General features: G+C 57.1%; 105 protein-coding genes and 2 pseudogenes (1 of these 107 running past the window's edge). 39 read left to right on the forward strand and 68 right to left on the reverse strand.

Annotation, left to right across the window (positions count from 1 at the left end):
• Positions 1-338: the beginning of a dihydroxyacetone kinase family protein gene (locus DA915_RS20195; protein WP_107677081.1), read on the reverse strand. It extends 1,357 nt beyond the left edge of the window; only the first 338 of its 1,695 coding nucleotides appear in the window; its start codon is at positions 336-338; its stop codon lies off the left edge, out of view.
• Between the two features lie 203 nt (positions 339-541).
• Between DA915_RS20195 and DA915_RS20200 the strand changes: the two genes are divergently transcribed.
• On the forward strand, positions 542-904 hold the full coding sequence (locus DA915_RS20200; protein ID WP_060724383.1) for a hypothetical protein: 363 nt from the start codon (positions 542-544) through the stop codon (positions 902-904).
• 113 nt (positions 905-1,017) lie between these two features.
• Here the strand turns inward: DA915_RS20200 and DA915_RS20205 are convergent, their stop codons facing one another.
• From DA915_RS20205 to DA915_RS20295, 21 genes and pseudogenes are all read right to left on the reverse strand, one after another.
• A complete protein-coding gene (locus tag DA915_RS20205) occupies positions 1,018-2,829 on the reverse strand; it encodes a hemagglutinin repeat-containing protein (RefSeq protein WP_244600761.1) in 1,812 nt (603 codons plus the stop codon).
• A gap of 27 nt (positions 2,830-2,856) precedes the next feature.
• Positions 2,857-3,081, reverse strand: a complete 225-nt coding sequence (locus DA915_RS28990) for a hypothetical protein (protein ID WP_107677082.1) — start codon at positions 3,079-3,081, stop codon at positions 2,857-2,859.
• A 2-nt stretch (positions 3,082-3,083) separates the two neighbouring features.
• Positions 3,084-4,382, reverse strand: a pseudogene (locus DA915_RS29485) (hypothetical protein).
• A 623-nt stretch (positions 4,383-5,005) separates the two neighbouring features.
• Complete coding sequence (locus DA915_RS29310; protein WP_244600765.1) at positions 5,006-5,386, reverse strand: hemagglutinin repeat-containing protein; 381 nt, start codon at positions 5,384-5,386, stop codon at positions 5,006-5,008.
• 32 nt (positions 5,387-5,418) lie between these two features.
• On the reverse strand, positions 5,419-5,718 hold the full coding sequence (locus tag DA915_RS28725) for a hypothetical protein (protein WP_153064583.1): 300 nt from the start codon (positions 5,716-5,718) through the stop codon (positions 5,419-5,421).
• A 430-nt stretch (positions 5,719-6,148) separates the two neighbouring features.
• A complete protein-coding gene (locus DA915_RS20220) occupies positions 6,149-7,216 on the reverse strand; it encodes a M48 family metalloprotease (protein ID WP_107677083.1) in 1,068 nt (355 codons plus the stop codon).
• An 83-nt stretch (positions 7,217-7,299) separates the two neighbouring features.
• Positions 7,300-7,818: a hypothetical protein gene (locus DA915_RS20225; protein WP_107677084.1), complete on the reverse strand. Its 519-nt coding sequence runs from the start codon at positions 7,816-7,818 to the stop codon at positions 7,300-7,302.
• A 36-nt stretch (positions 7,819-7,854) separates the two neighbouring features.
• Entirely contained in the window at positions 7,855-8,193 is a 339-nt protein-coding gene (locus tag DA915_RS20230; RefSeq protein WP_107677085.1) for a hypothetical protein, read from the reverse strand.
• A 22-nt stretch (positions 8,194-8,215) separates the two neighbouring features.
• Complete coding sequence (locus DA915_RS20235; RefSeq protein WP_244600766.1) at positions 8,216-16,681, reverse strand: hemagglutinin repeat-containing protein; 8,466 nt, start codon at positions 16,679-16,681, stop codon at positions 8,216-8,218.
• A 57-nt stretch (positions 16,682-16,738) separates the two neighbouring features.
• Positions 16,739-17,035 carry a hypothetical protein gene (locus DA915_RS29315; protein WP_244600767.1) on the reverse strand — a complete coding sequence of 99 codons (297 nt, stop codon included), beginning with the start codon at positions 17,033-17,035 and terminating at the stop codon, positions 16,739-16,741.
• Entirely contained in the window at positions 17,035-17,535 is a 501-nt protein-coding gene (locus tag DA915_RS20245; protein WP_107677086.1) for a hypothetical protein, read from the reverse strand. The genes DA915_RS29315 and DA915_RS20245 overlap by 1 nt, the downstream gene beginning before the upstream one ends.
• A gap of 3 nt (positions 17,536-17,538) precedes the next feature.
• Complete coding sequence (locus DA915_RS20250) at positions 17,539-18,081, reverse strand: hypothetical protein (protein ID WP_107677087.1); 543 nt, start codon at positions 18,079-18,081, stop codon at positions 17,539-17,541.
• Between the two features lie 28 nt (positions 18,082-18,109).
• Complete coding sequence (locus tag DA915_RS20255; RefSeq protein ID WP_244600768.1) at positions 18,110-18,877, reverse strand: tetratricopeptide repeat protein; 768 nt, start codon at positions 18,875-18,877, stop codon at positions 18,110-18,112.
• Between the two features lie 197 nt (positions 18,878-19,074).
• Positions 19,075-21,084 carry a filamentous hemagglutinin N-terminal domain-containing protein gene (locus DA915_RS20260; RefSeq protein WP_244600769.1) on the reverse strand — a complete coding sequence of 670 codons (2,010 nt, stop codon included), beginning with the start codon at positions 21,082-21,084 and terminating at the stop codon, positions 19,075-19,077.
• Positions 21,085-21,098: 14 nt separating this feature from the next.
• Positions 21,099-22,013, reverse strand: coding sequence for a ChaN family lipoprotein (locus DA915_RS20265; RefSeq protein ID WP_244600770.1), 915 nt, complete (start codon positions 22,011-22,013; stop codon positions 21,099-21,101).
• 38 nt (positions 22,014-22,051) lie between these two features.
• A complete protein-coding gene (locus DA915_RS20270) occupies positions 22,052-22,615 on the reverse strand; it encodes an invasion associated locus B family protein (protein ID WP_107677090.1) in 564 nt (187 codons plus the stop codon).
• Between the two features lie 102 nt (positions 22,616-22,717).
• Positions 22,718-24,493, reverse strand: coding sequence for a ShlB/FhaC/HecB family hemolysin secretion/activation protein (locus DA915_RS20275; protein WP_244600771.1), 1,776 nt, complete (start codon positions 24,491-24,493; stop codon positions 22,718-22,720).
• Between the two features lie 1,081 nt (positions 24,494-25,574).
• Entirely contained in the window at positions 25,575-26,705 is a 1,131-nt protein-coding gene (locus DA915_RS20280) for an FAD-binding oxidoreductase (protein WP_107677091.1), read from the reverse strand.
• A 44-nt stretch (positions 26,706-26,749) separates the two neighbouring features.
• Positions 26,750-27,757: a Gfo/Idh/MocA family protein gene (locus tag DA915_RS20285; protein ID WP_107677092.1), complete on the reverse strand. Its 1,008-nt coding sequence runs from the start codon at positions 27,755-27,757 to the stop codon at positions 26,750-26,752.
• Positions 27,758-27,776: 19 nt separating this feature from the next.
• The gene (locus DA915_RS29425; protein WP_099086661.1) at positions 27,777-29,285 is read right to left on the reverse strand and encodes an amino acid ABC transporter permease/ATP-binding protein; all 1,509 of its coding nucleotides are present in this window, start codon (positions 29,283-29,285) and stop codon (positions 27,777-27,779) included.
• A gap of 60 nt (positions 29,286-29,345) precedes the next feature.
• Positions 29,346-30,179 (reverse strand): ABC transporter substrate-binding protein, encoded by an 834-nt coding sequence (locus DA915_RS20295; protein WP_107677093.1) that lies wholly within the window; start codon positions 30,177-30,179, stop codon positions 29,346-29,348.
• A 226-nt stretch (positions 30,180-30,405) separates the two neighbouring features.
• On the opposite strand from DA915_RS20295, the gene DA915_RS20300 reads away from it, so the two are divergent.
• A complete protein-coding gene (locus DA915_RS20300; protein WP_107677094.1) occupies positions 30,406-31,473 on the forward strand; it encodes a LacI family DNA-binding transcriptional regulator in 1,068 nt (355 codons plus the stop codon).
• A gap of 64 nt (positions 31,474-31,537) precedes the next feature.
• Here DA915_RS20300 and DA915_RS20305 read toward each other — a convergent pair whose 3' ends face one another.
• The gene (locus DA915_RS20305; RefSeq protein ID WP_107677095.1) at positions 31,538-32,563 is read right to left on the reverse strand and encodes a LacI family DNA-binding transcriptional regulator; all 1,026 of its coding nucleotides are present in this window, start codon (positions 32,561-32,563) and stop codon (positions 31,538-31,540) included.
• 164 nt (positions 32,564-32,727) lie between these two features.
• On the opposite strand from DA915_RS20305, the gene DA915_RS20310 reads away from it, so the two are divergent.
• Both DA915_RS20310 and DA915_RS20315 read left to right on the forward strand, forming a co-directional pair.
• On the forward strand, positions 32,728-33,675 hold the full coding sequence (locus tag DA915_RS20310; RefSeq protein WP_192886617.1) for a dihydrodipicolinate synthase family protein: 948 nt from the start codon (positions 32,728-32,730) through the stop codon (positions 33,673-33,675).
• 180 nt (positions 33,676-33,855) lie between these two features.
• The gene (locus DA915_RS20315; RefSeq protein ID WP_107677096.1) at positions 33,856-35,241 is read left to right on the forward strand and encodes an MFS transporter; all 1,386 of its coding nucleotides are present in this window, start codon (positions 33,856-33,858) and stop codon (positions 35,239-35,241) included.
• Positions 35,242-35,530: 289 nt separating this feature from the next.
• Here DA915_RS20315 and DA915_RS20320 read toward each other — a convergent pair whose 3' ends face one another.
• The 5 genes from DA915_RS20320 to DA915_RS20340 all read right to left on the reverse strand — a co-directional run bounded on the left by DA915_RS20320 (position 35,531) and on the right by DA915_RS20340 (position 40,426).
• Positions 35,531-36,118: a DJ-1/PfpI family protein gene (locus DA915_RS20320; protein ID WP_107677097.1), complete on the reverse strand. Its 588-nt coding sequence runs from the start codon at positions 36,116-36,118 to the stop codon at positions 35,531-35,533.
• Between the two features lie 63 nt (positions 36,119-36,181).
• Complete coding sequence (locus DA915_RS20325) at positions 36,182-37,150, reverse strand: substrate-binding domain-containing protein (protein ID WP_107677098.1); 969 nt, start codon at positions 37,148-37,150, stop codon at positions 36,182-36,184.
• 30 nt (positions 37,151-37,180) lie between these two features.
• On the reverse strand, positions 37,181-38,182 hold the full coding sequence (locus DA915_RS20330) for an ABC transporter permease (RefSeq protein WP_107677099.1): 1,002 nt from the start codon (positions 38,180-38,182) through the stop codon (positions 37,181-37,183).
• Positions 38,142-39,740, reverse strand: coding sequence for a sugar ABC transporter ATP-binding protein (locus tag DA915_RS20335; RefSeq protein ID WP_107677100.1), 1,599 nt, complete (start codon positions 39,738-39,740; stop codon positions 38,142-38,144). Before DA915_RS20335 ends, DA915_RS20330 begins: the two co-directional genes overlap by 41 nt.
• On the reverse strand, positions 39,737-40,426 hold the full coding sequence (locus tag DA915_RS20340) for a GntR family transcriptional regulator (protein ID WP_045019472.1): 690 nt from the start codon (positions 40,424-40,426) through the stop codon (positions 39,737-39,739). The genes DA915_RS20335 and DA915_RS20340 overlap by 4 nt, the downstream gene beginning before the upstream one ends.
• A 94-nt stretch (positions 40,427-40,520) precedes the next feature.
• Here DA915_RS20340 and DA915_RS20345 point away from each other — a divergent pair, with 94 nt between their 5' ends.
• Genes DA915_RS20345 through DA915_RS20360 form a run of 4 tightly spaced genes read left to right on the forward strand, consistent with a single transcriptional unit; the run spans position 40,521 to position 45,092 of the window.
• Entirely contained in the window at positions 40,521-41,525 is a 1,005-nt protein-coding gene (locus tag DA915_RS20345; protein WP_107677102.1) for an Ldh family oxidoreductase, read from the forward strand.
• A gap of 20 nt (positions 41,526-41,545) precedes the next feature.
• On the forward strand, positions 41,546-42,745 hold the full coding sequence (locus tag DA915_RS20350) for an iron-containing alcohol dehydrogenase (RefSeq protein ID WP_107677103.1): 1,200 nt from the start codon (positions 41,546-41,548) through the stop codon (positions 42,743-42,745).
• Between the two features lie 20 nt (positions 42,746-42,765).
• Positions 42,766-44,229 (forward strand): NAD-dependent succinate-semialdehyde dehydrogenase, encoded by a 1,464-nt coding sequence (locus tag DA915_RS20355; protein ID WP_107677104.1) that lies wholly within the window; start codon positions 42,766-42,768, stop codon positions 44,227-44,229.
• A 17-nt stretch (positions 44,230-44,246) separates the two neighbouring features.
• Entirely contained in the window at positions 44,247-45,092 is an 846-nt protein-coding gene (locus tag DA915_RS20360) for an alpha/beta hydrolase (RefSeq protein ID WP_107677171.1), read from the forward strand.
• A 226-nt stretch (positions 45,093-45,318) separates the two neighbouring features.
• Here DA915_RS20360 and DA915_RS20370 read toward each other — a convergent pair whose 3' ends face one another.
• The 7 genes from DA915_RS20370 to DA915_RS20400 form a co-directional block, all read right to left on the reverse strand.
• Positions 45,319-46,569 carry an adenylate/guanylate cyclase domain-containing protein gene (locus tag DA915_RS20370; protein ID WP_107677106.1) on the reverse strand — a complete coding sequence of 417 codons (1,251 nt, stop codon included), beginning with the start codon at positions 46,567-46,569 and terminating at the stop codon, positions 45,319-45,321.
• On the reverse strand, positions 46,566-46,955 hold the full coding sequence (locus DA915_RS20375) for a response regulator (protein WP_107677107.1): 390 nt from the start codon (positions 46,953-46,955) through the stop codon (positions 46,566-46,568). The genes DA915_RS20370 and DA915_RS20375 overlap by 4 nt, the downstream gene beginning before the upstream one ends.
• Positions 46,952-48,433 carry a sensor histidine kinase gene (locus DA915_RS20380; protein WP_107677108.1) on the reverse strand — a complete coding sequence of 494 codons (1,482 nt, stop codon included), beginning with the start codon at positions 48,431-48,433 and terminating at the stop codon, positions 46,952-46,954. The genes DA915_RS20375 and DA915_RS20380 overlap by 4 nt, the downstream gene beginning before the upstream one ends.
• Before the next feature lie 2 nt (positions 48,434-48,435).
• Positions 48,436-49,461 carry a mechanosensitive ion channel family protein gene (locus DA915_RS20385; RefSeq protein WP_107677109.1) on the reverse strand — a complete coding sequence of 342 codons (1,026 nt, stop codon included), beginning with the start codon at positions 49,459-49,461 and terminating at the stop codon, positions 48,436-48,438.
• A gap of 74 nt (positions 49,462-49,535) precedes the next feature.
• Positions 49,536-49,955: a cupin domain-containing protein gene (locus DA915_RS20390; RefSeq protein WP_107677110.1), complete on the reverse strand. Its 420-nt coding sequence runs from the start codon at positions 49,953-49,955 to the stop codon at positions 49,536-49,538.
• A 72-nt stretch (positions 49,956-50,027) separates the two neighbouring features.
• The gene (locus DA915_RS20395) at positions 50,028-50,780 is read right to left on the reverse strand and encodes an SDR family oxidoreductase (protein WP_107677111.1); all 753 of its coding nucleotides are present in this window, start codon (positions 50,778-50,780) and stop codon (positions 50,028-50,030) included.
• Between the two features lie 131 nt (positions 50,781-50,911).
• Positions 50,912-51,880, reverse strand: a complete 969-nt coding sequence (locus DA915_RS20400; protein WP_107677112.1) for an MBL fold metallo-hydrolase — start codon at positions 51,878-51,880, stop codon at positions 50,912-50,914.
• Positions 51,881-52,301: 421 nt separating this feature from the next.
• Between DA915_RS20400 and DA915_RS20405 the strand changes: the two genes are divergently transcribed.
• The 7 genes from DA915_RS20405 (at position 52,302) to DA915_RS20435 (ending at position 60,439) form a co-directional block, all read left to right on the forward strand.
• Entirely contained in the window at positions 52,302-53,087 is a 786-nt protein-coding gene (locus tag DA915_RS20405) for an alpha/beta fold hydrolase (protein WP_107677113.1), read from the forward strand.
• 253 nt (positions 53,088-53,340) lie between these two features.
• Positions 53,341-54,321, forward strand: a complete 981-nt coding sequence (locus DA915_RS20410) for an alpha/beta fold hydrolase (protein ID WP_107677114.1) — start codon at positions 53,341-53,343, stop codon at positions 54,319-54,321.
• 114 nt (positions 54,322-54,435) lie between these two features.
• A complete protein-coding gene (locus DA915_RS20415) occupies positions 54,436-55,296 on the forward strand; it encodes an SDR family NAD(P)-dependent oxidoreductase (RefSeq protein WP_107677115.1) in 861 nt (286 codons plus the stop codon).
• Between the two features lie 221 nt (positions 55,297-55,517).
• Positions 55,518-58,724 carry a PAS domain-containing protein gene (locus DA915_RS20420; protein WP_107677172.1) on the forward strand — a complete coding sequence of 1,069 codons (3,207 nt, stop codon included), beginning with the start codon at positions 55,518-55,520 and terminating at the stop codon, positions 58,722-58,724.
• Entirely contained in the window at positions 58,721-59,362 is a 642-nt protein-coding gene (locus DA915_RS20425) for a response regulator transcription factor (protein WP_107677116.1), read from the forward strand. Before DA915_RS20420 ends, DA915_RS20425 begins: the two co-directional genes overlap by 4 nt.
• 2 nt (positions 59,363-59,364) lie before the next feature.
• Positions 59,365-59,742 carry a response regulator gene (locus DA915_RS20430; RefSeq protein WP_107677117.1) on the forward strand — a complete coding sequence of 126 codons (378 nt, stop codon included), beginning with the start codon at positions 59,365-59,367 and terminating at the stop codon, positions 59,740-59,742.
• Position 59,743: 1 nt separating this feature from the next.
• Positions 59,744-60,439, forward strand: coding sequence for a response regulator transcription factor (locus DA915_RS20435; RefSeq protein WP_107677173.1), 696 nt, complete (start codon positions 59,744-59,746; stop codon positions 60,437-60,439).
• Positions 60,440-60,490: 51 nt separating this feature from the next.
• Here the strand turns inward: DA915_RS20435 and DA915_RS20440 are convergent, their stop codons facing one another.
• Positions 60,491-61,423: a LysR family transcriptional regulator gene (locus tag DA915_RS20440; RefSeq protein WP_192886618.1), complete on the reverse strand. Its 933-nt coding sequence runs from the start codon at positions 61,421-61,423 to the stop codon at positions 60,491-60,493.
• 58 nt (positions 61,424-61,481) lie between these two features.
• On the opposite strand from DA915_RS20440, the gene DA915_RS20445 reads away from it, so the two are divergent.
• Positions 61,482-62,231: an SDR family NAD(P)-dependent oxidoreductase gene (locus DA915_RS20445; protein ID WP_107677118.1), complete on the forward strand. Its 750-nt coding sequence runs from the start codon at positions 61,482-61,484 to the stop codon at positions 62,229-62,231.
• Positions 62,232-62,675: 444 nt separating this feature from the next.
• On the opposite strand, the gene DA915_RS20450 is transcribed toward DA915_RS20445, so the two are convergent.
• Positions 62,676-63,533, reverse strand: coding sequence for an aldo/keto reductase (locus tag DA915_RS20450; RefSeq protein WP_107677119.1), 858 nt, complete (start codon positions 63,531-63,533; stop codon positions 62,676-62,678).
• 46 nt (positions 63,534-63,579) lie between these two features.
• Positions 63,580-64,563 (reverse strand): aldo/keto reductase, encoded by a 984-nt coding sequence (locus tag DA915_RS20455; protein WP_107677120.1) that lies wholly within the window; start codon positions 64,561-64,563, stop codon positions 63,580-63,582.
• A 277-nt stretch (positions 64,564-64,840) separates the two neighbouring features.
• Between DA915_RS20455 and DA915_RS20465 the strand changes: the two genes are divergently transcribed.
• The 7 genes from DA915_RS20465 (at position 64,841) to DA915_RS20495 (ending at position 70,309) form a co-directional block, all read left to right on the forward strand.
• Complete coding sequence (locus DA915_RS20465; protein WP_107677121.1) at positions 64,841-65,734, forward strand: LysR family transcriptional regulator; 894 nt, start codon at positions 64,841-64,843, stop codon at positions 65,732-65,734.
• Between the two features lie 129 nt (positions 65,735-65,863).
• On the forward strand, positions 65,864-66,940 hold the full coding sequence (locus DA915_RS20470) for an alpha/beta fold hydrolase (protein WP_107677122.1): 1,077 nt from the start codon (positions 65,864-65,866) through the stop codon (positions 66,938-66,940).
• 153 nt (positions 66,941-67,093) lie between these two features.
• The gene (locus DA915_RS20475; protein ID WP_244600776.1) at positions 67,094-68,110 is read left to right on the forward strand and encodes an alpha/beta hydrolase; all 1,017 of its coding nucleotides are present in this window, start codon (positions 67,094-67,096) and stop codon (positions 68,108-68,110) included.
• A 79-nt stretch (positions 68,111-68,189) separates the two neighbouring features.
• Positions 68,190-68,600 carry a carboxymuconolactone decarboxylase family protein gene (locus tag DA915_RS20480; RefSeq protein WP_371412721.1) on the forward strand — a complete coding sequence of 137 codons (411 nt, stop codon included), beginning with the start codon at positions 68,190-68,192 and terminating at the stop codon, positions 68,598-68,600.
• A gap of 43 nt (positions 68,601-68,643) precedes the next feature.
• A complete protein-coding gene (locus DA915_RS20485; RefSeq protein ID WP_107677125.1) occupies positions 68,644-69,114 on the forward strand; it encodes a cupin domain-containing protein in 471 nt (156 codons plus the stop codon).
• 32 nt (positions 69,115-69,146) lie between these two features.
• Positions 69,147-69,620: a cytochrome P460 family protein gene (locus DA915_RS20490; RefSeq protein ID WP_107677175.1), complete on the forward strand. Its 474-nt coding sequence runs from the start codon at positions 69,147-69,149 to the stop codon at positions 69,618-69,620.
• Positions 69,617-70,309: a DUF4405 domain-containing protein gene (locus DA915_RS20495; protein ID WP_107677126.1), complete on the forward strand. Its 693-nt coding sequence runs from the start codon at positions 69,617-69,619 to the stop codon at positions 70,307-70,309. Before DA915_RS20490 ends, DA915_RS20495 begins: the two co-directional genes overlap by 4 nt.
• An 811-nt stretch (positions 70,310-71,120) precedes the next feature.
• On the opposite strand, the gene DA915_RS20500 is transcribed toward DA915_RS20495, so the two are convergent.
• From DA915_RS20500 to DA915_RS20540, 9 genes and pseudogenes are all read right to left on the reverse strand, one after another.
• A complete protein-coding gene (locus DA915_RS20500) occupies positions 71,121-71,570 on the reverse strand; it encodes a hypothetical protein (RefSeq protein ID WP_153064585.1) in 450 nt (149 codons plus the stop codon).
• A 435-nt stretch (positions 71,571-72,005) separates the two neighbouring features.
• Positions 72,006-72,128 (reverse strand): annotated as a pseudogene (locus DA915_RS20505) (IS481 family transposase); the annotation flags it as partial.
• 83 nt (positions 72,129-72,211) lie between these two features.
• Complete coding sequence (locus DA915_RS20510; protein WP_107677128.1) at positions 72,212-73,345, reverse strand: alpha-hydroxy-acid oxidizing protein; 1,134 nt, start codon at positions 73,343-73,345, stop codon at positions 72,212-72,214.
• Entirely contained in the window at positions 73,345-75,057 is a 1,713-nt protein-coding gene (locus DA915_RS20515) for a thiamine pyrophosphate-requiring protein (RefSeq protein WP_107677129.1), read from the reverse strand. Before DA915_RS20515 ends, DA915_RS20510 begins: the two co-directional genes overlap by 1 nt.
• A gap of 21 nt (positions 75,058-75,078) precedes the next feature.
• Positions 75,079-76,377: a TRAP transporter large permease gene (locus tag DA915_RS20520; protein WP_107677130.1), complete on the reverse strand. Its 1,299-nt coding sequence runs from the start codon at positions 76,375-76,377 to the stop codon at positions 75,079-75,081.
• A 4-nt stretch (positions 76,378-76,381) separates the two neighbouring features.
• Entirely contained in the window at positions 76,382-76,936 is a 555-nt protein-coding gene (locus DA915_RS20525) for a TRAP transporter small permease (protein WP_107677131.1), read from the reverse strand.
• A 61-nt stretch (positions 76,937-76,997) separates the two neighbouring features.
• Positions 76,998-78,041, reverse strand: coding sequence for a TRAP transporter substrate-binding protein (locus DA915_RS20530; RefSeq protein WP_107677132.1), 1,044 nt, complete (start codon positions 78,039-78,041; stop codon positions 76,998-77,000).
• A 151-nt stretch (positions 78,042-78,192) separates the two neighbouring features.
• Entirely contained in the window at positions 78,193-78,681 is a 489-nt protein-coding gene (locus DA915_RS20535) for a MarR family winged helix-turn-helix transcriptional regulator (RefSeq protein WP_107677133.1), read from the reverse strand.
• A 19-nt stretch (positions 78,682-78,700) separates the two neighbouring features.
• Complete coding sequence (locus tag DA915_RS20540; RefSeq protein WP_107677134.1) at positions 78,701-80,149, reverse strand: aldehyde dehydrogenase; 1,449 nt, start codon at positions 80,147-80,149, stop codon at positions 78,701-78,703.
• A gap of 229 nt (positions 80,150-80,378) precedes the next feature.
• On the opposite strand from DA915_RS20540, the gene DA915_RS20545 reads away from it, so the two are divergent.
• Entirely contained in the window at positions 80,379-81,302 is a 924-nt protein-coding gene (locus DA915_RS20545) for a ketopantoate reductase family protein (RefSeq protein ID WP_107677135.1), read from the forward strand.
• A gap of 103 nt (positions 81,303-81,405) precedes the next feature.
• On the opposite strand, the gene DA915_RS20550 is transcribed toward DA915_RS20545, so the two are convergent.
• The 10 genes from DA915_RS20550 to iaaH all read right to left on the reverse strand — a co-directional run bounded on the left by DA915_RS20550 (position 81,406) and on the right by iaaH (position 89,533).
• Positions 81,406-82,389, reverse strand: a complete 984-nt coding sequence (locus DA915_RS20550) for a branched-chain amino acid ABC transporter permease (RefSeq protein ID WP_107677136.1) — start codon at positions 82,387-82,389, stop codon at positions 81,406-81,408.
• Positions 82,386-83,246, reverse strand: a complete 861-nt coding sequence (locus DA915_RS20555) for a branched-chain amino acid ABC transporter permease (protein WP_107677137.1) — start codon at positions 83,244-83,246, stop codon at positions 82,386-82,388. The genes DA915_RS20550 and DA915_RS20555 overlap by 4 nt, the downstream gene beginning before the upstream one ends.
• Position 83,247: 1 nt before the next feature.
• On the reverse strand, positions 83,248-83,943 hold the full coding sequence (locus tag DA915_RS20560) for an ABC transporter ATP-binding protein (RefSeq protein ID WP_107677138.1): 696 nt from the start codon (positions 83,941-83,943) through the stop codon (positions 83,248-83,250).
• Positions 83,927-84,688 (reverse strand): ABC transporter ATP-binding protein, encoded by a 762-nt coding sequence (locus DA915_RS20565; RefSeq protein ID WP_244600772.1) that lies wholly within the window; start codon positions 84,686-84,688, stop codon positions 83,927-83,929. The genes DA915_RS20560 and DA915_RS20565 overlap by 17 nt, the downstream gene beginning before the upstream one ends.
• Positions 84,685-85,992, reverse strand: coding sequence for an ABC transporter substrate-binding protein (locus DA915_RS20570; protein WP_107677139.1), 1,308 nt, complete (start codon positions 85,990-85,992; stop codon positions 84,685-84,687). The genes DA915_RS20565 and DA915_RS20570 overlap by 4 nt, the downstream gene beginning before the upstream one ends.
• Positions 85,993-86,244: 252 nt before the next feature.
• Positions 86,245-86,730 carry a nitrile hydratase accessory protein gene (locus DA915_RS20575; protein ID WP_107677140.1) on the reverse strand — a complete coding sequence of 162 codons (486 nt, stop codon included), beginning with the start codon at positions 86,728-86,730 and terminating at the stop codon, positions 86,245-86,247.
• Positions 86,730-87,083 (reverse strand): SH3-like domain-containing protein, encoded by a 354-nt coding sequence (locus tag DA915_RS29405; protein ID WP_107677141.1) that lies wholly within the window; start codon positions 87,081-87,083, stop codon positions 86,730-86,732. Before DA915_RS29405 ends, DA915_RS20575 begins: the two co-directional genes overlap by 1 nt.
• Positions 87,073-87,396 carry an SH3-like domain-containing protein gene (locus tag DA915_RS29410; RefSeq protein WP_107677142.1) on the reverse strand — a complete coding sequence of 108 codons (324 nt, stop codon included), beginning with the start codon at positions 87,394-87,396 and terminating at the stop codon, positions 87,073-87,075. The genes DA915_RS29405 and DA915_RS29410 overlap by 11 nt, the downstream gene beginning before the upstream one ends.
• A gap of 9 nt (positions 87,397-87,405) precedes the next feature.
• Complete coding sequence (gene nthA, locus DA915_RS20590; protein WP_107677143.1) at positions 87,406-88,014, reverse strand: nitrile hydratase subunit alpha; 609 nt, start codon at positions 88,012-88,014, stop codon at positions 87,406-87,408.
• A gap of 112 nt (positions 88,015-88,126) precedes the next feature.
• On the reverse strand, positions 88,127-89,533 hold the full coding sequence (iaaH, locus tag DA915_RS20595) for an indoleacetamide hydrolase (RefSeq protein WP_192886619.1): 1,407 nt from the start codon (positions 89,531-89,533) through the stop codon (positions 88,127-88,129).
• 184 nt (positions 89,534-89,717) lie between these two features.
• On the opposite strand from iaaH, the gene DA915_RS20600 reads away from it, so the two are divergent.
• Complete coding sequence (locus DA915_RS20600; protein ID WP_244600773.1) at positions 89,718-90,518, forward strand: response regulator transcription factor; 801 nt, start codon at positions 89,718-89,720, stop codon at positions 90,516-90,518.
• A gap of 277 nt (positions 90,519-90,795) precedes the next feature.
• On the opposite strand, the gene DA915_RS20605 is transcribed toward DA915_RS20600, so the two are convergent.
• Positions 90,796-91,176: a hypothetical protein gene (locus tag DA915_RS20605; RefSeq protein WP_244600774.1), complete on the reverse strand. Its 381-nt coding sequence runs from the start codon at positions 91,174-91,176 to the stop codon at positions 90,796-90,798.
• A 166-nt stretch (positions 91,177-91,342) separates the two neighbouring features.
• On the opposite strand from DA915_RS20605, the gene DA915_RS28995 reads away from it, so the two are divergent.
• The gene (locus DA915_RS28995; protein WP_192886620.1) at positions 91,343-91,681 is read left to right on the forward strand and encodes a hypothetical protein; all 339 of its coding nucleotides are present in this window, start codon (positions 91,343-91,345) and stop codon (positions 91,679-91,681) included.
• Positions 91,682-91,888: 207 nt separating this feature from the next.
• A complete protein-coding gene (locus tag DA915_RS20615; protein ID WP_107677146.1) occupies positions 91,889-93,379 on the forward strand; it encodes a hypothetical protein in 1,491 nt (496 codons plus the stop codon).
• Positions 93,380-93,419: 40 nt separating this feature from the next.
• On the opposite strand, the gene DA915_RS20620 is transcribed toward DA915_RS20615, so the two are convergent.
• Together DA915_RS20620 and DA915_RS20625 are read right to left on the reverse strand one after the other, a co-directional pair.
• Positions 93,420-93,995 (reverse strand): hypothetical protein, encoded by a 576-nt coding sequence (locus tag DA915_RS20620; protein ID WP_153064586.1) that lies wholly within the window; start codon positions 93,993-93,995, stop codon positions 93,420-93,422.
• A gap of 65 nt (positions 93,996-94,060) precedes the next feature.
• On the reverse strand, positions 94,061-94,810 hold the full coding sequence (locus DA915_RS20625; protein WP_107677148.1) for a DUF6602 domain-containing protein: 750 nt from the start codon (positions 94,808-94,810) through the stop codon (positions 94,061-94,063).
• Positions 94,811-94,969: 159 nt separating this feature from the next.
• On the opposite strand from DA915_RS20625, the gene DA915_RS20630 reads away from it, so the two are divergent.
• From DA915_RS20630 to DA915_RS20640, 3 genes are all read left to right on the forward strand, one after another.
• Positions 94,970-96,676: an ATP-dependent endonuclease gene (locus DA915_RS20630; protein ID WP_107677149.1), complete on the forward strand. Its 1,707-nt coding sequence runs from the start codon at positions 94,970-94,972 to the stop codon at positions 96,674-96,676.
• Positions 96,636-97,739: a UvrD-helicase domain-containing protein gene (locus DA915_RS20635; protein WP_107677150.1), complete on the forward strand. Its 1,104-nt coding sequence runs from the start codon at positions 96,636-96,638 to the stop codon at positions 97,737-97,739. The genes DA915_RS20630 and DA915_RS20635 overlap by 41 nt, the downstream gene beginning before the upstream one ends.
• Positions 97,740-97,874: 135 nt before the next feature.
• Positions 97,875-99,197 carry a hypothetical protein gene (locus DA915_RS20640; protein ID WP_202864254.1) on the forward strand — a complete coding sequence of 441 codons (1,323 nt, stop codon included), beginning with the start codon at positions 97,875-97,877 and terminating at the stop codon, positions 99,195-99,197.
• 54 nt (positions 99,198-99,251) lie between these two features.
• Here the strand turns inward: DA915_RS20640 and DA915_RS20645 are convergent, their stop codons facing one another.
• Positions 99,252-99,824, reverse strand: a complete 573-nt coding sequence (locus DA915_RS20645) for a recombinase family protein (RefSeq protein WP_107677151.1) — start codon at positions 99,822-99,824, stop codon at positions 99,252-99,254.
• 293 nt (positions 99,825-100,117) lie between these two features.
• Here DA915_RS20645 and DA915_RS20650 point away from each other — a divergent pair, with 293 nt between their 5' ends.
• From DA915_RS20650 to DA915_RS20660, 3 genes are read left to right on the forward strand one after another with little or no spacing between them, the layout of a single operon-like run.
• Positions 100,118-100,717 (forward strand): hypothetical protein, encoded by a 600-nt coding sequence (locus DA915_RS20650; protein ID WP_107677152.1) that lies wholly within the window; start codon positions 100,118-100,120, stop codon positions 100,715-100,717.
• On the forward strand, positions 100,714-100,980 hold the full coding sequence (locus DA915_RS20655) for a hypothetical protein (protein ID WP_107677153.1): 267 nt from the start codon (positions 100,714-100,716) through the stop codon (positions 100,978-100,980). Before DA915_RS20650 ends, DA915_RS20655 begins: the two co-directional genes overlap by 4 nt.
• 37 nt (positions 100,981-101,017) lie before the next feature.
• A complete protein-coding gene (locus DA915_RS20660; protein ID WP_153064587.1) occupies positions 101,018-101,812 on the forward strand; it encodes a hypothetical protein in 795 nt (264 codons plus the stop codon).
• A 7-nt stretch (positions 101,813-101,819) separates the two neighbouring features.
• Here the strand turns inward: DA915_RS20660 and DA915_RS20665 are convergent, their stop codons facing one another.
• Positions 101,820-102,587 carry a hypothetical protein gene (locus tag DA915_RS20665; RefSeq protein WP_107677155.1) on the reverse strand — a complete coding sequence of 256 codons (768 nt, stop codon included), beginning with the start codon at positions 102,585-102,587 and terminating at the stop codon, positions 101,820-101,822.
• A 327-nt stretch (positions 102,588-102,914) separates the two neighbouring features.
• On the opposite strand from DA915_RS20665, the gene DA915_RS20670 reads away from it, so the two are divergent.
• The 5 genes from DA915_RS20670 (at position 102,915) to DA915_RS20685 (ending at position 106,527) form a co-directional block, all read left to right on the forward strand.
• Positions 102,915-103,130, forward strand: a complete 216-nt coding sequence (locus DA915_RS20670; protein WP_153064588.1) for a hypothetical protein — start codon at positions 102,915-102,917, stop codon at positions 103,128-103,130.
• Positions 103,131-103,154: 24 nt separating this feature from the next.
• Positions 103,155-103,685 carry a hypothetical protein gene (locus tag DA915_RS28730; protein ID WP_153064589.1) on the forward strand — a complete coding sequence of 177 codons (531 nt, stop codon included), beginning with the start codon at positions 103,155-103,157 and terminating at the stop codon, positions 103,683-103,685.
• A complete protein-coding gene (locus DA915_RS20675) occupies positions 103,682-103,891 on the forward strand; it encodes a hypothetical protein (RefSeq protein WP_153064590.1) in 210 nt (69 codons plus the stop codon). The genes DA915_RS28730 and DA915_RS20675 overlap by 4 nt, the downstream gene beginning before the upstream one ends.
• Before the next feature lie 256 nt (positions 103,892-104,147).
• The gene (locus tag DA915_RS20680; protein ID WP_192886621.1) at positions 104,148-105,746 is read left to right on the forward strand and encodes a type IV secretory system conjugative DNA transfer family protein; all 1,599 of its coding nucleotides are present in this window, start codon (positions 104,148-104,150) and stop codon (positions 105,744-105,746) included.
• A 199-nt stretch (positions 105,747-105,945) separates the two neighbouring features.
• Positions 105,946-106,527 (forward strand): hypothetical protein, encoded by a 582-nt coding sequence (locus DA915_RS20685; protein WP_107677159.1) that lies wholly within the window; start codon positions 105,946-105,948, stop codon positions 106,525-106,527.
• Here the strand turns inward: DA915_RS20685 and mobQ are convergent.
• Positions 106,524-107,744, reverse strand: a complete 1,221-nt coding sequence (mobQ, locus tag DA915_RS20690; RefSeq protein ID WP_192886622.1) for a MobQ family relaxase — start codon at positions 107,742-107,744, stop codon at positions 106,524-106,526. The genes DA915_RS20685 and mobQ overlap by 4 nt on opposite strands.
• Positions 107,745-107,974: 230 nt before the next feature.
• Here mobQ and DA915_RS20695 point away from each other — a divergent pair, with 230 nt between their 5' ends.
• Positions 107,975-108,292, forward strand: a complete 318-nt coding sequence (locus DA915_RS20695; protein ID WP_107677161.1) for a hypothetical protein — start codon at positions 107,975-107,977, stop codon at positions 108,290-108,292.
• 3 nt (positions 108,293-108,295) lie between these two features.
• Here the strand turns inward: DA915_RS20695 and DA915_RS20700 are convergent, their stop codons facing one another.
• The 5 genes from DA915_RS20700 to DA915_RS20720 form a co-directional block, all read right to left on the reverse strand.
• On the reverse strand, positions 108,296-109,399 hold the full coding sequence (locus DA915_RS20700) for a hypothetical protein (protein ID WP_153064591.1): 1,104 nt from the start codon (positions 109,397-109,399) through the stop codon (positions 108,296-108,298).
• A gap of 159 nt (positions 109,400-109,558) precedes the next feature.
• Entirely contained in the window at positions 109,559-110,356 is a 798-nt protein-coding gene (locus tag DA915_RS20705) for a hypothetical protein (protein ID WP_107677163.1), read from the reverse strand.
• A 129-nt stretch (positions 110,357-110,485) separates the two neighbouring features.
• Positions 110,486-110,806, reverse strand: coding sequence for a type II toxin-antitoxin system RelE/ParE family toxin (locus tag DA915_RS20710; protein WP_107677164.1), 321 nt, complete (start codon positions 110,804-110,806; stop codon positions 110,486-110,488).
• A 3-nt stretch (positions 110,807-110,809) separates the two neighbouring features.
• Positions 110,810-111,076, reverse strand: a complete 267-nt coding sequence (locus DA915_RS20715; RefSeq protein ID WP_107677165.1) for a type II toxin-antitoxin system ParD family antitoxin — start codon at positions 111,074-111,076, stop codon at positions 110,810-110,812.
• 188 nt (positions 111,077-111,264) lie between these two features.
• Positions 111,265-112,527, reverse strand: coding sequence for a site-specific integrase (locus DA915_RS20720; RefSeq protein ID WP_244600775.1), 1,263 nt, complete (start codon positions 112,525-112,527; stop codon positions 111,265-111,267).
• Positions 112,528-112,729: the final 202 nt, after the last annotated feature.

Raw genomic sequence — 112,729 nt, forward strand, 5'->3', positions numbered from 1 at the left:
AGCCGGTCGCCCGTATAATTCTTGACGATAACCAGAGCGCCGGCGGGGCCGGCTGCAGCCTTGATACCGGCAAGAACCGCATCGGTGCTGGGCGAAGTGAAGACATCGCCTGCCACCGCCACGGTCAGCATGCCCGCACCGACATAGCCGGCATGGGCTGGCTCGTGTCCACTGCCTCCACCCGACAGGACCGCCACCTTCCGCTTTTCCGTTTCCGGAAGACCAGACCGGATCACAACATTCTCATCTGCTAGCAGGACCGTCGCAGGGCTAAGCGCCACCACCCCTTCAAGCATGTCCCGCACAACGGTGGCTAGATCGTTGATGAGCTTCTTCATGCCTTACTCCTCGATGCAGTTCTCAACTGACGGTGGACGCAAACGCGCCCTGCTGATCGTGAACAAGCACGATCTCCCGGCCAATTTCAAGTTCCGGGTATTCGAAACGCAGGTACATTTCCGCCATTGCCTCTCGCGGCGGACGCGCTATCATGATTGTGCTGTGGGGCGGTAAGCTTTGGGAGGAGCGATACGTGAGACGGATGTGGCCAGACGAATTTGCCTTTCTGCTTGATGGTGCGGAAGAGGTTGACCTGCATGTTCCACCGGCGGCAAGCGACGATGGCTCGCCTGGAAAAGCCACCTCCAGAAAAGCCTTGAAAGTCCGGATCAGCCAGGAGGATTTTGAGAAGATCTGGAGCCTGGCAGAGGCTCGCTATCGGCTGAATGGCAGCTTCTCGGGCAAGGCGATCACGCTGATTACCAACAACCCCCACTATCAGAAATGGCATCCCTCCGACGGCGGCAGCGTCGAGAGCGTCTCCGATAGCGGTCAGAAATACACGACGCGCTATGTGATCGTGCACTTTCTCCTGGATGATGTCAGCGAACCTGTCGAAGCCTGAAGTCCTCCGAGTCGGAGGAGCCACCGCCAATGTGTTATTGCGGCGCGGGAGCCTTGTCCGCTTCCGTTCCGGGAACACCGCCCTTGTCCGCGTCGCGGATCGTGACATTCAGTTCACCGGACGCATCGAGCGTCGTGCGGGTCTCGCCCTGCTTGTCCTTCTTCTCGTGGGAAAAGCCGATGGAGCTCAGCCCGCCGCCGCCACTGGTCGGTGTCCTTCAGGTCGGCCACCGTCAGCGTGCCGGTATCGAGGCTGATATCGCCATCGGTCGCCTGAAGCAGCGCGCCGACCAGCGTGGTGTCTTCGCCAACCTTGATATCAATGCCCTGCGCAGCGACAATCCCCGAGCCGGAAGACCATGCCTTGAAGCCGTCTTCCTTTGAACCACGAACACTCCAGTCGGCCGGGTTCACGCCAACCGTCAGGCCGAAGGAAAAACCGTCCCGCCAGCCCTGCGCCTGCGGTGAGAGGATAGTGAGGTCGCGCCCGACATCCAGATCGACCGTCCTGCCGATGATGTTGCCGCCCAGAAGCGCCGTATCGCGGCCCGATGTCAGCGAGACATTGCCGGCGGCAGTGATTGAAGCGTTCGTCAGCGTCTCGTCATAGCCTTTCGACTTGCCGATATCGAAGCCGATCGAGGACATGGAAAGCTGCAAGCCGAAGGAGGATGACTTGTCTTTGGCGTAATCGACAAGTGCGGCCATGAGGATGTCGCGGCCGGCATCGATGGAGACATCGCCGCCGGAGACCATCTTCGTGCCCTGATCCAGAATGACGTCCAGCCCGGCCTTCATGACGATATCGCCGCCAGCCGTCAGTTCGGAAACCTGGCTCTCGCTCCACCGCTGCTCGCTCTTCCAGACGGACAGGTTGATGCCGACAGTCTTCGCTATCGAGCCTGCCGTAATTTGCCCCGTTCCAGGATCTCTGAAAGATTTGAGGGGATCGAGTGCGGAACCAACCACACCGCCCTTGCTGGGTCCGAGGGTAGCGTCCACAGCACCGCCGAAGACGGAAGCACCGGTGGTCGCCAGATTAACGGCAGCCAGCCCAGCCGCAAGTCCATTGTCGGCATTGGCAAGCGTTGCAAGTTTGGCGGTCAGCGGATTGATGCCGGCAAGGCCGGACAGGATCTGGCCACCGGAGCCGCCCTTCAACGCGGCGTCTATGCCGGCGGATCCCGGGAAGCTGAGACCGACGTAAAAGCCCTTCTCTGTAAAATAAAGCGCATCCTGCGCCGCTTCCAGCCGGATTGTGTCATCGGTCTTCATCAGAAGGTCGTTGACGGCGGCGATCTTTACACCTGTACCGGTAATCGGACCCTTGGCGTTGAGCGAGACGTCATTGCCCGAAAGCCGGGTGACAGACGTATCGACATCGTTCCATGTCTGCTTGACCGAACCCCAACCCAGGCCCTTGAAACCCCATTCCTTGTATCTGTTATGGACTTCCTGACTGACGACACCCATATCGATTTTGCCGGTGGCGTCGATCGAGAGCTTGTCGAAGGCGCTGACCAGCGCTCCATTAAGAAGAACATCGCCGGGAGCGGTTCCCTTCGCGCACAGGCTGCCACCGTCGCATACGCCGTAGCCGGCAAGGATCGAGACATCGCCAACCAGCGACTGGGCGCTGGCTTCAGTGCTCGCGATCAGACCCGCGCCACGGCCGCCACGCAGCAGTTCATCCTGTGAGGGCAGGTAAAGCCGCGGAACGAGCACGGATTTGCCGTCGATGATCCGAGTTTCGCGCCAGACCATCGGTTTGTCGAGGGCAGCGCGCTGTGCCTCCGTGAGTGCCACGCCGTACTGCGCGCCAGTCCGCGCGGCGAGCTCGGCGGGGTTGACGCTGTAGAGATTGCGGGCTTTGAAAGCCTCGAGGTCGAGAGGCGGAACCGAGACGTCGTCCAGCACGAAATCCACGGCACTTCTAGGAGCCCCCTATAATTGCTACAATAATATTGGTTTATACGAAAACGCTTTTTCGACAATCTCCTCCGCAGTTAGACGAGGAGTATGATCAATCACATAATCCCAATAGTTTGGGTCCGGCATTATGGCATCTAGGGTATGAGTGATATCCTCTTGCCTATCATCGGATGCATTCCCAGAACGCAATTCATTTATCAAGGTGATTGCTTTAAGCCTTAATTCCGATTCGTTATGTGACGTCATGTTTATTTTCCCTTTACATGATTAAGTGGAGTTCTAATAATAAGATTACTCATATCATATACATTGCCGCCGTATTGCAGTTCAAATTTGTGATCGAGCTCATACTTTATACGTCCACCTTGCTGTTGAGATCTAACGGCATATGGCGCTCGTCCAGCGGCCATTTCCCTGATACTGTCCTCTCCGAACTCTCACCTTAATACAGGGTCTTTTTCTACAGTCTTCCAAAATGCTTCCTTGAATTCATTAAAGTCTTTAAAATCACGCCCCGCGATCTGTTCGGCGATTTGAGCGGGGACTTTACCAGCATTGCCAGCGGTACCCTTGAGCCATGTCTGCCCATCAACGATTTTCGGCAGATCCCCGCCATAGGATGCCACTCCCGGAGCGAGGCGTCGCAAAGACGCTGTTGCAGCGGACGGTGCAGGTAGTAATTTTACAGCATCTTTAACGAGTTCCGCAGCCTCATCACCGCCTGCCTTAAGGACATCCTTGACTGCTTCTGCACTTTTACCGAGAAGCTTTCCTGCCTTGGCGATAGGCAGGAAGCCTACGCCAGCAATCATAACGCCCTTAATGTCATTGCTTTCGGCAGCTTCAACGATCGCAACCGTATCGGCCACCGGCGTGAACTCGTAGGCAATGCCGGCAATGGCCAAGAGGCCATCGAGGGCCGTTGACCGTGGCAACTGCGCCAGGGTCATGCCGGTCTCGAACTGAGCGATGTTGCCGCCCGCAGCCAGCCCCTCTACCGCTGCGATAACAGATTGGGGATTGACGCGCGTTACGTCGTAGGTCCGATACGCCAACGCCTGAAACCCGCTGGGATTGGCCCGATACGCTGCAAGAAGATCGTCCGCCGCATTGGCCGGGTTGTCCGATACGCAATTCAAGAGATCACGGAACGCAGCATCGAGACGGAAAGGTCCACCGTTGACATCATCGGTCGAGGTGCTCGTTAGACCCTTGATGACTTCATTACGAAAATTGGCGACTGCTATCTCGACCGAATTCGGATTCGTCTTCAATGTTTGCAGATAGGCTGCCAATTCCACCTGGCAGACGCCATTCGCAGCGCACGGAACGACGACCGCGCCCCCTTCATAATTGCTCGCCTTACCGAACAGGATTGTCTGGCCCATCGCGATCAGCGTCAGGGTTCCCTCGGGCAGCTTATCCATACTACCGTAGTGCTCGATTGCCGCGTCGGCGGTTTCAAGCTTGCGAACTGTGAGTTCAAAAATCGGGTCGCCTTTGGCAAGCGCTGTCGCTTCTTCCGGCGACGCGCCATTGATGATCATTTTGCGCCAGACATCGACAGCCCGGCCACCTTGAGCCGCGATCTCTCCCGGAACCAACGCATTCTGCGCTCGCTGATAGTTCTGGATCGCCTTGATGTTATCGCCGAACTCGATCAGGTTCTGCACATCGAGTTCCCCAGAGAGTTTGGTATAGCTGTCCTTCGTTGTCTCCTGATACTTCGAGGCATCCTTGTTGATCGAGGCGAGAAGCTGCTCGGCTGCCGCCTTGTCGGCCTCCGTTCCAGCAACGCCATCCTTGTTCGCATCGCGGATGTTGACGTTCAATTCACCGGAGGCATCGAGCGTCGTGCGGGTTTCGCCCTGCTTGTCCTTCTTCTCATAGGAGAAACCGACGGAGTTTAGCCCGCCGCCGCTGAGACCGATCGAACCGCCAACGTTTTTGTATTGGTCGGTGTCCTTCAGGTCGGCCACCGTCAGCGTGCCGGTATCGAGGCTGATATCGCCATCGGTCGCCTGAAGCAGCGCGCCAACCAGCGTGGTGTCTTCGGCAACCTTGATGTCGATGCCCTGTGCCGCGACAATCCCCGAGCCGGAAGACCATGCCTTGAAACCGTCCTCCTTCGAGCCGCGAACGCTCCAGTCGGCGGGGTTCACGCCAACCGTCAGGCCCCGAAGGAGAAGCCGTGCCGCCAGCCCTGAGCCTGCGGCGAGAGGATGGTGAGATCGCGCCCGACATCGAGATCGACCGTCCTGCCGATGATGTTGCCGCCCAGAAGCGCCGTATCGCGGCCCGATGTCAGCGAGACATTGCCGGCGGCAGTGATTGAAGCGTTCGTCAACGTCTCGTCATAGCCTTTCGACTTGCCGATATCGAAGCCGATCGAGGACATGGAAAGCTGCAAGCCGAAGGAGGATGACTTGTCTTTGGCGTAATCGACAAGTGCGACCATAAGGATATCGCGGCCGGCATCGATGGAGACATCACCGCCGGAGACCAGTTCGGAAACACGGGTCTCGCTTCTATGTCGATGACGGCGTGACACTGTTTGCAATTTCTAGGAAGATGCTCGGTCATCTACGAGAAAGTAATGATCTTCATATTTGCATTCGAAAAGTAGGTCACTTTTATATCCGGAAACTCACTCTGCAGAGAACGAGCTATTTCCAATCCTTCCTTATCCAGATTTCTGTTTTCTTCTATATTTTCGAACTGAAAAAAGTGAGCATTTTCGTATCGTTCAAGCCACTTTGAAATTTGCGCAGCAAGTCCGACAGACACGCCAAGATCAAAAGGGTTGAGATACCCGCCATGATCGCCATCGCGAATGCCTGTCCCAGATAACATTCCATCCACAATCAGGTGACTAGTTTTCATTTCCCCGGCCTAAAGAATCGATGATCGATAATACCATCTTTTGTGAGACCAATTTCGAATACGCCTTTCTTCCCGTTCATCGCCTTGCATTTGATACATTGTGTATCCGTTTGGTTTTGGAATTGGACTGGTGGCTAAAATCGCGTCATCATAAGAGGAACGTCGCTTGCGCACTGTTTACCTCCATTCTAAAGCGTAGATCGACCGGAGCGCGGGTGCTGTCATAGGTGTACTGGGCTTTCAGCGTCTCATGGAAAGTATTCGAGCGCAAAAATCCTGAAATCTGGAGGGAACAGCAGCTTTTGCGAAGTCAGACCTTGACCACTCTCAAAGAACTTTAGTCGGTTTTGAAAGCAGACCTGCTTCCTGCCGACGACAGACAGCTACGAGGTGACCAAAACTCACCGAGACCAGTCCTCGAAGCGGTGAATTACCACTGAAGTTGGTCTGCGATCCGATTCGTCCACGCCTCATCGAAAGCGGCGGCCAACCGATCAGCGGTGTTTTTCTCCAAGAGAGACAGCGCTGTTGTGGTCACCGGAGCTATTTCTAAAAGCTCGGGATATCCCAGAGCCGAGAGACGCCGGGCCAAGGATGGATGGGAGGCTTTGTCATCCTCTGGCAAATTCCACGCCTGGAGCGCGTAACCGTTCAGGACCTCCGGATCTGTAAGTCGTCCCACTGCTCCTAAGACCCGCGTCAGCGGTGGTACGGGCGGCGAGATGGCGCCGAGGACCTCGTGGTGGAGTGGTTGGTAAACCTGTTCGTTCAGGAATTCAGTTGCGGCTGCAACCAGCAGCAAGGCACGGGCGGCTTCTTTTGACCGGCCGTGGGATGCCGCCTGTTGATCAGCCTTGATTTCGGCTTGCCACGACAAACGCGAAGTCTCCCGCTGGAAAGAATCGGAGAGAAGGCCAAGCAAGCTATAGAGTAAACGCCCTGAGATTGTGCTTTCCGGCGAGGCATAGCTGAATACGAAGTGAAACGTTTTCTCAAATTCAGCGAGACGCAAGGCGCCGTTGACATCCTTGTTGCGCAAATGGGCATTCTCATGTGCGAAAATGGCGACCATGGCGTCCGTGTCCGTGACAGCCAGAAGCGGGATGCCAACGCTTAGAATGTATCGCTCACCGAGAAGCCCGAACAGAATTCGTTCGACCCTGACGCTCGCGTTGAGTTCATCATCCAAAACAATAGTAGTCCTTTTCGCAGTACTTGGCCCGACGACGGCCTCCCAAGCCGAGCAGAGGCCCGGGGCCTCCGATCGTTTTAGTCCACTGATTTTGCTACGTTGAATGCCGGCGACCAAAGTCCCGGCCAGGAAGGATGCTGTAATCGTAACAAACGGCAGAATAATGAACGCAAGGCCGAGAAACCATCCGGGGTGGTCATCGAGGAGCGAGAGCCAAAGGGCTATGATGATCGCTGCCGGCGGGACAAGCAGGAATACGGCAAATCTACCGAAACGGCGGCCGGCGGCCAAGATGATTCGTGCCACGTCAAATTCTCACAAAGCGGGTTTGATATTGTCGCATACTACCGGCGCGTCTCATCGAGAATGTTGCCGACTAAAAACCATGTTCAACAATCAATGCTCTTAACTTCGCCGCCTGTAGCTTTTACTGCCCACCTCAATGAATCTGTAGTAAGGGGGTAATCAATAGCAAAAATATTCAGGGAAATATTCTTTGAAGTTATCTCTTTTCCTTTGTTCCAAAACCAATTCCGTCGAGCTGGCTCAAACCAGTACACCCAACTGCTGACTGACCATGGTTTTAAATTCATCATGTTAACCCACTCTTCAAAGATCATTGATCTCTTTAAAGACATCTCTTCCTCAAGTTGGTCTTGAGTTGCTTCCGGCGCACAAACATCGATGAACCATTTTGGTAAGACAGCGTTCCAAACTTCGAGTGATGGAGAAGTTCTGGACACTGAATTAACCAGAACAAACAACTCCTCCAGTTTCGAAACCAACTCCGCTGCGTCGCCCAATACTTTTACTTCGACGTCAACAAAATTTCCATCCAACATTCGGTATGCATTCGACTTTCCTGCCAACGCATCGCTCTCTGCATTCAGTAGACGCAAGCTCTCCATTTTATTCAGTGGCCCAACGCTGCACCAGTCGCTATTCTAAAATAGTGTGGGTTTTTCATCATTAAGCTCAAGTTTCTTTTTAAATTCTTGTACAGCCTCCGGGTCCTGTGGTTCCAGCAGACGGTCAAGCAAATCTCCTTCTAAAAGCGCCTCATGTAAAAGCATATCATTCCCCGAACTACTTCTTATCAAACGGAATCCTTTTGAAATCCTGTTGTCCACGACAGAGATATTATCCCGATCCCGCCTAGCAGAGAACCCATCAAAGCCTTTCGGAATGATATAGTAGTGACGCACCCCGTCTACCCAGTATATTGCATATACCTCGTGTTCTTCCTCAGTTTTTAGAAAACGGTCTGTTTCTTTAATGATCACCTTGGAGATCCTCCATATATATCTATTTAAGAGGCTTAGAGACGACTTTGATATCGTATGGTTTTTCAGTTATAGTGTTATATTGGTAGTGAATTGATATTGCCCCTTTCGAAGTATTGGTACTATATTCCATTTTTTGCCATCCATTGATTTTGAGAAAACGCACATCATTATTCAGATCCAATAAGGTACCACCTGCCGGATTTGCCAACACTTCTTTCCATGCGATTTGCTCTTCAAGGCTTCTTGGAACGGGCGATTGACCTTTAGCGAGGTTCGCGGTCGTAATCCGGGAATAGTCAAGATATGTTTTCGTGGGCGTGGCAACAACACCGCTCAACACGATACCTGCTGCTGTTCTGCGATCCGCTCGGTTTGCCAACTCCCCTTCATTCGAGATTCCTTGCCCCATCCAGTCATCGACATACGCGAGATCCACTGGTGTCCCTTTGCCAGTCGCAGGGTCTGCTGGGCCAATCTTCTCAAGTACGATGCCAGCCATACCGCGATAGGCATTGATGCCGGACTGATTGTCGATAGATGACAGGCTCGTGTTCAGGTTGCGGATAAAGGACGGATCGCCAGTTAGCGAACTCCAGGCGATTGCACAGGCATACGCCGTTGCCAGACTTTCCTGGAATTCGCGACTCTGTCCGTTAGACATCGCATGGCCGTCAAGTGTCGGCTCATAGCGAGCCAGAACATCGGCGACGGCATCGCCGATGATGTGATGAACTTCCTGGGCAAAGAGCTGAGGATTGTTCCGGGCATGCTCGGCAAGCGTCTCAAGATTTGTACCGCAGGGCGAGGCAAAACCTTGCGTCCCGCAATTACCAAGATTTGCCTGGAAGGTCTTTGAACTTTCATCGAACCAGACACGCTCGCCCTGCGTCGTCAGGAAAAGAGCCATCGCCACGATTTCGGGATTGGCACCTTGTTCTTCCAACTGTCGATAAACAGTGCGGTTGGCGACCTGCGCCGCAAAAGCCTCTGACGAGGTATAGTTCTGCAGTTCTGCTCCAGTCAGCCCGCGGACGATAGCGTCACGATAGAGATCGATGGCTTCCGGCCCTTGCGCCGCGACAGTTTCGGGAATTGCCGCGTTCTGCGCCCGCTGATAGTTCTGAATCTTCTTCAGATTATCGCCGAGCTCGATCAGGTTCTGCACATCAAGTTCGCCCGACAGCTTGGTGTAGTCGTCCTTCGTGATTTCCTGATACTTCGAGGCATCCCTGTTGATGGAAGCGAGAAGCTGCTCGGCTGCCGCCTTGTCCGCCTCCGTTCCAGCAACGCCGTCCTTGTCCGCATCGCGGATGTTGACATTCAATTCACCGGAGGCATCGAGCGTCGTACGGGTTTCGCCCTGCTTGTCCTTTTTCTCATAGGAGAAACCGACGGAGTTTAGCCCGCCGCCGCTGAGACCGATCGAACCGCCAACGTTTTTGTATTGGTCGGTGTCCTTCAGGTCGGCCACCGTCAGCGTGCCGGTATCGAGGCTGATATCGCCATCGGTCGCCTGAAGCAGCGCGCCGACCAGCGTGGTGTCTTCGCCAACCTTGATATCAATGCCCTGCGCAGCGACAATCCCCGAGCCGGAAGACCATGCCTTGAAGCCGTCTTCCTTTGAACCACGAACACTCCAGTCGGCCGGGTTCACGCCAACCGTCAGGCCGAAGGAAAAACCGTCCCGCCAGCCCTGCGCCTGCGGTGAGAGGATAGTGAGGTCGCGCCCGACATCCAGATCGACCGTCCTGCCGATGATGTTGCCGCCCAGAAGCGCCGTATCGCGGCCCGATGTCAGCGAGACATTGCCGGCGGCAGTGATTGAAGCGTTCGTCAACGTCTCGTCATAGCCTTTCGACTTGCCGATATCGAAGCCGATCGAGGACATGGAAAGCTGCAAGCCGAAGGAGGATGACTTGTCTTTGGCGTAATCGACAAGTGCGGCCATGAGGATGTCGCGGCCGGCATCGATGGAGACATCGCCGCCGGAGACCATCTTCGTGCCCTGATCCAGAATGACGTCCAGCCCGGCCTTCATGACGATATCGCCGCCAGCCGTCAGTTCGGAAACCTGGCTCTCGCTCCACCGCTGCTCGCTCTTCCAGACGGACAGGTTGATGCCGACAGTCTTCGCTATCGAGCCTGCCGTAATTTGCCCCGTTCCAGGATCTCTGAAAGATTTGAGGGGATCGAGTGCGGAACCAACCACACCGCCCTTGCTGGGTCCGAGGGTAGCGTCCACAGCACCGCCGAAGACGGAAGCACCGGTGGTCGCCAGATTAACGGCAGCCAGCCCAGCCGCAAGTCCATTGTCGGCATTGGCAAGCGTTGCAAGTTTGGCGGTCAGCGGATTGATGCCGGCAAGGCCGGACAGGATCTGGCCACCGGAGCCGCCCTTCAACGCGGCGTCTATGCCGGCGGATCCCGGGAAGCTGAGACCGACGTAAAAGCCCTTCTCTGTAAAATAAAGCGCATCCTGCGCCGCTTCCAGCCGGATTGTGTCATCGGTCTTCATCAGAAGGTCGTTGACGGCGGCGATCTTTACACCTGTACCGGTAATCGGACCCTTGGCGTTGAGCGAGACGTCATTGCCCGAAAGCCGGGTGACAGACGTATCGACATCGTTCCATGTCTGCTTGACCGAACCCCAACCCAGGCCCTTGAAACCCCATTCCTTGTATCTGTTATGGACTTCCTGACTGACGACACCCATATCGATTTTGCCGGTGGCGTCGATCGAGAGCTTGTCGAAGGCGCTGACCAGCGCTCCATTAAGAAGAACATCGCCGGGAGCGGTTCCCTTCGCGCACAGGCTGCCACCGTCGCATACGCCGTAGCCGGCAAGGATCGAGACATCGCCAACCAGCGACTGGGCGTTGGCCTCGGCGGTGGTGATCTCGTTGCGCAACACCGTGACGCCCGAAAGGAAGCCGCGCTTCTTGTAATCTTCGGCGACAAAACTGTCCTTCAGCGTCTCGAAGGTTACGTCGCGGCCGGCTGCGAGCAACATGTCGGTGACGGAGCCGAGTGTACCGCCACGATTGACGATATCCTGATCGGCGACGATGGTCAGATCCCGTCCGGCCGTGATGGATGCAACATTATAATCGGTGCGCAGGGTGCCGCAGGCCTTACCGACACAGCCGTCCTGGGAATCGACTGTCCGGGTGTAGCGCTGGGTTTCGCTGATCAGCGAGCCGCCGATCCTCAGATCGATGTCGCCTGCCGAGGCAAGCGTACCGCCACGGTTCAGGAGATCGCCATCGGTTGCCATAAACAGCGTGCCGGCCGTGATGAGGCCGCTGTCGCCGCGTCCTCCGGCAAGTGCACGGTCACGCTCATCGAGATCGATCAGGCGCTGATTGAGGATAGAGGAGGCGGAAATCGAAGCGAGCCCGGAGGCCACAATCGCACCGCTATTGTTGAGCTTGCCGTCAATATCGATCAGGAGATCGCCGGCAGCGATCAGGCCGGCGCCGCGCCCGCCACGCAGCAGTTCATCCTGCGAGGGCAGGTAAAGTCGCGGGACAAGCACGGGTTTGCCGTCGATGATACGGGTTTCATGCCATACCATCGGCTTTTCGAGGGCAGCACGCTGCGCCTCGGTCAACGCCACGCCGTATCGCGCGCCGGTACTTGCCGCAAATTCCGCAGCGTTGCGGTAAAGCTGCTCTCGTTGCTCTTCCAGCGAAAGTGAGGGATCGACGACCAGATGCGTACCAGCCTGCTGGCGGGCCGCCTCGGCCAGGGCCTTCGCCTCTGCGACCGGATCCGCATAGAAGATGAGCGCTGCGCCATCTATGCGCGCCGAGCCCAGCAGGCGCGCAGCTTCGGACGAGCCCGTAACGCGCACGAGGTTGCCGAAATCGGAGGCGTTGACACTGTGCAGGTTTCGCGCTTCGAAAGCCCCGAGGTCAAGAGGCGGAACCGAGACATCATCGAGCACGAAGTTGACGATGCCCAACTGGCCTGCAGCAGCGCCGATAGCTGAACCGGCATTGCCGCTGATGCCAACAGGCGCCGTGCCGCTGTAATTGCCGAAGCCGGAACCATCGATACCGCCGGGCGTGCCAAGGCCGTTTTGCACTTCGCCTGCCTCGATGGACACGAGGCTTCCCGAAAGCGTGCCGCGATTGGTGATCGCAGCGCCGCCATCGATCATCAGGGAAGCACCGGACTTTATCATCGAGCCGACGCCGACAGAGGCCGTTCCGATATATGTCTTGGTATGATTGCCGTAAGGAGCGCTCTCGATGTCAGCCATGCGGCTGCCGATCATGATCACATCGGGAATATTGTTCGGATCGATACCGAGCGCAGCCAGATCAAGCAGACTTGCCACGTCGGCATATTCGACGATCTGGACCCTGCCATCGTTGATTACATTGTCCCGGTGTTGCTGTTTACCGGAATACGTAATGGTGATTGGCGATTTGCCCTTTGAAATGACGATCATCCTGTCGCCGCCTAAGGCGCGCCCAGCGAGGCTAGAATCCTTAAAGGCTTCGGCGCTGAAGGGCAAAACAAGCCATCGCGTGTCGGCACCGACCGGCGCATGGAACCTGCCGGACCCTTTCATGGATTCCCGATTTCCACGCCATTCCACGCGATAATGATCGACGGTGCTGGTGACCATATCGTTGAGGATACGGTTCATGTCGATGGAAAGGTCCTTGACTGCGAGGATACGACCTTCGCGGTTTTCAAGGGCATCGCCTGAGATCGCCATATTGGCGCCGGCGCGGATCGTGCCGGGTAGTCGGACTCGAACGATTCCAGTAAATTCGTCGCGTGCAGCACTCATCGTGCCATAATATTTGGCACCCTTGCTGCTGCGCTCAGTCGCATAGAGAATGCTGAGATCGCCGAGCTGGTAATAGTCCTGTAGGCTGTCCGTCCCGTCCATGGCGGTATTGATCAGCGCCGTCGCCTTGATCTGCATGTCGGCGCCGCTTTCGATGCGGGCCGACGCGTTGGTCAAGGTTGCCAGGACTTCGATTGCAAGATTGCCGCCGGCGAATATCCGACCAAGGCTGTTATCGAGATTGCCGCGAACCTCGAGGATCATGTTGGCACTGGACTTGATTGCGGCGTTGGTCCCGACATTGGCAAACGATGCGGCCTGGGCTTTCAATCCTGCTCCGGCGTGGACCAGCGCTTCGTTTGTCAGCAAACCGCCAACCACGACGTTCAGTGTTCCAGGTGTAAGAATAGAACCAAGATTGTGCAGGTTTCCGCTGACACTGGCCTCTATCGCACTGGCATCGATTTTACCTGTGGCACCGTTAACAAGGTCGCCCTTGACGTCTAGACCCAGCTTACCGGCGACAGCAAGCAGCCCGGCATTTGTGAAGGAGGAGCCAAGGATGAGATCGAGATTGCGAGCCACCAGACGGGCAGACGAAGAGCCGGGAATATAGCTGTAAGTCTGAAGACGCAGGTTTCCACCGGCCTCGATTGATCCGCTGTTACCAAGGCTTGCCGCCGTTGAAAGCAGGGCGTGGTTGGCCGACACGATCTGACCGAGATTGGAGAGAGTTCCGGAAAGGTTTACAGTCAGTTCGCCAACGGGTACCGGGCCATTCTCCGTCTGGCGCATCGAACCGGCATAAATACGCCCTGCCTGCTGGTTATCAAGCCTCTCCGCCGAAGCTGAAAGCCCATCGCTACCTTGCAGAAGACCGGAATTCGACAAAGTAGTGTCTGCCGAAAGCATCAGCGACCGGCTGGAGGCGATTGAACCTGCGTCGTTGACGATAGCGCGCGACGCCAGAATGGTTATATCGCCGTTGCTGGCGATACTTGAGCCGGCGCCACTGTTGATCAGATCGGCCACAGTCAGTTCCAGATCACCGGCGGCATGGATAAAACCGCTATTGGCAAGAAGGCCGGAAACGGTGACCCTCAATGTCGTCTCGGAAACGAGTTTGCCGAGGTTGACGAGATCACCAACGACCTTCGTCTCGATCACCTTGGCGACGATTTCGCCGCTTGCCTCATTTCGCGCACCCTGTGCCGCCTGCAGAGTCAGCGCCCCAGGCGTGGCGATCAGACCAGCATTGCTTAAAGAACCCGAAAGGATGATGTTTGCGTTCGCCGCTACCAATTCCGCCGCAGGAGAATTGGAAATGTAGGAGACTGCTTCCAGGTGCAGGGTGGATGACCTCGCCTGGACGATACCATCGTTGAGGACACTTACCGCAGTGACAATATCGAACGTGTCTCCACTGACCATCTGACCAAGGTTGCTCAGATCTCCTGCATTCAGCTTGATGTCTATCCGTCCTGCATGAATCTTGCCGGCTTCTAGATTGGTCAGTGCCGAGGCTGTAACTCCAAGGCCAGAACGTCCGAGCAGCAGGCCGGCATTGATGAGAGAGCCGGATGCGGCAATCTCGAAGCTGCCATTGGCCTGCAAGGTGCCGAGCAGGTTGGTAAGGTGGCCGGAAGTGACCGATAGATTTCCTTGTGTTCCGATTAATGCTGTTGCACCGGAATTGAGGAGATCTGCCGCCACGAGAGTGAGGTCTGCATTGGAACTGATCGTACCGGTGTTCGTGATCGCGCCACCAGTGTTGATATCGACGTTTTCGAGTGCGCTAATCACTCCGTTGTTGCGGAGATCGTTTCCAACTATCAACTCTGCCTTCCGGGCTGCCAATTGAGCCCCCTGCGAGTTGGCGAAATAGCTCACGGCGTCGAGTTCGAGTTCACCTGATGCGATAATCTTTCCGTCATTTGTTACGCTTCCGTCAGAAAGAAGCGTAAGCGTCGTTTCGGAGAGAAGGCTTCCCAGATTGGTGAGATTGCCTCCAGTCGTTATCCTGAGGGTCCCGGCCTTGATGACACCCGTCGCATCAACGATCGCCTGTTGAGCATTGATCGCGAGTTGGCCGCTTGAAAGGAGTACGCCGGCGTTCCTGAAGTTGCGGACATCGAACAGGCGATCGCCCGTCGTGAACACACCGGTGTTCGAAATAGCCAGATCCCGGAATGCCATCGAAAGAGCGGGATAGCCCGCGGTATCGATCCGGGTGCCGATGGTTAGCTGTTCAGCTGCGTTGATGAAGACCGGAGAAGTCTTTTTGAACTGGGTGCCATCACCGATCTCAACATTCGTTGCCGTGATCGAACCCTGGGTTTCCGGTTCGAACCAGGTCGATGTGAGCGTGACGTCCTTCGCCCTGATGTCGATGTTCGGTGCAACAAGGGTCGCCGTGTCGGTGGCAAGTTTGTCTGTCGCACGCAGGTTCATATTGCCGACGCTGGCGATAATGCCGGACAGAGAAGCATTGCCGCCCGTTTCCACCGTCGTCACACCGCCGGATTTGAGCACAGCTGCGGAAACGATGTCGGCACTCGCAACGATGGAAAGGCCGCGACCACCTTCTATGGTCGCCGTACCGAGCAAAGAAACATCGCGGGCAGTAATGGAGATTTCTCCCTGGGCCGCGAGATCGCGCGCAATCTGAAGCGCGCCTGCGGCACGAAGGTCGGCGTTGCCGGCCACACCGCCCGACACCATCTGCATCTGACCGGCGGAGACGAGCGAAAATGCGCCCGGCAAGAGCGCGCCATTGGCATCGAGCATACCAAGAGCCTGGATGTTGCCAGCCAGCGAAATACCCGTGTTCACATCGCTGGAAAGCGCGGCAATCGATGCTGCGCGTACAACACCTGCAGCACTCGAAACGATCCCCTGGCCCGCGGGATCGCCGGCGATGGTCGTCGTTTTGCCCGTCGAACCGTCCGTACGATTGGAGCCGGCCTTGAGGTCGATACGACCACGGGCATCGATCAGGCCATCAATCCGGATTGACTTTGCATCAAGCCGGATCTCGTCCGGCGACTGGCCGTCGGCGGCCGAAACACCGGCGCCGGAAATGGTGATATCGCCTGACCGGGTCTCCAGCCCTACCGTGCCGGCATTGTAGTCGATAAGCGGTGCTCCGGTGGTCAGCGTCGCGCGACCGGTGTTGATAAACCCGCACCCCATGCAATCAATGCCATTGGGGTTGGCCACGATCACGTCGGCCTTTGAACCAAAAACCTCCGTCACACCATTGAGGTTGGAACGTCTGCTGCCGGTTACTTCGTTGACGATGATCTTGGCGGAGTTGCCACCGACCAGATTGGGGTTGGACTCAACCTTACCGCCGATGATCGAGGTACCGCCAAGCCCGGAATTGTTCAGGATCAGCCCGCGCGTATCGATATTGTACTCGCGCAATTTGTTATGGCTGACACCGCCGCTCGACGGCTTGACGATGTTAAGCGTCGGCGTTCCGTTGCCCGAAGATGTTACGTTTGGACGAAACTCAATTGGCGCGGTCGGATCTGTGATCACCTGGGCACTGGCGGGCGCAAACGAACCGGCGATCGTCGTCAGCACAAGGCTGACCGACGTCACCAGGGCGGTCGCTTTCTTCGCCAGCTTGTCCGCTCTGCGCGTACCGTTCAGGACTTCGACAACCATCGCTTTCATTCGGATACTCCACCAAGGGAAAATGAATTCATCTTCGTTTAAGCGCGAACCCGCTCATCAGCAGTTCTTTATAAGGACGGTCCAGACATACTGTGTCGTCCAGCCTGGATGGCGATAAACCGGCCGTGAGCTCTCGCTCAAGCCAGCGATCGTCGCTTCCGGCCTGCATTTTTCGAGGAGAGCCTTTCTGCAGGACTGCTCCGTCGGAGTGATGATGGAATTGGTGCACGTCGCCGACATGATCTTTTCGCCATTCAGCGTCGCGACCGGCTGTGGATCGGTGGGCCGGCAGCCGGCAGCAAGGACCACCGAGAGGAAAATAGGAACGAAACGCGTCACCTTCGAACAAGCCATTATTTCATTCCTTGTGCCTGCCGTGCGTGCCGGAAGGCGATAACCGCCTCAAGGAACGCGCGCGAACGCGACACTTCACCGGCGGTGTCCTCATCGAAGCCGCGGACCAGCAATTTGCGATAGATATCCGAAGCATCCGGGTCATTTTTTACCGAGACCGGCAACGCTGCCTTCTGCGCGCGACCGTAGGCCGCGACATCCCGCAGATTGTCGAAGAAGCCGGTATATTGGTTTCTGACCGCCGGACTGTAGCCCACAAGCGTGCCGTTGCGCCTGAAATAGGCGCAATCATCGTTCTCAGGCAGCATTTGCCGGCGGGCGATTGTCACTCGATTAGCCTCATCAATCATCGCGCAAAATGCCTGTGCGTTGCGCAGATTGGCTTGTTCTATTTTCTCTCGTCTGGCGGTCTGTTCAGCGGACGGAGCAGCGCCCTGACATCCGGCGACCGCAACAAGGGTGAACGCGATCAATGCCTTGCCGGCCAACGCAACACGCATGGCCTACCTCGCGCCCGATGCCAGATATTGCCGGCCACGGCCCGTCGCTGCGGCCGCGTGAGAGAAAGCTGCTGTGTCCGCGAGGGCCGCGACCTCTGATTCCTTGAACCCGCGAAGGATCATCTTCCGGTAAACGATCGCTCCATCCTCGGATTTCAGGTGGGCCGGTATTTGGGCTTTCTTTGCGCGTTCCTCGTTGGTCGCCTTCTCGGCCGCCTGAGCGAGTGCAACGATGCCGCCAATCGGCACTGGGATGCCGTTGAAAGCAAAGTTCGGCAACGGCGTCGGGCGACCGTCGAAACCCACAAGAGTATTGTTGCGGCGCATATAGGCGCAGTCGGGTGCATGGAGTGGCTTCTCTTCCACCTTGGTCCTGCGCTGATTGAGCAAATCAACCAGTCCGCAATCCGCCTTGGCGACCCGGTCATTCTCGCGATTGTATTCGTCTTGTTTCGCCTGTTGCTCCGGAGACAACGGCTTCGCCGTCTGGCAACCCGTCAACAAAAGCGCAGCCCCCACCGCAATAAAAATCGTCGTGCTCTTCATGGTCCCTCTCAAAATTCGATGTGATTGATCAATTTGCTTCCACGGCTTGAGCCGGTTTCCAGTTGCGAGCACGCGCCTGCGCGTCCTCGATCTCCGTCGGCGTCATGCTCGCTGTCAGGCGTTCAAGAGCGGCACGCGCGCCGGGATGTCCGCGTTCATTGGCAAGATTGTAATAGAGGTGGGCACGGATCGGATCGGCAGTCACGCCTTCACCCTTTTCCAGCATCTCGGCGAAACCGTAGAGCGAGACCGGGTTACCGAGTGACGCGCCCTGTTCGAAAAGCTTCACCGCCCTGGTGAGGTCCTGTTCGATCCCGGTGCCGGTCCGAAGAAGTGCGGCCTCCATGTTGCGCGCGCCGGTATGCCCATTTTGCGAGGCCTTCTCGTAATAACCGAAGGCAATTGCGGCATCCTTGGCGCGGCCGAGACCGTCGAGAGCAAGACCTGCGCAATTGAACTGGGCTTCCGGGTTACCGAGATCGGCGGACTTGCAGATGAGTTCAGCCGCGGCGGCAAAGTCCTGGCGGACATTTTCGCCGCGAAGATGCATAAGCCCTAGCCGGTTCATCGCCGCAGCCGAACCCTTTTCCGCCGCAGCAATATAGAGAGCCCGTGCTTTCACCGCGTCCGGCGTAAAACCCACACCAAGCTCGACCATGCGGGCCAGATGAAAGCCGGCTTCTCCATCGCCTTTGTCAAAGCCATCGGCAAAAGCCTTTGCGGCATTGGCAAAATCCTTTTTTTCCAGAAGGGTCTTGCCATCTTCAAGAGGGCCAGCCGATACCGGCTGCGCCAAACCCAAAGCTCCCATAAGGGCGATAACCGCCAAAGAGGTAAGGGTGGGTCGGCGGCATAGTATGTTGGACATGGATTGAACTCCGTGATCGGGATTTTCCGGGTTATGCCCGGGAGCAATTTCGGCTTTTTTCGGCGCCGTGAGTGTTGGGGGCACGGCGAACAAGAACGGTGATTTCCGGTGAATTCGGCCAGCCATCATCTACCCACCATCCCCGGGAAGAGCCCGATGGAGTTGAGGCCGAACGGGTATTCTTCGCCTGCCGTTTCCTTGAAGGTTTCGATACCTGATAAGGCGAAGACACCATCTCGCGCCCGCAGCGTGCCCGCGGTCACCTGAACCGGACGGAAGGCATTGATCGTGATGCTGCCCTGGGGTGCATCAAAGACACCACCCTGATCGCCGGTCCCGATCCACGCGGTCGATCCGCCCCAGAAATTATAAAGGCCGGGCGGGCGCTGAACGACGGTCGGGATCGAGCGACCCTCCAGCACCACGGAGGGAGCAGTCGCGTTGATGCTACCGTAGCTGACGATCTGGCCATATCTATTCAGGATTGAGGATGAGGCGCGCAATTCGACATTGCCGTTGGCATTGATGGCGCCACCCGAGACGTTTGTCGTGGACGAGCCATAACCGATGCAGGTCAGCCTGCAGCGCTTGACGAACTGCAGGGAGCCGGACAGACCACCCTCATTAAGGATGCTTGTCCCGTCAATCAGAACCGGTCCGGTATTGGCGTTGATCGAGCTGCCGCGGTTGACGATGTTTCCACCGGCCTTCATCGCGACACTGTCACCGATGATATATGCCTGCTGGCCCGGCACCCTCTGTTGACCATAATCCAGGCTGATGGTTTCGATCGTTTCGCGCGATCGCCAGAGGGTGTACCAGAGCCGCTTGCCGTCGTCCTTCTGGTAGTGCCATACACCTTCGCCGTTGAGGACGTCGGCGATATTGAGGATGTCTCCACCAGCCTCGATGATGGTCTTATTATTCGAGAGCAGCCTGCCGGTATTATTGATAATGGAGCCCCCGGCGCGGACATCGAGATCGCCCTTCGCTCCGAAAACGATTGCGAGCTGGTCCGCATTCTCGGTCAGCAGCGCGATATCACCCGCAGCCTTGAGTGTAGCGGCGCCTTTGGAGTCTACATTCGCTCCGTCGCTGCTGCTGCCGCTCATCAAAACACCGGTATTTTTGATGTCACCCGTTCCGGCAAGAAGCGTCAACGCGCCGTTGATGGCTTCGATTCTGCTTTGAGGCTGACCGGCCAGTGAACGGGCCTCTATCGAGCCTGCGTTAATGTGGACATTGCGCTTCGCTTCAATCGACCCGCTCGTCGTGACCTTGCCGGATGCATCGATGACGAAATCGCCGAATGCTGCGAGCCCGTTGCCCGCGTGGCTGACACCTGCGCCATTGTTGGTGGCGCGGATGCGGACCGTATTGGCCTTCAGCGTCCCGCGCGAGGTTATTTCAATGGCGACAGAATTATCGTTGCTTCCTTCGTCGGTCATCCGTCCCCAGTTCTCGAGATCGGAGTTCGGCACGATCGCTGAATCGTATTCGACGGAACTGCTGCCGGCGGTCAGTTCTATAGACGAGCGCAATTGAGGAGAGCTGTTTTCGACAGGGCCGTCGACGCGGATACGGCCTGCCAGCAAATGCAGGGTAGACACCGCGCCGGAAAGGCCGCCCGCACCGATATCGATCGTGCCGCCCTCTGTCTTGAGCACCACATTATCCTGAAAGGAGCCGGATGTGATCTGCCGGCTCACGATAGACGCCTTGCCGGTGGAAAGTACGACACCTCCGGTATTGCGGAAGCTTGCCCCGTCGACCGAAATGCCATTCGGATTCGCAACGATGACATGGGCTCGGGCACCCAGCACATCAAGCGGACCGTTAAGGTTCGAGATGCGGGAGGAGGTTACCTCGTTCAGGATTGTGCGTGCATTGACTGTCCGGTTGTCGAGATTGACACCGAGCGGATTGACCGAAAATTCCGTATAGGTGTTGTGGCTGATGGCGGATGTCGGGTTGCCGACTGGCGCGATCTGAACATTCGTAGCACCGGTGGTGACGTCGATACCGGTGGTCGTATTGCTGCCACCGTCCGGAATGACCTGCGCAGAGGCTGGCAGCGCGACACCGCACAGAAACAAAGACAGGCTGCCTGCCAACGAATAGCTGATATTTGCCAATGGGAAGATTCTTCTCATCTGAAGACGGATTCGCCTGTCTTGCTTGTCAGACCGGTAAGCTCGCAGGGCTCGGCCAGATCTGCTTTGCCGACGATCCAGAGGTAGTCGTAAAGCTTGCGCTCCTCGTCGCCGACCTTCTCGCCTTCGACAAAAGCACCGATGGTCAGAACCGACGCGTCTGCCTGGGCAAGGACCTGATAAAGAGAGCGGTCCTTACGGCCGTGGCCACGACCGACCTGCAGCAGAACACCACGCTTCAACATCCGGGCCTGCTCTGCGGCATCGGCCATGGAAAGATCGCGCCGGATCTGATGGTCAGCGTTCCGCGCCGCCTGCTGGTTCGAGATCAGTCCACAATGTGCTGCCATCATTGCTTTCGTCCAGCTTTCGCGGACAGCGGTTTCGGCTGCACCGAGCCGCTTGCGGATCGCCTTTTTCTCGTTTGGCGTCAGTTCGCCCGTGCGTCCATCCTTCTCTGCCAGATCGCCGCCATGCAACGGAACCCGAAGGCTGAATGTGCGCTCAACGAGCGGAAGCCAATTGTCGAACGACGGCCAGCCTCGAGTCCACCATTTCAGTTCTGCGCCCAGTCCGGCGGGTGTTTCCGGATGATTTTCGCGATAACGGGCAATTGCCGCGTCGTCGTCGCGTGAAAGCATTTCCATCACGACAGTTACGGGACGATCATCCTTTGCCATAGCCGACAGCACGCAGGACGACGCAACCGCCTGTTCCCTGACACCATGTCGTTCACCGAAAAGCAGGTAATCCACCTTGCCGACGCGACCGGCGAGGTCGGCAAAAGAGATCAGACGGCTGCTGGACACTTCTTCGATCCTGCCCGTGCATTCAGTGAACTCGCCCGGCGCAGTCAATCCTTGTCCGGCCATGGATAGCCAGCCTGCCGCCATCAGTCCGGCGATCAACACGTGGCGGGCTCTCCCTGCGTATATCTCCCTGTCTGGTCTCATGGTGTTGCCGCATCCAGCGCGTCGATGCCGGCGCTGATCCCATTGAGTGAAACCTTGAGCGGAATGGTGGTTGCCTTGGTGTCCTTGAGAGCGACCATCAGAACATTTCCCTTGCGCAATGAGCCCAGCAGCGAACCGCTGAGAGCAAAGCCGGCGTGGCATCCGGAGATATTGCAGGTCTCGAAGATAACGCGCTGAACCTGCCCGCCATCGATCTTCAACTCCAGACCTGCCGGCAGATAGACGTTCAGCGGCGTCGAAATGATCGCGACACGTTGTTTTCCCTGCCTTGCAATGTTGAACAGAAAGACGACATCCTTCCCGCCGTTGACGGCCTGCGCCTGCTGGAGACGGCATGCCGCGCTTTCCGCTTTCGGCGTGGCGGAAGCCGCCTGCGGCTTGCAGACCAGTTCCCAGTCGCCATAACGTTTGGGCTCTACGACTGCTTCTGCCGCAACCCCGAAAGTCTCTTCCCGGACAGCGGGAGCCTTGCCGTCCTCCGCAATTGCGTTCGCCGCAGGAGCGATCAGCATCAATCCAACGGCAACAAGCGCCGCCATGCCAATTCCGGATACTGATGAGACCCGCCAGCGGCACAGCCCGAACGTGAGGTAATTATCGTCAGCATCTCTTGAGGGAGGATCGAACAAAAACGGCATGGCTCAAAAAACCTTCAAACGCAGTGTCATGAACAACTCGCCCTTTTCCTCGCTCACGCGTCGGCTTCGGCTGTCTTCGGCAACCCGCCAGGCGTAGCCGACATCGAAAGAAAGCCTTGGGCCGCCATATCGCAGGCCCACACCACTGCCGACCCGGTATCCGGTGACGTCATTGGCAACGTCGCGGCCGAGCCCTGTGTCGAGAAAGAGATAAGGGTTGAGACGGGAGAGGGTCGTTCGCGCCCATTCCGACGATGGGGCGGATATCTGCACTGTATCCTGGATGTCCGACGGCGCGCTTGATCCGGCTTTCCCCAACAGCAAATCGACCGGCATGGCGAATGCGACCTCGTTTCGCCACACCGCACCCCGGTCAGCCTTGAAGCTTCCGTTGGAAAACCCTCGTACCGAGCCACGCGAGCCGATCGTCATCTGGTCGTCGGAATAAAGCGCGGTTGCCGCCCATTGTGTCGACAGGCTGGAGGAAACGGAGGCGCGCCCGGGAAAGACATAAGACCCCGAAAGAGATGCATCCAGCTTTGTGAACTGGCTGTGGGGCGTGGAGGCGTCGATATCGTCGTCATCTTCGCGCGCATTGAAGATGGACAGCCCCTGGCTGGCCCCAATCCGGGCCGACACGTTGGCGCGTTCGAAAAAGCGACTGTAAGTCAGACCCGCCTGAAGTGGAGACACGCGCTGGTCCATCAGCCCAACGCCGTTGATGTAGCGGTTCTGTTCACGATGCGCGACCGTGAAATCGGCAACCAGCCGCTCCGTGCGCGACGAATGAACGATCCAGTCGGCACCCGCGCTGACGTTCCAGGTCGTCATGAACAACTCGGAAAGCGGGCCGAGGTCGATCATGTTTTCGGACCAGTCGCCCTTGAGCCTCATTGTGGCGCGTCCGACGGGAACCGCGAAATCACCGCTCAGCTCATTGGTCTCGACGCCGCTCTTAAGCGTCAGTCCCCACATGTCGTTGATGCCGATGAGATTGTCTTTCTCCGCCGTGATCCCAAAGCGAAGCTTATCCACACCTTCGATGGATTCCGTGTCGTAACCGCCATAGAGCCTGAACGCGTCATTGATGCGGTTCGTGATCTGCACATCGGAGGTCGCCGGCCTCTTGCCCGGAAGAAGCTCCGCCTTGGCCTTGTTCGAAGGAACCCTGTTGAGGCCATCAAGCGTGTCCTGCAGACGATCAACATGCAGGACATCGTCTTTCGCAATTGTGCCAGTCATCGCGATTCGGGCGGATGGCGGCAACAAGGTCAGGCGCTCAAGATCGTCATCAAGGCCCTCCCACCAGGCGTCTGCCTGCTGCACGAACTCTGAGATAGACGTGGATCGTGCGACGTTGCCACTTAATTCCGCCATGCGGGGAAAGAACACCTTATAAGGCTGCTCCTCCTCCTTATAGAGAACAGCATCGATCCGACCGGGCACAACTCGCAGGACCAGCGTCCTGCTGGCGGCGATGTCCTGTTCCGGCAGCCAGGCCTGCGTCGTGGCAAAACCCTTATCGACAAAAAGGCCGTTTACCGCCTTGAGCAATCCGCCGACGCTTTCGTTGCTCTGGCAAGGCAATGCAAAGGGTCTTGTCACGTCTTCCACAGCTTCGCCGCCAATAAGTTCGTGCCCGCCTTCAATGCGGATCGTATCAACGGGAAAACAGGGCGAAGCACCAGCCGTCGCATCGCGGGATGTGGAGCCGGCAAATGTTCGAATTGTCAGGGCAGGTTCCTGGGACGCGGCAACACCTGTATCTACCTGGCCCACGTTCGCCTCTGCCGACGGCCGTCTATTGAGATCATCTTGTGACCATGCCGTCTGTGGAGAAAAGCAAAAAGCTGCGCAAAGAATGACGACTGAACGCAAGGCGGGTGAGACTGACGCGATACCGCCGATCACCTTCTTACCGAAACCACTAGTAGATGGTATGGTGATTGCTGAAACCAGAAATCGCGCGTTGGCCAGATGTCTGGTCATCGATAAAGTTCAACCCCTTGTTGCCCAATGCGACGCATTAATCAATAGAGGGCATTTTGCAAGACAACTCTTGCGCGCTTAGCCAAATAATCAGAATTGCGTTACCAATTTACATCATCTGGTGCACTCGCCCTTTCGGAGGATCGAAACGAGGCCTACAGTAGGATCGATTTCGTCCGAAACAACAAGACGTCCTCTAAGGCGAAGCAGCACGTCAAAATTACAGTTAAGTATTTGCTATTGCTAATTCTCTCACCAAATAAAAAATGTTCGCCAAAGCAAAGCATGGTTTCTAGCAGAATGAAAAAGCGAAGCGGCATCTTCGATTTGCAATCATTGCCGCAGTTGAAAAAATCCCGAAATACGGCGAAGCCGGCGCAATATTCTAAAGGTCGAATGGCTAAGCAAGAGCGGGGAGAAACGATCTTTGCGTGTAATTTTTGTGATATCTGCGACGAGGGAACAAACCGTAGGTTCTTCCGCGATAAGATGTCCCAAATAGGGACATTTCATCGTCGATGCCGCATTAAACGTACAATCGAAATCGTGGAATGTGCGCACAGACGTCGCTCCACACTTCCTGGCGGACGCGATGATGCATCTATTACCGAAGACAGCGACTCCCATCCTGCCTAATGGTTATATCTCGTGAAGCCAACGATAATTCTCGACCACTTTGTCCCGTACTTGTTGGGGGCGGTCGCGAGCTTTGATTTCGTGGCTTTTCGTCGGCCAGCCACCGACGACCAGCTAACCTCGTCGTCCTTCCGCTCTTGAACGGATTCGAACAGATGTCTCCGCATGAACATGCTGGAAACGAAAGCCCGCCGCCTTAACGGCAGGCTCATTTCGATATGCGCCTCAAATTGACTTAACTCAATGAGAAACGCTCAGGCCGGAAAGTCGCGAGCATGGGATGTTCGGTGTGCGTCACAACCTCGAATGCGAGCAACTCGCCCACGATGAGACCGAGTGTTGCGCCGCTGTGGCTGAAGGCCACGTAATAACCGGGAATAGCCTTGATGGCTCCAATCACGGGTTCGCCATCACCCGGGATAGGCTTGCCGCCAACGCCGACGGACGCCACCTCGAGTTCAGGATTGCCCTCCAACACCTTGGCAGCCTCCGTCAGAAGTTCGGCAATAACGCTGTCATCAATCTCGTAGGTGCCGTCTGCGCGTACTGTCACCCCCTCCTCTGCCGCCCAGTCCGCATCCAGCGAGAAGGTGCCGCCAGGCGCGGGGCGAACAGCGACACGCGGTGTATTGAGGACTGCGCGCAGGGGATGGGCGAGCGGCTTGGTCTGCACGAGAAGGGCGATCGGGGTCCCGTCCCCGATGGTCTGCCCGCTTTCCGCAGCCATCTTTGGCACCGCCGGCCCGGTGGCGAGCACGACAGCATCCGCCCGATGGAGGTAACCTTTTGCGGTTTCCGCGCCAACGGCACGACCACCTTCGATCACGACCCGCGCAGCCCCCTGGTCCGTCACCAGAACGCCCCCGAGCCCGGAAAATTCCTTGAGAAGCACACCGATCAGTGTCGGCAGATCGACCCAGCCCTCCCCGGCATTGAAGATCGCACCCTGCGGGGTGATTGCGCCTGCGTCGAGACCCGGCGCGACACGGGCGACTTCGGCTGCGGAAAGCCGCTGCGCGTCATAGGCGAGCGAAACCTCGTGGCGATAGGCCCCGTCGATCTCGTTGCGCTCGTCATCCGCATCCCAGGTCAGTCCGCCATCGAAGCGCAGCCATTCCGCATCAGGGTTCTGAGCCGCGAGCGTGCGATAACGATCGATGCCGGCCATACGCAGCCGATGATAGGGTTCAGAGCGCATGCGCGCCGAGTTCAGCCATGAGAGCGAGCGGCCGGAGGCACCGTTGGCAGGCGGGCCGTCATTGAGGATAGTGACCTGGATGCCGCGCCGCGCGAGCTGCACGCCAGTGGAAACGCCGAAGATACCGGCACCGATGATGACGGCCGAAGAGATGGTGTTGTCGGTCATGGGGTTGGCTTTCAATCAATTGTCATACGGATGGGGTGAAGCGGTCAGGGCTCTTCCCAGCGGCCGCTGGCGGCGGAGCGGAAAAGTGCGTCGATCGCCTTCATGTTCACGATCGCATCGCCAAGCCCCGTCTCGAGCGGCTTGCCGGAGAGAACGGCCTCGGCAAATGCATCGACCTGTTCGCGATACTGGTCGACCGGCCCGATCGTAATTTCCTCGCGTCCGCCGCCGGCAAGATCGCGGCCATCATCGAAGATAAGGACGGTCGGCTCATCGGCCGGTGCATTGAAGGGAATGGGGATTTCCAGACGCCCGCGCGTTCCAAGCACCGTGACCTTCTGCGTGAGGGAGAGTTGCGTGGAACAGGTAAAGGCAAGCTGCCTTCCCTCCGGAAATGCCAGCAGCCCGCTCGTCAGCCGGTCGGTGCCGAAGACGGGATCGCGCTCCATGAGCGCGATCGCCCGCACCGGTTCCGTGTCGAACAGGAAGCGCGCCGTGTTGATGGCATAACAACCGACATCGAACAGACCGCCGCCGCCAATATCGGCCTGGTTGCGCACATTCCCGGGGTCATCGAGATAATAGGAAAAGATCGTCTGGATGGCTCTGACCTCGCCAAGGCGCCCCTCGGCGATCATCGCACGCGCCTTCTTCCATTGCGGATGGTGGCGCACCATGAAGGCCTCCGCAACCGGCAGGCCTGTCGCCTTTTGTGCGATCGCCAGTTCCATCGCCTGCGCGGCATCGAGCGCGATTGGCTTCTCGCAGAGCACGGGTTTGCCCTGCTCCAGCGCCTTGATCGTCAGGGGCACATGCAGATGATTGGGCAAAGGGTTGTAGATTGCATCTATTTCCGGATCAGCAAGCAGATACTCGTAGCTGCCATAGGACTTGGCGATGCCGAAGCGGGCCGCCATTTCCTTCGCCTTGGCGGCATCGCGCGAGGCGATCGCCGCAACGTGTCCCAGGCGGCTGGACTGGATGGCGGGAATGACCGCCTTGGCGGCGATGCCCGCGCAACCGAGCACGCCCCATCGTATCGTTCTTGTCATCTTTTTCTCCTCTCGACGCTCAGAGCACTTCCGCAAGGAAACGCTGAAGACGTGGGCTCTGCGGATTGTCGAATATCGCCTCCGGCGTGCCGGCTTCCACCACGCGACCCTCGTCCATGAAGACAACCTGATCGGCCACCCGGCGGGCGAAGCCCATTTCATGCGTGACGACGACCATGGTCATGCCGCGCGTGCCGAGTTCTGCCATCAAGTTGAGCACGCCCTTGACCAGCTCCGGATCAAGCGCACTCGTCACCTCATCGAAGAGGATGACTTCCGGTTCCATCGCGAGCGCACGGGCGATGGCGACGCGCTGCTGCTGCCCGCCGGAAAGACCGCCGGGACGGTGATGCTGGCGGCTCGCAAGACCGACGTCGGCAAGCCTTGCCTTGGCAATGCGCTCGGCCTCGGCTGCCGGCAGCCCCTTGATCTTCGTCAGTGACAGCATGACGTTTTCCAGCGCCGTGTGATCCGGAAAGAGGTTGAAATGCTGGAAGACCATGCCGACCCGGCGGCGCAGCGTTTCCGGCTTCATGGCAAGAATGCTTTCACCATCGATGAGAATATCGCCGCTCTTCGGCTCGACCAGACGGTTTAGCCCACGCAACAGGGTCGATTTTCCGGAACCGGACGGGCCGATGATGCAGGTGACGCTGCCCGGCTTCACCGAGAGGTCGACACCCTTCAGCACGTCTAGATCGCCATAGGCCATGCCGAGACGGCGCACATCGAGGCTACCGCCCTTGAAGGAGACACCGGTGGCGCGGGCTGCACTGTCGAGTTCACTAACCTCCTCCAGCCCACTGGTGATGGTCGAGGGGCGCTGCTTGCCAATCCGCAGGCGATTGTCGATCGCATTGACGACATGGGTGAGCGGCACGGTGACGATGAGATAAAATACGCCCGCCAGCAGCAGCGGTGAAAGATTGCCCGTCACCACCGCCTGATCCTGCCCTACGCGAAAAATCTCACGCTCGGAGGCCAGAAGCCCAAGGAAATAAACAAGGCTCGAATCCTTGACGTTTCCGATGAACTGGTTGACGAGGGCCGGCAGCACGCGGCGCACGCCCTGCGGCACGACGATAAGGCGCATGCCCTGGCCGTAGCTCATCGACAGAGCCCGGCAGGCCTCCATCTGGCCACGGTCGACGCTCTGGATACCAGAGCGGAAAATTTCGCCAATATAGGCGCCGGCAATCAGGCTGAGCGCCAGAATGCCGAGCGGATAAGGCGACGGGCCGAAGAGTTCGCGGCCGATGCGGGCAAAGCCCTGACCGATCAGGAGGATTGTAACGATGGCCGGCAGGCCGCGGAAAATATCCGTATAGAGACGAGCGGGGATGCGCAGCCAGGGCGAGCGGGAAATGCCCATGATGGCGAGCATCATGCCGATGGCGACGCCAAGCACCGTCGAGGTCGCAGCCAGGATCAGCGTATTCTTCAGGCCAACCGTGATCATGGTCGGCAGCACTTCGGCCATGGCGTTCCAGTCGAGGAAGCTACGGCGCAGGTTTTCAAGCCAGTTCATCAGGATATCCCTTGAAAGAAAGGCCGGTCCGACCGGTAAGGGCCGGACCGGAAGGCGGCATCACTGCTTGGGAAGATATGCCTGCGGCATCGGCGTGCCGGGGAACCATTTTTCGTGCAGCTTTTTCCAGGTGCCGTCCTGCATGGCCTCTTTCAGGCTCTTGTTGAGCGCCTCGCGCAATGCATCGTTACCCTTGCGGATGACGAAGCCGGCCGGTGCATCGAAGCTCGGAATATTGACTGCAACCTTCAGCGCCGGGTAACGGGCGGAATAGTCCTTTGCCGCCTCGAAATCGAGGAAATGGGCATCGACCGTGCCGTTGTTGAGGGCGGAAACGGCAGAGTTGTTGTCCGGGAACTTCACGAGATCGGTGCCGGCAAAATTCTTTTCGGCATAGATTTCCTGAAGCGTACCCTGCACGACGCCGAGACGCTTGCCCTTGAGGCCCGCTGCATCGGTGATGCCGGCCTCCGGAGTAAGGACGCTCAGGAAACCTGCGAGATAACCGTCGGAGAAATCAACGGTCTCCTTGCGCTTGGCCGTCGTACCGATTGCGGCGGCTGCAACATCGAAGCGGCCGTTGGCGACCGAGGGCATCAGGGCCGAGAATTCCTGGCCGGTGAAGACCACCTGCTCCTTCTTGAAGCCAAGGCGTCCGGCGACATTGAGGAAAAGCTCGATGTCGAAGCCGGTAAAGTTACCGTCGGCGGTGGTGAAGGCATAGGGCTTGGCATCGCCCATCGTGCCGACACTGATGGTGGCGGGATCGATGAGGCCAAGCGGATTGTCGGCAAGCGCCGGCGTCGCCGCGCCTGAGAGGACACCGAGCGTGACCGCGATGGCGGTGGCACGGATTTTGGCAAAGGGGGAAGTGAAGGCTTCGGTAAATCGCATTGGTTTCGTCTCCTCTGGTGTCGTTGTCTGCGATGTATTCAAGGCGCACGGGTCCCATCCGGACGGCGGCATGACCTCACACGCCCGGCCCATGCAGTTCGCATGTCGGAAGTCTTTTATATATTTGAGACCGGTCTCAATAAGAAAGAGACCGGTCTCTTTGATTATTGGCAATTGTTATCTTCGCATTTGCCAGTCGTCAAGTTCTCTTGTAAGGCTACCGTTTATGGACAAGAGCCTACCTAAAACTACCTCCGTCACCGTGGCTGACGTCGCGCGCAGGGCCGGCGTCTCGAAGGCAACGGCTGCGCGCGTGCTGGGCGGCTACGGAACTGTCAGCGACCGGGTGCGCGAGGCCGTCACCGCCGCCGCTGATTACCTCGACTATCGCCCCAATGAGCTTGCCCGCAGCATGACCACGGGTCGTTCCGGCACCATCGGCGTAGTGGTGGGTGATATCGAGAACCCTTTCTTCAGTCTCGGCGTCCGCGGCATCACCGATGTTGCCCGACAGGCAGGTTTCACCGTCATCCTTATCAATTCGGGCGAGGACGTCGTTGTGGAAAGGGCGGCCATCCGGACTCTGCTTGCCAGACGTGTCGACGGCCTCATCGTCTCACCGGCCAAGGAAACTGACGTCGAGCACCTGCATGAAGTTGTCCGCTCCGGGTTGCCGCTTGCGTTGCTCGACCGCGGAAGCGACACGCTCGACGTCGACACCGTTATTGCTGACGACCGGCATGCCGCCGAAAACATCACGCGCCGGCTGATTGCGCTCGGCCACCGCCGCATCGCTTATCTTACCGCCTGCGATACGCCGGACCATCGCTTCCATAGGGCAGAAGACATCGGTACCGGTTCCGTGCGACGGCGCATCGAAGGATATCTTGACGTCTGCCGTGAGACTGGCCTGACCGACATGGAGGACTGGGTGAAGGTCGGGGCCGTCACGCCGGAAGACACACATCGGATCGTTACCGAAATGCTCCAATCGGGACAGCCTCCGACGGCAATCATTGCATCGGACAGTATAATCGGCCTGGAGGTGTTCAAGATTCATCGTCAATTGGGGCTTAGCATTCCGGACGACCTGTCGCTGGTCCTGTTCCACGACGCGGACTGGACGTCTGTAACGACCCCCCCCGTTACCGTCGTGCGCCAACCTGTCTACGATCTTGGAGCGACAGCAGCGAAGCTTCTGGTTGAGCGATTAAATGGCGGAGATCAGAAGGCCCGCAAGGTCGTTCTGAAAACTGAAATCGTTGAACGGGCCTCCACGCGAAAAGCCACATGACCCTGGAGACGGTTCTTGACGGGATATGGGCTCCAGCTGCGCCTGTATGGTGGAGCCGCCCGGGCTAAATGTTGAGCCTTGCTGTAGATTTACGCGGTATCAACGTTGGAGCAGACACAAGAATCGGGTTGTCACGGAGGGCAGTTGTGTGCGTGAGCAAGTCGAGCGCGTTGGCGGCGATCTGATCGAAGGGAACGCGCAGCGTCGTAAGCGGTGTCGGGAGATGGCTGACAATGGGGATATCATTGTAGCCGACGAGGGACACGTCGTCGGGCACAGAAATCCCCATCTTGCTTAATGCCGAGAGGGCACCGATCGCCGTATTGTCGTTGACTGCAAAAATTGCAGTCGGGCGGGGTTCAAGCGCCATGAGCTTTTCAACCGCTTCTGCTCCGGACTGAATACCAAACGTCGACGCGACGATCATATCAGGATCAATCGCAAGTGATGCCTCTTCAAGGGCCTGCCTGTAGCCTTCGACCCGTCCGGTCGCGCTGGATGCGTAGTTTGGTCCCGCAATCACGCCTATTCGCTTGTGCCCCAAATCCAGTAAATGACGCGTTGCGAGATAGCCGCCAAGCCGATCATCCCCCACCGCGGACAGGCTGTGATGATCCGTTCTGAGCGCCAGCACATACGGTATACCACGTTCTCTCAGTTCATCCGGAAAATCATCATCGTCACGCGCCGTGGACAGGATCAATCCATCGACACCTCTATTGAGAAGTGATTCCGCTGCCAGACGGTCCGCCTGCGGTTTGTCCTCCGTCGTTGCCACAATGGCGAATCGTCCGGTCCGGGCGCAGGCTTTGGCGATTGCTTCATAAAGCATCGCCATGACGGTATCCGTTAGACGCGGAACGATGACGCCGATCGTCATTGTGCTGCCGCGCCGCAAGCTGGCCGCCGAGACATCCCTCACATAACCGAGGTCCGCTGCGATCTTGCGAACACGCCTGGCTGTTTCGCTATCGGACCGCGGCAGTCGCTCATCGAGGATGCGCGAGACAGTTGATTTCGACACTCCAGCTGCACTGGCGACGCTGTGCACAGTCACGCGCGGTTGTCGCGGACGCTCTTTTGATTCCATTATCTTTTTTCCATTCCGATTCTTTCTTCGGGCATACGCCCAATACATTGCACGAAAAAGGCAGTTGACTCCAGAACAATCAGGATCGATATTGGGAACGTTCCCGTTAACGATCCCATCTGCTGATCGATTAAGGACAGCAGCTGATAAGGAGGAGAAATCAGATGCAACCCATGGACCTTCGCGGCCTCAGCCCGGCACCCGTCACTGCTTTCACGCGGGATGGCGAGGTCGACTACGCAGCCAATGCCAAAATCGCCAAGTGGCTCGCCTCGATGGAAGGCGTAAAGAGCCTTGTCATTCTCGGCCATGCCGGCGAAGGCACGTTTCTGACCGAAGACGAGCGCCTGGAGCTCATCCGCGTCTACGTTGATGCTGTTGGCGGCTCTCTCCCCATCATTGCCGGCATTACCGGCGAGGGCACCCGGGTGGCTGCTGCAGAGGCCAAGAAGTGCAAGGCTGCCGGTGCCACCGGCGCGCTAGTTTATCCCAACCATGGCTGGCTTCGTTTCGGTTTCCAGAAAGGTGCTCCGCAGGACCGCTACAAGGCGATATGGGAAGAGTCCGGCTTGCAGGAAATCCTGTTCCAGTATCCTGACGTGACCAAGGCGTCCTATGACCTTGACACGCAGCTGGCAATCGCGACCCAGCCCGGCGTCGTTGCGACGAAGAACGGCGTACGCAACATGAAGCGCTGGTATGTGGAAATCCCTGAACTGAAGAAGGCCAATCCGAACCTGCAGGTCCTCAGTTGCCATGATGAGTGGCTGCTACCGACGATGTTTGACGTCGACGGTCTGCTCGTCGGCTATGGTAACATCGCGCCTGAGCTCCTGATCGACCTGATCAAGGCTGGCAAGGCGCAGGACTATCCGCAAGCACGCAAGATCTTCGAACAATTGCTGCCGGTAACCCGTGCGGTCTACCACCGCGGCTCCCATATGGAAGGCACTGTCGCTCTCAAACTTGGCCTGGTCCACCGCGGGGTCCTTGATCATGCGACCATCCGCGAGCCGTTGAAAAACCTCGGCGAAAAGGCGGAACAGGAAATCTTCGCAGCCTTCGATGCCGCGGGCATTGGCCGGGTCGAGCAGTTGCTGGCCGCCGAGTAACCTTTCGCCGCCCCGCGCGATCGCGTTGGGCGGCAAGCCTCATGACCGGGCGTCGAGCGCAAAAGCCGGGTGATGCCGATACAATTTTATCTCTGACAGGAAAACAGAAACACCGTAGCAACGACGACGAAGCACATCCGTAGCCGGGAGAGAGATAGGCGGCGGGTCGAGGAGGAAATCATGAATATCATGCAGCCACTACGGGCTGACGCGACGGCTGTTGCCGATCCGCAGGCCGACATCAGCGCCCGTCTGGAGCGCCTTCCTATCACAAGAGAAGTATTCTGGGCCCGCAACATTGTGGGGGCCGCAACCTTCTTCGATGGTTACACGGTGATCGCCATTGCCTATGCGATGCCGGTTCTCGTCCGGGAATGGGGGCTCAACCCATCCCAGACGGGCATGATCCTGTCGATGGGATACCTTGGGCAACTCATTGGCGCCATCCTGTTCGGCTGGCTCGCGGAAAAGATCGGTCGGCTGAAAGTCCTGCTGTTCACCATTCTGTTGTTCGTCAGCATGGACGTTGCCTGCCTCTTCGCCGCGGGCGCCGGCATGATGATGGCGTTTCGCTTCGTACAGGGGATAGGCACCGGCGGGGAAGTACCTGTCGCCAGTGCATACATTAACGAGTTGATCGGCTCGAAAGGTCGCGGTCGCTTTTTCCTGCTCTATGAAGTCATGTTCCTGCTCGGCCTCGTTGGCGCCGGTCTGATCGGCTACTTCATGGTTCCAGTCTACGGCTGGAAAGCAATGTTCGTCGTGGGTCTGGTGCCCGCGATCCTGATGATTCCGCTGCGGTGGTTTCTGAAAGAATCCCCGCGCTGGCTGGCGGCAACCGGCCGGTATGATGAGGCCGACGCTATAGTAACGCGTATGGAAGAAAGCGCTCGAGCCTCCGGGAAGGAGCTTCCCGAGCCACGGATCATCGCGACGCCTGTCAAGCGTACATCCGACTGGAAGGAACTGTTCCAGGGAATCTATCTGAAACGCACCCTGTCGATCTGCGCGATGTGGTTCTGCGCCTACATGGTGGCGAACGGAACGATTACCTGGCTGCCGACGCTCTATCGCCAGACCTTCAATCTGCCGCTCGAGACAAGCATTCTGTATGGCTTCATGACATCCGCGGCAGGCGTGGTCGCTGCCGTCATTTGCGCACTGCTGATCGACAAGGTCGGTCGCAAACGCTGGTATGCAGGGGCGCTGCTTCTGGCTCCCGTGCCCCTTGCCATTCTGGCGTGGCTGGGCGCGACATCGCCCATGCAGGTACTGATCCTTGCAGGCCTTGCCTATGCCATCGTGCAGACCGTGACCTTCTCACTGTATCTGTATTCGGCGGAAATCTACCCGACCCGCATGCGCGCAATCGGCACGGGTGCTGGCAGCGCCTGGCTGCGTCTCGGTTCCTCCGCTGGTCCCATGCTTGTGGGGTTCGTGATGTCATCAATGGGCATTCAGTACGTGTTTGCGACCTTCGCCGTCATTCTGGTCGTTGGTGCTGTTGTGACGATGCTGTTTGCGGTGGAGACCAAAGGCAAGGTACTCGAGGAACTGTCCCCGTAAGAACGAAGCGAGACGTCTTCGCCGATTTCTGACCGCCCCTTGGGTAGCCGAGGGGCGGTCGCATGCCGCGTGCTGTCTGTCTTCCTCACGGCGTTCGCCGTGTTTGCTGCGGTCTTTCCATGGAAGAATTTGAAGCTCAGGCAATAACTGAAGCCGGCTTCCGTTGAGAGGCGGTATTCAGGCGCTGGATCGAAACACAGGATTGCCTAAAACGGAGGCCGGAAACCATTTCTGCTGCCGGTCAGCCGCCGAGCAAGGCCCGGCGGCCACAATATTGTTCATTGGCGGGTTAGCTGTGCGTGATCTTTGTACCCAGAACCTTCAGGCATTCGCGCATGAATGCTGCAAGGCCCGTCCAGCCCTTGGCCGAAACCAGGTTTCCGTCGAGGTGAGCCTCGGTGGGCTTGACGTCGATATAGATACCGCCAACAGCTGTTACTTCAGGTTCGCAGGCGCCAAGACCGGCAACCTTCCTGCCCTTCAGCACGCCGGGTACCGCCATCAGAATCTGCACGCCGTGGCAGATGGTGAAGATCGGCTTACCGGTCTCGTGGAAATGGCGAACCATGGCCTGAATGCGCTTGTCGGTGCGGATATATTCCGGACCGCGACCGCCGGCAGCATAGACCGCATCATAGTCCTCGACCCGGACTTCGGAAAAGGTCTTGTTGATATCAGCGTAGTGGCCGAGTTTTTCCGTATAGGTCTGGTCGCCCTCGAAATCGTGCAGCGACGTCTTGATGCGGTCGCCGGCCTTCTTGTCCGGGCAGATGACGTGCACCGTATGGCCCACCGCTTCCATCCCCTGCTGAAACACGAAAATTTCGTATTCCTCGGTAAACTCGCCGGTCAGCATGAGGATTTTCTTGCCGCTCATGTCATGTCTCCTGTTGTCATTGATTTGGGGTAGCGCCCGGAAACGCCCGGGCACCGTTTTGAATCAGAAGGGGGAAGCCGGGAAATAGAACTGATCGGCATTTTCCGGCGTGATCAGCGGCGCACCGAGCAGGAACGAGCCACGTACCGGGGCCTGTCCGTTAAACTGCGCGGCCGTCATATACATGGCCGACTTGATCATCGATGGCGGGTAAGGCGTCGAGATCGGCGTGCGCACGTTCTTCTCCTTCACCATCTCGATGACCTGCTTCATGCCGTTGCCGCCAAGTGCGAACTTGATGTCCTTGCGTCCGGCATTGTCGACAGCCTCGAGAACGCCGAGCAACATATCGTCGTCATTGGCCCAGACGGCATCGATCTTCGGATATTTCGCCAGATAATCCTGCATCAGCTTGAAGGCCTCGTCCTGGTTCCAGTTGGCATACTGGATGTCGAGGATCTTGATGTTGCTCTTGTTGACGACATCAGAGAAGCCTTTGATGCGCTCATCATCGATGACGGTGGGGATGCCGCGCAAGACGACGATTTGACCCTCGCCACCCAGCTTGTCCACCAGCCAGTGTGCCGTGTTGGCGCCGACTGCGATGTTGTCGCCGGCGACATAGAGATCCTGCACACTTGGATCGGTAAGACCGCGGTCAACCACGGAAATAAAGGTGCCCTTCTGCTTGATCTGCTCGACCGGACCAGTCAACTCCTCCGAGGTGAAGGGCAGGATGACGAGCGCATCGAGTTTGCGGCTTGCTGAGAGATCCTCAAGCGCCGAGACCTGGGCGGTGGCGGAAGCTGCCGTCGACAGCACCACATCGATATTCGGGAAAGCGGCCTCGATTTCCTTTTCGGCCTGCTCGGCATGGTAGACGACTCCCCCCGTCCATCCATGCGTCGCGGCCGGGATCGACACGGCGATCGTCACCTTCTTGTCTTCGGCCTGAACGCTGCCAAGCGGCAGGACAAGGGCCAATGCGGCTGTCGATAACAACAGTCCGGCTTTCTGGATAATAGACTTCATTTTCTCCTCCTTTTGAAGTCAGTGCCGTTTTCAGCGGTTGGCAGTAAAGCGGTGCGCCAGCATGGCGATGATGATGATCGCACCCTGTACGGCGGCGACGAGGTATTCCGAGACCATGTCCGAGAGGACCATGACGTTGGCGATGACCTCAAGAATGAGCGCGCCGGCCACCGTGCCGCCGATGCGCCCTCGTCCTCCACGAAGAAGGGTGCCGCCGATCACGACAGCGGTGATGACCTGCAGTTCCCAGAGTTGCCCGGTCGTCGGCGTCGCCGCGCCGAGACGCGGCACGTAACAGATCGCCGCGATGGCCACGCAGACACCTTGAATGACATAGGCACCGGTGCGCACAGCCGCGACGTTGACGCCGGAAAAGCGGGCGACCTCGACATTGGATCCGGCCGATGTCAGGCGACGGCCATATTTGGTTTTGTAAAGCAGGAACGCGCCGATCATCACGACGACGAAGGTAATGAGCACCGGATAGGGAATGCCGAAAATGCTGCCAAAATAGACCGGCCGGTAGGCGTCCCGCAGACCACGGTCGATGGGCAGCGAGCCACCATTCGTCATGAAGGTGATGAAGGCGCGGAAAATCCCCATCGTACCAAGCGTCACGATGAAGGGCTCGATGCGCCCCACCGTCACGATCAGGCCGTTGAACAGCCCGCAGAGTGCGCCGACCACCAGCGCCACACCCGCTCCCATCGGGATGGCCCAGCCGCCGAAAGATGGGGCGAGGTGGTTCATGACCATGATCATGATGCCGGTAACGAAGGCCATCATCGAGCCGACCGACAGGTCGAGCCCGCCTGACGAGATCACGAAGGTCGCTCCGACGGCGATGATGGCGACGAAGGCGCTGCGTGTGACGACGTTGATCAGGTTGGCCGACGCCACGAAATTGGAGTTTACCAGCGCACCGATAAGGACGATGACGGCAAGCGCAATAAAGGGTGCGAGATCCGCCCAGCGGATGCGGCTGCCCTCGTCAACGGGTATGATTGTTGTTGTTGCTGTCGCTGCGGTCATGTTCGTCCTCCCCGACGACGTCGCGTCCACCGACCGTGGCGGCGTAGACGACATTTTCCTCATTGATTTCAGCGCCGAAAAGTTCGGCGACGATCCTGCCTGCCCGCATCACGAGAACCCGGTCGGCAAGCCCCACCAGCTCCGACATTTCCGACGAGATGACGATGCAGGCCTTGCCCGCCCGCACCATGGCGTCGATGAATTCGTAGATCTGGCTCTTGTTGCCGATGTCGATGCCGCGCGTCGGTTCATCGATGATTACCACCGAAGGGTCGGTGAGCATGACCTTGGCGAGCAGCAGCTTCTGCTGGTTGCCGCCGGAAAGCTTTCCCGCCTCCAGCCGCAGCGAACGGACGCGGATATCGTAATCCGTCACGGCCTCCTCAAGCCGTGAACGCTCGCCCCGCCTGTCGAGAACGGCGCGCGGATTGACCGTGTCCAGCGCCTGAAGCGTCAGGTTGGGACCAAGCTTCTCCTCCAGAAGCAGGCCCTTTCCCTTTCGATCCTCGGTCAGATAGACAAGGCCGGCCTCCATCATCGTGCGGACCGACCGGTGTTTGATCTCCTTGCCGTTGAGAATGACGCTGCCCGCCCGTGACGGGCGAAGGCCCATCAACCCTTCGATCAGTTCGGTTCGTCCGGCACCAATCATGCCGCCGATGCCGAGCACCTCCCCCGGACGGACGCTGAAGCTCGCACTTTCTGCGCCATGGTCGACCACCAGATCCGCGACCGAGAGAATGGGCACGCCTTCGGCAGGCGGGCGTTTGTGGGGATAAAGCATCTCCAGTTCCCGCCCGACCATGAGTTCGGCCATTTCACGCTGGCTGAGACCGGCGGCCGGCCAGGTGCCGATCATGCAGCCATCCCGCAGCACGGTGATGCGGTCGGCAAGCGCCTGCACCTCATCGAGGCGATGAGAAATATAAAGAACCGCCACACCGTGGTCGCGCAGGCTCCTGACGATATCGAGCAATGCCGCAACCTCGTCATTGGCCAGAACCGCCGTCGGCTCGTCCAGAATGACGACCTTGCGGTCGTCGAGAAGCGCGCGTGCAATCTGCACAAGCTGACGCTGGGCAAGCGGCAGTTCACTGACACGGTCACGCGGGCGTGCCGTCGAACCGACCCTTGCCAGCAACTCGGCGGTGCGGCGGTTCATCGCCCGGTCGTCAACCATCGGACCACGGCCGACTTCACGCCCCAGAAACAGGTTTTCCGCAACCGTAAGGTCCGCGGCGAGCAGGATTTCCTGATGCACCAGCACGATACCGGCATTTTCCGCCTCCACCGCACTTCGAAACTCGATCGGCTGGCCGTCCATGAACAGCCGGCCTTCCGTCGGCGCGACATGACCGGACAACAGCTTCATCAGCGTCGACTTGCCGGCGCCGTTTTCACCGATGATGGCGTGAACCTCTCCAGCGCGGACATCCAGCGTCAGATCCGACAGGACGGTGATCGGACCATAGGCTTTACAAAGCCCATCGGCCCTAAGGGTTGCGACCGCCGAACTTTCCGGCGACGCCAGGGGTTGGGGTGACAGGACCGCGTTCATTCGAAAGCCGAAAGCAACCGGTCGCGTGAACGTTCGATATGGATGCGCATGGCGTCGACCGCCGCCTGCGGATCACCCGACCGGAAGGCCGCAAGCAAATTCTCGTGCTCCTCGAGTGCCTCCTGTGTTACGCGTGTATGAAACATCAGCCGGAAGATATGCAGGTGAACATGCTGATTCGACAGCGTGCTGCGGATCACGTCGTTTCCGGCAATCTTGAGGATAGCATCGTGGAAATGCGCATCCGCGCGGGCAAAACGCGAATAGCGCGTGTTGCGGTCGACCGGCGTCTCGCCATTGCCCATATCCGCCGCCGAGTTTTCAAGCTGGCGCAGCGCCTCGGGGGTCATGTTGAGTGTTGCGAGCCTTGCGGCTTCCGGCTCGACCAGCAGGCGGAAGGCATAGAGGTCTTCGAACTGCTTTTTCGTCCATTGTGGAGCCGCGCTATAGCCGACCAGATGCTCCTTGCGCACAAGCCCCTCGCGCTCGAGACGGCTCAAGGCCTCACGGATCGGCGTTTGGGAGACGCCGATTTCGCGGGCCAGCACATCAATCGGAATACGCGCACCGGGCGCGATCTCCAGGGACATCAGCCGATGGTAGATGTTGTCGTAAACGCCATCGACCACGCTGCTCGGGCGAATGCTCGCTCTCGCTTCCCGTTCCGCCGTAAATGCCACTTTCACTCTCCAATTGCTTCTTGACACGTCGGCATTTGTTACAAATAAGATATCGTATGTCAAATACAATATCGTATATGATCCGATATAGGATTTTGAAATGAAGCTACAACCGGAAAGACTCCGGCATCTGGCAACGGCCCTGCTTGAAGAGCGGGGCGTCCCGTCCGCCCATGCCCGCCTCCAGGCCGATCTCCTTCTGGAGGCCGAATTGCGCGGGCTGCCTTCGCATGGCCTGCAGCGGTTGCCTCTCATCCTTTCCCGGCTGGACAAGGGAATTACCGACGCCAGAGCATGCGGAACCGGAACATGGCGCAGGAGATCATTTCTCAGCGTCGACGGCGAACGTGGTCTCGGACCTGTGGTGGTGATGCATGCGATGCAGACCATGCGAAGTGTACTGAGCGAGACAGGGATCGCTGTCGCTGCCATCCACAACGCCAACCATATCGGCATGCTCGCCTATTATGCGGAGGCCGCCGCAAGGGAAGGCCTGATCGGCATCGTCATGTCGACCAGCGAGGCGCTCGTGCATCCGTTCGGCGGAACGCAAGCGATGCTCGGCACCAACCCCATCGCAATCGGTATTCCCTCCGGTGACCGGCCTTTCGTGCTCGATCTGGCGACCAGTGTCGTCTCCATGGGCAAGATCAACAATCACGCAATGCGCGGGGTGCCGATCCCGTCCGGCTGGGCCATGGATGCGGAAGGCCGCCCAACAACCGATCCGCAGGCGGCGAAAACCGGGGCGATCGCGCCCTTTGGCGGCGCGAAAGGCTACGGGCTGGGTCTTGCAATCGAACTTCTCGTCGCAGCACTCGCCGGTTCCGATCTCGCGCCCGATGTGCATGGCACACTCGACGATACCCACCCGGCCAACAAGGGTGACCTTCTCATTCTCATCGACGCGGCAGCGGGAGATGGCAGCGTCCAGTCGCTTGCGACCTATTTGGATCGTCTGCGTCTTTCCCGCCCGGCCGATCCTGCAAGCCCGGTTGCAATTCCGGGTGACGGCGCGCGTCAGCGCCGCGCTGAGACGGAAAACACGGGGATCGAGCTGCCGCAGCCGCTTTTAGATCAGCTTATGGCGCTCGACGCCGCCTGAATTATCGGAGGAGACACGGAATGAACCTTTTCGGCACATTGAGAGCGCCGCGCGAACTGCTTTTTGGCGCCGGGCAGCGGCATGCACTCGGCGTCGTCGCCGCCAGGCTCGGCAAGCGTGCGCTGATCGTCACGGATACACGTCTTGCGGCGGATGCCGACTTTCTCGCGCTTGTCCGGCAACTTGAAGACGCCGGTCTCGCCATCATGGTCGACAGCTCCACCCTTCCCGACGTTCCCGTCGATTCCGCCGCAAGCAGCGCCGAGCGTGCCCGCAGTTTTTCGCCGGACCTCGTGATCGGCATAGGCGGCGGTTCGTGTCTGGACATGGCAAAATGCCTTGCTCTGCTTCTCACCCATGGCGGACGGCCGCAGGACTATTACGGCGAGCACACCGTGCCGGGGCCTGTGATGCCGTTGATCGCCATTCCCACCACTGCCGGCACAGGCTCGGAGGTAACGCCCGTTGCCGTGCTGTCCGATGTCGAACGCAGCCTGAAGGTCGGCATTTCCAGCCCATATCTGATCCCAACCGTCTCCATCTGCGATCCGGAACTCACCCTGTCCTGCCCGCCCGGACTGACGGCAATTGCCGGGGCCGATGCGCTGACACATGCAATCGAGGCCTTCACGGCGATCCGGCGCGACCCCGTTCCGGGTATCGCGCAACAGCGCGTTTTCGTCGGCAAGAACGAAATGTCGGATCACTTCGCGCTCAGCGCCATTACCCTGCTGTGGCAGGGGCTGGAAGCGGCCTGCAAAAACGGCGCTGACCGCGTCGCGCGTGAAAAGGTGATGCTTGGCGCAACGCTTGCGGGGCTGGCCTTCGGTGCGGCGGGAACCGCCGCCGCCCACGCGATCCAGTATCCTGTCGGCGCCCTCACCCATACCGCCCACGGCCTCGGCGTCGCCTGCCTCATGCCCTATGTCATGACGTGGAACGCGCCGGTCATCAGAGGCGAGCTTGCAAGGATAGCGGAGGCCGCCGGTCTTGACGGGCCGGATGATGTCATTCCCGAACTCGTCTCGCTCCTTGCGCGGATCGGCATTCCATCGACGCTCTGCGAACTCGGTCTTGAAGAGAGCCGGATCGGCTGGGTGGCAGAACAAAGTAGCGGCATCACCCGCCTCATACAGAACAATCCGCGCCCTCTGAACCCGCAAGAAATGCACACCCTCGTCGCTGCCGCCTATAATGGCGACCGGTCACGCCTGAATTGAGTTGAAAAGGATTTCCCGCCATGACGTTCCACACCAAAATCACCGGCTATGCCGATCCCGCCCTTCACGCCGAGGGCCTCTATATCGGCGGCAAATGGCACAAGGGCGGCGGCATAGCCGTGATGGACCCCTCGACGGGTAACAGGCTGGCCGAAGTTGCGGACGCCACTGTCGAAGACGCGATGCGCGCCGTCGACGCAGCGGAAGCCGCAGCCGCCGGATGGCGTGCGACCCCTGCCCGGCAGCGCTCGGAAATCCTGCGCCGCTGGTTCCAGCTGATGACGCAGCATGCGGAAGAACTCGCGACGCTCATCGCACTGGAAAACGGCAAGGCGCTGCCCGATGCCCGCGGCGAAGTGGCCTATGCCGCCGAATTTTTCCGCTGGTATGCGGAAGAGGCAACGCGCATTCCCGGCGAATTCCGTCACACCCCTTCCGGTTCGCACCATATCCTCGTCGATCACGAGCCGATTGGCATCGCCGTCCTGATTACACCGTGGAACTTCCCGGCGGCTATGGCGACCCGCAAGATCGGCCCGGCGCTTGCGGCAGGCTGCACGGTAATCCTCAAACCCGCCTCCGAGACACCGCTGACGGCCTATGCCATGGCGCGGCTCGGCGAGGAGGCAGGTGTGCCGGCAGGCGTCGTCAACGTGCTGACCACGAGCAATCCGAGCGGGGTGACGAATGCCATGCTCGCCGATCCGCGTGTGCGCAAACTCTCCTTCACCGGCTCGACCGGTGTCGGCCGCACGCTTCTTGGTGAGGCCGCCAAGTCGGTGGTCAGTTGTTCGATGGAACTGGGCGGCAACGCGCCCTTCCTCGTTTTCGACGATGCCGATCTGGAAGCCGCTCTTGATGGCGCGATGATCGCCAAGATGCGCAATGCTGGCGAAGCCTGCACCGCCGCCAACCGCTTCTACGTGCAGGCCGGCATACACGACGCCTTCGTCGCCGGTCTCACCGCCCGCATGGCGGCGCTGAAGATCGGTCCGGGTTATGATCCGGCCACGCAATGCGGCCCGATGATCACCACCAATGCGGTGCGCAAGATCGACAGGCTGGTTACCGACGCGATTGCATTGGGCGCGCGCGCGACGACCGGCGGCAAACCACTTGCCGAAAACGGCTATTTTTATCCGCCGACCGTGCTCGAAAACGTTCCGACCGATGCGGCGATCGCCCGCGAGGAAATCTTCGGCCCCGTCGCGCCGGTCTATAAATTCGAGAGCGAGGACGACGCCGTCCGTCTGGCGAACAACACCGAATATGGTCTCGCCGCCTATATCTACAGCCGCGACCTGAAACGCGCTCTGGCGGTGGGCAAGCGCCTCGAAACCGGCATGCTCGGCATTAACAGGGGCCTGATGTCGGACCCGGCGGCACCCTTCGGCGGCGTCAAGCAGAGCGGCCTTGGCCGTGAAGGCGGCGTTACCGGCATACTGGAATTCATGGAGGCAAAATACTACGCAGTAGACTACTGATCGTGCAGGAGCAGACGATGGCGCCACAGGACCTATACCGGATTCGTGACTTCGTACCCGACTTCGATGCAATTGCTGCCGAATTCGTGGGGCGCAGCCGGGAGCTTTCGGCCAGATCGGAGCTGCGGGCCGACATACGATATGGCCCACGCCGGAGGGAGGTTCTTGATGTCATCCTGCCGGAGCGGCCAGGCGCCAACGCACCTATGCACGTCTTTGTCCACGGCGGGTACTGGCGTTCGGGCGAAAAGGAAAACTATCGCTTTGTGGCAGCCCCCATTCTTGCCGCCGGCGGCGTTGCCGCGTTCGTCGAATATGACCTCATGCCAGGTTCGCGTCTCGACGTGCTGGTCGATCAGGTGCGACGGGGCGTTTCCTGGCTCCAGCAACATGCCAGCGATTTCGGCGCAGACCCCCGACGCTTCACCGTCAGTGGCCACTCCGCAGGTGCGCATCTCGCCTCGTTCCTGGCGGCGAGAGGCCCGAGAGAGCTGGAGGTAGAGGCAGCGCCGTTGCCAGCCTTGCGGGGTCTTCTTCTGCTCAGCGGCATCTACGATCTCTCGGACATACCTGACAGCTTCCTGCGCGACGAGGCGAAAATGACACCGACGGAGGCGGAGGCATGGTCACCGCTGACGGCGATCCCGGCCGCATGCCCGATGCGGCTCATCGCCTTCGGGGCGGATGAAACCTCGCCATTTCATGATCAGGCAACCAGTCTCCACGCGATGCTACACAGCCAAAGCCAGACTTCGAGAATCATGAATGTGCCCCATCGCAATCACATGAGCATCGTGCTCGAACTCGGCGACCCGGCTTCGGCTCTCGGCAAATGTCTGGTTGACATGGTCTCGGCAGCTTAGTTGCGTATGATAGACACGCGACCCGCATTCTCCCGCAACCCTGGTTGGCACAGAAACTCTTGATCCTGCAGGCGCTTCCGGAAAGGGGAAAGATCAGCGGAATATGTCGGGATGGTCGCAGTGTTGTTTATTACAAACACCAAACCCATATCCCAGCCCATGCCGCTGGAACGCATAAATTGCTGATAAATAAAAGAATTATTTCAAAGGCCATTTTGATCCACAATCATCCCACCTGTATGCAAACGCCCTCGGCCCCGTTGAGCAACCGTCTCAAATGATAGCTGGCGAGCGGATCATCGGAGTGCCTGCCAACCAGCGCGGCGAAAGCAGGCATGGCGGCGGTGCAATTCTGCTCCAGCTTGGTAAAGGCTGCCATATATAGCGCCGTGACCGGCGCATTGAACTGGGCTATCGACAAGGGCTCGTGGGCGCGCAACGGCTCGCTGCGTCCACGCAGGACAAGATCGCCGATCGGCCGCCCGCTGAATTTCCTTGCCCCGCTTGCTACACTGTCGCTGACGCAAATCCGTGTGCCCAGCGTCTTATTCGCGGCTTCCAGCCTCGCCGCGGTGTTGACTGTGTCGCCGTAGGCGGTGAAATCGAAGAAGCGGTCACCTCCGAAATTGCCCACCAGCGCGGGGCCTGCATGAACGCCGATACGCGTGGTCCCGAAGTCAACGCCTTTCTGCTTCCAGCGCTCGCGAAACGCCTCTGCCCATTGGTCGAGCGCTTGTGCGCAGGCGATCGCGCGGGTCGCATAATCGGCCTGGTCCCCAGGTGCATTGAACAGCACTTGAATGGCATCGCCGATCACTTTGGCCACCGTTCCTTCATGCGCGAAGACGACATCAGTCAGGCCGCCGACATATTCGTTGAGCAACTCCGCCAGCACCTCGGGAACGGCTGTCTCGACGAGTGAGGTGAAGCCGGTGATGTCGGTGAAGATCACAGCGATGTCACGCCAGCGCACCTGCATGTCATCGTCATCACCGCCGGCGGCAAGGCGCTTGGCAAGTTCGGGCGAAAAATAGCGCGACAACGACGCATGTGCACGCTCGGCTTCCGCCTGGCGACGTCGTGCCTCGCGCAAGGCCTCGACGTGACCGATGGTTTTCAGGATCGTCGCCTCCAGATCGGCGAAATCGATCGGTTTGGTTAGGAAATCGAACGCACCGCGATTCATCGCGGTCCGTATATTACCCATATCACCGTAAGCCGAGATGATGATGGCCGACTTCTTGTCCTCTCGCTCCTGCAGTTTCGCCAGCAATGAGAGGCCATCCATGCGCGGCATGTTGATGTCCATGAGAACAAGGTCGACATGGGGATGCTGCTCGATCACGTGGAGCGCATCGACACCGTCATGCGAAAACACAAAACTGATGCGTCCGTCGCGAACTTGCCTTCGGAATTTCCGCAGAATAAGCGTTTCCATGTCTGGCTCGTCATCGACAAGGAGAATAGTTGTCGTCATGTGGCCGGTCCCAGTCTCGTCTCGATGACCTGACGTAGCTGGGCAAAATCGATCGGCTTCGTCAGCAGGCCCTCGGCACCCCGATCCAGCGCGGTCCTGCGCGTCTCGGCATCTCCATAGGCGGTTATCATGATGACAGGAACATCCGGCCTTCGTGCGCGCATTTCAGGCAGCATATCGAGACCGTTCATCCCGGGCATGTTGATGTCGGAGAAAATCAAAATCAGCATTTGCTCGCCAGTGCTGGCAACGCGGGTCAGAGCCTGCGCTGCTGAGGCGGCAAAATCCATCACGAAACGCCGGGCGCGAAGATCGCGACGGAATCGCTGGCGAAACAAGGCTTCGACGTCCGCTTCGTCATCCACCACCAGAACCAATAGAGTCACGGCTCCTCTCCTGTTGTGCGAAGAAATTGCTTTCGTGGCAGCAGGATGAGGAACTCGGTAAACACACCGGGCTCGGTCTCGACATCGATCCTGCCGCCGTGTTGCTTCACGACGATGTCGTGACTCATGGAGAGCCCGAGGCCCGTGCCTTCGCCAGGCGGCTTTGTCGTAAAGAACGGATTGAATATTTTTTTCTTAACATCAGGCGGAATGCCGACGCCGTTGTCGCGGATGCGGATTTCGACGTGTTCGCCACGGTTGCGTGTACTGGCGCTGAGCTCGGCTTCAAAGCCGAGGCTGTTATCGCCGCTTCGCTTGGCTATGGCATAGAAGCCATTGGACATCAGATTCAGCAGCACGCGTGTGATCTCCTGTGGGAACACGTCGGCGACGCCGGCGCCAGGGTCGAATTCCCGTTTGAGGATCACGTTGAACTGCGGCTTCTCGGCACGCGCACCGTGATAAGCGAGGTTGAGGCTCTCTTCGACCAATGCATTCACGTCCGTCAACCGGTGTTCGCCACCGCCTCCGCGCGAATGCAAGAGCATGTTCTTGACGATGGAATCGGCTCGCTTGCCGTGCTGCACGATCTTTTGCAGATTGTCCTTCAACAGCCCGCACAGTTCGTCGAGTTCGCCGCGAATATCGTCCGGGAGCGCGACAGGCGCGAGCGCATCATTCAATTCATCCGTCAACTCGACTGAGAGGGCGGCGAAATTATTGACGAAATTGAGTGGATTCTTGATCTCGTGCGCGATGCCGGCTGTAAGCTGGCCGAGCGAAGCCAGTTTTTCGGTCTGCACGAGACGGTCCTGCGCGGCGCGCAGGTCGTCGAGAGACTTGGCGAGGAGCATGGTCCGCGCCTGGACTTCTTCGAACAGCCGGGCGTTCTCAATTGCGATTACGGCCTGATCGGCGAAGGTGTTGAGAAGGTTGATCTGGCTATCGCTGAAGGTCCCCGGCTCGGCGCGTGAAACACCGATCGTGCCGATAGCGATGCCCTCGCGGAGCATGGGCACCACGATGATGCTTCGGTATCCCCTGACACGCGCCATCTCCTTGGCGGCTTGAGGGACATCGGGTTCGGTTTCGATATCGGAGCGGAACGCCATGGCCGAGTTCATTGCAGCTCGGCTGTGTATCCCTGAAGATGTTAGCGGAGCAGGAAATGAAGCCCGGATCTCCTCATGGCTGGCCTGGCTTCCCGCCGTGCACGCCGCCAGATGAAGCATGCCGCCTACGACGCGCGTCACCAGCGCCGTTTGACCGCCGAGCAGCCGCCGCGAGCTCTCGGAAATGACGTCGAAAACCGGCTGCACGTCGGTTCGCGACATGGAGATGACGTTGAGAATTTGTGCGGTGATGGTCTGGCGTTCCAGCGCAATCGCAAGCCCCGATTGCAGGTTGGCATTCTCGGCCGCTGCGGAGCGCAGCTGCTGCTCAAGCTCGTCAATCCTGCGCTTCAATTCGACGTCCATGGCTAACCCGCGCTGGATGAGAGCGGCCCGACGATAGCTGCGGGCTCACCGCCCGTAATGGTTGCCCCCCAGAGCAGGCTCTCGGGTGGCATTGCCAGAGAAAGGCCGTTCGTCTTGCAACCGCGGTAGACAAGATCGATCACCTCGTTGCGGGCTGGCGTGCGGTTGGCCGGGCTGGTGACACGAAACTGCAGTTCCGTTTCGATGGCAAGAGCATCAATCGCCCTCAGAACGACGATCGGCGGCGGCTCCTGCACGATCCGGGTGCTCTCCTGCAGGGCGGCCTGCATCACCTCCTCGACATGCTGCGGCGTATGTGCCGCAGCAACGCGGACAGTGAGCGCGATCTGATGCGTTTCGTCCGGCCGGCTAAGATTGGTCAGAGCGACCTTCGCGAGAACGCTGTTGGGTAGAACAACGACATTATGGGCGCCGGTGAGCAGATGTGTCGAGCGCCAGTCGTTTTCGACAACCCGTCCCTCCGTGCCGTCGGCCAGTTGTATCCAATCGCCGATGACGAATGGCTTGCCGAGGGTAATTGCAATGCCGGAGAAGACGTCGCCCAGCGTATTCTGCAGCGCAAGACCGAAGATAATGGCAACGACGCCGGACGTTGCCATCAGCGTTCCGATCGGCGCACCAAAGACGAATCCCATGATCGACAGCGTCACGCCAAGATAAACAGCGGCGACGATCAGATCCTGTATCAGCCGCGCTTCCCTGGGTCTGTGGTCGAGAACAATGTAGATGCGCACGAAACCTATGGTCGCCCATGCCAGATGGGTCCACCAGAGAACGCGCGCCAATGTGGCCAGCGGAGCGACGACCCCTTTCGGGTCGGTGTCGCTTACACGATGCGGCAGGATGCCGCTGAAGCCAAGCACGGCCGTCATTCCCGCGAAGAAGAGGATTTGAACGACAAGCCGCGCGGTCGGGCGGTTGCGGCCCTGGAGATACCAGACGACGATACCTGCGATCCCGAGAAGATCGATCAGCAGGAACGGCAGCAGAAGACGATCACTCAACATGGCAAAGGCTCACGGGCAAGGGGCGTGCACAACGGGGCCGAATGCGATGCGCGGCATCCGGCCCACCGGTGTTACTACTTCAGTGGGAAGGTCAATTCCTTCTGGTTGGTATCGACCACGAATACGGCCAGCAGCTTGGCGGGCTTTGTGTCGCTGCCATTCCTAGACACGCCATGGCGATCTCCCGGCAGTTCGGAAAAGCTCTCGCCTGCCGTGTACTCCTTGACCGGGCCATCATTGACCTGGCTGAGGATCGAGCCCTCCAGCACGGTGGCATAAATAAAGGCCGAACTCGGATGCGTATGGCCATCGGAAAAGCCGCCGGGACCATATTCAACGAGAACGCCCCTGATGCTCTTGCCGGGTACATTCGGCAGTTCATGGTCATAGACCAAGGAGACCGTGGATTCCTTGCCGCCTGTAGTGTCGTGGGCGGAGGCAGGGCCGAAAGCGAGCGCACAGATTGCGAGCGCAGTGAGAAGCGACTTTTTCATCTTTCCATTCCTTTTGGAGGTTGAATGGAATGCGCCTCATAGGCAAGGCGCATCCTGTACCGCCGGAAGCCGTTATCGGCGTGGGGCAGTTGCAAACCACTGGTCGAAATTGATCCGGCCGAGGCGGGGATTGTCGTCGGAGACGAGTGACCCGTCTTCCAGCTTCGTACCGAAATAGTGCGCTTCCGGATCGGGCACGACCTTGCGGCTATCTCCGATCGCCTTGAGGTAGCGGGCGACGAAATCGCAAAGGCGTGCGCGCTCGGGGCCGGAAATCTCGATGATGCCGTTGACCGGCGCCGCAAGGGCCGCATCCGTAACGAAATCTGCAACGTCATCGGAGGCGATCGGCTGCAAAAAGCCCGTCGACAGGCGGGTCGTGTCGCCTACGGTGCCCGCCTGGGCGATGCCGCCAAGGAATTCCATGAATTGCGTCGAGTGGACGATCGTATAGGGAATGCCGGCATCCCTGATGATCTTTTCCTGAGCGACCTTGGCGCGCATGTAGCCGCTCTCGGGCAGGCGATCGGTACCGATAATGGAAAGCGCGATGTGATGCTTTACGCCGGCGGCCTTTTCCGCCGCCGCCAGATTGCGGCCCGATGTCTCAAAGAATTCGAGTACGGCCTTGTCCTCGAAGGACGGCGAGTTTGCCAGGTCGATAACGACGGAGGCTCCGGCGAGCGCCTCGGCGAGACCTTCACCCGTGATCGTGTTGACGCCGGTGTTAGGAGCGGCGGCAATGACTTCATGGCCCTGCTTGCGAAGGCGCTCGGCCGTCTTTGAACCGATCAGGCCCGTTCCGCCGATGATGACGATTTTCATGAGATTCTCCATGCGCGGCCGCTCGGCGCGCCGCGTTGTTGCTGGTTTCGAAGATGATTACCCTGGTCCAGGCCGGCCCTGTCGAAGTCGTGGATCTGTCGGCAGAGCCGCGAGCTCTGAACCAATAAGCGTCAATAGTCCCAGAAGACCGGAACCCAGCGAAACGCGTCGCCGTCGATCGCCACCCGGCCAACGGACGGGAACGGCAGATGGGTGGCGACGAGCTGTTCGCCGGTCCGTGCCAGTTCCGTCAGAAGACGGACGCGAACGCGGGCCGCCTCCTCCGGATCGTGCTCGAAGCCATTGAACCAGTCGGGGTGATCGAAACCGACCGCAAAGACAGCATCGCCGGCAAATGTCAGCCTGTCACCACCAGATGCCAGACGAACTATACTGTGCCCGGGCGTATGGCCGCCTGTGCGCTGGACGACCACGCCTGGCGCCACCTCATGTTGCTCATCGAATTGCCGCAGATGGGCCCGGTATTCCGCCACGAAACGCTTGGCGGTTGCCCTAAGGGCGTCCGGGAAACCTTGTGGCATGTGAGCGTAAGTGAAGTCGGGCGCCTCCCAAAACTTGACCTCGGCGGCTGCCACGTGAATCTGCAGATCTGGCCGCAGCCGGTCCTTCACACCTTCGACGACGAGGCCGCCGATATGGTCCATGTGCAAATGGGTCAGCACAATATCGGTCACAGACCCAAGATCAATGCCTGCTGCGTCCAGCCGCCTGACCAACTGACCAGCCCGAGGGAGATTCAAATTCGGATCCAATCCCAGCCCGGCGTCAATCAGGATGGTCCGATCGCCGCTGCGTACCACAGCAACATTGAGCGACCAGTCGAAGGCTTCCGCTGGCAGGAACATTTCGTCCAGCCAGGCCGCGCGGGCGGCTGGATCAGCGTTGTGCCCGAGCATTTCGGTTGGGAGTGGTAGCACCCCATCGCTGACCACCAGCACGTCAATCTCGCCGACCCGCACCGCGTAGCGCGACGGGACCAACTCTTCGGGTCCCGTTCTACCGAGGTTCGAGTTGTTGTCCAAGCTCATATTGTTCTCCTGCCGAGCAATCGAACGGGGTTTCGTTTCGGTCTGCGACATGATGCGCTCCTGTTTTGCGTAATTGAAACGTGTCGGCTGCAAGCCACGGCACGGATTTTATGTTGAGGCGCGTTTAGCGGTCGACCCGGCCAAGGAAGAGGAAAGGCCATACCTGAGGATAGGGCAGCCTATGCTCTCAGTGCGGCCGCGATGGCATGAAGGAGCAGACACTTTGCAGTGGGCCTTGCCGGGCATATGGATCCGCCCGGTGCGTTTGCATCGCGCATCATCCATCTGGTCGGAAGGCGCTCCCGGTCAGTACTTGATGGAGTTTGGCTTGCCGATCGATCAGGTTCCCCGCCGTTTGAGCCATCCCCTCCTATACTTCGGCAGTGGATAGGCCCGTCCCACGTAGGATGGTTTGCAACCGAAAACCCACACATTCTTCCGGCATACGCAACCGCAGCGTCTGGAGAAGAAGATGCTCAAAATTATCAATGCCTTAGCGCTTGGCGCCGCGATCGCTACGCTGACTGTCGCCAGTGCGCAATCCCAAGATCACAATCTCAAGCCGACAGTTGTTCTCGTTCACGGCGCCTTTGCCGAGTCATCGAGCTGGGATGCTGTGATTGCCCGCCTGACCAGGGATGGCTATGTGGCGATCGCGGCATCTAACCCACTTCGCAGCGTCGCGTCCGATGCCGCATCCGTCGCAGCGGTCGTTCGCACCATCCGTGGCCCGGTGGTTCTGGTCGGCCACTCATATGGCGGACCGGTCATTACCGAAGCCGCAAACAGCAATCCGAACGTGAAGGCCCTGGTTTATGTTGCGGGTTTTATGCCGGACACTGGCGAATCTAGCCTCACCCTGTCAGGCAAATTCCCAGGCAGTACACTTGGCAGCGCGCTCGCGCCGGTGAGGCTATCGGACGGCACGCAAGACCTCTACATCCAGCAGTCGAAATTTCATCTCCAGTTTGCCGCCGACGTTTCAGATGATAAGGCGGCGCTGATGGCCTCGACACAGCGTCCCGTCGCCGAGGCTGCTCTCGCCGAACCCTCCGGCGCGGCATCATGGAAGCTGCTGCCCTCCTACATGATCTACGGATCCGCCGACCGCAACATTCCGCCAGCGGTCATGCGGTTCATGGCCGAGCGGGCACACGCCGCAAAAACTGTCGTGGTCGACGGGGCTTCGCACGCGCTCATGGTCTCACATCCCGGCGAAGTCGCCACTCTCATCGAGGAAGCGGCATCCGCCCGGTGAGCATCCACATCGCCTTCCCGGATAAGTTCCGCCTCAAACGAAATTACGGGCACAGTTTCCGACAGCTCGGCCGGCATCGGCTTCAGGGTCACGGGCTGTTCTCTGGTAGCCCCGATCCACAGGCACAAGCGCCTTAGCCGTTCGATGCGATCAGCTAAACCCTCGCACAGTCCGCAGATGCTTTCGACCAATAATTTTCCGGGCTGCCGGTCGCCATCCTCGTTCGTATTTCAATCATCGTGAAGGATAAAATATGTCAGACATTTCAAACTCATTGACTGCCGAAGTCTCACGCCGCGGCGCCCTGTTCGGCGGCCTCGCTGCCAGTATCGTCGCAGGCTTGCCCGCGGTTACCGCTGCAAAGACTCCGAAGCAGCCTCTCCCCGCCACCATCAATCACGGAAAGCAAGCAATGAGCACGATCACCACCAAGGACGGCACAGAAATCTACTATAAAGACTGGGGGACTGGCCCGGTCGTCACCTTCTCTCACGGCTGGCCGCTGAATTCCGATGCCTGGGACGGCCAGATGCTTTTCCTCGCCCAGCGCGGCTTCCGCGTCGTGGCGCACGATCGCCGCGGCCATGGACGCTCCAGCCAGCCGACGGCGAGCAACGACATGAACGGATACGCCGACGATCTGGCAGCCGTTATCGAGGCGCTGGACCTTAAGGACGCAACGCTGGTCGGCCACTCCACCGGCGGCGGCGAGGTCGCCCGCTATATCGGCCGGCATGGCACGAAGCGCGTCGCCAAGACCGTATTGATCGGCGCCGTGCCGCCGGTCGTGGTCAAATCGGCGACCAATCCGGAAGGTCTGCCGATAGAGGCCTTCGATGCGATCCGCACCGGTCTCGCCAAGGATCGTTCACAGTTCTACCGAGACTTCGCCCTGCCATTCTACGGCGCCAATCGACCGGGCTCGAGTGTCTCCCAAAGCACCCTCGACCAGTTCTGGCGGTTGAGCATGCAGGCCGGCCTGCTCAACGCCTATGAATGCGTCAAGGCATTCTCGGAAACTGACTTCACGGAAGACCTGCTGAAGTTCGACGTGCCGACACTCCTCCTGCATGGCGAAGACGACCAGATCGTTCCGATCAAGGATTCCGCCGTCAAATCCGCGCGGCTGATCAAGGGTGCCAAGGAAATCTACTACCCGGGCGCGCCGCATGGCATTACCGCCACGCATCAGGACCAAGTGAACGCCGACCTGCTCGCGTTCCTCAAGACCTGACCCAAGGCTTGCGGAGCAGACCGCCGTGCTCCGCGAGCCCTCCTGAACTGGCGCGGCCTCGCCGCGCCAGTTCCTCGATCCTTTCTATCATCGCCTTTTTAGAGGTTATCCACCATGTCAAAGACTTGGCTCATAACCGGCAGTGCCAGCGGCATCGGCCGTAGCACGGCCGAATTCGTGCTCGCACGCGGCGAGAACCTCATCGCAACGGCGCGCAACGTCTCCAGCCTTCTCGACCTTGCGCGCCGCTATGAGGAGCAAGTGGAACTCATCGAAGTCGATGTGACAGACGCGTCCGCATCGCGAGGCGCAGTCGCAGCCGCATTGGAGCGGTTCGGGCGTCTCGATGTGCTGCTGAACAATGCCGGCTATGCGCATCTCAGCCCTTTCGAACAGGTCTCCGAAGATGATTTCAGGGCGGAGATCGACACCAATTTCTACGGTGTGGTCAATCTTACGCGCGCAGCACTCCCCGTGATGCGCCTGCAAAAATCAGGACATATCATCAACATCTCATCCAGTTCGGCGCGCTTCGGCAGTCCCGGTTCGACTGCCTATAGCGCAGCGAAATGGGCGGTGAGCGGCTTCACCGCTTCGCTCGCCAAGGAGGTCAAGCCGTTCGGCGTCAAGGCCATCGCCATCGAGCCGGGCAGCATCCGCACGAATTGGACACGGATCGCACGCAGCCACGTCCCGCCTCTCCTGCCGGAATACGAGCCGACCATCGGCGCGATCATGAGAATGACGGAGGGTTATGCCGGCACCGAGCCCGGCGATCCCGACAAGGTGGCCGCCGTCATCTTCGATCTTTCACGCCGGGATGATTTGCCGGAACAGCTCGTCCTCGGAAGCGACGCACTGGCGCGAATTTCCCAGAACGATGCGGTCCGATCGGCGGCAGCGCTCCAGTGGAACGAGGTCAGCCGGTCGACGGACTTCGATGAGGATGCCTCGCCCCTACGGCTTCTGGACTGAGGCAGGAACGATCCAAATGGATGTCGGATATCATTGAGGCTTGCAGTTTTCTTCCGAAGAAACCAAACGAAGGTATCGCCGCCAATACATGGATTTCCATAAGTTGCGGCCGTGCAATGGCGCGAATAGGGTACAATACGGAATCGCTGACGCTGCTATCGAAACTAGCCATTCGACGTGCTGACGCCGCCAAAGCTCTATTCTCCCTGCAGGAGTCGCCGATGACGCGCGTCTGGTCATACCGCCCCCTTCTCCCGCACCTGGCTCTATTCTTTATCGCCTACGTCCTGGGTTGTGGCTTCGCACAGGCACTCGCAATCGTACCCGGGACAGGCATTTCCATATGGCCTCCGAGCGGGCTTTTCATTGCAACCCTTATGCTCGCACCCAAGCAGAGTTGGCCGTGGTGGGTATTGGTCGGCGGGCTCGGGGAGCTATTCGGCAATATCCTGTGGTTCCACAGCCCGCTGCCCGCTGCCATTCTGATTTATGCCGGCAACGCGCTCGAAGCCACGGTTGGCGCGTGGCTCGTAAACCGGGCCTTGGGTCGGCCGGTTCGGCTCGAAACCCTGCGGGAAGTCCTTGTATTCGTCGTGTTAGGCGCTGGAATTGCCCCAGTGGTGAGCGCGACGGTCGGAAGCGCGACGCTTGCTTGGTTTGGCATATTTTCACAAACCTTCTCAGGGGCCTGGCCGCTCTGGTGGGTCGGGGACGCCACTGGTGTCCTGATCGTCGGGCCGCTCGCGCTGGTCGTGATCCAGAACTGGAACGGCAAGGCCGAGCTATCTGTTGCGCGATGGCTTGAAGCATGCGTCGTGGGACTTATCCTTCTCGGCGTCGCAGCCCTTTCGCTCGGCGGCTACCTGCCATTCGCCTATATCGTCATGCCGCCATTGCTTTGGGCCGCGGTGCGCTTCGAATTCAAGGGGGCTGCCGTCACCCTCGCCCTCCTTGCGCTAATAACCGCGATCTTCACGGTATCCGGCGCCAGCCAGTTTGCCGGAAATGCCGAGAGTCAGCGCCACAACCAGATCATGCTGCAACTCTTCTTGGCGATCTCGGCATTTTCGGCGCTGATCGTGGCCGCCATATCCCGGCAGCACCAACTCACGTTGCTGACATTGCGCCAGAGTGTGGAAGCCCTGCGCGACCGGGAACGAGAACTCTCGCAGATCGTAAACATGGTCCCAGTCCACATCAGACGACTAACGCCCGAAGGCGAGCCGACCTTCTTCAACAAGCGCCTGATAGATTTTTTCGGGTTTGATCTGCAACAGTTGAACATGCCGGGTACAAGCCAACTCGTGACAAACGTTGAGACTCTTGTTCATCCAGATGATGCACCCGGTCTATTGCAGGCGGTGCGCCATGCCGTTGCTACAGGCGAACCATACTCGATGAAATATCGCATGCGTCGCGCCGACGGCGTGTATCGCTGGGTTGATGGCCGAGCCGAACCATTGCGAGACGAAGCCGGGAAGATCTTGCAATGGTACGCAATCTCCATCGACATCGACGATGAGGTGCGCGCGCTGGAGACCTTGCGCGATCGGGAGCGAGAGTTGTCGCAGCTCGTGGACGCCTTGCCAGTCCACATCTGGAGCTGGACGCCTGCCGGCGAGCTGGCCTACGTCAACAAGCGATCTTTGGAGGATCTCGGCCTTTCCAAGGCGAACTTCGAAGATACCGTCCGAGTGGCGCAAAAGCTGGTGCATCCCGAAGATGCCCCCGGGGTGCTGCGAGCGTCAGCCAACTGCCTTAAAACAGGCGACGCATTCATGATGAGGTATCGCCGGCGTTGGAAAGATGGCAACTATCGCTGGATAGAGGCGCGCGCGCAGCCTCTGTGCGATGAAGACGGGGCGATCGTTCACTGGTATCAGGTGTCCATAGACGTCGACGACCAGGTACAGGCCGAAGAGGCGCTGAAGAGCAGCAAGCGGCAACTGGAGCAGATGATCGACACCCTCCCGATCAATATTCTGAGTTTCGCTCCGTCGCGCAAGATGACCTATGCGAGCAGACGATATCTGGACAACGTCGGTTCACCGACACCCGACATCGAGGACTTCGATTCACTGGCGCGAGATTTGGCTCACCCTGAAGACTTTCCGATCATGTTTCAGAGAGCGATGAATGGCTTCGCGACCGGCCAGCCTTTTGTAAATCGGTTTCGTCGGCGTACCAGGGATGGAACCTATCGGTGGATCGAAGCCCGCGCGCAGCCTCTGCTCGATGCCGATGGTTCGATCGTGCAATGGTATATCATCTCGATCGATATCGAAGATGAGATGCTCGCGCAGGAGGCGTTACGAGAAAGAGAGCGCTTTCTTTGGCAACTGGTGGAAACGCTGCCGGCAATGATCGATTGCGCCGCGCCGAACGGCGAGCCGGTATATCGCAGCCAGAAACTTCGCGAGTTCCTTGGGTATCAGTTGGAAGAACTGGATGGGAAAGCCAAATCGCGGCTGAATGGCACGCTCGATGCCGGGGTACACCCAGAGGATGTTGCTGGGGTCAAGGAACAGTACGCCCATTGCCTGTCGAGTGGCGAGCCGTACGCACGTAGGCACCGCTTGCGCCGTTTCGATGGCGAATATCGCTGGGTCGAGACGCGCGCCGCGCCGATGCGCGACAACGAAGGTGCAATCGTGCAGTGGAATGTGATCTGCCTGGATATCGATGGCGAGGTTCGGATGCAGGAGGAGTTGCGCATGGCGCACGAGAGGCTGGCGCGCGCCAGCCAAGCGGCGAGTCTTGCCGAGCTTTCCGCCTCCATCGCACACGAGGTGAACCAGCCTTTGGCGGCAATCGTCGCCAATTCGCATGCGTGCTACCGCTGGCTGTCGGCTGAGCCCGTTAACGTCGAGCGAGCGAAGATCACGATCGAACGGGTCATCCGCGATGCCAATTCGGCGGCGGAGGTCGTCAGCCGTATCCGGGCGCTGTTCAAACAATCCGTGGAGAATAGAATCAGCCTGTCACTCTCCGGCGTTATAGCCGAGGCGTGCAACCTGGTGGCTGGCGAGGCTTTGCGCCGTCGTATCCGGATCGACTTCGATATGGAAGGCAAGCTTCCACCTATCGCGGTCGACCGCATCCAGATCCAGCAGGTCCTGGTCAATCTCATCCGCAATGGCATGGAGGCAATGGAGGCTGTCGCAGGGGAAAAAGTTATCGACGTGCTCGCCCATCGCGTGGGCAGTGAGGTGCAGACAGAAATAGGGGATCGGGGAGACGGCATCGAGTTCCCGGATCAGATCTTCGAACCTTTCTTCACGACGAAAGAGAACGGAATGGGCATGGGTCTTGCGATTTGCCGTTCGATCGTCGAGGCGCATGGCGGGCGTTTATGGGCCGAGAAGAATGAGCCGCGTGGCGCGCGGTTCATTTTCACCTTGCCGATCGTTGGGAAAGCGGTGCCATGATAACGGATGGCCATGTTGTTTTCATCGTCGACGATGACGAACGCATCAGGGAGGCGCTCGGCGAACTCCTGGACACCCACGGCATGCGCGCCATCTCGTTCGGTTCAGCGGGCGATTATGTGAACGCCGAGAGACCGGATCTACCTGCCTGCCTGATACTCGACGTTGAACTGCCCGATATAAACGGTCTCGAACTGCAGCGGCAGATCGCGGAAGGTGATCATCCCCCGATCGTTTTCATTACCGGCCATGGCGATATTCCCTCGTCGGTGCGAGCGATCAAGCACGGTGCGGTAGATTTCCTCACCAAACCGTTCAGCGACGCGGACCTTATGACTGCCGTGCACACGGCAATTTCCGAAGATCGGCGAAAGCGATCGGAGCGGGCGGAAATCGGCATGCTGAAACAACGCTATCTCGAACTGACGCCACGCGAACGCGACGTGTTGCCGCTCGTGGTCAGCGGCCTGCTCAACAAGCAGGCAGCATCTCAACTCGGAATCAGCGAAGTGACACTGCAAATCCATCGGAGGAACGTAATGCAGAAAATGGCGGCAGCATCGCTCGCCGACCTCGTGCGCATAGCAGAGCGATTGGGAATACCGATCACCCATTCGCGCCGTGCGGGAGGAAATTGAGCATGGAGAATACAAGACCTATCATCGCGGTGGTCGATGACGATCCACGGCTGCTCGAGTCGCTGGAGGAGCTACTGGAATCCGCCGGCTATGCAGCCTGCTGTTTTCGATCAGCGGAGTATCTGCTCACTCGCGGCCTATCGAACCTGGATTTGTTGATCACTGATATTGGCATGCCGGGCACGAACGGCTTTGAGCTTCGTGACATCGTTAACAAGGCGCGTCCAGAGTTACCGGTATTCCTGATCACCGGCCGCCACGAGATCGCCGACCAGGGCCGTGCGCAGGGCATCAGCGGCTTTTTCCGCAAGCCTTTCGATGCGCCCGCCCTGCTCATTGCAATAGGGGAAGCCTTGCAAAAATCAAAAAATGGAGGGTGATATGCGAATGAACCAGCCGCTCCGGAGATCCGCACCGCTGTCGCGGCAGCATGAGAATGACACAAGTGAGCCCGTTGTCGTCATCGTAGATGACGATGCGGCCGTTCGCGAGGCCTTGTCGGAGCTGATCCTCTCGGCGGGTTTTCAGCCCGTGAGCTTCGCCTCTACCCGTGAAGTGCTTGACGCCAACATACTGGACAGCCCTGGCTGCCTCATCCTTGACGTGCGCATGCCTGGGGCGAGCGGCCTTCATCTGCAGAACCATCTGGCGGAGAGCGGCAATGCAAAGCCAATCATCTTCCTGACTGGACATGGTGATATTCCCATGACCGTGCAGGCGATGAAAGCCGGCGCCGTCGATTTTCTCACCAAGCCGGTGCGCGACCAGACGCTGCTTGATGCGGTAATCGTCGGCCTTGCACTCGACGCTTCGCGGCGGGCCAAAGCCCTGGTCGTCAAGCGTAACATCGAACGCCTTGGAACGCTGACGCACCGCGAGCGCGAGATCTTGGGTGAAGTGGCGCGGGGGCGGCTCAGCAAGCAGATCGCCTTCGACCTCGGAATAAGCGCGGTCACGGTCAAGCTGCACCGCGCCAACGTCATGCGTAAGATGGAGGCCGGGTCGATAGGCGAGTTGATCAGGGCGTGGGAGACGCTGCCCGTGGCAATGCGCGAGGTTGGCGGCCCCCGGTTCTGACGGGATCGACCCAGCCAAGGACACCGGTGTCGCCGATGGCATGTTTTGTACTCACATCGCTTCGATGGCCCTCGCCTCACGGGCTATGAAGTCGCAGAACAATTTGACGCGTAAGGGAACGGTGCGGCCGAAGGCGTGCAACGCATTGAATGGCAGGCTCGGAAGCGCGATCTTCGGCGCAACGGCAATAAGAGCGCCCGCTTGCAACTCCTTCGTCACTAGGCATCGCAGCAAATAGGCAGCACCCAGCCCGGCGAGCGCCGCCTGGATGAGTGCGGCGCCGGAATCGCAATCTACGCGACCGGCGGGAACAAAGCTGCTGCCGTCCGCCAGACGTACAGGCTGGATTGAGCCGGCGAGCACGTAACGGGCAAAGGGCACGGCTGCCAGATGTTCGACGGGCAACGGATTGCCCAAGGTCTCAAGAAAACCCGGAGATGCGACGATCGCCATCGGCAAATTGGCCAGATGGCGGACTATCAAATCTCCTTGTGTCGGATTGCCAGCACGCAACACGAGATCGTAGTCCTCCCGGATCAGATCGACGAAGCGATCAGTAAGGCCGATATCGAGATGCAAGTTGGGATTGTCAGCCGCAAAGCCTGTAAACAGCCGAGGCAGAAGCAGAGGTGCCAGCTCACTTGGCATGCTGACGCGCAGGCGGCCGGCGAGTGGAGAGCCCGCGCCGATTGCCTCATCGCTCGAATCCAGATCCCGCAAAAGCGGAGCAATCCGTTCGAAGAAAATCTGGCCGTCCTGCGTCAACGTCAGGGCGCGGGTGGAGCGCAGGAAGAGACGCGAGCCGATCTTTTTTTCAAGCCTCGCCACGCTCTTCGAGACCGCCGATGGCGTCGTATCGAGAGTGCGTGCCGCAGCGCTAAAGGAACCGGCCTCCACCGTTCGTACAAAGGCCATCAATCCAGAAGTCTCGTTCAGCAGGTTCGGCATTTGCAACTCCGCGGCACAGATCATATGCCTGCCCATGATCTAATGGATGAGAGTACCGACGTTTATCTCAAGCTCCGTTGAAAGGAGATAAACAATGAAACATCTCAAAGACAAGGTCGCCGTTATCACCGGCGGCAATAGCGGCATCGGCAGAGCGACCGCCAAGCTTTTTGCTGAAGAAGGCGCGAGGGTCATCATCACCGGCCGGCGCCAGGATGTCGTCGACGAAGCGGTGCGCGATATCGGTCATCATGCCATTGGCGTCGTGGGCGACGTTGCCGACCTCCAACATCATCACGATGTGCTGGACATGGTGGAGAACCATTTTGGCGGCCTCGATATCTATATTGCCAACGCCGGGGTCATCAACCTCACTGCGTCCCACAACGTGACACCGGAAGACTTCGATCGGCATTTCGCCATCAACACGCGCGGCGTGTTCTTCGGCGTACAGACGATTGCACCGTTGATCCGCGATGGCGGCAACATCATCGTCACGAGTTCGCTGGCGGCGACAAAGGTGTTGCCGGACCACGCGGTTTACGCCGGTTCGAAGGCCGCCGTCGCCGCTTTTGCCAAGAATTGGGCGCTCGAATTCAAGGCACGGCGCATCCGCGTCAATGTGCTTAGTCCTGGGCCGGTCGAGACGGAAATCCTCGGCAAGCTCGGCGTCTCAGAGGCCGGACGTCCCGAATTCGAGGATCAGATGGCATCGCTCATTCCCGCAGGGCGGATGGGCCGGCCGGAGGAGCTGGCGCGCGCCGCGCTCTTCCTCGCCTCAGATGCGGGCAGCTTCATCAATGGGATCGAACTTCATGCTGACGGGGGCATGGCCCTGGCCTGAAAGACTCGGAAAACGCCAAATGGAGGCGCTCCCGGCAGTTAGTCGGGAGCAGAGACCGACCAGACACGAAACCAACGACACAAAGCAGCAATCAGTCGAACAAACACGGCCTCTCCTGGCGGTTATGGTTACCTTAAATACCCGAAAATCTTTTGTTTTCAGAATGGTTGGTCAGCGGAGACCGCTTTCGGGGTGCCATGGGGTATTGGTTCTGATTAGGATAGCGCAAGAGCCGGTGTGGCTACCTAGCTTGCAAAACGCTTGTCACTCGCGTGCCCTTCACTCGCATATGGAAGTGAGTTGCCGGATTGATTTTATGACCAGCAACCCTGTTTCGCCGTTGGCAGCGGTGCGGGTTCGGTTTTATATTCCAGACGCCAAAAGGGCTCCGAGTTTCCTCGGAGCCCTTGGGAGGTCAACAGCCCGATACCTGAGGGCCTTGTTTCAGAGCTTGCGCGTGCCAAGCCACTTCACCATTGCCGGATCGCGGTGATCGAAGAAGCTGCTGGCCTTCTGGTCAAGCGAACCGATCGCTGCGACGTCTTCCTGATCCAGTTCGAAGTCAAAGACCGAAAAGTTCTCAGCCATCCGCTCTTTGCGCACAGACTTCGGGATGGCGACGATGTTGCGTTGGATCAGCCACCGGAGCACGACCTGCGCGATACTTTTCCCATGCTTCTTGCCGATCGACTGCAAGAGCTCGTTCGTGAACAGCCCGTTCTTTCCCTCCGCGAAAGGTCCCCATGCTTCGGGTTGAACGTTGTATTCCTGAAGCAGCTTCTGCGCGTCTTCCTGGTGATGGAACGGATGGATTTCGATCTGATTGACGGCGGGGACGATCTCGTTGTGAAGCACGAAATCCAGCAAGCGGTCGGGATAGAAGTTGCTGACACCGATCGCGCGGATGCGACCCGCCTTATACAGCTCTTCCATCGCACGCCAAGCGCCATAGACATCACCAAAAGGCTGGTGGATGAGCCAGAGGTCCAGATAGTCGAGCTGCAGCTTGTTCAGGGAACGTTCGAAAGCGGCCTTCGCGCCCTCGTATGTCGCGTCCTCGATCCAGAGCTTGGTCGTGACAAACAGATCACTTCGATCAATGCCGTGGTTGCGGATCGCCGTGCCGACGGATTCTTCGTTGCCATATGACGTTGCGGTGTCGAGCAGACGATAGCCGACATCGATCGCGTCATGGACGCTGCGCTCGCACTCGGCAGGATCGGGCACCTGGAAGACGCCGAAGCCAAGTATCGGCATCTCGATCCCGTTGTTCAGGGTGACTGTGGGAACGGTTTTGGTCATGTCATTTCCTTTTATCCAAGGCGGGCGCCGGCGCACCCCGCCTGTTTCACTTTCCGACACGCGCCTGAAGATGCGCGGGGTATCTGTCGCCGACGATGTCAATCTTCGCGAGTGCGTCCGCGATCTCGGAAGCATCGCTGGCGGTGAGCTCTACGGTTGCCGCGCCGAGGTTTTCTTCCAGGCGATGCAGCTTGGTGGTGCCGGGGATCGGAACGATCCATTCCTTTTGAGCCAGCAGCCATGCGAGCGCGATCTGGGCGGGCGTGACGCCTTTCGCCTCGGCTATCTGTGTCAGGGCCGCCACGAGCGCCTGGTTGGCTTTGAGTGCCTCCGTCTGGAACCGTGGAACGATACTGCGGAAGTCGCCAGGGCCGAAGGTGGCGGTCGCGTCAATCTTGCCCGTGAGGAATCCTTTGCCGAGCGGGCTGAAAGGCACGAAGCCGATACCGAGTTCATCGAGCGTCGGAATGATCTCGTTCTCGGGTTCGCGCCAGAACAGGGAATATTCGCTCTGAAGCGCCGTCACTGGCTGCACGGCATGCGCCTTGCGGATGGTCTGAGCGCCAGCTTCCGACAACCCGAAATGCCTGACCTTGCCCTCGGCGATCAGGTCCTTGACGGTTCCGGCAACATCCTCGATCGGAACGTTCGGATCGACGCGATGCTGGTACAGGAGGTCGATGACCTCGGTCCGGAGCCGCTTCAGCGATCCCTCAACCGATTGGCGGATGTAGTCGGGTCGGCTGTTCATATGCTGACCAGCGTCCGGGCTCGGAAGTTCGAACCCGAACTTGGTGGCGATGACGACCCTGTCCCGGATCGGTTCGAGAGCCTCGCCAACAAGTTCCTCGTTCGTGAACGGCCCGTAGACCTGAGCGGTATCAAAGAAGGTGACGCCACGATCATGGGCGGCGCGGATGAGCTTCACGGCATCCTTGGTGTCAGTCGCGGCTCCGTAGCCGTGGCTGAGCCCCATACACCCGAGGCCGAGAGCGGATACTTCCAAAGTTCCGAGTGTTCGCTTTTGCATTGTCATTCTCCTTGATCAGGCCACGCATTTGGTTGGCGCGGCTTCTTCTTCGGACAGAGCCTGCCGCCGGGCGGTAGGATCAGGATGATCGCGAGGATCGCGGTCTTGTTCGATGGAGAGGCAGTCATGTTTCCGTCAGGCATTGCAGCCCCGTTGACTTCCTTGGCTTGAACCGTCCTGCACGGCGAAGCCGCATTGTGATGATGGAAAGATAGCTCTTGCCCACCATGTCGATTAGGGGCAGTAATCGGGATGAAGCTATAAGGACACCTAATGAATGCCGCAGGAGAATTTCAACGATCTGGTCGCTTTCGTAATGGTCGCACGCGAGGAAAGTTTCACTCGCGCCGCTTTGAAGCTTGGCGTTTCGCAGTCGGCCCTTAGCCAGACTGTCCGCGGCCTTGAAGAGCGGCTCGGCATTCGGCTGCTGACGCGGACGACGCGACGGGTATCCCCGACGGCTGCAGGTGATCGTCTTCTTCAGACAGCGGGACCCAGGTTTGAAGAAATTCAGGCGGAACTCGCGGCGCTCAGCGAGATGCGGGACAAGCCGGCTGGAACGGTCCGGATTACGGCGGGCGAGCATGCTGCGGTCTCGGTCCTTGCTCCGGCGCTCGAAAAATTCCTGCCCGAAAATCCGGATGTCAACGTCGAGATCACTGTCGACTACGGCCTCACCGATATTGTCGCCGAACGTTACGACGCGGGTGTCCGGCTCGGTGAGCAACTGGCGAAAGACATGATCGCCGTGAAAATCGGCCCGGAAATGCGGATGGCGGTTGTGGGAGCGCCTTCCTATTTCCAGCAGCATCCGTGGCCCGATATTCCGCAGGACCTGACGGCGCACAACTGCATCCAGATCCGGATGCCTACTTATGGCAACATCCTTGCATGGGAATTCGAGAAGGACGGCCACGAACTCAAGGTCCGGGTTGAAGGCCAGATGGTATTCAACAACATTGCAATGCGTCTTGATGCCGTGAGGCGGGGCCTCGGTCTCGCCTATATGCCCGAAGACCTCGTGGAAGACGATATTGCGCAGGGCAAACTCATCCGTGTCCTTGAGGACTGGTGCATGCCGTTTGCGGGTTACCACCTCTATTTTCCTAACCGTCGGCACGCCTCTCCGGCATTTGCCCTAGTCGTAGACGCTCTACGATACCGTAGGTAAAGTGGTTATCAACCGTTCGTGATTAATAAGTACGGCTAATATCTTCAATCGGAAATAAGTATCTAATCAACAGAATGCCGCTCGCGTAGCCTTCTTCCAACTTCATGTTGCAAGGCAGGTGTATCGAGCATGTTCTCCAGAACTCTTTCAGCCATCGCATTTTCCGCTCTCAGTCTGTCTTCAGGTGCGGTCTATGCCCAACCCGCCTCCAAGGTGGAGCCTCTTGTCGTGGAGCAGCAGGGCAGCTTCGCGGTTGGCGGCACGGTGTCGGCCACGCCCGGAACCTACAACAACAACGCTCCGACCGCCGAGGGCCAGACTCTTCACGGCGATCACGCCTACGTCTTCTATCAGGTGCCCGAGAACCCGAAACCGCTGCCGATCGTCATGCTCCACGGAGCCTTTCAGTCGGGCCGTTCCTGGGAGACCACGCCGGACGGCCGAGAAGGTTTCCAGAACATCTTCTTGCGCCGCGGGTATCCCGTCTATCTGGTGGATCAACCGCGTCGTGGCCGCGCGGGCAACAGCACCGTGGCGACAACGATCGAGCCGACGCCATACGACCAGTTATTCTTTGACCAGTTCAGGATTGGCAAATGGCCGGACTATTTCGACAACGTCCAGTTCTCGCGTGATCCCGAAACGCTGAACCAGTTCTTCCGCTCGGTCACGCCCAACACAGGGCCGTTCGATGCAAACATGATCTCGAACGCCATGTCGGCCCTGTTCGCAAGGACCGGACCGGGAATCCTGTTCACGCATTCGCAGGCGGGCGGACCGGGCTGGCTGACGGCGATCAAGAACCCGAACGTCAAGGGCATCGTAGCACTTGAGCCGGGCAGCGGGTTCATCTTCCCCGAAGGCGAGCTCCCCGCCGATATGCCGAGCGCCGCCGGTACACTCAAGGCCGAGGCAGTTCCCGCCGCGGACTTCGAAAAGCTCACCAAGCTGCCGATCGTCGTCTACTACGGCGACAATTTCCCGATCGAACCGACCGAGGAACGCGGGCAGGACAACTGGCGTGTGCGCCTGGCGATGGCGAAGCTCTGGGTCGACACCATCAACAAGCACGGCGGCGATGCGACGCTCGTGCACCTGCCGGATATCGGCATCAAGGGCGGCACCCACTTCCTGATGTCGGACCTGAACAACGTCGAGATCGCCGATCAAATCTCGAAATTCCTCGCCGACAAGAAGCTGGACTGAACCACCGATCCGTTCGCGTGAAACAGCCGTTCGCGCATTCACAATCAGACAAGGAGCCTGACGATGGCGAACGAAATCATCAACAGAAAGAGACGCGAGTTTCTCGAAGCATCGGCTCTCGTCATCTCCGGTGCAATTTTAGGAGTGGCAACCATGACGACCACCCAGGCAGTCGCAGCCAACTACAGGCAGAACCCTTTTACGCTCGTCTATGACGGCGCGATCACCAAGAACGAATCCGGCAAGGTGAATATCCACCCGGTGACGTACAAGCTGAACGGCCTCGATATCGTCGCCAACATTTATACTCCGGCCAATTATGACCCGGCCAAGAAATACCCCGCAATCGTGCTTGCGCATCCCAACGGCGGTGTGAAGGAGCAAACGACGGGCCTCTATGCCCAGCATCTGGCAGAGCGAGGCTTCATTACGATCACGGCTGATGCCGCCTATCAGGGTGGAAGCGGTGGTGCACCGCGCAGCGTCGACAAGCCTCAACATCGCATCGAAGATATCCACGGGATGGCGGATTTCATCAGCAGCTTCCCCGGCGTCGACACGGCGCGGCTGGGCTTATTCGGCATCTGTGGCGGCGGTGGCTATTCGCTGGCGGCAGCAAAGACCGACAAGCGCTTCAAGGCTGTGGCGACGCTCAGCATGTTCAATTCGGGCCGTGTCCGCCGCAACGGCTTCCAGGACAGCCAAATGGACACGATCCAGCAACGCCTGCAACAGGCCTCGGCCGCCCGCGCACAGGAAGCGGCCGGCGGCAAGGTCCTCTATTCCGGAGATGCCGATCTGACGGATGCACAGATCGAAGCGCTTCCTTTCGACCTCTATCGGCAGGGTTACCACTACTACTGGCGTACCCACGCCCATCCGGGTTCGACCTTCAGGTACACGACGAGCAGCCTTATGGACCTGATGCGGTGGGACGCGACGGACGAGATCGCACTCATCGACGTGCCGCTCCTGATGATTGCAGGCAGCGAAGCCGACACCCTCTATATGACCGAGGATGCGTTCTCCAAGGCCACGGGCACCAAGGACAAGGAATTGTTCAAGATCGAGGGAGCCAGGCACATCGAGACCTATTGGGTTCCCGAATATGTCGAGGCGGCTCTGTCCAGACTGAAGCCGTTCTTCGACCGTTACCTCGATTCTGCGTAACGGTTCTCAGGCGCGCCAAGCGCCTTCTGCCCCATCATCGTCAGAAGCCGATGGACTGAATTATCGAGAGGAAATCAACTTGAAGAAACTCATGTCGGGAATTCTCAGCGCAGCCGTCGTCTTTGGAGCCGGAGTGGAGACAATCATGGCACAAGAACCAGCATCGAATCTCGAGAGCGCCCGTTCGCGAACTCAGCAACTGATGGGCGATATCGCACCCAAGCTGGCGGAATTGACGGATGACGTCCTCTACGCGGATGTATGGGAGCGGCCGCAGCTTTCTCAACGAGACCGCAGCCTGGTAACGGTCGCGGCGCTGATCACCCTCAACCGTCCTGACCAGCTTCGTTCACATCTCGTTCGCGCCAAGGCCAACGGCCTGACCGAAGAGCAGCTCGTCGAGACCATCACGCACATGGCGTTCTATTCCGGCTGGCCGAGCGCTGTGTCGGCGGTGGCGATCGCCAAGGATGTCTTCGCAGAGAAGTAGATCACGGTCGAGCCCGCACGGCCCTTACCATGACAGGTATCCCATGAACATGAAGACCCTTATGACTATTGCCATGTCTCTAGGCGCGTCCACTGCTTTCGCCGAACCCGACAAGAGCGTGACGGTAACCCGAGCCGGTAGCCAATCATCGACGGCTGGTCCGTCGACCAACTTTACCGGAGCCGTCCGGGTTGATTCCCGTTTTTCCGCGACTGCCCCGGCCACGGTCGGTGGGGCCACGGTGACATTCGAACCCGGCGCGCGCACTGCCTGGCACACCCATCCTCTTGGCCAGACCCTGATCGTCACGGCAGGCGTCGGCCTCGTCCAGCATTGGGACGGCGAAGTGCAGGAAATCCGCCCGGGTGACATCGCCTGGATACCGCCAGGCGTGAAGCACTGGCACGGCGCAACGGCGACCACCGGAATGTCGCATATCGCGATTTCCGAGGTACTGGACGGCAAGTCGGTCGAGTGGATGGAACACGTTTCCGACGAACAATACGCGCGGTGACCTCTGGTGCCACGTCGATCGAAGAGGTTTCTATGAAGAAAATAATCGGTGGCATAGGTGGTGCGGCTCTGTCTGGACTGATGGTCCTCTTGGTTGGGATGCAAGTCCACGCTGAACCGACGCGCGCTACGATGCCTGACATCGACAAGCTTGTTCACTACACGACCGTCGAGCGGGGCGAGGTGACCGAGCACATCATGACGACCCGCGAGGCGATCGAGGCCGTCAAGCGCGGAGAGCCGATTCCAAACGGCACCCATGTGGCGCTCGTCGATTACCGCGACGGCAAGGTCTTCCGCTACTTCATCATGGAAAAAGGTGAGGGCTGGGGACAGGACTACGACGAGAACCGACGCACGGCCGACTGGCAGTTCCAGTGGTTCAAGCCTGATGGCACGATCAATGCGGAAGAGAACACCGCGCGCTGCCAGCGGTGCCACACGTCGCGCTCGGACAGGGACTTTCTCTACACCTATAACGACATGCGCCGGTTCGAGTTTGAATGAGCAGGATCTTCCGTATCCGCCTGTTGCTGGACCTCTTGGCGGTTGTCCTGATCATCGCGTGCCTTGCCTATTGGTGGCTCGACAACCTGTCGCACGAGCTGTTCGGGACAGTGCTGTTCGCGCTCGTCATCGTCCATAACGTGTTCAACAGACGCTGGTACGGCGGCGTGGCGAAGCGGAAGATGGATGCTGTCCGCTTCGTGAATCTGGTGACGATCGCCTGCCTCGCCATAGGCATGACGGTGATGCTCATCACGAGCCTTCTGATTTCGCGGAACATTTTCCCATTTATGGCAATCGACGGAGCCTTTGCTGTCCGGGAGATGCACATGTTCGCCGCATACTGGGTCCTGCTGATCATTGCGATACATCTGGGGACGCGATGGCAGGTGGTGATGAATGCCGGCCGAGAACTGTTCGGCATTTCGGGCCCGAACATCTACCGCACGACGGCCTTGCGGCTGATGGCACTGTTCATCGCCACGTGGGGTTTGAAAAGCTGCTTCGAAATGGCGTTGGGGACAAAGCTGATGCTGCAGTATTCCTTGGACATGTGGGATTTCAACGAGGCGTCACTGGGGTTCTTTCTCAATTATGGCGCCATCGTTGGCATGTTCGCATGCGGGACGCATTATGGGCTCAGACTGGCGCGGCGACCAGAGCGAGGTACGTCACAAGGTCTGCTTTGACGCGAACCTGCTGCTTCGTCGATCGGTTATTATGTGCGCTTTCGGGAGTGCCAGCTGGGTATTGGTCCTGATTAGGATAGCGCAAGGGCCGACGTGGCTACCTAGCTTGCCAACGCTTGTCACCCGCGTGCCTTCACTCGCATATGGAAGTGCGTAGCGGGTCCGCTTTTATATTCCGGACGCAAAAAAGGGCTCGGAGTTGTCTCGGAGCCCTTTGATATGTTTGGTAGGGTTTGGTTGCGGGGGCCTGACTGCATGGAGACTTGTAAATTCTCAGCCTCAAGTCTGCCCTGCATCGACAGTTTCCGTTTTAATCAGAAACGGTGATTGTGCACAGTAATCTCGTCGGCGGAAGGGGCGGAGAACGGTCTGTCCGGTTTAGATAGCCAAGTTGCTAAAGCAGTCGTTCACGGTCGAGCGGGAAACCAGAACTTGCATTAGATTTATTCAGAGAATAACCCGATTTCCCGCATCTGTATTGACGTTAGAGAAGCCTCGATTTGCTTGATCTGCTCTGCGATGACCTCCGATCGTTCGGCGGAAATCATCCTGTTGAATTGGTCCCAAGCCCGCTGGATCTCCGACGAACCAACGTCTTGCAACGTCACAGGTTCTTCCTCTGACAACATTCGCAAATCCAAGGCTAAGTCGAGGAATTCGCTTGCGAGATGTGGATAGTTCTCAATGTTGCGCTGAATCGTAACGGGGCTATGGTTGGTTCGACCGAAAAGGCCAGCATGACCTCCTCGTCATTCGGTGTTGCGTTGGATTTATTCATTGGTCATCTCCCTCCAGCGCGATCCTCACAGCCTTATGGGCTTCTATCGCGCTTCTGCCGGGCGGTCTGCTCCCCGCAACCTACAATGCTGCCTATCGTACTGACCGCTGGATCGCTTGACGTAAATGGCACACCCGCCCAATCAAGTATCAGCACCTGACGCTGATCATCAGGTAGAGCATTAATCGCAGTCCGCATGCGAATTCGGTATATCGGGTCTGAATATTTTCCAGAGTTAAACGGATTAAAACCGGGCTCCGACGTCTGGATTCTATCAATAGCCTCGGCATCATCGGGAAGAGCCGTTTCGCGCCCGCTCTCCTTGTATTCCTTAGACAGCGCCGTTCGCCGGAGAGCCGCTAAAGCAGCCGTGAATTTTATCTCGAAAAAGTCGAGGCGTTCGTCGTAGCCGTTGTAGTCTTGCGCCAGTATCTCCGCGAACCTGCCAAGCGCTGCGGACGCCGCCCGTTCTTCCATCTCCACGAGCGGTCCAGTCTCGCGCCGCCAACCGCCAGGCAGTGCCTGTTGACACGCAGGAAAAGAATCTTCCAAATCCTCTCGTAATTCCGAGGCGAATTGCCCTTAAACTTCCGAAGGAAATGCAGTACGCACTCCGAGCGAACATAGTCCGGATCTTTATTATCCAGGATCGAGATACGCCGGATACGCTCTTCTTCGGTGACGGCCGACAGTTCATTGATCTGAATTTCGACTTCGGGGGACGCATATAACCGGCACCTCCCGTCTTCTTGCACAATGGTTCCGCCATCTATACCTGCCCATGGGTCGAACTTTTGAGCTTAAACAGTTTGCTTCAATCCTTCGAACAATATCAACTAAAGGTAAAAATATTCCAGATATACTCAATCACAGATGGTCGGTTCAAGCAGTTCTGATGGAAACGTTTGCTGCTATCGGCAGCTCCGGCGAGACGCAATAGACGCGCGCGGCCTGAGCTCGAGACAACTGGCCAACGGTCACCGCCAAGGCCATTTCCTCTCGACGCAATGGTATCAGTCGTGCATTCTTGTGAATGCTCATTCGGAGCGATCCTGAAAACTGAAGTGTGGTAACTCCAGTCTCCTAAATCCGTTCCGAATGGATAACCTGCTGAAAGCTCACACTTAGAGCGGCTTATCAGCCTCCGGCGAAAATGCACCGGAAGTTGATTGGTCAAGCCTCCTCGCCCCTAACAGGGCCTGTGTTCTGTCAATCTCGCGTCTTAGAAGTTCCAGCACGTCAACAACCCCCTGCTCGCCGCCGACAGCAAGACCGAACAAAGCGGCGCGGCCGATCATGACCGCACTCGCGCCCAACGAGATTGCCTTCACGATGTCGCTGCCACGCCGGATGCCGCTATCCAAAATGATCGGAGCGTTGATACTGGAGAAGCGAGGCAGAACGTCGACAGGTGGGGGCGCTATATCGAGTTGGCGGCCGCCATGGTTGGAGACAACAACGGCATCAACCCCGAGGCCGACAGCACGCTGAGCATCGTCGGGGTTTAAAAGCCCCTTCACCAGAAGACGACGGGGCCAGCGATCACGCAGACGTTTCAAATCGTCCCAATCAAAGCTCGCATCCATCTTGCGGGAGAGCAGTGCTGCCTGAGTGTTGGGATCTGTGACTGTATCCGTGGCGAGATTGGCCATTGATGGCGCGCCATGCCGGCCAACATCCCAGAGCCAACGCGGATGGCAAAGGACATCGACGATTGTCCTGGGACGAAACCGGAAGGGCATCACGAAATTGTTCCGCTCATCACGCTCCCGCTTGCCGCCCATCGCAACATCCACGGTCAGAACCAGATGGCTGAAGTCCGCCGCAAGCGCCCGATCCACCAATTGGTCGGCGAAATCGCGGTTCATCACATAAAGCTGAAACCACAGATCGCCGTTCGACGCCTTGGCAACCTCCTCAATGGAATTATTCGAGGCCGTTGACAGCGCGAAAGGGATACCCAATCTGGAAGCAGCCTTGGCAAGCAAAATATCGCCGTCGCGGCGGTAAAGGCCGTTAAGGCCGGTTGGTGCGATAACGATCGGCATCGGTAGGCGTTGCCCGAACCAGTCGACGCTCTGATCGCGAACGGAGACATCATTGAGCAGGCGCGGCGTCATTTTAATCGCCTCGAAGGCGCTGCGGTTTGCCTTGAGGGCGATCTCATCTTCCGCGCCGCCATCCAGATAGTCAAAGACAAAGCGCGGCAACCGGCGCCGCGCCTCCTTCCTATATTCCTCGACGTTGAGAAGGCGCATCAGGGTGCGATCCGGATTTCGACGAGAGCCTGGGTCCTGTGTAGCGAGACCTGCTCGATCGCGGCTGCCAAAACCGTGTCGAGATCCTCGGCGCGGTCCACCCTGGCGGTCCAGGCACGGCTTGCCGCAGCCACCTTGGTGAAATCAGGCGTCGGCGCAAGCGAAACCAGCGGCATGGTGTTTGCCTTCGAGGCATAACCATCCGGATAAACACCGAGCACGGACTGGCGCACCGCCCCCCATTCGGAATTGTTAAGAACCAGAATAAGCAGCGGGATCTCCGCCGCTTCCGCAATCTGATGGCAGGCAACCGGGTTGGAGAACATGTAGGAACCGTCCCCCATCGTGGCGACAATCAACCTGTCTGGCTGCGCGAGTTTCATGCCGAGCGCCGCGGGAAAGCACCAGCCTAGACCGCCGGAATGCGGCTCCTGAAACCAGGTGTCGGCCGAGCGCAATGTCAGTTCCTCGAGCGGCGCGCCAAGCTCTGAAAGCACCGCCGCGTCCATTCCCTCGATCGCCTTGGAGAGGCGGGTACTGACAAACGCCTTGGTCATGACGGGGCCACGGCCTGCGGCGGCTCGTTCGAGGATCATTGCGCGGCGCTTGGAGGAAGCGATCGTGACCTTGGCGCGGCGGGCATCGCGATCCTTTTCCGTCTGCGGCAGGAAACCGGAAACGGCGCCAGCGAGTTCAATGATGACATCGGCCGTATCGCCGACAAGTGCCAGATCGCAGGGGAAATTGCGCACCGGAAAGCGCGCATAAAGCGGATCTTCGCCGATATGAACGACCTTGCAGCCCGGCTTCAGCTCGTGAATGTCCGGCGACCACGGCGCCAGGCTATCGATTACCAGCACGAGATCGGCCTCAGCGAGCCAGTCAGCAGGGTCGCCGCCCACCGCCATCGGATGGTCGGTCGGCGCAGCAAGCTGGATCGCCCAATATTGGCAAATCGCAATGCCCCAATCTTCGGCGAGGCGCGACAATGTTGCAAAGCCTTCGGACGACCCTGCACCGCGCTGCGCGATGATCAGCGGGTTCTTTGCCTCGCTGAGGAGCCTCGCGGCCGCCTCGATGTCGGCGCGGCGCGGTCCTGCACTGGCTGCGGCAATCTTTGCCGGCACCTCGAGTTGGTCCGAAGGGCATGGCTCACAGAGCACCTCACGCGGCAAGCTTAAATAAACCGGTCCACGCGGCGTGGAATTCGCAACCGCGAAGGCGCGATCAACGATGTCCACGGCCTGTTCAGGGAATTTCAGCTCGTAGTCCCATTTAACGGTTTCGCGGATCATCGCGGCCTGATCGCGCATTTCCTGGCCCCAGCCGATCGGTACGGTTCGTGCACCAAGCCGCCCCTTCTCCACGACGGGCGTCCGTCCGGAAAAAAGCAGCATCGGAACGTGTTCGGTCGCGGCATTGATCGCGCCAATAGCGCAGTTGGCGAGACCGACATTGGTATGCGCCATCACCGCCTGTGCGCGTCCCGTCGCCAGATAATAGCCGTGCGCCATACCCATGGCCGCATTTTCGTGAGGAATGACGATCGCCTTGGGCAATGGTATCTGCTTGGCCGACGCTTCCGCCAGCCCCTCGATGATTGGCGGGAAATCCGTGCCGGAATTGGCGAAGATGTAATCGACGCCAACAGCCTTCAGGCGCGCCAGCAGAGCGCCTCCGGCGGTAATAGTAGCAGGCTTGGTATCCGTCATGAATCGACTCGCTTTCGTATTTTAGAGATGGGCCGGAAGCCATGTCGCCAGAATGGGAAAGGCGATCAGCAGCCCAAGGCGGATAAGGTCGGTGACGATGAACGGCGCCACGCCCTTGAAAATTCGGGAAAAGGTCAATTCCGGCACAACGCTCTTGATGACGAAGACGTTCATGCCAACCGGCGGGTGGATAAGCCCGAGTTCCACCGTCATGACGATGATGACAGCAAACCAGATCGGGTCGAAACCAAGCGAGAGAATGACCGGATAGACGATCGGGACTGTCAGGATGATCATCGCCATCGCATCCATCAGGCAGCCCAGGATCAGATACATCAAGAGAATCAATGCCAGGACGCCGTACGGACCCAGGCCAAGACTACCGAGAAACGCTGTCACCTTTTGCGGCGTCCCGGTGATCGTGAGGAAATAGCCGAAGATCAGGGCGCCGATCAGGACTGTGAAAACGGCCGCTGCGGTTCGTGTGGCCTGCAGTAGCGAATTGAGTATCTTTTCCCGGTCGAGCCTGCGCCGCAGAACACCGATGATGAAAGCACCGCCGGCGCCGACGCCACCCGCCTCAGTGGGCGTGAAGAGACCACCATAAAGACCGCCGATGACGAAAAAGAAGAGAGTAAGCGGCGCCCAGATGTCCTTGATGGCATCCAGCCGTTCTTTCCATGAACTCTTGGCGGCGGCAGGCAGCAGGTTGGGGCGTACGAGACCGATGATCACGATGGTCGTCATATACATCAGGATTGCAATGATGCCCGGGATCAGACCTGCCATGAAAAGCTTGCTGATATCCTGCTCGGTGATAATGCCGTAGACGACGAGAACGGTCGAAGGCGGGAACATTGCGCCCAGCGTTCCGCCCGCGGCAATGGTGCCGGCAGCGAAGCTTTCCGGATATTTCAGCCGTCGCATTTCTGGATAGGCGACTGTCGAGAAGGTGGCGGCAGTCGCGACCGACGAGCCGGAAATTGCCGCAAAGCCGCCGCAGGCAAGGATCGTTGCCAGGCCCAGTCCGCCCTTGAGATGGCCGATGAACGTATTGGCCGCCCGGAAAAGCTCGCGGCTCATGCCGGAGTTGGAAACGAACGCACCCATCAGCAGAAACATCGGAATGACGCCGAACGTATAATCCGTCACGGTACGCATGGATGTCTGGCCGATCAATTTCAGGGCCGGGCCAAAGCCCGCGATCACGCCGAAGCCCGTTACACCGACAAGACCCATGGCCATGCCAACGGGAACGCGCAACAGCATCAGCGCAAAGAGCGCGAAAAATCCGGCTACGGCTACGAAATTCTGTGTCATGGCATCACTCCACCGGATTGTCGGCGTGATCCACATTCACGCTTTGCGGATAAAACACGAGACGGAAGGTGCGCACCGCAATGAGCAGAACAGCGGCAACGTCACCAAGCCAGGCAATTAGAAAGAAAGGCCAAACCGGAAGCTGAAGGTCGTAGGTGAGTACGTGCTGGGCTCGGGTCTGGACCACCTTGTCGAACAGCATGATCGTCTGCACCGTCACGACGAACAGCAGCACCACCGTCGCAAAAACATCGATCCAGCGCTTGTATTTCTGGCTGGCATTTTCCCAGACGAGATCGACGGTGATATGGGCGCCACGATAGCTGGTAGCGGCGATACCCCAGAAAATCAGAATGCCGAGAAACATGCGTCCGAAATCGTAACCGTCCGGGATCGCATAGGAAAAGAAATAGCGGAGCATAACCGATATGAAGATGTCGGCGGCCACCAGACCGACAAAACCGGCCGCGATCCATTCTATGCCCGCAATGAAGCGGTCCATGTGGTTCTTGGGTTCCGTAACGGTGGCTGCGGGGCTTTCATGTGTTTCAGGCGTCATGGCTTCCTCCCAATTGCCGTGAGCGATGGGCCGGCCCCGCGCGGGACCGGCCGGAACTGCCTCAGAACGCTGCCTTGTTGTCGGTGAGATTCTTCTTCAGTTTCCCGAGAACCTCAGCTGGGTTCCCGCCCTTCGCCGTCACCTGGCTTTCCCATTTGCTCTGCAACGGAGACACCGCCTTGCGCCATGCCTCAAGCTGTTCCGGGGTCAGCTCAACCACTTCGTGACCGGAAGCAGCCTTCATGCGGGCATGACCGGCATTTTCAAAGGCGGTCCAGGCGGAGGACAATTTGACCGCCCATTCGGTGCTGCAATGGGCATCCAGCACCTTCTTCTGATCGGCGGACGCGTTGTCATACACGTCCTTGTTCATCGACCACGTATAGGCCGTGGTATAGAGCGGAACATCGATCGAATATTTCGTGACCTTGTCTATCCCAAACAGGAACACGGAGTTCCACGGAAAGGTGATGGCATCGGCAATGCCGCGTTCCAGGGCGTCACGCGATTCCGGTGCAGACGCCTGCACGTTCGTTCCGCCAAGAAGCGTCACCATTTCGCCGATGGTCTGCTGCGCCGGGCGAACCTTTAGTCCCTTGAAATCTTCGGGCAGCACAACTTTCTTGACAGAATGCAGGGTGCCCGGGTCGTGAACGAAGGCGAGGCAGAAATGCGTGTCCGCCATCTCCTTGGGCGCATATTCGCGGTACCAGCTATCGACCGCCGCCGTCCCACCAGTGGCATTGGCCACTGTGAACGGAAGCTGCGCGGCGTTGATGAAGGGAAAGCGACCGGGCTGGTAGCCTGGGCTGACATAACCGACATCAGCAATCCCATCGCGCACCATGTCATAGTGGTCGAAAGCCTTGCCGAGCTGTTCGGCAGGGAAGATCGACGACGTGATCGTACCGCCGGAATCCTTTGTGATGCTGTCTGCCCATTCCTGCGCCGATTTGACGAGCGGATGGGTTGGCGGAACCCAAAGCGATATTTTCAGATTGATCGGATTATCTGCCGCGACGGCGGGCGAGATCACGGCCGCCGTAACGGATGCAATCCCCAATGCGGCGACCATCAGGCCACCTTTGAAGGTTCGGTTCAGCATGTCTTCCTCCCTTGCTGAAAAATGCGGGCAAGCCGCTAGCGTTTCCGGCTCCTCCTCGGAAACCGAATTGAACGGGAAATCCCGTGTATAAAAATGTCTTCCAATTATCGGCGATCAGCGGCCAGAACCGACTGATGCCCCCGGCTTGGCTTTATCCCTTGCCGAATGAGCCGACGATCCTCGCCAGAATTGCCACCAGAAGCTCCTTGTCCTTGCCGACGATCTCATCGAGGCGACGGTCATGCTCCTGCGCGAAAGCATGTAGTCGCGAATACATCTCGCGCCCGGCTTTGGTAAGGCTGACACTGTAGCTGCGCTGATCATCCGGATTTTGCCGCCGTTCGATCAGGCCGCGAATGGAGAGTCCCTTCAGCGTTGAAGTCAGGGTGGAGCGGTCGCGGCCGCATACCTTGCTCAATTCTGAAGGGGTCAACTCCTCATATTCGGAAAGGATCGTGAGGATCGAATACCAACCCGGCTTTAGATCCGTCTTCTCCAGCATTGCGCTGAATGCCTGAAACGACACTTCCTGGGCCACGCGCAAGTGATATCCTATGACATCCCTGAAGGCTTCAGGAATGAGAAGGTCGCTATCATTTTGGCTCAGGGCATCCTCGACGGATTTGGCTGATGGTCTCACAAATGCTCTCCGGAATATGTCAGAACGGATAATGCTGCTGCGCGTCTTCCACCGTTATCCAGCGCAGATCGGTGAACTCGGCAATCGCCGCACGACCGCCGAACCGACCGTAACCCGAAGCCTTGACGCCGCCAAACGGCATCTGCGCCTCGTCATGGACGGTGGGACCGTTGATATGGCAGATTCCGCTTTCAATCCGCCGGGCGACCGCCATGGCGCGCTCGACATTCCGGCTGAAGACGGCGGACGACAGACCATATTCCGTATCATTGGCAACGCGGATCGCCTCCTCGTCACCGTTGACACGGATCACGCTCTTGGCGGGACCGAAGGATTCTTCAGAATAGATTCGCATGTCAGGCGTTACGTGATCGACAAGCGTCGCTTCCATGATGGAACCGTTGCGCTTACCTCCGGCCACAAGTGCCGCACCCTTGGCGACGGCGTCGTCGACCATTTCCTGAACCCGTTCGGCCGCTTCAGGCGTCACGAGCGAGCCGAGAACGACGTGACCACGCGGATCACCGGCCGGTAGCGCTCTCGCCTTGGCCGCAAGCTTTTCCACGAAAGCGTCTGCCACTTTGGAGTCGACGATGATGCGCTCTGTCGACATGCAAATCTGGCCTTGGTTCATGTAGGCACCGAAAGCCGCCGCATTGACGGCCGCATCGAGATCCGCATCATCGAGAACCAGGAATGGCGCCTTGCCGCCCAGTTCCAGCAGAACCGGCTTGAGATGTTCGGCCGCAAGCTTGGCGATAATCTTGCCGACGCGGCTTGAGCCGGTAAAGTTGATGCGCTTGACGGCCGGATGGGCAACCAATGCCTCCACAACCTTGGCTGCATCTTCAGGCGCATTCGTAACGATGTTTACGACACCCTTGGGAATGCCCGCTTCGCGCATCACCTCCCCTATCAGGCGATGGGTGCCCGGGCATAGTTCGGAAGCCTTTAAAATGACCGTATTGCCGCAGGCCAACGGCATGGCGATGGCACGCGTACCGAGGATGACAGGTGCGTTCCAAGGCGCGATGCCAACGCAAACACCGGCGGGCTGACGCACGCCCATGGCGATTGTCCCTGGCTTGTCGGACGGAATAATTTCACCGGAGATCTGCGTCGTCATCGCTGCGGCCTCGCGCAGGATATTGGCAGCGAACATGGTGTTGAAGCCACCCCAGGGCGCCGTGGCGCCAGTTTCAGCCGTCATCAGATGGATAAATTCGCCTGCCTTGGAATCCATGACATCGGCAGCTTTCAGAAGCAGCTTGCGTCGCTCGCCCGGCCCCGTAGACGACCACTGCGCGAAGGCAGCGGCAGCGGCGTCTGCGGCGGATCTGGCGTCTTCCACCTGACCTGCCGCTGCTTTGGTCGCTACCTTACCGGTTACAGGATCGATGCGCTCATAAACGCCGCCCGCAAGCGCTGCGCGGTCCTCATTATCGATTAACAGCTGAATCTCATCCATGGTTTTCCTCCTCCGAAGGCGGTTCTGGATCTGCCGGTTTCCTGGCAGGAACTGTTACCAATCCCCTTCCAGCCGGCCTGCCTCCCTTATTGCCTGACAGAAGCTTATGCAGAAAATTCCGCTTGCGCAAGATAGTTTGATATCCAAATATTGGATGACAAACTAATTCAGCAAAGCTACGTCATTGAACACATGACTGGACCGGATCCACACAACCAGGGAGAGAGACATGAAGATCGGCGTAATTGGAGCTGGCGCCATGGGCGGCTTGTTTGCCGCGCGCCTGGCAAACCAGGATAACGACGTCTCCTTGATCGAAGTATCACAGGCAACGATCGAGGCGGTTGACGGCGGCGGGCTTCGGGTATCCGGCCTTTTCGGGGAGAAGTCCTATCGCCTTCCGGTTGGACCGGCAGATCGCTATACGGATGCTTTTGAACTCTTAATCGTTTTTACCAAAGGCATGCACACCACATCTGCCATGGAATCCGCAAAACACCTGATCGGTCCAGACACCTGGGCGCTGACAGTGCAGAACGGGATTGGCAACGTCGAGGCAATTGAGCCCTTTGTGGATCGCGACCGCATCGTCATGGGCATGACCAACTGGCCATCCACGCTGATTGAGCCTGGTTTTATCAACGTTCCTGGCGAAGGTGAGATCAAGATTTGGGCTGCGAATGGCCAAGGGTCGGAGAGGCTGGAAGCGATTGGCAGCGCTCTGGACGAGGCCGGGCTCAACTGCAAGCTCGATCCCGACGTTGAAGCGGCGATATGGGAAAAGCTCGCCTTCAATTCCGCCCTCAACTCACTCGCAGCCATTACCGGATTGACCGTTGGCGAGATGGGCGACCGGCAGGAATCCCGCGCGATCGTCTTCAAGATTCTAGACGAAGTTGTAGCGGTTGCGACGGCCAAGGGCCTCGCCGTTAATGCGGATCATATTCGCCAGTCGGTGGAACATGCCTTTGCCAATCACCGACAGCACAAGCCATCCATGTTGCAGGACCGACTTGCGGGTCGACGCATGGAGATAAACACAATTACCGGGGCAGTCAGCAAGGCAGGTGCCGGACTTGGCGTCGCCACCCCGGTGACGGCAACGCTGGCCGGTCTGCTGGCTATCGTCGATGGGGAGACGCCGCGCCTCTGACGCCGGAAGGGGACGCCCCCATGGTCACCATGCGTAACGCCGGCCAATCAATTCTCGTGCCTGCATCAGTGAGGTGACCAGTTCGGTGAGAATTATAGGAGGGTCAAGCGTTTCGCCCTGCCTCATGCATTTGGCGACGGATGGGGAGCAGATCGATCTTGATCAGAGACTTCAACAGTCCCCACGCGCCACCCGGCACGAACAATGTCACGCCGATCGCCAAGACGCCGAGGATAATAAAGTAGAGCGATCCGATATTGCCCATCGTTTCGCGCAAGAAGAAGTAAACGGCCACACCAACGATCGGGCCTTCGAGCGTTCCGATCCCGCCGAGGATTACCGCAAAGAGTATGATAGCCATCCAGTTCATTGAAAAACCGGCAGTCGGGCTCACTTGCAGGGCAACCATATAGTAGCAGGCTCCGGCTGCACCGCCGATTGCGGCTGCGATGAGCAGGACATAGGTTTGCGTTTTGCGAATCGTCACGCCCATCGCTTCAGCGGCAAGCGGGCTGTCCTTCATTGCTCGTAAGGCCAGCCCGAAGCGGCTCCGCATCAGCCCGACGCAGGTCAGAAGCGCGATCAGCAAGATGACGGCAGCTGTACCATAGGTCGCAAAAAGCCTGAGGGAACGATCAATGCCGCGTACAGCCGTCAACGCGATCCCGCCGCCGCCGCCGAGCAGGCCAGTATGATAGACGGTCAGTCTGACGACTTCGGAAATGACCCAGGATCCTATGGCAAGCTGAGCGCCCGACAGCCGAAAAAGGATAGGTGTGATCAGCAATGCAAAGCCTGCGCAGACGATTGCGGACAGCAACACGAAGGGAAAGGGCAACATGCCGAAACCGTTGGCGGCGATAAAGAGCGTGTATCCACCGATGCCGATGAAGACCTGGAAACCCATGAAGACAATACCGCCTAAGCCCGCAAGCAGGTTCCACATGAGAGCAATCGCCAGAACCGCCGCTATTTCGGTTGTTAGCAAAACGGCGTATCGGGAGCCTGCAAATGGGATGGCAACAAGCACTGCGGCAAGAAAACCTACAGCCACGAGAGACCGGGCAAGAGGCGAAGCGAGCGTCATACACGTATCCTTTTAGTGAAGAGGCCACCCGGCATTAACAAGAGGCCGATGAGGAAGACGATGTGGCCGACAAGTGGGCCGAGGCTCGGAGTGATGAAGGTGCCCGCCGCCTGGGCAATGCCCAGAATAATGCCGCCGGCAAGCGTTCCCCAGATCGAACCAAGTCCGCCGAGAATCACCGCTTCAAATGCAAACAGCATGCGTTCAGGACCCGTCGACGGGTCGAAAGTGCCTCGCATGCCATAAAAGATCGCTGCGATGGCGGAGATGGCGAGCGCAAAGCCCATGGCAGTGGCAAAGACTTTCCGCGTACCAATCCCCATCAACTGTGCAACGGCTTCATTGTCCGATGTCGCGCGAACCGCCCGGCCGAAGCGCGTACCGCCGAAGACAGCCGCCGTGAGCGCAAAAATGACGATCGACACCGCAAGTGTCAGAAGTGGCAGGACACCGATCGCCACCGAGCCGAAATTGACTGCCGCGGTTCCAAGTACGCCAGGATCAAGGCTCCTGGTATCGGCGCTGAAAAGTTCGAGCATGACATTCTGGAGAATGACAGAAAGCCCGAACGTCACCAGAATAGGTGGCATCTCGCCGCGCCCAAGCGTCCTTTCGATGATGAAGCGCTGCAAGGCCCAGCCAACCGCAAACATAACGGGCACAACCACCGGCAGCGCCAGGAGGGGATGAACCCCGAAATGTGTCATGAGTTGCAAGGCTAGGAAGGCGGAGAAGACGATGAAATCACCGTGCGCAAGATTGATCTGCCGCATGAGGCCGAGACAAAGCGACAGACCGAGGCCGTAAAGACCATAAAGTGCGCCGACCAATGCGCCATTGATCAAGGTTTCCAGCATATCAACGCATCCCGAAATAGGCGTTTGAGATTTCAGCCCTGTCCGCGGTGGCAGACGGGCCCGACAGCGCAATCTGTCCGTGGCGCATGCACGCGAAGCGATCCGAGACGGAAAGAGCGCGGGCAATGTCCTGCTCGACGATGACGGTTGTGAGCCCCTCCCCCCGCAGCTTCTGAAGCGCAGAGTAGACGGTATCGACAGCTGCCGGAGACAGGCCAAGCGAGAGCTCGTCACAGAGCAGAACCTCGGGGTTGGACATGAGTGCACGACCGATGGCAACCAACTGCTGTTGACCTCCCGATAGTGCCGTCGACGGGCGCTTGCGAAATTCGGCGACGGTCGGGAATATCTCGTAGACACGCTCCAGGTTCCATCCTCCCGACCGCCGCGAATGCGCGCCGACCAACAGGTTCTCCTCTACCGTGAGACTCGGAAAGAGTTGTCTAGCTTCGGGCACGAGCGCCAGTCCGTAACTGACGATGTCCATTGGTGTCAGCCCTGCAATGTCCCGGCCGTTGACCGAAACGCTGCCTGTCTGCGGCCTCAGCCGGCCCGTCATGACAGCAAAAGTCGTGGTCTTTCCCGCGCCGTTTGCGCCGATCAGTGCCAGCGTTTCGCCGCGTGCGATACTGAGGTCGAAGCCGAACAGAACGGGCAACGGCCCATAGGCGGCCCTGAGGTCATTGATCAAGATCATCGATGTCAGGCTCCATACCCAGATAGATCTGCCTTACCTTGGGCATCCGCATTGTTTCATGCGGTTCGCCCTGCGCGATGATGCGCCCTTCGCCAAGGACTGCGAGTTCGTCGGCGGCATGGGTGAGCACATGCACGAGATGCTCGATCCAGATAATCGCAATTCCGCTTGCTGCCAGCGCCTTGACAATGGTCGCGACGTCCGCAGCCTCGTCGTCGGTCAATCCTCCGGCGATTTCGTCCAGCAGAAGAACGGAGGGCTTCGTGGCCAGCGCACGGGCGAGTTCGAGGCGCTTGCGGTCAAGCAGCGGCAGTCCCCCGGCGATTAGATCTCCGCGGCTCTCAAGCCCGCAGACTTTCAGCGCCTGAAGCGCCGCCTCTTCCCCGTCGCGACCCTTCAGCCCCGCAGCAAACTCGACGGCAACAAGCGCATTCTCATAGACCGACATATGCGAGAAGGTTTGCGGCACCTGAAAGGTTCGCCCGATACCGGCAACGGCACGCGCGGAAGCCCCGAGTGCGGTGACGTCTCGGCCGGCAAGGAAAATCTTGCCGGAAGAAGGCGTAAAGGCACCGGAAATCACGCTGAAGAGCGTGGTCTTGCCGGAGCCGTTGGGACCGATGATCCCGAGAATTTTCCCGGGATCGATCGCGATGCTGACACCGTCCAACACGATCGGTCCGCCATAGGACTTCACAACATTTTCGACGGCGAGCGCCCTGATCGCGTCAGATGCGGCCATCATTCAGCCTTCCTGGCCAGGTCCATCGTAAAGTCGGCCTGGATTGGAACTTCAGGGGCGTTCTTGTTGTAGGTGACCTTCAGCTCGTAGGTACCATCGGGCTGCAGACGCCACTGACCACCGGCTATTTTGAGCTTGGCAACGTTCTTGATCGGGCTCCCGGCCCAGTCGATATCGCCGACAACCGTCGTCATTTTGGTCGACTTTATGACCGCCTGGATGGCATCCGGATCAGTCGGATCGGCTGCGTTCTTCAGTGCGCCGATACCCAGTTCCCACAACGCATGCACCACACCGATAGGCTGTGTCCAGCGCTTGCCCGATGACCTGGAATACTCCGCCGCAATCTCGCAGCAGGACTGCCCCGTCAATGTCGACTTGAACGGATAGCCCGGCGTCCACCAGATTTCGGTCGACATTCCGTCGCCGGTCTTGCCGAGCGCCTCTATTCCGGCTGGGAAGAGTAACGCCTTGGCCGGCGTTGCGATCTTTGGTTTGAAGCCGAGCTGCTGCGCCTGACGCCAGAATACCGCCCATTCCGGCGGTGAGAAGAGGCCCGTCACGATATCGCAACCGGCATCGCGAAAGGCGACAATCTGCCGGGAGAAATCGTCCGCGCCCGGTTGAAACTCACCGACATCGACAATCGAGTAACCGCCCTTGCCAAGTGACGCTGGAAAACCGATCTCGGTATTACCAAAGACCTTGCCGGGCGGGTCGTTCGACCAGACAGTGCCGACCTTCTTGTTGGTGTTTTGCAGGTCCCACATGCCGATGAAGGTTGAGATAATGTCCTCAATGCCCCAGAAGAAGTGGTTCACGTAGTTGAAACCAACATCCGGCGTCCCCTTCAGCGGGAACATCCAGCCCTGCCAGGGGTCCATCGTAGTGATGCCAGGTACGCCCGCCGTTTCACATTGCGAGGCGACCGGAACGTTGGTTAGCGCGCCCTGCGCGAGCATGAGATGGATACCGTCATTGTTGATCAACTGGCTTGCCGAGGTGGCGGCACGGTCAGAATTCGACTGGTCGTCGATATCGCTGATCTCGACCTTGTAGGTCTTGCCGTTATTGACAAGCCCGTCCTTCAGCACCTCGCGGACCTTGCCAAGGATGAATGGATCCGCCTCTGCAAACGGCGCCAGCGCACCGGTCTTGGAGCTGATGTAGCCGATCTTGATCGTCGGGCTGGCAGCGATAGCCGGAGCCGGCAGAACGGAGGTCGCCGCACCCGCGGCGGCGCCAGCGCCCACGGCGTGAAGGAACTTGCGACGGGTCAGCCTCATGTTGTCGTGCGAAAATGTCATGGTTCTTCCTCTGTCGATTTTTATTGCCGCAGCGCGGCTTTTCGGTCGCAAGTTCGCCGCAGGACGGTTGCTTGCGGGGCCGGCTTCAGCATAGTAGGAGCGGCGCCAGAGATCGGGGATCAACAGTTTTGCGGATAATCCGGCACCCGCATCGCCATGATTTCTTCTTTAAAATCAAACAGGAAAAGCAATGCGGAACCTTTCGGCACCACAGTCGTCCACTCAAATCGGCGGGTGTTTGCGGAGGGGTAGCTACGCCGAAGCGTGTCGGCTAGAAGGGCTCACGGCAACCGGACCGGAATGTGTTTCGTGGTCACCAGAATGGCAATGTTCGTGGTGGTGGTCATGCTCGTGTTCAAGCTCTTCCAGTGCCCCAGGCGGGATCGGCGCCAGCCCCTTGCGGAACTCAACAGGCTTGCCGTGTTCGGTGTGGAAATACGAACGCCGCCAATGTTCCTCATAATCGGCCACTTCATCATCCGTCGTCATGCCGCGATACCCGACGATCTTTTCCAGAGCCTGCATCCATTGTCGATAATAGGCCGTGTTGATGTCTTCACCTTCTTGTTGGGGAGAGGTCGCGATCTCGCTCGAAAATGCCGCGACCCATTCCGCCCAGGTAAAATGTCCGGCGCGCGACAATTGCATGGTCAGCGCAAAGGCCTCTGCCTGCCATGGCTCGGAAAAAGCCGGGCCATTGTCGAGCCATCGCGGATCAATTACCAAATCATCTGACATCACGACATATCTCCATGTAACAGGTAGCTTTCCCAGAGGCTCAGATACACGGCTCCACGCCCGTCACTTCCCTTGCCCCAGAGCGTCTCGCTCTCGAACCGGACGCGGTAGAGATGATCGGGACATTCTCCACGTCCCGCCGAATGTGCATCCGGGAAGACATGGGCGCCTTCATAACCGACGATGGTTCCGCGCTTGTCGCGGGCATAACCAGGCAGGCGCGTGTGGGTGGAAAGGTGATCGTTGGCGGTCGTGATCTCATCCCCCACCTTGAACTTCGGCACACTCTCGACTGCGCGCAGCGTCGAGGCACCTGTTGCTATCGCAATGGCGACCATTTCCTTAGGGAGCATGGCCAGCCTCCTTCGCGGCAAGTTCGACGATCCGCGCCTGATATTCCTCCCCAGTGAATATCCCCTTGGAAATCAGCAGATCTTCCAGCGAATACAGCCAATGTTCGAAATAGGAGGTCGCCAGGTAATCGGCCGGCGGCATCCTCTCCATGGAATAGCGGCTTTCATCGATATTGAAGCATCCGGCTGCGAGTGAAAGAAGATTAACGGCGAATGTTTTCGCTTCCCACTCCGCCCTGAATCCGGTGTCGTCGTCGGCGCGATTGACTGGGCCGAAGCCCTGCATACCACCCATGTCGGCGATTGATCTCATGCCCCCTCCTCAGATCGCTGATGCTGTAAGCGGCGCGCCAGTGCCAATCATGGAATCGCGAGTCACGAGAGCTGCCAGTTTTTCCTCGCTCCAGTCCTCCGTGCCGGCGGGCCGCTCCGGCAGGACCATGTAGCGAATTTCCGCATTGCTGTCGAAAACGCGCACCTCGCGGTCCCTGGAAATATCAAGGCCGAATTCCGCGAGCACGGATCGCGGCTCGCTGACGATGCGGCTGCGATAAGGTGCTGATTTGTACCATATCGGCGGCAGACCGAGCACTGTCCAAGGATAGCAGGAGCACAGGGTGCAGACGATCACATTATGAACCTCCGGCGTGTTCTCAAGGATTATCATTGCCTCGCCCTGAAGGCCGCCGACACCCATTTCGTTCAGCGCCTCTGTTCCGTCTTCGAGCAATCGCGCCTTGAATGCAGGATCGGACCAGGCACGCGCCACCACGCCGGCGCCGATACGCGGACCGAGCTTGTTCTGGAAGATATCGACGATTTCCGTCACAGCGCCGGGGTCGATTTTCCCCTTTTCGACCATCAGCGTCTCGATGGCCTTGATCCGGAGCGCGAGTGTGGAAGGTGGCATCGTGTGATCGTCGTGGCTCATCGAAGTCCTCTGGAAATATCACGAGATGGGTTAAAGATAGCGCTGATCGAAGGTTTCATCATCAGCAATATTGAGGACACGCGGAAAGCCGCCATTCGCTGGCCGCATCGCCTCACGCTGGTGGCAACGGCGCTGTAAAAAGCATTTCGATTGCAAGCGAGAATGCCAGAAGCGCTCGATCCTGTCCGAACGGAAAGTCCAGACCCAGGCCCACAGGCAGGCCCGTGCGCGTGAGGCCGACCGGAACGGAAACCCCAGGCAAGCTCGCGACACTGCCGATATCCGTATTGTGAATAAGGGCTGGAAAAACAGGAAACATTTTGCCGGCGATTGTGACCGTTGAGGACTTGTCAAGCTCCGGCGCCGGCAGACGGCAGACCGGGAAAGCGAGTGCATCAATCCGGTTGGACTTGAAAATATCAGCATAGGCCGAGGTCAATGCGGGGAGATGCTCCTCGATGGCGGCCTCATAAGCCAAGGGACTGACGGCCGTCGCCGGATCGAGTTGGGCGAGAAGTATCTCGCGCACATCCGGGCTCGCCACCTGATCGGCAACCTCCGCAAAGGTCAACGGTATCTCGTGATCGGCAAGGAATGCAGATAGCGCAAGCCTTCCTTCGTATATCGAAATGGACATCGCGGCGGCGGCATAGGGCTCAGGAAGCGCCCCGGAATCAACCTCAACAAGCTCCGCTCCTTCAGCAACGAGTTGTTGAAGCGCCTCCATACAGATCGCGGCGACCTCGGCATCGACAAAGTCCCAGAAATGTTTGTGCGGAACGCCGAGCCGAGTACCCTTTATAGGTGAAGCCAGGACCGGCGGCGAGGATGTTACAACACTGTCCAGCAACGCCATGTCTGTCGCTGAGAGCGTAATTGGACCCGGCGTGTCCCGCGTTGTTGAAATCGGCACGATGCCGTCAGTCGGCCAACGACCCGTTGTCGGACGATAACCCCATGCGCCGCAGAGGGCAGCAGGAATGCGCACCGATCCGCCGGTATCTGTTCCGATGGAGGCCGAGACCAACCGCGCGCCGACGGCCGCCCCGCTGCCTCCGCTGGAGCCGCCCGAAGTACGGGTCTCATCGAAGGGATTTCGTGGAGTACCATAGGCGACGTTGACAGAGGTCGCGCCGTAAGCCAACTCATGCATGCCGTTCTTGCCATAGGCAATCGCGCCTGCGTTCAAAAGTCTGGCCGCGACCTCAGCATCCCTCAAAGGTCTGAAGTTGCGAAGTGCCGGCGTTCCGCCGGTTGTGACATAACCGGCAATATTGATGTTGTCCTTGAAGGCAAGGGGTAGACCATGCAACGGCCCCCGCAACCGCCCGGTCGCCCGTTCCGCATCTGCCTGACGCGCATCGCGAAGCGCCCGCTCCTCGTCGAGTGACACGAAGGCATTGATCGAGGCAAGGTTTGCCTTTCTCGTCAACATATCGGTGACAAACTCCTCAGCACCAAACGTCCCTCGCGCCATGGCGGCGGCGACCTCGGTCAACGTGAATGCCTTGAGTATCATCATAGTCCCCGCACAAAATTTCAACATGTGCAGGGCTACCGGAGATGACGGGCGTGCCACCATCCGCAATTTTGCTGGTGAACGATTGTTCTCGTTAGTCAGCGCTGAGGAAAAATCCCGTCACCGGCCTGTCGCACTTTCCGGCCGACAGGCTGAGGTTTGACAAACCGAAAACTCTTGATCTTTGGCACGTGGTTTGCTTCCATTCCTAAAAAGGGAACAAAGCGGACAAAAGATTCCGCAACTATTGGGGGGTCTCATGAGCGGGACTGTATTCGATTTGACATTCGATGAGGCAAATCTGTTCGCCGATATCGTCGGAAGACTGACAAGCCCGGGGTCGACGGAGATCAGGGAAACCATCTTCCCCGACATCCTGCGCCTGATGCGGGCCGATGTACTGGCGTCTTACAAATGGAATCCCAAAATAAGCTCCTATGACGATCCTTTCGTCATTAACCAGTCCCCTGAGAGCATCAAGGCGTACAGGAGTTGGTACCAGTATCGCGATCCGATGACCCGGCAATTGCGCAGTCTCTGGCGTCCGGCCTATGTCGATGAGGTGATTTCCAAACCAGACTTGAGTAAGACGGAATTCTTCAACGACTTTCTGATGAAGGACGGGCTCGATCATGGCATTAATGTCTTCCTCAAGGACAACGAGCGGACACTGGCGGATTTGCGTATCTGGCGTACCAAGCGCCAACCGGACTTCGCGGACCGGGAAATCAGCCTGTTAAAAGTCCTTGCGCCGCTGCTCAAGCGCGCTCTGTCCGTCGCGCCGGACGTAACGCTCTCCGTTCTGACCGATCGCGAGCGCGACGTCGCACTCCTCATCTCACGCGGTTGCGCTGACAAAGATATCGCACGCATCCTCAATATCGGTTTTGCAACGGTTCGAACGCATCTTACCCGCTGCCTCGAGAAGATGGGCTGCTCAAACAGGGCGGAACTCGCAGCCCGTGTCACAAAGCTTTCGCAATAAATGAAACAGCAAGATTTTGGCCGAAGAACAGGCAACGGAATGTGCGCTCGATCTTGGCGTCCTTTATAGGGGGCTGCAACGACAGGCCATGATCTCGCCTCGGCTTGATTTCTGGACTGCTTCAATGTTCTGAAGCGAGAGCGGATTTGTCGTAGGGTCTACCGTTCGCGCGATGACGCTCGCCAGGACGTACTCGACTAGATCGAAAGTTTTACAACCGGAAAAGCAGCAGAAAATCTAATACGGGGGAACCTGCGAGATCCAGGGGGCAACTTGTTCAACCCACCCAACCAGTACCAGAGAGCGACTGTGCCATAAAATGAAGCCGGGCCTGCAACTGCTCACGCTGGATCACGCCGCCGAGGCACACCCTCACATGCTCATCGGGTTTGCCCAAAACCGTGAAGGCATCGGAAGGCATTAAGCCGACGTGGCGTCCGGCCACTCGTCCCATCAGCTCGGCCCTACTCGCTCCTTTGGGTAACTTTAGCCAAATGTTGAAAGCTGCAGGCGCACCTTTAATGTCGAACCCCGAAAGAGTATCAACCGCAATATTGTGGTGAAAAGCACTTTCTGAACGGACAAAGTGGCGGGTGGCGTCGGCTGTTCCGTCCTCAATCCACCGCGTCGCGAGCGCCATGCAGATAGGTGACGGCATCACAACGCTGGCCCGCATTGCCTGGGAGAGAGAATACGCAGCTTTGGCATTAGGTGAGACCGTTTAGGCGAGGCGCAGGCCTGCGCCAAGGTATTTTGCCAAGCCTCCGATGTGCCAAGTGAGATCGGGAGCGAGAGTAGCAAAAGGGACAGGTGCCGTAGCAGGAATGAAGCCATACGCATCATCCTCATTGGTCCAGAAGGTGGCGATCGGCAGGACACCCGGACATCAGCCGGCCACCTTGGAAGTCCACGGCCTGATCGCCAGCATCCTGGCCCAGATGGACGTGCTCGATATGATGGAGCGCCGTTTCGTCGCCGAGGTGCATGCGGATTTCATCGAGAAGCTGGAGGCTGGCGAGCTGGACACGGAGCACAAACAAAAAGGCTCCTCAACTCGTATGAGGAGCTTCGTCGCAAATATCCCGAGTGGGAGAATTTGCAAGTTTATTTGGTTGCGGGGGCAGGATTTGAACCTGCGGCCTTCAGGTTATGAGCCTGAATAGTACTCAAATATCTAATTGTTTTTATTTGGGAATTTTGGGTTAAATATTTTTTGTGCTTAATATCGTGCTAATTCGAAATTTTTTCAGACAAACGCCAAAGCAAATGTCGAACGCACCCTCCTTCAACTGTGGAGAAATATATGATCGCTATGCAACCCATTGTTATAGCCAAACTTCACTTGTACTATAGGATGGGAAAGGGAACTCATGGCGACATTCATCAGCGACTATTTCGGGATCAACGCAGAAATATTTGAAGAGTACGGGGCACTCAATATTTCGATTGTTAATGACCTGCCGCTCTTCATTGATCCATTTTTGCTTTTCCATAGTGACAAGCCCGAATACGTCGAGCTTCACGAGTCGATCATTACCTACCTTGTTTTCCTGCGGGACCGAGCTTCCGCTGGACGCGTAAACGAAGGCGAGTTGCGTAACTGGTATTGCTTTAAAGAAGTTAAGCAAAACTGGTTGGGCTTTTCCGTCTCCGGAAATGGCGGTGCCGGATTAGGTATGGAGTTCGCACGCAACCTTCACGCCAATCTCAACGTAATCTTCCCAAATTTCGGAGAAGAACAGATCACGGAAAGTAGCCATCTGGAGAAGGTTTGCCTAGTTTCCGATGGCGTCGGGCGCGATAACATTAGTGACTTCACCACTAACCTAATTAAAGATTTTCTTTGCAAATACACAGAAACCTTCGCCGCTGCCCATTTGCCTGCCTCTTCCGTTCGGGAAGTATGGGTCGAGCGAGCCCGCTTCAACTATCAGACACAAGCTTGGTCACGTGCCAAATATAAGCTTCCTTGGGTTAACGGTGACTATGTCATCCTATCTCCTAAAGACATGCTCACACGTGACGAAAACTGGATCAACAAAGACGATCTAATCGACGGTTTTGAAAATATCCCTACGGCTATTCCCGATGTGCAATTGCGGTCGTCCGTGTTCAACTACTTCGAAACTGAACTGAAGCGTCGCCCAAAACAAACCGGAAAGAAACAGCCCGAGCCCACCCAAAAAGAACGTGCAAAAGCTGCCGTCGCAACGATGCGAAAATTTCCCGAAATTATCGACTACTACATTCGTCTAAAAGAGCAGCACGGCGATGATGCATCAGATGTGAGTGCTGAAAAGGTTCTCGCTATCGAATACATGTTCATCGAACAATTACGAGCTTTGCAGGCGCTGCTTGTTGCCGATACCAAGTTTTATGAAATTGGAAAATCGACCTATGAAGAAGCTCATGCACGCCTCGCCTATCTGAAGGACGTCATCGAGAACAAGGGTGGGCACCGGTTCTTTTACGATGACAAGGGCGTACCCATAGAGCGCGAGAAGGACCTTCATGTGCTCTATCGTTTGGTATGGTTTGGAACGCCGTCCGATTTCGGAGCCGAAGCCAACGATGGTCGGGGGCCGGTTGATTTCAAAATCAGCAGAGGAACCGAAAAGACGCTAGTTGAGATGAAGCTCGCCAAAAACTCGAAGCTGGTCAGGAATCTCGAAAAGCAGGTTGAAATATATCAGAAAGCCAGCGACGCAAAATCGGGCATCAAGGCGATCATATATTTTACAGCGGCAGAGTTGGCCAAGGTTAGACGCATCCTCAAAGACCTTAAGTTAACCGACAGTCCAGACGTGGTGTTGATTGACGCGCGGCGCGATAACAAACCCTCGGCATCGAAAGCCGCCTAGACTTGTTTGGATCTATGATTCAATTAAGCAGGCCAATGACCTAACCGGCTTGTCCGAAGGCGGCCAACAGGCTAATTGGCCCTAGAGACATAACGGCATTGTTCTGGGCCGCGAATGCCTGCGCCTTTAAGCTATGCGCATGCTCTATGCTCCCCTTGAGTAAGGCGCTGTCGAGTGAGAGGAAATCAAAGATTGCAATGAGGTGCTGAAGGCTTCTCTCTTGGTCTCGATCGATGGGCACCATCCAGCTCAGCCATTTCTGTGCCGAGATCCCACGAATGTGTTTTCGGAACGTGGGCAGCGTCGCAGATTCAATTTTTAGCTCATGCAACAACCGGTATTTGGCGGCGGCGGTCCGTAGCGACTCCACCATAGAGGCAAATTTTTCAAGCGCGTTCGCAACTGCCTCGGAGCGAAGGACCGCGTTAATTTCTGACGTAGCCTGCTGCATCAGCTCGTTTCGACGCCGGTAATCCTCTGCACGGATGACATTTACACCGCGTCCTGCTCGGACCACACAATATCCTTCACGGCATTCCGCACAGGTGAATTCGGCTTCCCAACCCTCGTCGCGAATGCCCCAGTCGGTATCATCATAGATGACATCAATGCGCAATCGGCCTTGCCCGCAAGGGCAGGCGACATTCTGGACTTCCCTTCGCTCAAAGCCCACGTAGCCCCCTAGACGCTGAACGGAGACACGTCAGTCAGGAACTCATCACCGTTTACGTAAGTTCCCGGTGAAAACGGTCTCATGGACGTTTCCTCGGCCGCGAGCGTGTTCATGAAACCCGTAATGAAGTGGCAAAACTCCGTATACGGTGGATGGTCAGTTCGGCTCTCGTACCCGTACCAAGATTTCGACGCGTAGTCGTGCAACCAGTACCCTTTTCCCAATACACAGATCGCTGTGCACGGAGAAACCCCCTCGGTGTGCTTCATGTATCGCTCGACTTCGGAGCCCTTTATGTCTGAGCCAAAGGCCAGCAGCACGGTAGCTGGTAGATGTCCACCTTGGATGGTACCGTTTGGCTGCTTCTTTGGGAATGAAGTCAGTAGACTGACGGATCTGAATTTCTTATTGGCGTCTTTGATCTCTGCTGCCGTCAACTTTGTCTTAATCTCAAAGACATAGCGCACACATTCAACTGGATAGAGGCCGAGATCACGGTTGACGAGAATAGGTGGTGCGACCTTCCTGTGATAGACGATAAGGTCGATTTGGTCCGAGATCGCCCGGCGTGAATCGATCACCTTGCCGGTACCGCATTGATAGCTCTGGGTTAGGAATGGCTCCACGCAGTCTCGTATTGCTATTTCCCGAATCTCGCCTTCAATTCCTCGATGGCCGACGCCGGAAGCGAGGCTATCGGCTTCCCGTTTGGCGGAGGCGATCTTGTTTACGATATAGTCGAAATGTTTTGAGGGCATAAGCTCAACATACGCCGTGGGCACATGATTTTGTCAACTATCGCGTCACGAATCGAAGTTCTGGCCGACAATTTTGCTACCGCAAGTCGCTGAATAGGCGATAACCCTTCATTTTACGCGGTGGCCTGCCCTCGTCCCTCAAATTTCGTAAAAAACATAATGGAGCACCGGACCAAAAACGGACTTGCGTCAAATCTGCAAAATTCAACTCTTTATTCTGGCACACCAAAAAGTAGTTATGTAGTCTTCTCTAAAATGATTCTGGGAGGAGCTATGCCAATTGAGCGGGTCAAAATTCAAAACTATCGTGCGCTTCGAAAAGCAGAAGTACGATTCAATGACGAGGTGAACATTGTTGTCGGCAACAATGAAGCTGGAAAATCAACCCTTCTTGAAGCTATAAACTTGGCGATGAAGTGCCAGCTAAATCGCCGCCCGGCCCAATATGAACTTCATCCATTCCTTATCAATGCAGAAGTAATTGCCGAATACGTCGCGTCGCATAAAGCTGGGAAACCCGTTCCGCCGCCTGAAGCTCTGATCGAGGTATTCTTCAAACCCACATCGGAAGTCGCTGAACTTGTCGGTTCAATAAATAGCGAAAAAGCAGACGCACCCGGAATATCGCTTTCAATCCGCTTGGACGATGAAAACTGCCTCGCTGAATATAAAGCCTTCGTCGGGGACACCGACGCTCTAAACAGCGTTCCTGTCGAATACTATCAAATTGTATGGACATCTTTTGCGGGTGCGGTGCTTTCCTCGCAAATGGTGCCAGTCAAAGCCGCTTTGATCGATCCGACCAATACGTCGAATTCCTATACGGCCAACAAATATGTACTCGAAATCGTAAAAGACTATCTCACAAAGGCACAAGCTGGCGAACTCGCCCTTGCATACCGGACTATGCGGGATCGCTTCCAAGAAGACCCCCGTATTTCCGAGATCAACAAGGAATTAAAGTCGAAACAAGGAATCGTTTCAACAAAAGCACTTTCAATCTCGATGGACACAACTACTCGTGCAAGTTGGGAAACAGGCGTCATGCCGCATCTGGACGACATTCCCCTTACATTGGTCGGCAAGGGTGAGCAAAACTCAATAAAAATCAAACTCGCTATTGAAGCCTCAGAAGCATGCGACGTCTTCTTGATTGAGGAACCAGAAAATCACCTCTCCCATACGAATCTCGGAAAGCTGGTTGGGCACCTCGCGGATCGCTGCAAAGGCAAGCAGCTTATCATCAGCACTCACAGCAGTTTTGTTTTGAACAAGTTAGGCATCGACAACATTCTCATGTTCAACGGTGAAACAGGTGTCACGCTCGACCACCTCAAGCCGGATACAAAATCCTATTTTCAGCGTCTGCCCGGTCACGACACACTTCGCATGATCTTGGCGAAGCGCTCAATTCTCGTTGAGGGGCCATCCGACGAATTAATCGTACAATTGGGCTATCGGCAGAAGCACGGGAAACTTCCACTTGAAGACGCAGTAGAGGTGATTTCTGTCGGAACATCCTTCAAGCGCTTTCTGGAAATTGCGAAACTCCTAAAGCTGGATGTCGATATTATCAGGGATAACGATGGTGACGCTGCCGGAAAACTAGCGCTGTTTGATGATTACAAAAATGAACGCACGATTCACATCAATATCGACGCGGACAACGGCGCACGAACTCTCGAACCGCAATTGGTCAAAAGCGTCGGCCTGGCTAAAATGAATGAATTTCTGGAAAAAAGCTTCACCACAGACGAAGACCTAGTTGCGTATTGTACCGCGAACAAAACCGATAGCGCCTTAAAACTCTACGAGCAAACCGCTCATGTCGAAATTCCGCAGTACATCCAAGATGCCATCAGATAACTCAATCATATTAGCGTCCGCAGGTTCGGGGAAAACGACAACTCTCGTTGAAGAGGCGGGAAAGAACGATCAGGGACGAAGTGCCCTAATTACCTACACGCTCAACGGTCGCAGCGAACTTGCGAACAAGGCCTATCAAATCCATGGCGCTATCCCCCCTCACCTCACAATAAACACATGGTACACGTTTGTACTCACGCACTTCGTGCGCCCGTATCAAAATCACATCCATGAACCACGTATTAAAACGATCATTTTTGACCGCATGCCCGATGTGCTGCGACGCATTCCAAAAACAAACGCGAAATTCTACTTCACGAAAAAACAGGGGGTATGGAAGGATCGCGTAACGGACTTTGCGTGCCGTATCATCGAAAAAACTAACGGGCTGCCCATCAAACGCATCGAAGATATCTTTACGAGCATCTACATAGATGAAGCCCAAGACCTTTCCGGCTGGGATTTAGAGCTTATTGAGTATTTGCTCAAATCAAAGGTGAAGGTCTCGTTGATCGGAGATCATCGACAAGCGACGTTTACTACCAATGACAATCCAAAGAACAAGCAATTTGCAGGCAAAAAGATTATCGGTAAATTTGAGGCATGGGAAAAAGCTGGCCTAGCCAAAATCACACACCACGCGCATTCTCATCGCTGCAACCAAGCCATTTGCGACTTTGCAGATTTAATCTTCCCCGACTGCAAGAAAACGACGTCGCACAATACGGAAGAAACTGGGCATGACGGTCTTTTTTTCGTCAGGCAATCGGACATCCCGGCTTACATGAAATCATTTGCACCCCAACCGCTACGCTACAATAAGACTCGAAAAATTGAGTACGGCGAACCGCTTAATTTTGGGGATTCGAAGGGAATGACATTTGAGAGAACACTTATATATCCGCATTCGCCATTCGAAAAATATGTAGGTTCAGGAAATCTTGAAGACGCAGGGAAAGAGCTATCAAAAATCTATGTTGCCATCACTCGCGCCCAACACAGCGTAGGGTTCGTCGTACCGGACAAATTCAAATCTAACCGCCTTCCATATTTCAATAGTTGAAATGTCCCCCTCAAATCTAACTGCGGAACGGATATACGAAGATACAAAAGGCACAACTATTTTAAGCGTCACACACTTGCAAAGTGTAGTAGAAGTTACACATGGATTTTGCACAAAACATGGAGAAGCATACCAGTGGTCAATGAAATTGTGATTAGCCCCGTCCAACTTCCTTCGGTCGCAACTTTTTCAGTTCCTATGTTGACCGCGTTAACGTCGGCCTTAGGCATAAATCGCTCAGTGCTTGCATCTGACGAGCAAATTCAAAATGCGTGGCAAAACCTTCCCCAATTGCTGAACAATATTCCACCCGCCCTGCGTTCTGAAGGCATCATGCGCATGTGTGTCGCAGTGGCGAGCGGTCTTTTTGATTCAGCTATAAACTATGCATGGAATGCGGCGGTTGTTGAGCTACGTGATAAAGTTCGCCGTTTCGGCATACACATCATTCCGCAAATTATTGATAGGGACTTCGATGAGAAGAAACTACTTGATATGCAGGATGCAGAGCTTTTGACTCTCTGCTTGAAGCTCAACCTAATATCCGAGACGGGCTACTTTATGCTCGATCAATGCCGAGATATTAGAAACAATTTCTCTGCTGCCCATCCAGTTATTGGCACTATCGATGAATACGAGTTCATTTCCTTCCTTAATCGGTGCAGCCGTCACGCTCTAAGTGACGAGCAGAATATGGCGGGTGTAGATATAAAGGAATTCATGACCGCGCTGAACGTGGCAGGTTTTTCACCGGAGCAAATGCAAATATGGTGTCACCGTATTGGGCAGACTTTTAACGCTCAGCGTGACGCAATATTTGGGATGCTTCATGGTATTTACTGTGATCCAGCCAAAGAAGAACATTCTAGAGTTACGGCTATAACCGTATGCAACAATTTTGCATCATCCTTCTCGCCCAGCGCAGTCTCGCTCCTAATTAATCAGCACCACAAGTATCAAGCGAAAGGTGAGCAGGACCGGTTTAAGGCTTCACAGGCTTTCTTCGAGAACCTCAAGCTCATCGGCCTTTTGTCTGAAACAGAACGTCATGCGTTGATCTCAAACGCCTGCAAAAACCTGACGGCTGTTCACCAAGGCATGAACAACTTCTATAATGAAAGGCCTTTTGCTGAGCGGGTTGCGAAGCTATCGGAAGGGCATCAGATACCCGAGACGGTACGGCGAGAGTTCGTAGAGGCCGTTGTTACCTGCTCAGTAGGAAACCCCTATGGCACGGCCAGTTCCGCCGATATATATTACATGCAGATGATAAAAGGATTCTCGCCACGAGAGATACAAGCAATGTTTGACGTCACATCATCGGGAACAGTCTTGGCCGAACGCATCAAGTCTCACAGCCGTTGCCGCAGCAAGTTCAAGGCGATTGTACAATCGCTTCAACCCTCTAGCATTCCCACGACCTCTAAGTCGATTTACGAAAAGTGGATGCAAACCTAAGCGCGGGTGGCGTGGAAACGCGGGGGTAGTAAGGCGAGAGTTCAGGCGGCGCGCTTAGCTTGACGCCCTAATTACGGTGCTCTCACTCACGCCAAAAGCCCGCGCAATCCACCTATAAGTTTTTCCCTGCGCCCGCCACTCTGCAACCTTCTGCCGCTCCTTTGGCCCAAGCTTGCGCGGCCTGCCGAACTTCACCCCGCGTTGCTTGGCCCTCTCCCTCCCCAAGGCAGTGTTGTACAGGATTCTAAGGCGATGCTGACGCACTGCCCAACCGTTCAAGTATGTTATCAGGTCATCCATCTCCGAGGACGTATCCACGAACGCCTCATCAAGGAGATGCAGGGTCGCTCCGGCTTTCCGCACCGCGTGCAGGATCAGCAACATATCAAGCGGGTCTCGGGCCACGCGATCACTGACCGTGGCAAACAACGTGTCTCCTTGTTGAAGTGCTGCCAGCAACCGGTGCAGTTCGGGGCGGTCATCCGTGTTCTTACCGCTGCGCTTTTCGTGGAAAATCTGGGTGCACCCCGCCTTCGTCAGTCGGTCGATCTGGTAGGCAAGGTCTTGGCCTTCGGTGCTAACACGGGCATAGCCAATGAACCGCACGGGCGGTCGAATCTGTGTCATGGGGAGGTCTCCAGTTAAATCCCTTGAAGACCACACACATTCAAAAAGTTGCTTAAGGGATGCTTGATAATTACTACCGTCAAAAGTCACGACTTTTGCAAGTAGGCCTAAATCACAAATTGTAACGTCATATAAACTTTATCAATACTTAATTTACTTATATTTTTATCTTCACTTTACGCGAAGTTGTCGCTTGAGCATGGCGGGGGCACGTCCGTCAAAAGTCGTGATTTTTGATAGTCGTACCTCACAATCTCACGCTGTCTGATCTATGTTGTGAAGGACCCCAAAAGATGAAATTGCTTTTGATCGCCGCCGCTATGGCGGTTTTTGCATCTCCTGCCTTCGCCGAAGAGAAGCCACCCAATATCTATTTCTTTGCGGTCGATCTCGATTTTGTCCAGAAGAGCTGCGCAAACGTAAAGTTCACACCGGACGCCCTTGCCAAGGTGAATGACAAAGTCCGCGACCTTCGCCGCGCGGACAGCGCCAAGGGTCCCGCCACCCATGCAACTCCATCCGAGTGCGAACGCAAATCCGCAGGCATCAATACCTATGCACAAAGCGAGTTCGGTATCTCAGGTTTGATCGCTTCCACCGAAGGCGAAAGTGGATTGCCAGAATACTTCGATGCCTTCCTTATTGATCTGGGTTTTGCATTAGGTCCATGCCAACGCGCTGGTCATATTCAGTTCAGTAAGAGCGCCTTAAATAAGGTGAACCAGAAAATCGCCGAACTGAAATCCCGTCAAGGCACGCGATACATAACAGTCCCGGAGGAACCGCCGTCCGATCCTAGCGAACTGAAACGCGTATGCCGCGACCTCGTATCGTATTCGATTGACGACTTCGCGGCAGAGCAATTGGACGTATCGGGATTGGTGGCCCGATGAACATCACCCATTTGACCACTCCCGCACTGTTGTCCGCAATCCTGCTTGCCACGGCAGGCTGTAGCAACGGTGACGAACGACCCATGATGGCGGATGTCGCCGCTGCTGCCAACGTTACACGCATCACCGAGTTGAAGTGCGACAAAACCAATGACGGCAAGCCGGGATATTTGTGCTGGTTCAAGTCGCCGGAAATCAGTTCTTACGCGGAGGCTGTCCGGGTTCAGAAAGGCTTCTTTGGCTGGAAAAAGATCAGCAACTAACCCTCCCCTCTTCTTTCTTCCCATTGAGAATTAGCCAATGAAAACGTCTATTCGCCAGATGAAACGGCGCATCGGGCTGATGTTCGCCTTCGGCCTGAATGCCTCCACAATGCCCGTTTCAGCACACGCGACGGTTATCGCAAACGCCTGCGGTGTTCCGGTTCACCATGCGCTGATTGAAGTCGGCCATCACAAGCCGCCGCAGGTCTTCACTCCTGAAGAGAAAAACGGGCGTATCGAATTCAATTTTCTGGCAACCGCCACCGATCCGCTCACCGTCATGTGCTTTCGTACCGCAGACGAAGCCAGCCTCTTTCGCGTTCCTCTCCCCGATGGTCTTACCCGCTGCCATTTTGCAGACGCGGCGCTGTCATGCAGGACCGACAAAGCAGGCATAGCACCTGCTCTGCCCGAACAACGCTCGATTGCCAGCTTGCCGCCACCCGTGGCACAAGCCTTTCTGGCATGGAGCGAGGAATGCGGGACGACCAGCCAAGCCGTATTCTCCGACGATTACCTGACCATTGTGGACATCGATCAGGACGGCGATGAGGACTACATTCTTAACGGTGACGGAGCCACCTGTGTCACCAACGGCAAGGTGATCGCACGCGGCGGCGGGAACGGCGGCACCAGCCTGAAAATCTTTACCCGGCAGGGCAAGGCCGTTACCGCCACCCTCGACCTGTTCACGCAAAGTGCCAAGATATACGCGCATAAGGGTTTTGCGGCGGTGACGACGCCAGACACCAGCTATCGTATTGCCAGCGGCAAGGTTTCCAAGGTTAGGTCTTCCAAAAACGGAACTGTTGTTTACACGTTAATTCGGTAGGCGACGCCTACGGCCAGAATGTAAAAATATTGCGCAACTTGTTTCGAAAATTTAGCTTCGGCGTTGTTTCATCTTCTGCTGCCTCGCCATAGCTACTGCTACGTTCTCCTTCCTTTTCTTTTGCGTACTCATCAATCTCGCGTGCGTACAAGGAAAGTCGTTCAGCAATACAGCTTCTTATCGCCTTTTCTTCCCAACCGTTAAGAGCTGCAATTTGAACAACTTGCTCCTCGACTGAATCAGCAGCTTCGCGCCACTGTTGTTGATGGCTGAATACGAATGTTCTGAGATGTACGACAAACTCACACGCTATGGACATCATACCGGATGAGAATTTTGTTTGACGCAGCACCTCCAATCTCGGCTCAAAATGTTTATTAATGAGCACCTCATCCGCGCCGAAGCCGAGAAGCAATGCACGGACTCGTTCAATGCGAGCGCGTGACCGAACGTATTCCTCTTTTGCTCCCAAATTTGCCGCTGCAATGTCTGCGTCTTCTTCTGCGTCCAACCGAGCGATAAGCTCGCTGTATGCAAGATATTGGTCTTCCGTCAGATAAATTTTGTCATCAGGTGGGTTTTGTCCGGGTAACGCAAGGACGTCGAGCTGACGCTGGATCGCGACCTGAACAAATGCCGAAGTTTTTCCATATTCAGGAAAATAACGTTTGATGCCTTCTACGGTATCATTAGATACCGTCACACTGACCCTTTTGTAAGGGTCACGCTTTGGTCGTCCTCCGCCTCGTTTCTTGCCGGATTTCACAACCTTCATGCACGCACCCTCAGAAAAATATACACTTTATAATTGCATTTGGTTAATCAATACCCTATATCAAGGACAATCCATCACATCGTTTTCCTAAAAGTGTCTTCCAAGGTTTGTCCTTTCCTCTGGTCGACACTTGAAGCACTGTGCGTTGCTGCGCCTGTGCTTCCAGCAAACCTCCTTGGCATGGGAGGTTTGTTTGTAGGCTGTCAATCTTATTAAGATTGAAAAGCAAAGTTATTAAATTTCCATTTGGTGACCCTTTTCCGCTGTCCTGAGCATGCATCGACGAATGCCATCGTCCTGCACACCACGATTACAAAGGACAGTTCAATGCACGATAGCTATGTAAAAGAATTCTTCAGCAACATCGTCCCTTCACGCTCAGATGTCTTCGGAAGACAGCTAGGAGGCCGTGTCATCGGTTGGAAACGCACGGATTCTGGTGCGTTGGGTGCCATCGTCGTATTTCCTCACCTTTCTGGGAAATACCTTTATGGCATCGACCCCAGCAACCGCATGCGCACCCGCTTCCTTCGCCAAGTCTGACCCGATAGCCCAAGGAGCACTAAGATGGCTGCACAGCTTAACAAAGACGCTCGATCTGTCTTTACGTCGAAGACAATTCGACGCCGACCGTCACAAACCATTGACTCCCACTCTTATGGGGAAACTTTCAGCCCTCCGTCCACCAACTTAGAAGAGGAAGCCCCGCGAGGCCTTTTGCAGCAATTCTTTGCGATTGCGCGGACATTGCTCCCCGGACAAACGGCAACGCTGACAGTGACTAGGGTCAGCATCTCAGAACCAAAACGGCATGACCACGAACGGGTAGCCACACAGTTGCCAGGCGGCGTATTCGCCGGAGACCGCAACTCATCCCTTGCCCGTAGCCTTATGATCAGGCTGTTACGTAAAGCATGGGAAGAAGGCCAGCTTGGCGACGTATATTGGGGACCGTCCAACTATGATCCCCGCACCGAAGAACTTCCAGATGGCACGCATTTTGTGCCGTTAATGAACACATCGACGGGCTTTGTGCATGCATGGACAATTTGCCCAACCACACTTCAGCCCAAACACTTAGGCTGGATGAATCGATGATGGAAACTATACTGAAGTTCAGCCTTGGGATCATGGAACTTTTTATCAAGCTCTACATCAAGGCAATCTTCGCACTGCTCGGCCTCATTGGCCGAGCAGTTGCCCGGATCATCGCAGATACCTATAGCATGTTCCTTGTTCGACGCGCCGCAGGCCGTCGAACGGCCCGCAGGGCGATGGGACGTTCCTCGTCCCGACACCTTTAGAACTGCACGGCGCGCATCAACCGTCACCCGAAGGGCCGGAACGACGTGAAGGAGGGCGAACGCCCTTGACGGTTCTCAGCGCCATGCCATCCCATAATCATCATTTAAAGATCGAAGCCCGTTCGCGGAAAGAGCGAATGTCTGACGAAACGACGCGCGCTTTTCTAAACGTGAATGTTCAATAAAGACAATGAACTCATCATTTAAGCACTAAATGATATTTGCTCACCCAACCGAAGCGAGGGATGATGATCCCATGGACGTATTGAAGGTCATCTTATGGCTGATATCCCTCCTGCTACGCTTTGGGTGGTGGGTGATTGTGTTCACCTTCAGTCTTCCAGTCAGAATACTAATGACCACATCCCACAGGCGTAAAGCCTATGGTTCGGCGCGATGGGCTAGTCGCTGGGAACAGTGGCGACATCGAGCCATTCGCGGCGAAGGCATTGTCCTTGGCCGCGGCGCATTCCGCCGACTTCTTCGTTTCTCGACAGACGGGATTGTGATGGTCTTTGCCGCCACAGGTGCCGGCAAGGGGCTGGGCGTTGTCATCCCCACGCTGCTGACCTATCGCGGTTCCATGGTGGTGTCTGATCCTAAAGGCGAAAACTATGCGATTACCCGCCGCCAACGGGCCAAATTCGGCAAGGTGTGGATGCTGAACCCCTCTGATCTCGTTCATTCGGAACGCTTCAACCCGATGGACACTATCCGCGTGGGAACGGCGCAGGAATCCGATGATGCCGAAAGCCTTGCAAGATTAATGGTGGTTCCCGATGCTCGCGAGTCCCATTGGGATGACAAGGCAATCTCCCTCATCAAGGCTCTTATTCTTCATACTCTCCATGAGCCTGTTGAAAGCCGCTGCCTCGGAACGGTAAGGCGGCTGACAACAGGTCAACGAGAGACCTTTCTTGCCATGCTGATGGATATTGCCACAACATCCCCCTCGCCTGCCGCGCGCGAGATCGTCAACGGTATTCTCACCAGCGCCATTGATCCGCAAGACGACCTGTCCCAAGAGTTCCGCTCGATCCTCTCGAACGTGCAGAAGGCCACCGAACCATGGTCGTTATCAAGCCCTGCGGGCAAACTCTCGGCTTACTCGACGTTCCAACTTACCGACATGATCAACGAAGTCGGCACGCTCTACCTTTGTGTGGATGAAGACCTGCTGGATGTGTATTCGCGCTGGCTGCGTGTCTTGGTCGGCTGCACACTCAAAACGCTCACGCGCGCCAAGACCAACAAACCCAAACGCAAGGTCGTTCTCCTGCTGGATGAAGTGGCCGTCCTCGGCCGCCTCGATGTGCTTGAAAAACAGTCCGGCCTGCTCCGCGCCTACTGCACACCCGTGCTCATCTGGCAAAACCTGCCCCAAGTCACCAAAATCTACGGCGACGACGCCAAAGCCTTCCTTGCCAACGCCTCCGCCCGCCTGTTCTTCGGGGTAAGCGACAACGATACCGCCGAATACGTCGCCACCATGCTCGGCAAGACTCCCGCCGAATCCGGTTCGTCCAGTATCAGCCTGTCCTCATTCGGCATGGAGAAAACCAGCCGTTCCCGCAGCCAATCCGAAAGCAGTTACTGGCTGCTCGACAGTGCCGAAATCCAGCGCCTGCCCGTTACCAAAATCATCTTAAAGCTACGGGACTGCCCCTTCCCTATTCTCGGGAAACGCCTCGATTATCGGAAGATGTGGTGCTGGAAAATGCGGTGGGATAAGTGGAGCGGCAAACCGAAAAAGTTCAATACCAAACCTTACTTGCCTCAACATCTCGTCTTTGACGAAGACGCTACCGCCGTAGCAAATAATCTTCGGATTGACTCGAGCCAATCACAAAAATAGGCTTCAGTAGAAAAATACGCCCTCACGGGCGTATTTTTTCAATATGTCAATTCCACTGCTAATCTTTGAAAGTGAAAGTCTTGTAACCAAGCCAAACAAGACTGACAAATACCAAGAAAAACGGGATTCCGAAAACGTAAAAGCCGAGATTATCGCACATGTAAAATACGGCCAACAGGCCGCTCCCTAAGGTTAGGCCATGACTAAATGTTTTATACCAGTATACTTTAATTTAGCTGAATGCAACAATATACTAGAGTCAAATTATTACCTATACTCTATTATTGGAGTATTTCTGGCCTTAATAGGCCTAGCTTTTACTGGATGGAATCTATTTTATATAAGAAAATACAATAAGATACAGACAGCAACTCAAGAAGCAATACTCAAACAAAGCCGATTAATAGAGCTTTCCCACGAATGGAACTCCAAAGACTTCATTGCGGCCCGCAACAGTGCGGAGATTTTAATAAAAAATAGTAAAGGTAAAGAAACCGATCTCTACGATGAAATCTCGAAATCCGAAGAGGGAATGGCGAAATGGGTCGAAATATCCATGATAGCCCATTTCTTCGTTAGGCTAAAACATATACAGGAAACAAATCAGATAAACGGAGAATACGCGAAACTTGAGTTTCAAGAAGCAATCGAATACTGGATAATACCTCTGATCCTCGTCTACTCAAAGGACGACACAGAAAAGCGCCTTATAAAGGCTCTGATGTGGATATACTTGTACTACAACCCATCAAATCCAAAGAATTTAGGAAATTTGGCTTAATGACGTAGGCGAACTCTATCTCTTTTACGCTCACTAGCTGCCCTCGCCCACCCCTCCAACTCCCGTATCCGCAGAAGCCCCTTCTCCCGCTGAAGGCCACCCAGCCGCATCATATCTTCAAGCTTCGTCATCATCGAAACAAGCTGCGCAAACCGTTTCCGCGCATGCGCCACCTTCTTCCGGCGCTCGGCTTCCTGCCACCGCTCGAAACGGAACTGCGGCCCGCCCATCTGTCCCTCCATCCAGAACGCAATCCGCCGCTCCCAATAATCCATTTTCCGCTGATACCGATCAAACCGACGCGTAACCGCCTCCAACTCCCGCTTGAGCCGCTGGTCATTCCCGACGACAATGCGTTCAAGCCAATTCAACCGTGAACCGCCATCATAAGATGGATAGTCGCGCCTCCGACGCTCGGCAACCTTTGCATCGCCCTGCCCCCGATACGGCCCAACCTCCCTCATTCGACTGACCGGAACTCTCTCTCTCCGCACAATCTGCCGCGCCCGTGGCCCGACATGGATTTCCGGCTCGCGGTTTAATTCCGCTGCTCGCACCATGTCACCAAGCTCCCGCGCATAGTCGCGCTGCGCCACAAGGGTACGATGATCGATCCGCACGCTCTTCCCTGCCCGCTCCAAGGCGTCATTGCACGCCACTGCCCACTCAGCGCGCCACTCGTTCAAAAGTTCCTTGCTGTTCCATTCACGGGTCTTCACGCGGTCAAGACCGGAGACCGTCGCACGCCGCAACGTCAACATCACATGCGCATGAAAGTTCAGCCGCGATTGCCCGTGCTCGGCAATAGGATCATGCAAAGCAACATCGGCCACCATGCCGCGCTGTACGAAATGCCGCCCGACAAAACGGCGTACCAATTCTAACCGCTCACCCGCATCCAACTCGTGCGGCAACGCCATGTTGAACTCACGGGCAAGCTGCGCATCCCGCCGCTTGTCCATCGCCTCGACAGTAGACCAAAGCAACTGACGATCTTCCACCCACGTCGCAGAACCGGGCGGGGCCATGATTTCAGAATGCACAACGCCACGCCGATGACTGTAATCGTGAACCTCCCCCGTATTGCCATCCACCAGCCGCGAACCGGAACGATAGGCCGCAGCCGCCACGGCCTTTGAGCCAGGACGATATGTGCCATCGGGATTGACCTTGGAAGAACGGCCAAGTATTTGGCCGGAGAAATGGTAGATAGCCACGGCACACCTCCTGTCCCAAGGAGTGCGCCTGAAGCGCACTCGCCACAGTCGAATTCCATGCCCGTAAGGGCATTCCTTTCCGGCGGATTGCCACAAGCCTGTGGCTGCCGGAGCACCTATGTTGCGTAGCAATGTATAAGTGCGCTATTAGCCCTGTCTACCCTCAGTTGATTCACGTTTTGTGTCCTGCTATCAACAGGCGGTTTTCGCCTCGTCATTTTGGGGATTTCATGTCGCCGCCATTCCATCCCACCCGTGTTATCGGCAATCTTGCCGCACTCGTTGGCGCGATACTGATCGCGGGATTTCTGTTCGATCTCGCCGCCGGATGGTGGGATTATCGCCCTATGGCGTTCTGCATGCTGCTGCGACCCATACTCGCCTTCGCCTACGGCGTGGGTGTTCTCCTCACCACTGTGGGTGTCATCATCTACGCGGTATCGCTGTTCAGAAGTCAGGCAGGAATCGGCCTCGCGATTGGGGGTGTGATGTTATTCATCGTGCCGCTGACGCTGCCACACTATCTTGGTGTCGCGTGCTCCCCGTGACGCCTAATAGAACGTTATGAGCCGTAAGCGCCGTTCAGCAGGCTTGTATTCCATTGCAGCAAGGAGCCGCACGGGGGCACCGACGTCTCGCTCTGGTAGCTCCACAATCAGGTTAAATTTCGAAACTCTGTGCGCGTCGTTGTAAGACATATTGTAAATGTAGCTCGCCGAAATTTTAGAGCGAATAAGCTTTACGAGTTCGTCCGTCGTGATCTGCTCTAGACCTGCCTTTTCAAGCGAGCCGATTTTCTCGGACTTGAGATAGGCAAGCTTTGCCTCTTGAATTTCGATTTCAAACTCTTCAAGCGGTTGGGGATCTGGACTGATTGCGTTCAACGAAAACTCAGTGTCTACCGCAAACCCTTTGTAGACGGGACGTTCGATCTTGTATGAAAGCAATGTTCCAGTCAGATGTTCAGGCAAGCTGCGGCAAGTGTATCCATGCTCTTCAAATGGATAACCGCATGTGTTCACATCCTCTGCATTGGAACGGTCGTCTTCATGTCCTTGGATGATAACAGAGCGGTGTTTGAGAAACGCACTCACAAGCATGGTGGAGAGGAGGATTTTGAAACGCGAAACATACGTAGTGTCTGCAAATCCGACATAGGCCTTCCAGTCCAGCAACCCTTCATGAAACTTCCGCACCATCGAATCCGTGAGATTATTGATGTAGACGATGAAGAATTGGGAACTGTAGGAATAGTCTACATCTCGGGTCAGCATGACGGACTCGACCATAGCATCGTACAGGACTTCCTGTGCGTTATTATCCCCGATGTAGTCTCCCACCAGAACTGAGTGGTTGCTGTTCCGGTCGAAGAGAGGAATAAGTTTCTGAAAGACTGCCAGCCCATACCAATTGTTCGAAATGGCGTCTCTGTCGAAGACCAATGCCATTTCCCGGCGCTGACGGTCTGGGACGAGAGCTGTTTTCAGATCGGCGTATCTGATGCGCTTTGAAGCCAAAACGGTTTCGGCTTCATGCCTCAAACGTTGAATCTCCCGAAACATCGCGGCTGGAGAGACCTTAAAATAATCACGTGTGACCTCAAGCATGATATGGCCACGGGCGTTGAGGGTATGAATTGATTTCGTGTCAGACACTAAATGCCCCTCCAAGCCTCCGGCATTTGCACGATTCAGATGAAATGCCCCTTCTTACTTTCAAGCGGTGGCCAAGTGTATCCGCAAGGCGATTCCGCGTTCAATGGATGTGCTCTAGCATGAGACAGAAATCGGCCCCGTCGCATCAACGGGAAAATTTCAGTTGAGATGCATCGCAGACCCTTCTTTAAGTGCGTCGTACAGATCGGGCCGAAACTGCACAACAACCCTGTCCAGCATCTTTTGCACGACTGGGTTCACCCAGTACTGGCAATCATCAGGTGGCCGCTCACCGCACTCCATGTAATCCATATAGTCGCTGGACATCATGTAGGAATCTTTTAGTCCAAAGATAAGGACAAGGTGATAAATGACGATACAACGCAGATCCTCGTTGAACGTGTTGAGCCAAACCAATCTGTCTTTTACGTAAACCGCTCCGTCATTCAGTAAAGTGGTATGGAAAAAATTGTAATGCATCTGGTCATTACATCTCTTTCGAAGCTGCTTATAGCGCTCGTCAGAGTTGATGAGTTTAAAAAGCGTGCCCAACTCTCCTGACTTTTCAATATACTTGGTCATTTCCTCTACGCGAGGGAGCGCCTTCGTCGACCTCCCATGAAGCCAGTCGTTCACGAACGGAACAATCGGCGCTTGGGGGGTACAATGATGTCTAAGCCACAGATTCACATAGACGTTGATCGTCGCAGCATCGTGATATTTCCTTAGCAAGGCAAAGGCGTCGTTAATCCGCCCTTTCCCTAAAAGATATGCCATTGATTCCACAGTGCCTTGGATCGACGAGAAGACATAGGTATCTATGTTGGCGAACGCCGTCGTTCCGGTTGTCACTTGCTGAAACACGCTCATAGAGAGCGAATCGTAGAACTCGCCATATTGGGCGAGGTTTTCAAAGATCTCATGCTCTCTGTAAGCTTTGTCTGTGATCTGTATCATCTGGGAAATAGAACACATTCAATGCCAACAAGCGAACCCGAAGTAAGTGGAAATAGAGGTAGACGCTGAAAGCGCATCCCGCTACGCGGCGATTGCACAATGAATCCGATTTAGGCAAGAGATGCCGCCCTACAATCGCCCTTCCAAAACGTCATCGCGGATTTCTTGGCCGCCATAGAACACGCCCAACACCATCACGTAATTGTCTTCAACGGCGAACGCGATGCTGACACTTCTCCGATAACCAATGATGCGCAGTCCGGGGATTTTTCCTTCACGAACAGTACCACGCTTCGGAAAGGTCGAAAGTTCGCTTAGAAAAGAGCGGATACCGCTCACATAGTTCCACGCTACATCCGGCCCCGCCCTCTCATAGCTGGCAAGGTCGCCATAGAGTTTTAACAACTCGGCTTCCGCCTGCTCATGAAGAATGACGGTGTAGCGCTTCATGCGTTAACGAGCTTTCGCCACATTAGCTTTGTGCTCGGCTTCAATGCGCGCAAAAGCATCGTCAAGCGCCACGCCCTTGGAAGGGTCGGCTTTCAATTCGGCATACCGTGCCGGAATATCATGATTGAGCCAGCGTTCACGCGCGGCTTCCTGATCTTCAAGCAAACGAAGACCAGCGCGAACAACCTCGCTCGCATTATTGTAGCGGCCTGATTCAAGCTGCTTTCGAATGAAAGTCTCGTAGTGATCGTTAAGTGCAAAACTAGCCATGGTGTGTACCTCCTTCCTCTATTATAGGAAGGAAATCTAAAATTAACAACTATTGTTATCTATTAATATATCCCAGCCATTCCAACATTGTCAAAATGGCCGGGAAAAGGGAGTTGTCCCTTATATTGGCCCGCCAAGCGGGCTGACAAATCGGCAAGCGATTTGTGGCGACACCCGTTCGGGTGTCTTTACCGGGCCGTGGGGCCTCGGTTGTCGTGGAAGGGCGGCGCTGCCGCCGCCCTTGGCACCTTCCGTGCCCGATTGGGCCGCTTGGCCTTACGGGAATTGATAACCGACGCATCCAAGGTCGTCTTGATGTGCGCCGCGTAGAATTTTTCAATCATCTCGACGCTGGTGCGGCAATTTTTGGCAATCGCATAAACATCAGCACCTTCCATCAATCGGATACAAATATAGGTATGACGAAGACTGTAGGCTGTCCGAGGTTTACCGTCGCGATCCAACTTGAGGTTTTGGTCATCAAGAAGGTTATTGAACATCTTGAGATAATTGCCGGGAAACAGCAGATCGGTCGTGGCAGGCCGACTGACCGCAATCTCTCCGCCTTCAGCCCCCTTCCCTTTGCGGGCAGGCTTTAAGCGATCCCGCAAACGCTCGTAGGGTTTGACGGCTCCGGGCATGGATTTGCACCAGCCAATGCCACGCTTACCGGGCACTTCGATTTCCAGAATGCGCTCCCGCGTATCGAGATCGATCACAATAGACACGTCGCGGTGCTGCAACTGTTTCGCCTCGTCGGGCCGCAGGCCCGTATTTCCCATGAACAGCACAAAGTCATGAAGCTGCTCGGCCTCCCACCGGAAGTGCGGGTTCTTCGGCTCTTTGGCATTGAGGCGGGTCGCCTCATAAAGCTGCTTATATTCGGAGGGACTGAACCAAGGCCGGTGCGTAATCTTCCCCTGCGTCTTGTAGGGCGGCGACAGATCGGGCAAATGCGACAGCCACTTGTGACGAATGGCTGTCTTCAAGACCTGCCGCAAGGTTCCCACCTCATCGTGCAGCGTGCTGCGCGATGGTGCCTTACCGTTCTTAGCTGTCGAGATACGTTCCACCCGATAATCCTGAACGGTTCCGGCGTTGATCTCGGAAAGCCCCATCTTCCCGAAGAACGGGATGAGATGGAGGCGCAAGCGGATGCTATGCCCTTCCACCCATTTGGGGCTGCGCTCGCCTTCGGTGATGATGGCGTATTCCTGTTCAAACTTCTTGGCTGCTATGGCAAAGGTCGTTTCGGTCTTGATCAGACCCGCCGCCAGCTTGCCGCGCAGGCCGAGATACCAGTCCTCGGCAAAGGATTTGGCCTGTTCCAGCCCCGTTTCCTTGGTGCTGGTGCGATACTGGACGCCTTTGAGAGAGGCGGAGCAATGCCACGTCAGTCCCCCGCGCCGGTAGACATTGACCTTCCCACCGAGGATTTCATGACTCGCCATGCCTGCCTCCGTTCACTTTCCCGTTGTTTCAACAGGATGGAATCACGGCATACGGGAAGTGTCAAATGACGGGCCGGATTTGTGCTTGCGTTGTGCTAGCCCCAAAACGCACGAAAGCCCTCCATAATGGGAGGGCTTTCATGTTGAATTTCTTCGTAAATTTTGGTTGCGGGGGCAGGATTTGAACCTGCGGCCTTCAGGT

It is taken from the genome of Agrobacterium sp. LAD9 (assembly GCF_003031125.1).
GTDB classification, from domain to species: domain Bacteria; phylum Pseudomonadota; class Alphaproteobacteria; order Rhizobiales; family Rhizobiaceae; genus Agrobacterium; species Agrobacterium radiobacter.

Excerpts from the sequence above, each read along its gene's own strand:
- DA915_RS20310 (WP_192886617.1), top strand. The coding sequence starts at position 32,728 with ATGCAACCCATGGACCTTCGCGGCCTCAGCCCGGCACCCGTCACTGCT.
- iaaH (WP_192886619.1), bottom strand. The coding sequence starts at position 89,533 with ATGATACTCAAGGCATTCACGTTGACCGAGGTCGCCGCCGCCATGGCG.
- DA915_RS20420 (WP_107677172.1), top strand. The coding sequence starts at position 55,518 with ATGACGCGCGTCTGGTCATACCGCCCCCTTCTCCCGCACCTGGCTCTA.
- DA915_RS20350 (WP_107677103.1), top strand. The coding sequence starts at position 41,546 with ATGAACCTTTTCGGCACATTGAGAGCGCCGCGCGAACTGCTTTTTGGC.
- DA915_RS20550 (WP_107677136.1), bottom strand. The coding sequence starts at position 82,389 with ATGACGCTCGCTTCGCCTCTTGCCCGGTCTCTCGTGGCTGTAGGTTTT.
- DA915_RS20495 (WP_107677126.1), top strand. The coding sequence starts at position 69,617 with ATGAGCAGGATCTTCCGTATCCGCCTGTTGCTGGACCTCTTGGCGGTT.
- DA915_RS20660 (WP_153064587.1), top strand. The coding sequence starts at position 101,018 with ATGAAAACGTCTATTCGCCAGATGAAACGGCGCATCGGGCTGATGTTC.
- DA915_RS20320 (WP_107677097.1), bottom strand. The coding sequence starts at position 36,118 with ATGAGCGGCAAGAAAATCCTCATGCTGACCGGCGAGTTTACCGAGGAA.
- DA915_RS20200 (WP_060724383.1), top strand. The coding sequence starts at position 542 with ATGTGGCCAGACGAATTTGCCTTTCTGCTTGATGGTGCGGAAGAGGTT.
- DA915_RS20295 (WP_107677093.1), bottom strand. The coding sequence starts at position 30,179 with ATGCGATTTACCGAAGCCTTCACTTCCCCCTTTGCCAAAATCCGTGCC.
- DA915_RS28995 (WP_192886620.1), top strand. The coding sequence starts at position 91,343 with ATGAAGCCATACGCATCATCCTCATTGGTCCAGAAGGTGGCGATCGGC.
- DA915_RS20525 (WP_107677131.1), bottom strand. The coding sequence starts at position 76,936 with ATGACGCCTGAAACACATGAAAGCCCCGCAGCCACCGTTACGGAACCC.
- DA915_RS28725 (WP_153064583.1), bottom strand. The coding sequence starts at position 5,718 with ATGAAAACTAGTCACCTGATTGTGGATGGAATGTTATCTGGGACAGGC.
- DA915_RS20650 (WP_107677152.1), top strand. The coding sequence starts at position 100,118 with ATGAAATTGCTTTTGATCGCCGCCGCTATGGCGGTTTTTGCATCTCCT.
- DA915_RS20385 (WP_107677109.1), bottom strand. The coding sequence starts at position 49,461 with ATGTTGAGTGATCGTCTTCTGCTGCCGTTCCTGCTGATCGATCTTCTC.
- DA915_RS20270 (WP_107677090.1), bottom strand. The coding sequence starts at position 22,615 with ATGGCGGCGCTTGTTGCCGTTGGATTGATGCTGATCGCTCCTGCGGCG.
- DA915_RS20285 (WP_107677092.1), bottom strand. The coding sequence starts at position 27,757 with ATGACAAGAACGATACGATGGGGCGTGCTCGGTTGCGCGGGCATCGCC.
- DA915_RS20530 (WP_107677132.1), bottom strand. The coding sequence starts at position 78,041 with ATGCTGAACCGAACCTTCAAAGGTGGCCTGATGGTCGCCGCATTGGGG.
- DA915_RS20630 (WP_107677149.1), top strand. The coding sequence starts at position 94,970 with ATGGAGCACCGGACCAAAAACGGACTTGCGTCAAATCTGCAAAATTCA.
- DA915_RS20565 (WP_244600772.1), bottom strand. The coding sequence starts at position 84,688 with ATGATGGCCGCATCTGACGCGATCAGGGCGCTCGCCGTCGAAAATGTT.
- DA915_RS20390 (WP_107677110.1), bottom strand. The coding sequence starts at position 49,955 with ATGAAAAAGTCGCTTCTCACTGCGCTCGCAATCTGTGCGCTCGCTTTC.
- DA915_RS28990 (WP_107677082.1), bottom strand. The coding sequence starts at position 3,081 with ATGACGTCACATAACGAATCGGAATTAAGGCTTAAAGCAATCACCTTG.
- DA915_RS20250 (WP_107677087.1), bottom strand. The coding sequence starts at position 18,081 with ATGAAGAGCACGACGATTTTTATTGCGGTGGGGGCTGCGCTTTTGTTG.
- DA915_RS29410 (WP_107677142.1), bottom strand. The coding sequence starts at position 87,396 with ATGAGATCAATCGCCGACATGGGTGGTATGCAGGGCTTCGGCCCAGTC.
- DA915_RS29315 (WP_244600767.1), bottom strand. The coding sequence starts at position 17,035 with ATGGCTTGTTCGAAGGTGACGCGTTTCGTTCCTATTTTCCTCTCGGTG.
- DA915_RS20330 (WP_107677099.1), bottom strand. The coding sequence starts at position 38,182 with ATGACCGCAGCGACAGCAACAACAACAATCATACCCGTTGACGAGGGC.
- DA915_RS20415 (WP_107677115.1), top strand. The coding sequence starts at position 54,436 with ATGTCAAAGACTTGGCTCATAACCGGCAGTGCCAGCGGCATCGGCCGT.
- DA915_RS20315 (WP_107677096.1), top strand. The coding sequence starts at position 33,856 with ATGAATATCATGCAGCCACTACGGGCTGACGCGACGGCTGTTGCCGAT.
- DA915_RS29405 (WP_107677141.1), bottom strand. The coding sequence starts at position 87,083 with ATGCTCCCTAAGGAAATGGTCGCCATTGCGATAGCAACAGGTGCCTCG.
- DA915_RS20425 (WP_107677116.1), top strand. The coding sequence starts at position 58,721 with ATGATAACGGATGGCCATGTTGTTTTCATCGTCGACGATGACGAACGC.
- DA915_RS20430 (WP_107677117.1), top strand. The coding sequence starts at position 59,365 with ATGGAGAATACAAGACCTATCATCGCGGTGGTCGATGACGATCCACGG.
- DA915_RS28730 (WP_153064589.1), top strand. The coding sequence starts at position 103,155 with ATGGCTGCACAGCTTAACAAAGACGCTCGATCTGTCTTTACGTCGAAG.
- DA915_RS20675 (WP_153064590.1), top strand. The coding sequence starts at position 103,682 with ATGATGGAAACTATACTGAAGTTCAGCCTTGGGATCATGGAACTTTTT.
- DA915_RS20360 (WP_107677171.1), top strand. The coding sequence starts at position 44,247 with ATGGCGCCACAGGACCTATACCGGATTCGTGACTTCGTACCCGACTTC.
- DA915_RS20235 (WP_244600766.1), bottom strand. The coding sequence starts at position 16,681 with ATGAAAGCGATGGTTGTCGAAGTCCTGAACGGTACGCGCAGAGCGGAC.
- DA915_RS20615 (WP_107677146.1), top strand. The coding sequence starts at position 91,889 with ATGGCGACATTCATCAGCGACTATTTCGGGATCAACGCAGAAATATTT.
- DA915_RS20225 (WP_107677084.1), bottom strand. The coding sequence starts at position 7,818 with ATGGAGAGCTTGCGTCTACTGAATGCAGAGAGCGATGCGTTGGCAGGA.
- DA915_RS20485 (WP_107677125.1), top strand. The coding sequence starts at position 68,644 with ATGAACATGAAGACCCTTATGACTATTGCCATGTCTCTAGGCGCGTCC.
- DA915_RS20445 (WP_107677118.1), top strand. The coding sequence starts at position 61,482 with ATGAAACATCTCAAAGACAAGGTCGCCGTTATCACCGGCGGCAATAGC.
- DA915_RS20570 (WP_107677139.1), bottom strand. The coding sequence starts at position 85,992 with ATGACATTTTCGCACGACAACATGAGGCTGACCCGTCGCAAGTTCCTT.
- DA915_RS20720 (WP_244600775.1), bottom strand. The coding sequence starts at position 112,527 with ATGGCGAGTCATGAAATCCTCGGTGGGAAGGTCAATGTCTACCGGCGC.
- DA915_RS20635 (WP_107677150.1), top strand. The coding sequence starts at position 96,636 with ATGTCGAAATTCCGCAGTACATCCAAGATGCCATCAGATAACTCAATC.
- DA915_RS20435 (WP_107677173.1), top strand. The coding sequence starts at position 59,744 with ATGCGAATGAACCAGCCGCTCCGGAGATCCGCACCGCTGTCGCGGCAG.
- DA915_RS20475 (WP_244600776.1), top strand. The coding sequence starts at position 67,094 with ATGACGACCACCCAGGCAGTCGCAGCCAACTACAGGCAGAACCCTTTT.
- DA915_RS20440 (WP_192886618.1), bottom strand. The coding sequence starts at position 61,423 with ATGGGCAGGCATATGATCTGTGCCGCGGAGTTGCAAATGCCGAACCTG.
- DA915_RS20715 (WP_107677165.1), bottom strand. The coding sequence starts at position 111,076 with ATGGCTAGTTTTGCACTTAACGATCACTACGAGACTTTCATTCGAAAG.
- DA915_RS20655 (WP_107677153.1), top strand. The coding sequence starts at position 100,714 with ATGAACATCACCCATTTGACCACTCCCGCACTGTTGTCCGCAATCCTG.
- DA915_RS20300 (WP_107677094.1), top strand. The coding sequence starts at position 30,406 with ATGGACAAGAGCCTACCTAAAACTACCTCCGTCACCGTGGCTGACGTC.
- DA915_RS20625 (WP_107677148.1), bottom strand. The coding sequence starts at position 94,810 with ATGCCCTCAAAACATTTCGACTATATCGTAAACAAGATCGCCTCCGCC.
- DA915_RS29425 (WP_099086661.1), bottom strand. The coding sequence starts at position 29,285 with ATGAACTGGCTTGAAAACCTGCGCCGTAGCTTCCTCGACTGGAACGCC.
- DA915_RS20560 (WP_107677138.1), bottom strand. The coding sequence starts at position 83,943 with ATGATCTTGATCAATGACCTCAGGGCCGCCTATGGGCCGTTGCCCGTT.
- DA915_RS20695 (WP_107677161.1), top strand. The coding sequence starts at position 107,975 with ATGTCGCCGCCATTCCATCCCACCCGTGTTATCGGCAATCTTGCCGCA.
- DA915_RS20555 (WP_107677137.1), bottom strand. The coding sequence starts at position 83,246 with ATGCTGGAAACCTTGATCAATGGCGCATTGGTCGGCGCACTTTATGGT.
- DA915_RS20455 (WP_107677120.1), bottom strand. The coding sequence starts at position 64,563 with ATGCAAAAGCGAACACTCGGAACTTTGGAAGTATCCGCTCTCGGCCTC.
- DA915_RS20490 (WP_107677175.1), top strand. The coding sequence starts at position 69,147 with ATGAAGAAAATAATCGGTGGCATAGGTGGTGCGGCTCTGTCTGGACTG.
- DA915_RS20400 (WP_107677112.1), bottom strand. The coding sequence starts at position 51,880 with ATGTCGCAGACCGAAACGAAACCCCGTTCGATTGCTCGGCAGGAGAAC.
- DA915_RS20670 (WP_153064588.1), top strand. The coding sequence starts at position 102,915 with ATGCACGATAGCTATGTAAAAGAATTCTTCAGCAACATCGTCCCTTCA.
- DA915_RS20575 (WP_107677140.1), bottom strand. The coding sequence starts at position 86,730 with ATGTCAGATGATTTGGTAATTGATCCGCGATGGCTCGACAATGGCCCG.
- DA915_RS20665 (WP_107677155.1), bottom strand. The coding sequence starts at position 102,587 with ATGAAGGTTGTGAAATCCGGCAAGAAACGAGGCGGAGGACGACCAAAG.
- DA915_RS20245 (WP_107677086.1), bottom strand. The coding sequence starts at position 17,535 with ATGCGTGTTGCGTTGGCCGGCAAGGCATTGATCGCGTTCACCCTTGTT.
- DA915_RS20395 (WP_107677111.1), bottom strand. The coding sequence starts at position 50,780 with ATGAAAATCGTCATCATCGGCGGAACGGGCCTGATCGGTTCAAAGACG.
- DA915_RS20370 (WP_107677106.1), bottom strand. The coding sequence starts at position 46,569 with ATGACGACAACTATTCTCCTTGTCGATGACGAGCCAGACATGGAAACG.
- DA915_RS20710 (WP_107677164.1), bottom strand. The coding sequence starts at position 110,806 with ATGAAGCGCTACACCGTCATTCTTCATGAGCAGGCGGAAGCCGAGTTG.
- DA915_RS20645 (WP_107677151.1), bottom strand. The coding sequence starts at position 99,824 with ATGACACAGATTCGACCGCCCGTGCGGTTCATTGGCTATGCCCGTGTT.
- DA915_RS20510 (WP_107677128.1), bottom strand. The coding sequence starts at position 73,345 with ATGCGCCTTCTCAACGTCGAGGAATATAGGAAGGAGGCGCGGCGCCGG.
- DA915_RS20450 (WP_107677119.1), bottom strand. The coding sequence starts at position 63,533 with ATGACCAAAACCGTTCCCACAGTCACCCTGAACAACGGGATCGAGATG.
- DA915_RS20685 (WP_107677159.1), top strand. The coding sequence starts at position 105,946 with ATGACTAAATGTTTTATACCAGTATACTTTAATTTAGCTGAATGCAAC.
- DA915_RS20545 (WP_107677135.1), top strand. The coding sequence starts at position 80,379 with ATGAAGATCGGCGTAATTGGAGCTGGCGCCATGGGCGGCTTGTTTGCC.
- DA915_RS20410 (WP_107677114.1), top strand. The coding sequence starts at position 53,341 with ATGTCAGACATTTCAAACTCATTGACTGCCGAAGTCTCACGCCGCGGC.
- DA915_RS20380 (WP_107677108.1), bottom strand. The coding sequence starts at position 48,433 with ATGGACGTCGAATTGAAGCGCAGGATTGACGAGCTTGAGCAGCAGCTG.
- DA915_RS20325 (WP_107677098.1), bottom strand. The coding sequence starts at position 37,150 with ATGAAGTCTATTATCCAGAAAGCCGGACTGTTGTTATCGACAGCCGCA.
- DA915_RS20515 (WP_107677129.1), bottom strand. The coding sequence starts at position 75,057 with ATGACGGATACCAAGCCTGCTACTATTACCGCCGGAGGCGCTCTGCTG.
- DA915_RS20680 (WP_192886621.1), top strand. The coding sequence starts at position 104,148 with ATGGACGTATTGAAGGTCATCTTATGGCTGATATCCCTCCTGCTACGC.
- DA915_RS20355 (WP_107677104.1), top strand. The coding sequence starts at position 42,766 with ATGACGTTCCACACCAAAATCACCGGCTATGCCGATCCCGCCCTTCAC.
- DA915_RS20280 (WP_107677091.1), bottom strand. The coding sequence starts at position 26,705 with ATGACCGACAACACCATCTCTTCGGCCGTCATCATCGGTGCCGGTATC.
- nthA (WP_107677143.1), bottom strand. The coding sequence starts at position 88,014 with ATGAGCCACGACGATCACACGATGCCACCTTCCACACTCGCGCTCCGG.
- DA915_RS20470 (WP_107677122.1), top strand. The coding sequence starts at position 65,864 with ATGTTCTCCAGAACTCTTTCAGCCATCGCATTTTCCGCTCTCAGTCTG.
- DA915_RS20705 (WP_107677163.1), bottom strand. The coding sequence starts at position 110,356 with ATGATACAGATCACAGACAAAGCTTACAGAGAGCATGAGATCTTTGAA.
- DA915_RS20405 (WP_107677113.1), top strand. The coding sequence starts at position 52,302 with ATGCTCAAAATTATCAATGCCTTAGCGCTTGGCGCCGCGATCGCTACG.
- DA915_RS20305 (WP_107677095.1), bottom strand. The coding sequence starts at position 32,563 with ATGGAATCAAAAGAGCGTCCGCGACAACCGCGCGTGACTGTGCACAGC.
- DA915_RS20335 (WP_107677100.1), bottom strand. The coding sequence starts at position 39,740 with ATGAACGCGGTCCTGTCACCCCAACCCCTGGCGTCGCCGGAAAGTTCG.
- DA915_RS20520 (WP_107677130.1), bottom strand. The coding sequence starts at position 76,377 with ATGACACAGAATTTCGTAGCCGTAGCCGGATTTTTCGCGCTCTTTGCG.
- DA915_RS20345 (WP_107677102.1), top strand. The coding sequence starts at position 40,521 with ATGAAGCTACAACCGGAAAGACTCCGGCATCTGGCAACGGCCCTGCTT.
- DA915_RS20465 (WP_107677121.1), top strand. The coding sequence starts at position 64,841 with ATGCCGCAGGAGAATTTCAACGATCTGGTCGCTTTCGTAATGGTCGCA.
- DA915_RS20540 (WP_107677134.1), bottom strand. The coding sequence starts at position 80,149 with ATGGATGAGATTCAGCTGTTAATCGATAATGAGGACCGCGCAGCGCTT.
- DA915_RS20605 (WP_244600774.1), bottom strand. The coding sequence starts at position 91,176 with ATGCCGTCACCTATCTGCATGGCGCTCGCGACGCGGTGGATTGAGGAC.